The 115,036-nt window shown below is 65.2% G+C and carries 98 protein-coding genes and 3 pseudogenes (2 of these 101 running past the window's edge); 52 read left to right on the top strand and 49 right to left on the bottom strand.

Annotation, left to right across the window (positions count from 1 at the left end; all coding sequences use genetic code 11):
- The 4 genes from ACVW1C_RS08645 to ACVW1C_RS08630 all read right to left on the bottom strand — a co-directional run.
- A protein-coding gene (locus ACVW1C_RS08645) for an LLM class flavin-dependent oxidoreductase (protein WP_456758058.1) crosses the window boundary here: on the bottom strand, window positions 1-848 show its 5' portion. The gene continues 187 nt to the left of window position 1, outside the view; the window shows 848 of its 1,035 coding nt (coding positions 1-848); the start codon lies at window positions 846-848; its stop codon lies beyond the left edge, outside the window.
- 220 nt (window positions 849-1,068) lie between these two features.
- Window positions 1,069-1,992 carry a glutathione S-transferase family protein gene (locus ACVW1C_RS08640; protein ID WP_456758057.1) on the bottom strand — a complete coding sequence of 308 codons (924 nt, stop codon included), beginning with the start codon at window positions 1,990-1,992 and terminating at the stop codon, window positions 1,069-1,071.
- 112 nt (window positions 1,993-2,104) lie between these two features.
- A complete protein-coding gene (locus tag ACVW1C_RS08635; RefSeq protein WP_456758056.1) occupies window positions 2,105-2,863 on the bottom strand; it encodes an SDR family NAD(P)-dependent oxidoreductase in 759 nt (252 codons plus the stop codon).
- Window positions 2,864-2,900: 37 nt separating this feature from the next.
- The gene (locus tag ACVW1C_RS08630) at window positions 2,901-3,470 is read right to left on the bottom strand and encodes a TetR/AcrR family transcriptional regulator (RefSeq protein WP_456758055.1); all 570 of its coding nucleotides are present in this window, start codon (window positions 3,468-3,470) and stop codon (window positions 2,901-2,903) included.
- Between the two features lie 104 nt (window positions 3,471-3,574).
- Here ACVW1C_RS08630 and ACVW1C_RS08625 point away from each other — a divergent pair, with 104 nt between their 5' ends.
- Window positions 3,575-4,363, top strand: coding sequence for a crotonase/enoyl-CoA hydratase family protein (locus tag ACVW1C_RS08625; protein WP_456758054.1), 789 nt, complete (start codon window positions 3,575-3,577; stop codon window positions 4,361-4,363).
- Between the two features lie 209 nt (window positions 4,364-4,572).
- The gene (locus ACVW1C_RS08620; RefSeq protein WP_456758053.1) at window positions 4,573-5,424 is read left to right on the top strand and encodes a division plane positioning ATPase MipZ; all 852 of its coding nucleotides are present in this window, start codon (window positions 4,573-4,575) and stop codon (window positions 5,422-5,424) included.
- Window positions 5,425-5,539: 115 nt separating this feature from the next.
- Here the strand turns inward: ACVW1C_RS08620 and ACVW1C_RS08615 are convergent, their stop codons facing one another.
- The 4 genes from ACVW1C_RS08615 to ACVW1C_RS08600 all read right to left on the bottom strand — a co-directional run bounded on the left by ACVW1C_RS08615 (window position 5,540) and on the right by ACVW1C_RS08600 (window position 10,263).
- Entirely contained in the window at window positions 5,540-7,045 is a 1,506-nt protein-coding gene (locus tag ACVW1C_RS08615) for a hypothetical protein (protein ID WP_456758052.1), read from the bottom strand.
- Between the two features lie 58 nt (window positions 7,046-7,103).
- On the bottom strand, window positions 7,104-7,964 hold the full coding sequence (locus ACVW1C_RS08610) for a sugar phosphate isomerase/epimerase family protein (protein WP_456758051.1): 861 nt from the start codon (window positions 7,962-7,964) through the stop codon (window positions 7,104-7,106).
- Window positions 7,965-7,967: 3 nt separating this feature from the next.
- Window positions 7,968-9,314, bottom strand: coding sequence for an MFS transporter (locus ACVW1C_RS08605; protein WP_456758050.1), 1,347 nt, complete (start codon window positions 9,312-9,314; stop codon window positions 7,968-7,970).
- Between the two features lie 76 nt (window positions 9,315-9,390).
- On the bottom strand, window positions 9,391-10,263 hold the full coding sequence (locus ACVW1C_RS08600) for a phytanoyl-CoA dioxygenase family protein (RefSeq protein WP_456758049.1): 873 nt from the start codon (window positions 10,261-10,263) through the stop codon (window positions 9,391-9,393).
- A gap of 98 nt (window positions 10,264-10,361) precedes the next feature.
- Here ACVW1C_RS08600 and ACVW1C_RS08595 point away from each other — a divergent pair, with 98 nt between their 5' ends.
- Window positions 10,362-11,372: a LacI family DNA-binding transcriptional regulator gene (locus ACVW1C_RS08595; RefSeq protein WP_456758048.1), complete on the top strand. Its 1,011-nt coding sequence runs from the start codon at window positions 10,362-10,364 to the stop codon at window positions 11,370-11,372.
- A gap of 154 nt (window positions 11,373-11,526) precedes the next feature.
- On the opposite strand, the gene ACVW1C_RS08590 is transcribed toward ACVW1C_RS08595, so the two are convergent.
- The 8 genes from ACVW1C_RS08590 to ACVW1C_RS08555 all read right to left on the bottom strand — a co-directional run bounded on the left by ACVW1C_RS08590 (window position 11,527) and on the right by ACVW1C_RS08555 (window position 20,000).
- Complete coding sequence (locus tag ACVW1C_RS08590; protein WP_456758047.1) at window positions 11,527-12,060, bottom strand: NADH-quinone oxidoreductase subunit B family protein; 534 nt, start codon at window positions 12,058-12,060, stop codon at window positions 11,527-11,529.
- Window positions 12,061-12,072: 12 nt separating this feature from the next.
- Window positions 12,073-13,584 (bottom strand): hydrogenase large subunit, encoded by a 1,512-nt coding sequence (locus ACVW1C_RS08585; protein ID WP_456758046.1) that lies wholly within the window; start codon window positions 13,582-13,584, stop codon window positions 12,073-12,075.
- Between the two features lie 18 nt (window positions 13,585-13,602).
- Window positions 13,603-15,051: a hydrogenase 4 subunit F gene (locus ACVW1C_RS08580; protein WP_456758045.1), complete on the bottom strand. Its 1,449-nt coding sequence runs from the start codon at window positions 15,049-15,051 to the stop codon at window positions 13,603-13,605.
- The gene (locus ACVW1C_RS08575) at window positions 15,048-15,710 is read right to left on the bottom strand and encodes a hydrogenase-4 component E (RefSeq protein WP_456724418.1); all 663 of its coding nucleotides are present in this window, start codon (window positions 15,708-15,710) and stop codon (window positions 15,048-15,050) included. Before ACVW1C_RS08575 ends, ACVW1C_RS08580 begins: the two co-directional genes overlap by 4 nt.
- Window positions 15,710-16,666, bottom strand: a complete 957-nt coding sequence (locus tag ACVW1C_RS08570) for a respiratory chain complex I subunit 1 family protein (protein WP_456758044.1) — start codon at window positions 16,664-16,666, stop codon at window positions 15,710-15,712. The genes ACVW1C_RS08575 and ACVW1C_RS08570 overlap by 1 nt, the downstream gene beginning before the upstream one ends.
- Window positions 16,657-18,672 carry a hydrogenase 4 subunit B gene (gene hyfB, locus ACVW1C_RS08565; RefSeq protein ID WP_456758043.1) on the bottom strand — a complete coding sequence of 672 codons (2,016 nt, stop codon included), beginning with the start codon at window positions 18,670-18,672 and terminating at the stop codon, window positions 16,657-16,659. Before hyfB ends, ACVW1C_RS08570 begins: the two co-directional genes overlap by 10 nt.
- The gene (locus tag ACVW1C_RS08560; protein ID WP_176532878.1) at window positions 18,669-18,941 is read right to left on the bottom strand and encodes a helix-turn-helix domain-containing protein; all 273 of its coding nucleotides are present in this window, start codon (window positions 18,939-18,941) and stop codon (window positions 18,669-18,671) included. Before ACVW1C_RS08560 ends, hyfB begins: the two co-directional genes overlap by 4 nt.
- Before the next feature lie 159 nt (window positions 18,942-19,100).
- Window positions 19,101-20,000: a CHAD domain-containing protein gene (locus ACVW1C_RS08555; protein ID WP_456758042.1), complete on the bottom strand. Its 900-nt coding sequence runs from the start codon at window positions 19,998-20,000 to the stop codon at window positions 19,101-19,103.
- Between the two features lie 285 nt (window positions 20,001-20,285).
- On the opposite strand from ACVW1C_RS08555, the gene ACVW1C_RS08550 reads away from it, so the two are divergent.
- The 3 genes from ACVW1C_RS08550 (at window position 20,286) to ACVW1C_RS08540 (ending at window position 22,567) form a co-directional block, all read left to right on the top strand.
- Window positions 20,286-20,720 carry a MarR family winged helix-turn-helix transcriptional regulator gene (locus ACVW1C_RS08550; protein ID WP_456758041.1) on the top strand — a complete coding sequence of 145 codons (435 nt, stop codon included), beginning with the start codon at window positions 20,286-20,288 and terminating at the stop codon, window positions 20,718-20,720.
- A 77-nt stretch (window positions 20,721-20,797) separates the two neighbouring features.
- Window positions 20,798-21,565 carry an enoyl-CoA hydratase-related protein gene (locus ACVW1C_RS08545; protein WP_456758040.1) on the top strand — a complete coding sequence of 256 codons (768 nt, stop codon included), beginning with the start codon at window positions 20,798-20,800 and terminating at the stop codon, window positions 21,563-21,565.
- 111 nt (window positions 21,566-21,676) lie between these two features.
- Window positions 21,677-22,567, top strand: a complete 891-nt coding sequence (locus ACVW1C_RS08540; protein ID WP_173641447.1) for an aldose 1-epimerase family protein — start codon at window positions 21,677-21,679, stop codon at window positions 22,565-22,567.
- 12 nt (window positions 22,568-22,579) lie between these two features.
- On the opposite strand, the gene ACVW1C_RS08535 is transcribed toward ACVW1C_RS08540, so the two are convergent.
- A complete protein-coding gene (locus ACVW1C_RS08535; RefSeq protein WP_456758039.1) occupies window positions 22,580-22,780 on the bottom strand; it encodes a hypothetical protein in 201 nt (66 codons plus the stop codon).
- Window positions 22,781-22,911: 131 nt separating this feature from the next.
- Window positions 22,912-23,646 carry an SDR family NAD(P)-dependent oxidoreductase gene (locus ACVW1C_RS08530; protein ID WP_456758038.1) on the bottom strand — a complete coding sequence of 245 codons (735 nt, stop codon included), beginning with the start codon at window positions 23,644-23,646 and terminating at the stop codon, window positions 22,912-22,914.
- Between the two features lie 198 nt (window positions 23,647-23,844).
- Between ACVW1C_RS08530 and ACVW1C_RS08525 the strand changes: the two genes are divergently transcribed.
- Together ACVW1C_RS08525 and puuE are read left to right on the top strand one after the other, a co-directional pair.
- On the top strand, window positions 23,845-24,258 hold the full coding sequence (locus tag ACVW1C_RS08525) for a DUF3830 family protein (protein WP_092124838.1): 414 nt from the start codon (window positions 23,845-23,847) through the stop codon (window positions 24,256-24,258).
- Between the two features lies 1 nt (window position 24,259).
- Window positions 24,260-25,198, top strand: coding sequence for an allantoinase PuuE (gene puuE / locus ACVW1C_RS08520; RefSeq protein ID WP_456758037.1), 939 nt, complete (start codon window positions 24,260-24,262; stop codon window positions 25,196-25,198).
- 375 nt (window positions 25,199-25,573) lie between these two features.
- On the opposite strand, the gene ACVW1C_RS08515 is transcribed toward puuE, so the two are convergent.
- The 6 genes from ACVW1C_RS08515 to ACVW1C_RS08490 all read right to left on the bottom strand — a co-directional run bounded on the left by ACVW1C_RS08515 (window position 25,574) and on the right by ACVW1C_RS08490 (window position 32,211).
- Entirely contained in the window at window positions 25,574-26,614 is a 1,041-nt protein-coding gene (locus tag ACVW1C_RS08515) for an IS110 family RNA-guided transposase (protein ID WP_456758036.1), read from the bottom strand.
- A 224-nt stretch (window positions 26,615-26,838) separates the two neighbouring features.
- Window positions 26,839-28,371, bottom strand: coding sequence for an ABC transporter ATP-binding protein (locus ACVW1C_RS08510; RefSeq protein ID WP_456758035.1), 1,533 nt, complete (start codon window positions 28,369-28,371; stop codon window positions 26,839-26,841).
- A complete protein-coding gene (biuH, locus tag ACVW1C_RS08505) occupies window positions 28,368-29,051 on the bottom strand; it encodes a biuret amidohydrolase (RefSeq protein ID WP_456758034.1) in 684 nt (227 codons plus the stop codon). The genes ACVW1C_RS08510 and biuH overlap by 4 nt, the downstream gene beginning before the upstream one ends.
- 16 nt (window positions 29,052-29,067) lie before the next feature.
- A complete protein-coding gene (locus tag ACVW1C_RS08500; protein WP_456758033.1) occupies window positions 29,068-29,994 on the bottom strand; it encodes an ABC transporter permease in 927 nt (308 codons plus the stop codon).
- A gap of 1 nt (window position 29,995) precedes the next feature.
- Complete coding sequence (locus tag ACVW1C_RS08495) at window positions 29,996-31,105, bottom strand: ABC transporter permease (protein ID WP_456758032.1); 1,110 nt, start codon at window positions 31,103-31,105, stop codon at window positions 29,996-29,998.
- Window positions 31,102-32,211: a BMP family ABC transporter substrate-binding protein gene (locus ACVW1C_RS08490; RefSeq protein ID WP_456758031.1), complete on the bottom strand. Its 1,110-nt coding sequence runs from the start codon at window positions 32,209-32,211 to the stop codon at window positions 31,102-31,104. Before ACVW1C_RS08490 ends, ACVW1C_RS08495 begins: the two co-directional genes overlap by 4 nt.
- 371 nt (window positions 32,212-32,582) lie before the next feature.
- On the opposite strand from ACVW1C_RS08490, the gene ACVW1C_RS08485 reads away from it, so the two are divergent.
- The 4 genes from ACVW1C_RS08485 (at window position 32,583) to ACVW1C_RS08470 (ending at window position 35,633) form a co-directional block, all read left to right on the top strand.
- On the top strand, window positions 32,583-33,866 hold the full coding sequence (locus ACVW1C_RS08485) for an allantoate amidohydrolase (protein ID WP_456758030.1): 1,284 nt from the start codon (window positions 32,583-32,585) through the stop codon (window positions 33,864-33,866).
- 76 nt (window positions 33,867-33,942) lie between these two features.
- Window positions 33,943-34,320 (top strand): PAS domain-containing protein, encoded by a 378-nt coding sequence (locus ACVW1C_RS08480; RefSeq protein WP_456758029.1) that lies wholly within the window; start codon window positions 33,943-33,945, stop codon window positions 34,318-34,320.
- Window positions 34,286-35,263: a sensor histidine kinase gene (locus tag ACVW1C_RS08475; RefSeq protein ID WP_456758028.1), complete on the top strand. Its 978-nt coding sequence runs from the start codon at window positions 34,286-34,288 to the stop codon at window positions 35,261-35,263. The genes ACVW1C_RS08480 and ACVW1C_RS08475 overlap by 35 nt, the downstream gene beginning before the upstream one ends.
- Window positions 35,264-35,399: 136 nt before the next feature.
- The gene (locus tag ACVW1C_RS08470; protein ID WP_456758027.1) at window positions 35,400-35,633 is read left to right on the top strand and encodes a hypothetical protein; all 234 of its coding nucleotides are present in this window, start codon (window positions 35,400-35,402) and stop codon (window positions 35,631-35,633) included.
- Here the strand turns inward: ACVW1C_RS08470 and ACVW1C_RS08465 are convergent.
- On the bottom strand, window positions 35,581-36,552 hold the full coding sequence (locus ACVW1C_RS08465) for a LysR substrate-binding domain-containing protein (RefSeq protein ID WP_456758026.1): 972 nt from the start codon (window positions 36,550-36,552) through the stop codon (window positions 35,581-35,583). The two genes, ACVW1C_RS08470 and ACVW1C_RS08465, sit on opposite strands and share 53 nt — an antisense overlap.
- An 86-nt stretch (window positions 36,553-36,638) precedes the next feature.
- Here ACVW1C_RS08465 and ACVW1C_RS08460 point away from each other — a divergent pair, with 86 nt between their 5' ends.
- From ACVW1C_RS08460 to ACVW1C_RS08445, 4 genes are all read left to right on the top strand, one after another.
- Complete coding sequence (locus ACVW1C_RS08460; protein ID WP_456758025.1) at window positions 36,639-37,712, top strand: YeiH family protein; 1,074 nt, start codon at window positions 36,639-36,641, stop codon at window positions 37,710-37,712.
- A 209-nt stretch (window positions 37,713-37,921) separates the two neighbouring features.
- Window positions 37,922-38,596, top strand: a complete 675-nt coding sequence (locus ACVW1C_RS08455; RefSeq protein WP_456758024.1) for a cysteine hydrolase family protein — start codon at window positions 37,922-37,924, stop codon at window positions 38,594-38,596.
- A 1,192-nt stretch (window positions 38,597-39,788) separates the two neighbouring features.
- A complete protein-coding gene (locus ACVW1C_RS08450; protein WP_456758023.1) occupies window positions 39,789-40,004 on the top strand; it encodes a hypothetical protein in 216 nt (71 codons plus the stop codon).
- Window positions 40,005-40,044: 40 nt separating this feature from the next.
- The gene (locus ACVW1C_RS08445; protein WP_456758022.1) at window positions 40,045-40,239 is read left to right on the top strand and encodes a hypothetical protein; all 195 of its coding nucleotides are present in this window, start codon (window positions 40,045-40,047) and stop codon (window positions 40,237-40,239) included.
- 146 nt (window positions 40,240-40,385) lie between these two features.
- On the opposite strand, the gene ACVW1C_RS08440 is transcribed toward ACVW1C_RS08445, so the two are convergent.
- The 4 genes from ACVW1C_RS08440 to ACVW1C_RS08425 all read right to left on the bottom strand — a co-directional run bounded on the left by ACVW1C_RS08440 (window position 40,386) and on the right by ACVW1C_RS08425 (window position 44,516).
- Window positions 40,386-41,210, bottom strand: a complete 825-nt coding sequence (locus ACVW1C_RS08440) for a carbohydrate ABC transporter permease (protein ID WP_456758021.1) — start codon at window positions 41,208-41,210, stop codon at window positions 40,386-40,388.
- Window positions 41,207-42,058, bottom strand: a complete 852-nt coding sequence (locus ACVW1C_RS08435; protein ID WP_456758020.1) for a carbohydrate ABC transporter permease — start codon at window positions 42,056-42,058, stop codon at window positions 41,207-41,209. The genes ACVW1C_RS08440 and ACVW1C_RS08435 overlap by 4 nt, the downstream gene beginning before the upstream one ends.
- Window positions 42,059-42,222: 164 nt before the next feature.
- The gene (locus ACVW1C_RS08430) at window positions 42,223-43,545 is read right to left on the bottom strand and encodes an ABC transporter substrate-binding protein (RefSeq protein WP_456758019.1); all 1,323 of its coding nucleotides are present in this window, start codon (window positions 43,543-43,545) and stop codon (window positions 42,223-42,225) included.
- 116 nt (window positions 43,546-43,661) lie between these two features.
- Window positions 43,662-44,516, bottom strand: a complete 855-nt coding sequence (locus ACVW1C_RS08425) for a VOC family protein (protein ID WP_456758018.1) — start codon at window positions 44,514-44,516, stop codon at window positions 43,662-43,664.
- Window positions 44,517-44,644: 128 nt separating this feature from the next.
- On the opposite strand from ACVW1C_RS08425, the gene ACVW1C_RS08420 reads away from it, so the two are divergent.
- Window positions 44,645-46,012, top strand: coding sequence for an NAD(P)/FAD-dependent oxidoreductase (locus tag ACVW1C_RS08420; RefSeq protein ID WP_456763021.1), 1,368 nt, complete (start codon window positions 44,645-44,647; stop codon window positions 46,010-46,012).
- Window positions 46,013-46,048: 36 nt separating this feature from the next.
- Here the strand turns inward: ACVW1C_RS08420 and ACVW1C_RS08415 are convergent, their stop codons facing one another.
- The 5 genes from ACVW1C_RS08415 to ACVW1C_RS08395 form a co-directional block, all read right to left on the bottom strand.
- Window positions 46,049-47,674, bottom strand: coding sequence for an ABC transporter ATP-binding protein (locus tag ACVW1C_RS08415; protein ID WP_456758017.1), 1,626 nt, complete (start codon window positions 47,672-47,674; stop codon window positions 46,049-46,051).
- Window positions 47,671-48,501, bottom strand: coding sequence for an ABC transporter permease (locus ACVW1C_RS08410; protein ID WP_456758016.1), 831 nt, complete (start codon window positions 48,499-48,501; stop codon window positions 47,671-47,673). The genes ACVW1C_RS08415 and ACVW1C_RS08410 overlap by 4 nt, the downstream gene beginning before the upstream one ends.
- Before the next feature lie 2 nt (window positions 48,502-48,503).
- Window positions 48,504-49,481, bottom strand: a complete 978-nt coding sequence (locus ACVW1C_RS08405; RefSeq protein WP_456758015.1) for an ABC transporter permease — start codon at window positions 49,479-49,481, stop codon at window positions 48,504-48,506.
- Between the two features lie 85 nt (window positions 49,482-49,566).
- Window positions 49,567-50,730 (bottom strand): IS4 family transposase, encoded by a 1,164-nt coding sequence (locus ACVW1C_RS08400; protein WP_456757919.1) that lies wholly within the window; start codon window positions 50,728-50,730, stop codon window positions 49,567-49,569.
- A gap of 255 nt (window positions 50,731-50,985) precedes the next feature.
- Window positions 50,986-52,599 (bottom strand): ABC transporter substrate-binding protein, encoded by a 1,614-nt coding sequence (locus ACVW1C_RS08395; RefSeq protein ID WP_456758014.1) that lies wholly within the window; start codon window positions 52,597-52,599, stop codon window positions 50,986-50,988.
- 446 nt (window positions 52,600-53,045) lie between these two features.
- Between ACVW1C_RS08395 and ACVW1C_RS08390 the strand changes: the two genes are divergently transcribed.
- The gene (locus tag ACVW1C_RS08390; RefSeq protein WP_016843119.1) at window positions 53,046-53,345 is read left to right on the top strand and encodes an HU family DNA-binding protein; all 300 of its coding nucleotides are present in this window, start codon (window positions 53,046-53,048) and stop codon (window positions 53,343-53,345) included.
- A gap of 149 nt (window positions 53,346-53,494) precedes the next feature.
- On the opposite strand, the gene ACVW1C_RS08385 is transcribed toward ACVW1C_RS08390, so the two are convergent.
- Together ACVW1C_RS08385 and ACVW1C_RS08380 are read right to left on the bottom strand one after the other, a co-directional pair.
- The gene (locus ACVW1C_RS08385; RefSeq protein ID WP_456758013.1) at window positions 53,495-54,295 is read right to left on the bottom strand and encodes an SDR family oxidoreductase; all 801 of its coding nucleotides are present in this window, start codon (window positions 54,293-54,295) and stop codon (window positions 53,495-53,497) included.
- A gap of 374 nt (window positions 54,296-54,669) precedes the next feature.
- Entirely contained in the window at window positions 54,670-55,656 is a 987-nt protein-coding gene (locus ACVW1C_RS08380) for an ABC transporter substrate-binding protein (RefSeq protein ID WP_456758012.1), read from the bottom strand.
- A 471-nt stretch (window positions 55,657-56,127) separates the two neighbouring features.
- Here ACVW1C_RS08380 and ACVW1C_RS08375 point away from each other — a divergent pair, with 471 nt between their 5' ends.
- The 8 genes and pseudogenes from ACVW1C_RS08375 to ACVW1C_RS08340 all read left to right on the top strand — a co-directional run bounded on the left by ACVW1C_RS08375 (window position 56,128) and on the right by ACVW1C_RS08340 (window position 64,904).
- Entirely contained in the window at window positions 56,128-57,225 is a 1,098-nt protein-coding gene (locus ACVW1C_RS08375) for an ABC transporter substrate-binding protein (RefSeq protein WP_456758011.1), read from the top strand.
- Window positions 57,203-58,218, top strand: a pseudogene (locus ACVW1C_RS08370) (ABC transporter permease). Before ACVW1C_RS08375 ends, ACVW1C_RS08370 begins: the two are co-directional and overlap by 23 nt.
- The gene (locus ACVW1C_RS08365) at window positions 58,212-59,009 is read left to right on the top strand and encodes an ABC transporter ATP-binding protein (RefSeq protein WP_456758010.1); all 798 of its coding nucleotides are present in this window, start codon (window positions 58,212-58,214) and stop codon (window positions 59,007-59,009) included. Before ACVW1C_RS08370 ends, ACVW1C_RS08365 begins: the two are co-directional and overlap by 7 nt.
- Window positions 59,003-60,175 carry an acyl-CoA dehydrogenase family protein gene (locus ACVW1C_RS08360; protein ID WP_456758009.1) on the top strand — a complete coding sequence of 391 codons (1,173 nt, stop codon included), beginning with the start codon at window positions 59,003-59,005 and terminating at the stop codon, window positions 60,173-60,175. The genes ACVW1C_RS08365 and ACVW1C_RS08360 overlap by 7 nt, the downstream gene beginning before the upstream one ends.
- Window positions 60,176-60,208: 33 nt before the next feature.
- Window positions 60,209-61,303: an LLM class flavin-dependent oxidoreductase gene (locus tag ACVW1C_RS08355; protein WP_456758008.1), complete on the top strand. Its 1,095-nt coding sequence runs from the start codon at window positions 60,209-60,211 to the stop codon at window positions 61,301-61,303.
- Complete coding sequence (locus tag ACVW1C_RS08350) at window positions 61,300-62,241, top strand: ABC transporter substrate-binding protein (RefSeq protein ID WP_456758007.1); 942 nt, start codon at window positions 61,300-61,302, stop codon at window positions 62,239-62,241. Before ACVW1C_RS08355 ends, ACVW1C_RS08350 begins: the two co-directional genes overlap by 4 nt.
- Window positions 62,242-62,681: 440 nt before the next feature.
- Window positions 62,682-63,527, top strand: coding sequence for a CmcJ/NvfI family oxidoreductase (locus ACVW1C_RS08345; protein ID WP_456758006.1), 846 nt, complete (start codon window positions 62,682-62,684; stop codon window positions 63,525-63,527).
- 132 nt (window positions 63,528-63,659) lie between these two features.
- The gene (locus ACVW1C_RS08340; protein ID WP_456758005.1) at window positions 63,660-64,904 is read left to right on the top strand and encodes an MFS transporter; all 1,245 of its coding nucleotides are present in this window, start codon (window positions 63,660-63,662) and stop codon (window positions 64,902-64,904) included.
- A 7-nt stretch (window positions 64,905-64,911) separates the two neighbouring features.
- On the opposite strand, the gene ACVW1C_RS08335 is transcribed toward ACVW1C_RS08340, so the two are convergent.
- From ACVW1C_RS08335 to ACVW1C_RS08320, 4 genes are read right to left on the bottom strand one after another with little or no spacing between them, the layout of a single operon-like run.
- The gene (locus ACVW1C_RS08335) at window positions 64,912-65,682 is read right to left on the bottom strand and encodes an anti-sigma factor family protein (protein ID WP_456758004.1); all 771 of its coding nucleotides are present in this window, start codon (window positions 65,680-65,682) and stop codon (window positions 64,912-64,914) included.
- Window positions 65,679-66,209: an RNA polymerase sigma factor gene (locus ACVW1C_RS08330; protein WP_456758003.1), complete on the bottom strand. Its 531-nt coding sequence runs from the start codon at window positions 66,207-66,209 to the stop codon at window positions 65,679-65,681. Before ACVW1C_RS08330 ends, ACVW1C_RS08335 begins: the two co-directional genes overlap by 4 nt.
- Complete coding sequence (locus ACVW1C_RS08325) at window positions 66,206-67,663, bottom strand: YncE family protein (protein WP_456758002.1); 1,458 nt, start codon at window positions 67,661-67,663, stop codon at window positions 66,206-66,208. Before ACVW1C_RS08325 ends, ACVW1C_RS08330 begins: the two co-directional genes overlap by 4 nt.
- Window positions 67,663-68,163 carry a DUF305 domain-containing protein gene (locus tag ACVW1C_RS08320; RefSeq protein ID WP_456660049.1) on the bottom strand — a complete coding sequence of 167 codons (501 nt, stop codon included), beginning with the start codon at window positions 68,161-68,163 and terminating at the stop codon, window positions 67,663-67,665. The genes ACVW1C_RS08325 and ACVW1C_RS08320 overlap by 1 nt, the downstream gene beginning before the upstream one ends.
- Before the next feature lie 232 nt (window positions 68,164-68,395).
- Between ACVW1C_RS08320 and ACVW1C_RS08315 the strand changes: the two genes are divergently transcribed.
- The 3 genes from ACVW1C_RS08315 (at window position 68,396) to ACVW1C_RS08305 (ending at window position 73,437) form a co-directional block, all read left to right on the top strand.
- A complete protein-coding gene (locus ACVW1C_RS08315; protein ID WP_456758001.1) occupies window positions 68,396-70,048 on the top strand; it encodes a hydantoinase B/oxoprolinase family protein in 1,653 nt (550 codons plus the stop codon).
- A gap of 6 nt (window positions 70,049-70,054) precedes the next feature.
- Entirely contained in the window at window positions 70,055-72,094 is a 2,040-nt protein-coding gene (locus tag ACVW1C_RS08310) for a hydantoinase/oxoprolinase family protein (protein ID WP_456758000.1), read from the top strand.
- 107 nt (window positions 72,095-72,201) lie between these two features.
- Window positions 72,202-73,437, top strand: a complete 1,236-nt coding sequence (locus ACVW1C_RS08305) for an ABC transporter substrate-binding protein (protein ID WP_456757999.1) — start codon at window positions 72,202-72,204, stop codon at window positions 73,435-73,437.
- A gap of 164 nt (window positions 73,438-73,601) precedes the next feature.
- Here ACVW1C_RS08305 and ACVW1C_RS08300 read toward each other — a convergent pair whose 3' ends face one another.
- Complete coding sequence (locus ACVW1C_RS08300; RefSeq protein ID WP_456757998.1) at window positions 73,602-74,816, bottom strand: mandelate racemase/muconate lactonizing enzyme family protein; 1,215 nt, start codon at window positions 74,814-74,816, stop codon at window positions 73,602-73,604.
- 244 nt (window positions 74,817-75,060) lie between these two features.
- Here ACVW1C_RS08300 and ACVW1C_RS08295 point away from each other — a divergent pair, with 244 nt between their 5' ends.
- The 8 genes and pseudogenes from ACVW1C_RS08295 (at window position 75,061) to ACVW1C_RS08260 (ending at window position 86,296) form a co-directional block, all read left to right on the top strand.
- Window positions 75,061-77,499 carry a CaiB/BaiF CoA transferase family protein gene (locus tag ACVW1C_RS08295; protein ID WP_456757997.1) on the top strand — a complete coding sequence of 813 codons (2,439 nt, stop codon included), beginning with the start codon at window positions 75,061-75,063 and terminating at the stop codon, window positions 77,497-77,499.
- Window positions 77,499-78,575 (top strand): ABC transporter ATP-binding protein, encoded by a 1,077-nt coding sequence (locus ACVW1C_RS08290; protein ID WP_456757996.1) that lies wholly within the window; start codon window positions 77,499-77,501, stop codon window positions 78,573-78,575. The genes ACVW1C_RS08295 and ACVW1C_RS08290 overlap by 1 nt, the downstream gene beginning before the upstream one ends.
- Entirely contained in the window at window positions 78,572-79,582 is a 1,011-nt protein-coding gene (locus tag ACVW1C_RS08285) for an ABC transporter ATP-binding protein (protein ID WP_456757995.1), read from the top strand. Before ACVW1C_RS08290 ends, ACVW1C_RS08285 begins: the two co-directional genes overlap by 4 nt.
- 4 nt (window positions 79,583-79,586) lie before the next feature.
- Window positions 79,587-79,937, top strand: a pseudogene (locus ACVW1C_RS08280) (ABC transporter substrate-binding protein); the annotation flags it as partial.
- Window positions 79,938-79,965: 28 nt separating this feature from the next.
- A complete protein-coding gene (locus ACVW1C_RS08275; RefSeq protein ID WP_456757994.1) occupies window positions 79,966-81,135 on the top strand; it encodes an ABC transporter substrate-binding protein in 1,170 nt (389 codons plus the stop codon).
- Window positions 81,136-81,138: 3 nt separating this feature from the next.
- Complete coding sequence (locus ACVW1C_RS08270) at window positions 81,139-82,095, top strand: ABC transporter permease (protein WP_456757993.1); 957 nt, start codon at window positions 81,139-81,141, stop codon at window positions 82,093-82,095.
- Window positions 82,092-82,976 carry an ABC transporter permease gene (locus tag ACVW1C_RS08265; protein ID WP_456757992.1) on the top strand — a complete coding sequence of 295 codons (885 nt, stop codon included), beginning with the start codon at window positions 82,092-82,094 and terminating at the stop codon, window positions 82,974-82,976. Before ACVW1C_RS08270 ends, ACVW1C_RS08265 begins: the two co-directional genes overlap by 4 nt.
- Window positions 82,977-82,993: 17 nt before the next feature.
- Window positions 82,994-86,296 (top strand): carboxyl transferase domain-containing protein, encoded by a 3,303-nt coding sequence (locus ACVW1C_RS08260; RefSeq protein ID WP_456757991.1) that lies wholly within the window; start codon window positions 82,994-82,996, stop codon window positions 86,294-86,296.
- A 189-nt stretch (window positions 86,297-86,485) separates the two neighbouring features.
- Here the strand turns inward: ACVW1C_RS08260 and ACVW1C_RS08255 are convergent, their stop codons facing one another.
- Window positions 86,486-88,120 (bottom strand): flavin-containing monooxygenase, encoded by a 1,635-nt coding sequence (locus tag ACVW1C_RS08255; RefSeq protein ID WP_456757990.1) that lies wholly within the window; start codon window positions 88,118-88,120, stop codon window positions 86,486-86,488.
- A gap of 234 nt (window positions 88,121-88,354) precedes the next feature.
- On the opposite strand from ACVW1C_RS08255, the gene ACVW1C_RS08250 reads away from it, so the two are divergent.
- The 7 genes from ACVW1C_RS08250 (at window position 88,355) to ACVW1C_RS08220 (ending at window position 97,249) form a co-directional block, all read left to right on the top strand.
- Window positions 88,355-89,578: a cytochrome P450 gene (locus ACVW1C_RS08250; protein ID WP_456757989.1), complete on the top strand. Its 1,224-nt coding sequence runs from the start codon at window positions 88,355-88,357 to the stop codon at window positions 89,576-89,578.
- A 128-nt stretch (window positions 89,579-89,706) separates the two neighbouring features.
- Window positions 89,707-91,308, top strand: a complete 1,602-nt coding sequence (locus ACVW1C_RS08245) for a GMC family oxidoreductase (protein ID WP_456757988.1) — start codon at window positions 89,707-89,709, stop codon at window positions 91,306-91,308.
- 17 nt (window positions 91,309-91,325) lie between these two features.
- The gene (locus tag ACVW1C_RS08240; RefSeq protein WP_456757987.1) at window positions 91,326-91,775 is read left to right on the top strand and encodes a hypothetical protein; all 450 of its coding nucleotides are present in this window, start codon (window positions 91,326-91,328) and stop codon (window positions 91,773-91,775) included.
- 296 nt (window positions 91,776-92,071) lie between these two features.
- Entirely contained in the window at window positions 92,072-93,106 is a 1,035-nt protein-coding gene (locus ACVW1C_RS08235) for a S1C family serine protease (RefSeq protein ID WP_456757986.1), read from the top strand.
- 1,061 nt (window positions 93,107-94,167) lie between these two features.
- Window positions 94,168-94,956: a Crp/Fnr family transcriptional regulator gene (locus ACVW1C_RS08230; protein WP_456763020.1), complete on the top strand. Its 789-nt coding sequence runs from the start codon at window positions 94,168-94,170 to the stop codon at window positions 94,954-94,956.
- 464 nt (window positions 94,957-95,420) lie between these two features.
- On the top strand, window positions 95,421-96,695 hold the full coding sequence (locus tag ACVW1C_RS08225) for a tetratricopeptide repeat protein (RefSeq protein WP_456757985.1): 1,275 nt from the start codon (window positions 95,421-95,423) through the stop codon (window positions 96,693-96,695).
- Between the two features lie 266 nt (window positions 96,696-96,961).
- A complete protein-coding gene (locus ACVW1C_RS08220; protein ID WP_456757984.1) occupies window positions 96,962-97,249 on the top strand; it encodes a hypothetical protein in 288 nt (95 codons plus the stop codon).
- A 776-nt stretch (window positions 97,250-98,025) separates the two neighbouring features.
- Here ACVW1C_RS08220 and ACVW1C_RS08215 read toward each other — a convergent pair.
- The 5 genes from ACVW1C_RS08215 to ACVW1C_RS08195 form a co-directional block, all read right to left on the bottom strand.
- On the bottom strand, window positions 98,026-98,805 hold the full coding sequence (locus ACVW1C_RS08215; protein WP_456757983.1) for an alpha/beta fold hydrolase: 780 nt from the start codon (window positions 98,803-98,805) through the stop codon (window positions 98,026-98,028).
- Between the two features lie 4 nt (window positions 98,806-98,809).
- Window positions 98,810-100,105 carry an O-acetylhomoserine aminocarboxypropyltransferase gene (locus ACVW1C_RS08210; protein WP_456757982.1) on the bottom strand — a complete coding sequence of 432 codons (1,296 nt, stop codon included), beginning with the start codon at window positions 100,103-100,105 and terminating at the stop codon, window positions 98,810-98,812.
- A 45-nt stretch (window positions 100,106-100,150) separates the two neighbouring features.
- Window positions 100,151-101,455, bottom strand: a complete 1,305-nt coding sequence (gene pncB, locus ACVW1C_RS08205) for a nicotinate phosphoribosyltransferase (RefSeq protein ID WP_456757981.1) — start codon at window positions 101,453-101,455, stop codon at window positions 100,151-100,153.
- Between the two features lie 61 nt (window positions 101,456-101,516).
- Complete coding sequence (locus tag ACVW1C_RS08200; protein ID WP_456757980.1) at window positions 101,517-105,029, bottom strand: molybdopterin cofactor-binding domain-containing protein; 3,513 nt, start codon at window positions 105,027-105,029, stop codon at window positions 101,517-101,519.
- 20 nt (window positions 105,030-105,049) lie between these two features.
- Complete coding sequence (locus ACVW1C_RS08195; RefSeq protein ID WP_456757979.1) at window positions 105,050-105,517, bottom strand: (2Fe-2S)-binding protein; 468 nt, start codon at window positions 105,515-105,517, stop codon at window positions 105,050-105,052.
- A 276-nt stretch (window positions 105,518-105,793) separates the two neighbouring features.
- On the opposite strand from ACVW1C_RS08195, the gene ACVW1C_RS08190 reads away from it, so the two are divergent.
- From ACVW1C_RS08190 to ACVW1C_RS08155, 8 genes and pseudogenes are all read left to right on the top strand, one after another.
- Window positions 105,794-107,242 carry a 6-hydroxynicotinate reductase gene (locus tag ACVW1C_RS08190; RefSeq protein WP_456757978.1) on the top strand — a complete coding sequence of 483 codons (1,449 nt, stop codon included), beginning with the start codon at window positions 105,794-105,796 and terminating at the stop codon, window positions 107,240-107,242.
- Complete coding sequence (locus ACVW1C_RS08185; RefSeq protein WP_456757977.1) at window positions 107,239-108,147, top strand: UPF0280 family protein; 909 nt, start codon at window positions 107,239-107,241, stop codon at window positions 108,145-108,147. Before ACVW1C_RS08190 ends, ACVW1C_RS08185 begins: the two co-directional genes overlap by 4 nt.
- 16 nt (window positions 108,148-108,163) lie before the next feature.
- Window positions 108,164-108,749 (top strand): annotated as a pseudogene (locus ACVW1C_RS08180) (amino acid synthesis family protein).
- A gap of 28 nt (window positions 108,750-108,777) precedes the next feature.
- Complete coding sequence (locus ACVW1C_RS08175; RefSeq protein WP_456757976.1) at window positions 108,778-109,992, top strand: ABC transporter substrate-binding protein; 1,215 nt, start codon at window positions 108,778-108,780, stop codon at window positions 109,990-109,992.
- A gap of 242 nt (window positions 109,993-110,234) precedes the next feature.
- Window positions 110,235-112,124 (top strand): ABC transporter permease, encoded by a 1,890-nt coding sequence (locus ACVW1C_RS08170; RefSeq protein WP_456757975.1) that lies wholly within the window; start codon window positions 110,235-110,237, stop codon window positions 112,122-112,124.
- Entirely contained in the window at window positions 112,121-112,912 is a 792-nt protein-coding gene (locus ACVW1C_RS08165; RefSeq protein ID WP_092124897.1) for an ABC transporter ATP-binding protein, read from the top strand. Before ACVW1C_RS08170 ends, ACVW1C_RS08165 begins: the two co-directional genes overlap by 4 nt.
- Window positions 112,909-113,613 carry an ABC transporter ATP-binding protein gene (locus ACVW1C_RS08160; RefSeq protein WP_456757974.1) on the top strand — a complete coding sequence of 235 codons (705 nt, stop codon included), beginning with the start codon at window positions 112,909-112,911 and terminating at the stop codon, window positions 113,611-113,613. Before ACVW1C_RS08165 ends, ACVW1C_RS08160 begins: the two co-directional genes overlap by 4 nt.
- 16 nt (window positions 113,614-113,629) lie before the next feature.
- Window positions 113,630-114,085: a MarR family winged helix-turn-helix transcriptional regulator gene (locus ACVW1C_RS08155; protein ID WP_092124899.1), complete on the top strand. Its 456-nt coding sequence runs from the start codon at window positions 113,630-113,632 to the stop codon at window positions 114,083-114,085.
- A gap of 189 nt (window positions 114,086-114,274) precedes the next feature.
- Here the strand turns inward: ACVW1C_RS08155 and ACVW1C_RS08150 are convergent, their stop codons facing one another.
- Entirely contained in the window at window positions 114,275-114,943 is a 669-nt protein-coding gene (locus ACVW1C_RS08150; RefSeq protein ID WP_456757973.1) for a hypothetical protein, read from the bottom strand.
- A 2-nt stretch (window positions 114,944-114,945) separates the two neighbouring features.
- Window positions 114,946-115,036, bottom strand: the 3' portion of a protein-coding gene (locus ACVW1C_RS08145) for a selenium-binding protein SBP56-related protein (RefSeq protein WP_456757972.1). 1,310 nt of this gene lie beyond the right edge of the window; 91 of the gene's 1,401 nt are visible here — the last part of the coding sequence; its start codon lies off the right edge, out of view; its stop codon occupies window positions 114,946-114,948.

The raw sequence follows: 115,036 nt of genomic DNA, 5'->3' as shown, positions 1-115,036 counted from the left end.
CCGTGTTCGGCCTCAGCCACGAACTCGTCGCGGCTCATCGGCGGCCAGCCGCGCTCCTTGCCGATCCGGTCACGCATGACCTTGTAGTCGGGCCACAGCTCTTCGCGAGCTTGCGCGTCGGTCTCGGCAACGTAACCCGGCGAATGCACGCCGATCGGCTTCGGCGTCCGGCCGAACTGCTGGTAGGCGCGCTGGTGCAGGTCGACATAGGGCGCAAAGCGCTTGGGATCGCCGCCGATGATGGCGAGCATCAGCGGCAGGTCGTAATGCGCCGCGCGCACCACCGACTCCGGGCTGCCGCCGACGCCGATCCAGGTCTTCAGCCGGCCGTGCTCGACCGGCGGATAGACCGACTGGCCGCTGAGCGGCGGCCGCAGCTTGCCCTGCCAGGTCACCGGCTCCTGTTTCAGGAGCGCGGTGAACAGGTCGAGCTTCTCCTCGAACAGCTCGTTGTATTGCCTGAGGTCGAAGCCGAACAGCGGGAACGACTCGGTGAACGAGCCGCGGCCGAGGATCACCTCGGCGCGGCCGTTCGAGACCGCGTCGACGGTTGCGAAGCGCTGGAAGACGCGGATCGGATCGTCCGAGCTCAGCACGGTCACCGCCGAGCCGAGGCGGATGTTTTGGGTGCGCGCGGCAATCGCCGCCAGCACGGTCTCGGGGGAGGAGATCGCGAAGTCGGCCCGGTGGTGCTCGCCGAGCCCGATGAAATCGATCCCGAGCTGATCGGCCAGCACCGCCTCGTCGACGACGTTGCGGATCACCTGGGCGTGGGTCAGCGGCGCACCGGCAGAGTCCTTGGTGACGTCGCCGAACGTGTCGAGCCCGAATTCGAGAGAGGTCGTCATCATCAGTCCAGTTGTCGGCGTGGCGGAGCATCCGCCACGGGCCACCCATCGCACGCAGGCCGAGAGGTGTTGCGGCGGAGATGTCCGCAACCCTGCGCTGTGGAGCCTTCTGTTGGAGATCGAGTGGACGTATTGCCTGTTCGCCGGCCGGCAAGGTCACGCCGCGAAACGCAGCGTTTCCAGGTCGCTCGTATCCGGCCAGCGCTCGAGGCTGTGGCGATCAGCCAGGGATGACCAGGAAGCCGGCCCGCGGGAAATGCACCACGACCTCGCCCGTGCGTTCGTCGGACCGGCGGATCGCGATGTGCTGTGCTGACAGCGAGACGATCTCGCCGCGGACCGGGATCTTGCCGTAGTCATCCGGCATTACGCTGACGATGTCGCCGGGCTTGCGACCGTTCGGATCCAAAGGGTCGTCGAAAACAGGCGACTCCGGCCGCGCCTTCGCCGCGATCTCGAGCGCGTCGGCTGACGACATCTCGGTGCGTGTGCCGTGGCCGATGGCGCGGATGCGCTGCTCCCAGGCCGCAACGCGCGGCAGGGGCTTCATGATCTCGTCGATCGTGGCGACGCTCTGTCGCGCATACCACACGTTCATGTAGGCACTGACGTCGGCGAGGCTGAACTCGCCGAACAGCCACTGTCGGCCGTCACCGAGTTGCGCCTCGATCCAGTCGACATTGGCGCGGAACTGGTCGCGCATCTGCGGCAGTGCCGCGGTCATGGCGGCGACGTCGAACTTGGCGCCGCGCAGCTTCTCGCGATCCTCGATGAGATCCTGTGGGACCTTGTCGCCGATGAAGCCGAACGCGAGGGTGACCGTGTTCTGGAAGAACGGCCGGTCGGTCCACATGCCGAGCGCCCAGGGCATCCCGGCATTGCCCGCGGGAAACAGCGTCGGCGTCGGATAGCGCCGCTCCAGCTCGCGGATGATGATCTGGGTGTCGCAATAGATGTCCGCGCCGATCTGCATCGTCGGCGTACGGCGATAGCCGCCGGTCATCGGCATCAGGTCCGGCCTCGGCATGATCCGGGAAATCCGTACCGAGTTCCAGGCAAGCTTCTTGAATCCGAAGATGATGCGGATTTTCTCGGAGAACGGCGATTGATCGAAATGATGCAGGATCGGCGTGGGCTGCGGCATGGCCTTCTCCCGGAATAGGGCTGCGATCTCCTCGGACCTTGTCGCACAGCCTGACAAGATTTCGGCGGATCGCAACCCATTTCCTCTGGAGAACGACGACCGCGCCGGGCCGTCAGAACGACTCCGCCCATGGCCGCAGGTCGAGCTCCAGCGTCCATGCGCTGCGATGCTGGTGATGCAGCACCCAATAGGCATCCGCGATGGCTGCGATGTTGAGCAGCCCGTCCGGTCCGCGGTCCTCCTTCAATTGCGGACGCAGGCTCAGCAGGCGATCGCCCTCGATGCCGCCGTCGACCACGACATGGCCGACATGGATGCCCTGCGGCCCGAATTCCCGCGCCACGCTCTGCGCCAGCGCGCGCAGCGCGGCCTTGGCGGAGGCGAATGGCGCGTAGTTGGCCTTGCCGCGCAGCGAGCCGCTGGCACCGGTGAACACCAGCGTGCCGCCGCCCTGTGCAAGCAGCGCCGGGATCGCGGCCTGTGCGAGCTGGAATCCGCCGAGCGCGTGTTCGCGCCAGTGCTCCTCGAAGCGCTGCTCGGTGACTTTCAGAAACGGCGCCGGCCGGTTGGAGCCTGCATTGTGCACGGCCATCGCCAGCGGCGCGAGCTTCCCGGCAGCCTCGACGAAGCGGGCGACATCCGCGGCGCTTGAGGCATCGCCGACCACATGGGTGACCCTGGCGCCGGTCGCTGCGAGTTCGGCCGCGGTCGCGGCGAGCTTCTCGGCGTTGCGCCCGGCGATCGCGACGGGATAGCCGCCGGCCGCAAAGCGGCGCGCGATCGCGGCGCCGAGGCCATTGGATGCGCCGACGCCGGCAATCAGCACGCTTCCCTGCACGGCGGTCGGCTCGAGGCCGGATCGGTCGTTCATGGCTCACTCCATCAAGCTGCCCGCGGCGCGGGCGAAATCATTGGTCGGACGCCATCGCGACGATGGCATCGCGCACCGTGCGCAGAATGGCATCGGACCGCTTCGGATCGGTGATGACGCGCGAGATCGCGAGTGCGCCGACCATCGCACTCACCGCGACGATTGCACCGCTGTCATCATCGTCGCCGAATGCCTCGGCGACCTTGGCGATGAAGGATTCGATGTGCGGTTCCATCACCGCACGGCACTGCGCGTCGGCGCGGCCGACATCGGAGATCAACGCGCCGATCGCGCAGCCCGACTTCGGCTGGTCGCGATGGCTGCGGCTGAGATAGCTTCGCACCAGGGAGTTGACGCTCACCGGCTTGTCGGGATCGCGCGATGCGCGCGCCGACGCCTCGCCCAAGGTCAGCGCCTGTTCCAGCGCCGCGGCGATCAACTCGGAACGCGAGGCGAAGTGGCCATAGAAGCCGCCATGGGTCAGCTTCGCCTGCTGCATCAGGCTTCCGATGCTGAGCGCGTCGAGCCCCTTGTCGCGGATCTGCGTCGCAGCCTCGTTCAGGATGCGCTCACGGCTCCTGGCCTTGTCGGCCTGGGAATGGCCCATTTCGTATAGCCCCTGTTTGACTCTGCATCTGGATTATGACCATCATACATCTGGATGACAACCATCATCTAGAAAATTATCAGTCACGAAGCAGGGAGGAACAGATGTCGGGCAGCGCGAGCGAAGGGCGGGTCCGCCACGAGCGGCATGATCACATCCTGAAGATCGTCATCGACAATCCGGCGAAGAAGAACGCCTTCAGCCCGGAGATGATGACTGAGCTGTCCGACGCGCTGACGCTGCTCGACAATGACGACGGCCTCTGGGTCGGCGTACTGTGTGCCGCCGGCGGCAGTTTCACCGCGGGTCTCGACATGCCGAAATTCTTTGGTCCGACGGCGAGCCGCAAGCCGCTGCCGGAGGGCAACGTCGATCCCTTTGGACTGTCGAAGCGGTGCCGGAAGCCGATCATCACGGCGGTGCAGGGCATCGTGTTCACCGTCGGCATCGAGATGATGCTGGCCGGCGATATCGTCGTTGCTGCGGACGACAGCCGGTTCTGCCAGATGGAAGCCAGGCGTGGCATCGCGCCGCTGGCCGGCGCGCATTTCCGTTACATCAGCCGCGCCGGGTGGGGTGATGCGATGTATCACCTCTTGCTGTGCGACGAGTTCACCGCCGCAGAAGCGCATCGGATCGGCCTCGTGCAGGAGGTCGTGCCGGCCGGTCAGCAGATCGAACGCGCGATGGCGCTAGCGGAGATCATCGCGCGCAATGCGCCGCTTGGAATCCAGGTGACGAAAGAGGCGGGCCGCAAGTTCATCGAAGCCGGCGAGCAGGCGGCAATTGCGATCATCCCGCAGATCCGCGAACGCGTGCTCAACACGGCCGATGCGGCCGAGGGCATCAAGTCGTTCGTCGAGCGCCGCGCCGCGGTGTTCCAGGGGCGCTAGTCCTCCGGGCGCTAGTCTCAGCGGCGCTCGCCGCGTTCACGGTACGTGCTCGAATTGCGGTTGTGACAATGTTGTCGCAGCCGCATCAATTTCGATCACGACGATCGTGCGACGACTCTTGTCGAGATTCGTCGAATCAGGGAGATTCGAATCCATTCATCAAATTCAATTTCGTCCTGCTTTCACTCAAGCGTCCGGTATGGATTCCCATGACAAACGCACGAGTAATAGTTGTCGGAAATAACAAGGGCGGCTCGGGCAAGTCGACAATTGCCATGCACGTCGCCATCGCGCTGATCAAGGCGGGTCAGCGTGTCGCCACCATCGATCTCGACAATAAGCAGAAGTCGCTGACGCACTACGTCGACAACCGGCGGGACTGGGCGCGGGAAACCTCGCTGGATCTCGGCATCCCCGTCCATATGTGCTTCGAGACGGTCGGCGGCGGAAGCAGCGAGGTCGAGACGCTCGGCCGCAGCGCGCTTGCCGAGATCGTCGAGCGGCTTGGCCGGTCGCACGATTTTGTCGTCATCGACTGCCCCGGTCACGATACCTATCTGACGACGTTCACGCATTCGCTGGCCAACACGCTGATCACGCCGCTGAACGACAGCTTCCTCGACTTCGACGTGCTCGGCACCGTCGATCCGAACGACTTCAAGGTGACCGGCATCAGCCATTATTCGAAGATGGTGGAGGAAGCGCGGCGCCATCGCAGCGCGCACGATCAGCCGGCATTCGAGTGGGTGGTGCTGCGCAACCGCCTCTCGACGATTGGTTCGCGCAACAAGCGCCTGGTCGGCGAAGCCCTCAACGAACTATCGAAGACGCTGAATTTCCGCCTGGTCGATGGTCTGGCCGAGCGCGTGATCTTCCGCGAGTTCTATCCGCGCGGATTGACCGCGGTCGACGATGTCAATCAGCTCGCGCTCGGCGGCCGGCCGACCATGTCGCATGTCACCGCGTGGCTTGAGATGGAGCGGTTGATGACCGCGATCATGCTGGGTCATCTGGTGGCGCGCCCGGCGGAATCTTCCGACGTCAGCCGCGACGCGGCGTAGGCGAGGTTGGATCGCTAAAGCATGATTCCGAAAAGTGCGAAGCGGTTTTCCGAAAAGATCATGCTCAAACAAAGAGCTAATGCGCGATGACGATTCAATCTAATCTCATCGCGCTTTAGCGGCAGTTGGTGTTGCCGGCATTGGCAACGGTCAGGAACGTGATCGTTGCGGGAGCGAAGACGATCGCTCCCGCCGGGGCCGGCTCGCCATTCAGGGCGGGCATCTGGTCGGAAGCCCCAAGCGCAAGCGTGCTGCCATTGAGCTGAACATTGCCGCCGACAGGTTTTTCGCTCGCTAATGTGTAGCGTTGCGATGCCGCTGGCAGCGTCAGCTTGCGCCGCGTCCGCCGATCATTGTTGATGACGAGCAGGGCTATTCCATCAGGCAGGTCGCGCGCGCAATGTGCATAAACGTGGAGACCGGGTTGCTCGCCGACGCCGGCATCGAGCACGGTGGTTCCCATCAGCCGTCGCCATAGCAGCGCGGCCCAGTAGTTCGGCCGCGGCAAATGGGTTCGCTCGTCGAGCAGCCCATAGTCGCTCGCGGCAAGCGTGTTGTGCATCACCACCTGAACGCCCGCCTTGGCGAGCCGCCCGAGCTGATCGAGATAGCGAAACGTATCGGTGAAGGTCGCAGCCCAGCGATTGCCGCCGCACGCGGTCTCCGCGGTCTCGGTCAGCCAGATCGGCTTGTCCGGTGCGAGCCGGTCGCGCAGCGTCCGGTAGAAGGCGAATGTCTTGCCGGTTCGTGCCAGCCATTGGTCTGACAATGCCTGCTGTGCCGTGCGATCGCCGGAGCATCGCGCCGAGAGCGCGCCATAATGATGGTAGGAGACCGCGTCGATGCCCGCCGCTGAAACCGCGAAGAGGGCTTTTGTATCCGCGCCGGTGCCGATCGTGCCTGGGCCGAGGATCGTCACGTCGGGTGCGGTGTCCTTCACGAATGCGCGGAACGTTGCAAAATCGCGGCCGTAAGCTGCGGCATCGTAGTGCGCTGGGGCGCCGCCGATGGCTGGCAGATCGGGCTCGTTCATGAATTCGGCTGCGGCGATCCGGCCGCCGGTCGAGTTCGTGAAAGCGAGAAGCTGCCGGGCCTGTTCGGAGGTCCATCGGCCTGCAACGCCACGCGTGCCGGCGCTGATCGCAAAGGACGTGACGAGGGGCGCGTCGACGGCGTGCGAGAAGTCGATCACGTCCCGCCATTGTTGCCGTGTCAGGACTCCCTTGAAGCCGGCCGGCGGCGCGGCCGGTGGCGCGTCGGAATCCGCGAAGAACGTGCTGTTGGCCCAGGTTCCGCTCACACGCAGGAAGGCGGGAGCGAGTGCCGCTGCGAGCGTGCGCAGCCTGCCGTCGTGCAGATCGATCGGAGCGCGCGCCGCGAACCGCTCGGCCGTTATGCGCGAATGTGTGTCGGTGGCGGCATAGGGCTTCCAGAACCGTCCGCCGGTCACCTCGACCATCTCGATGTTGTAGGACTGGAAGCGCGCATCGATGGTCGCAACACGCGGCATGGCAGCGACGTCAAGCGTCAGCTCAGCCGCGGCGGCCTTCGTGCAGAAGGCGGCCAGGGCCCAGACGACGCATGTGATGCGGCGATGCGGATTTGCGCTAGCGTCGCGCACGGGTCCTCGCGGCGTTCCGGGTTGCGGTGGCTCAGAATGCCGCCGCAGCCTGTTTGAATCAACGCGGGAGCAGGTCGTGCGGCTCGCTTGCAATGCGGTCCCACAGCGCGCGGATCATGTCCTTCATGACCAGCGCGTCCTGCCAGCGGTCGGACAATTCCCCGCCGTCGGACCCGGTGATGGCATAGGGCGGCGGGCCGAGCTCGCACAGGAAGGTCAGGGTCGCATCGGGCCCGGCGCGCTTGCGCCAGGAGCGGATGCCGTAGTCCCACCAGTCCATGAACAGCGACACCCAGCCCTGATGCTGCGGAAAGCCGAGCGAGATCTGCACCTGCTCGCGGCTTGCGATGCGGCCGTGAATGCCCCAGGCATTATCGAGGATGCGGTGGATCATCGCATGATTGACGTCGTCGACCGGCCAGGCGAATTCGCGGCCGACCAGGTAATGCGAGAGATCGGCAGTCAGCCGCAGATCGGGAAAGCGGTCGAGCAGATCGAGCGTGAAGAACAGGTCGGTCGTCATGCGGTCGCGATGGGTCTCGACATGCACGGCGACGCCGGCCTCCGCGGCCAGGCGCCGCCAGCCGTCGAGAAGGGGAATGCAATCGGGAAGCCGGCGCGGCCGAATGTCCGGCTGCAGGTTGACATGATCGGCGCCGAGCTGCGTCACCAGCTCGAGCACCGGCTTCAGATCGTCGACGCTCTTCGGGTAGCATTGCGCCTGCCAGATCATGCCATGGGCGCGAAGGAAGCCCGTCACCTCGCGCGCAAAGGCGGGATCGATGAAGCGCACGCCGGCGCCGTCAAACCCGGCATCGCGGATCATCGCGAGCTGGGTTTGCAGCGGCCACTCCGGCTCGTCCGCCAGCCGCCGCTCCATCGCCCAAAGCGACTGCAGGACGCGCAGCTGCTGCGCCATCGATCAGGCCCGCGCCGGGATCGCCGCGGGCAGCTCGGCGTGCTCGCTCGCGTCCTCGGCGATGTTCTCCTGATAGGTCTCCGGCCCGATCCAGATCGCAACCACCGTGCAGGCCGACAGGAACATCGCGTAGCAGGCGACCGGCCACCAGGTGCCGTAGGCCGCCACCAGCGCGGTGGCGACGAACGGCGCCGGGCCGCCAGACAGCAGCGAGCCGAGTTCGCGGGCGAAAGCGAAGCCGGCGAAGCGGCGCTGCGGCGGGAACAGTTCGGCGAAATACGCCGCCTGCGGTCCGAACATCGCCGCCGTCACCACGGCGCGCGCCAGGATGAAGGCGAGCGCGATCATGATCCAATCCCTGGTGCCGACCATCCAGAAGAACGGGAAGGAAAGCGCCACGCCGGCCAGCGCGCCGAACATGTAGACCGGCCGCCGTCCGATTCGGTCCGACAGGGCCGCAAAGCCGAGGATCGCAAACAGCTCGACCGTGAATGCCAGCATCAGCGCACCGAGCGCATCCGCTTTCGGCACACCGAGCGTGGTGATGACGTAGCTCAGGCCGAACACCGGGAAGAAATAGCCGAGCCCGTTCTCGGCCATCCGGGCGCCGAGCACGACGAAGAAGTTGCGCGGGTGCCGGCGCAACGCTTCCATCGCCGGATTGCTCTCGACCTTGCCGCGCGCGACCACCGCCTTGGTGTAGACCGGCGTCTCGATGATCCGCATGCGGACGAAGATGCCGACGACGATCAGGAGGAAGCTCGCCAGGAAGGGTAGGCGCCAGCCCCAGCTCATCAGAGCCTCGCGCGGCAGCATCGTCACCAGCGCAAAGGCGCCGGCGGCGAGCAGGTTGCCGACGGAGACGCCGAGCGGCGCGAAGCCGCCCCAGAAGCCGCGATGCTTCGGCGGCGCGTTCTCCACGAGGTAGATCACCGCGCCGCCATACTCGGCACCGGCGCCGAGGCCCTGGATGACGCGCATCGCGACGAGGAGGATCGGCGCCCAGACGCCGATCTGCGCATAGGTCGGCAGGAAGCCGATCGCGGTGGTGCCGATGCCGATCATCAACAGGGTTGCGACCAGCACCGGCTTGCGGCCGTAGCGATCGCCGAGGATGCCGAACAGCAGGCCGCCGAACGGCCGCACCACGAAGCCGACGCCGAAGGTCAGGAAAGACAGCAGCGTGCCGACCACCGGATCGCTCTTCGGGAAGAACAGCTCGCCGAACACCAGCGCGGCCGCGGTGCCGTAGAGGAAGAAGTCGTACCATTCGAGCGCGGAGCCGATGCTTGCGGCCAGGATCACACGCAGGCGCGATGTGCGAGCGCCATCTGTTGCCATCTCGGTCATTCGTTTCCCCGTTGTTTTGTTTTTATGTATTGAAAGCAGCAGTGCCCGCGGCTTGCCGTGGGCACTGTCGTCAGTCTCAGGCGGCGCGCGTGAAGTAGGACTTCTTCGCCGCCGACTGGGTCTCGTAGATCGATCCCTGCCGTTTGGCCGGCGGCAAGGGCATCCGCACCGGCACGTCGGTCAGCCGCGGTGTGACCACCGGCGGACCTGCCAGCAGGCGGCTGTTGAATTCGTCGAAGTCCTTCACGCCCATCAGTGGCCAGGCGTCGCTGGCGGCCACTTCATAGAGCAGCAGGTTGCGCGGCCGGTTTGATGTGTTGGTCGCCGAGCCATGCAGCGCGCGCACGTGGTGGAACGACATGCTGCCGGCCTTGCCCATGCAGGGCACCGCGCGCTTGATGCCGTCCTGGATCTGGTCCGGATCGATCAGGCCGGCGAAGCAGCCGTCCTCGCCGTGATGATCCCACATCGTGCTGCCGGTGTGCGATCCCGGCGTCACCAGCATCGGACCGTTCTCGATATCGCAGTCGTCGAGCAGCACGCCGATCGCGAGGATGTCGTCATTGGTGTGCGGATAGAACGCCCAGTCCTGATGCCACTCGACCGGCGAGCCGTATTGCGCCGACTTCATGTTGAGTTTTGAGCCGTGCAGGCGAAGGCCGGGACCGATCAACTTGGTCAGGATCGAGATCACGGCGGGGCTGCGGACGATCTCGTCGAAGATCGGGTGCACCTTGTGTGGCGCCTTGATGCGGCGGACGCGCGGGTTCTCCGGCGTGTGGCCGGGTTCGAGGTCGTAGACATCGGTGTGCTCGCTCACGGCGGCGGCGCCGGCCACCAGCTCGGCGAGCACCGTGCGTACCTTGCCGAGCGTCTCCTGGTTCAGCACCTCGGGGACCACGATCACCCCGTCGCGCTTGTAGGCCTGGGCCTGTTCGTCCGAAATCACGCCATTTCTCCCATTTTGTTTCATGTTAGCGCTAACATTGGAGGATGCTAGCGCTAACATCATGGCTTGGCAACCCGGAATCGTGCAGGCTCCCGTCCATGAGCTCCGACCTGACCGAACCCGGGACCGGCCCGACGGGCGCCGCGCCCACCCTCTCAGAGGTGGCCAAACGCGCCGGCGTCTCCTCGATCACGGTGAGCCGGGTGGTGCGGATGCCTGACCTGGTTGCCCCCGAGACCCGGGCGCGGGTCGAGCGGGCGATGCGCGACCTCGGCTATGTCCCGAACCTGGTGGCAGGCGCGCTGGCGAGCGCGCGGACCAATTCGGTCGGCGTCTTGGTGCCGACCATCGCCAACTCGATCTTCGCCGACACGGTGCAAGGCCTCTCCGACAAGCTCGAGCCGCTCGGCTTCTCCGTGATCCTGGCGCAGTCGCGCTACGACGCGGTGCGCGAGGACCGCGTGCTGGCAGCGCTGCTGTCGCGGCGGCCGGAAGCGATCATCATGGTCGGCTCGCCGGCGACCGAGGAGGGCAGCCGCCTGCTGCGCAATGCGCGGATTCCGATCGTCGAGACCTGGGATCTGCCGGCAAACCCGATCGATGCGGTCGCGGGCTTCGACAATTACAAGGCCGGTGTCGCTGTCGCGAAGCATCTGGTTACGCAAGGCCGCAAGCAGCTCGCCTTCATCGGCGGCGATGATCCGCGCGGCACGCGGCGCTGGTTCGGCTTCAGGGACGAGGCGCTGGCAAGCGGCCTATCCGAGCCGCGGCGGCTGATCCTCGCCCGCAAGGACTCCGGCAGCGTGGCGGCGCATGCACGCCTGCCCGATGTCGACGCGGTGTTTGCCGCCAACGATGCGCATGCGATCGGCTTCATGTCGGGGCTGCGCAAGGCGGGCCTGCTGCGCGACGGGCCTGCATCGGCGCAGCCGGTCGCCGTGATCGGCCTCGGCGATCTCGAAATGGGCCAGCTGATCTCGCCGACGCTGAGCACGATCAGCGTGCATGGCGATGCGATCGGCCGCACCGCGGCGACGCTGACGCTCGAGCGCGGCGGCGAGCGCCGCATCGATCTCGGCTTCGAGCTGGTGCTGCGCGACAGCGGCTAAGGCGCGATGAGATCAGGTTGAATCGTCATCGCGCTTTAGCTCCTTGTTTGAGCATGATCTTTTCGGAAAACCGCTTCGCACTTTTCCGGATCATGCTTTAGCAATCGCCGTCACCGGGCAGGCGCCGGTCGCTAACGCGTCTCTCCGCATGCTCTCATTTTGCCGCGACGTCGGCGTCCACAGCCTCGAGCAAGCCGATGAGGCCACGCAGAATGGCCATCGGCGAAGGAGGGCAGCCTGGAATATGGAGATCGACAGGGACAACCGCCGAGACCCCGCCAACCACCGCATAGCTGCCGGCAAAACATCCACCATCCCTGGCGCAATCGCCTACGGCGACGACCCATTTGGGATCCGGGGTCGCATGGTAGGTGCGCTCCAGCGCTTCGCGCATGTTCTTGGTGACGGGGCCCGTAACGAGCAGAACATCGGCATGACGCGGTGAGGCGACGAACCGGATTCCAAACCGCTCGACATCGTAATACGCATTGCTGAGCGCGTGAATTTCCAGCTCGCATCCGTTGCACGAGCCCGCATCGACCTCGCGGATCGAGAGGCTGCGGCCGAGGCGTCGTCTTGCGGTCCGGCCGACCAATGCCGCGAGCTCCGCGAGCGCAGCGTCGTCCGGCCGCGGCGCTTGCTCGGTCAATGGCTGGCGAAACAGGCCCTGGAATAAAAGTTTGCGCATCGCCTGCGGTCCTCAGAGGTCCTGCCCCGAATAGGAGCAGTTGAACGACTTGTTGCAGAGTGGGAAGTCCGCCACGATGTTGCCTTCGATCGCTGCCTCGAGCAGGGGCCACTGAAACCACGACGGATCGCGCAGATGACATCGCTCGATCCGATCTCCGTTGAGGCGCAGCCAGGCCAGAATGTCGCCCCGGAAGCCTTCAACCACCGCCATGCCTTCGGAGGCTTCGGTCGCACCTTGCAGCGACACTCTGACGGGGCCGGCCTCGAGGCCGATGAGGATCTGGTCTGTCAGCGCAAGGCTCTGCTCGACTTCCCGGATCCGGATCCAGACGCGGGCGTTGACGTCCCCATCGCTGAGAACGGGGACTTCGAAACGCAGACCATCATAGGGGAGATAGCCGGGCCTGCGTCGGGCGTCATGGTTGCGGCCGCTTGCGCGCCCGATATAGCCACCGGCTGCGAACTGCCGGGCGAGCGCCGGGGTAACGATGCCGGTGGTGACGGTGCGATCCTGCAACGAGGCGGTGTTGTCGTAGAGTTCGACCAGCGCAGGGAACTGCCGGCGGATCTGGTCGAGCGCGGCCCGGATTGCGTTGGGTCCGTCGCTGGCGATGTCGCGCGCGACGCCGCCAGGAACGACAAGGTCGCGCATCAGGCGGTGGCCGAATGCAGCGTCGGCAGCGCGCAGCACGCCCTCGCGCAGTACGGCGCAATGTGCCTGCATCAGCGCAAATGACGCATCGTTGCAGATCGCTCCGATGTCACCGAGGTGATTGGCCAGTCGCTCGAGCTCGGCCATCAGCGCACGCAGCAAGAGCGCGCGCGGCGGCACGGCAATCTGCTGCGCGGCCTCGACCGCTTGCGCGAATGCCAGTCCATAGGCGACCGTACTGTCGCCCGAGACCCGGCCGGCGAGCCGCGCGGCCTGCTCGACCGTGCTCCCCGCCATCAGCCCTTCGATGCCCTTATGGGTGTAGCCGAGCCGCTGCTCCAGGCGGATCACGGTCTCGCCGCTCGCCGTAAAGCGGAAATGTCCGGGCTCGATGATGCCGGCATGCACGGGGCCGACCGGAATCTGATGCAGGCTGTCCCCTTCGGTCGGAAGGAATTGATAAGGCGCCGCATCCGGTGACGCATCGAGACGTTCGCCCAGCGGGAAATGCACTTGCCATCGACCATGATCGAGCCAGGGACGGGGATCCGGCGTGCCCGCGGCCTGAAGCCCGAACAGGTCGTGGACGGTGCGCTCCAATCGAAGCGCCGGAGGATGACAGGCCGCGACCGACGGGAATTGGCGATCGGGACAATCCAGGCTGATCACGCCGATATCGGAGGTGTGGTCGTCGAGGATCGCCATATGCACGCACGATGCTTCGCCCCATAGCCCGAGCAGGCTCAAGCCGCCATCGGCGAGCGCGCTGGCGGCGGAGCGCCAGACATCGCCGTCCACCACCGCGCGCGGCCATGGATGGTGCCGTTCGACCTTGCGGCCCGCCTGGATCAGATCGATCAATTTCGGCATATCCCGTTCTCCCTCGCCCTAGCCCAGCAGGTTGGCGACGTGCTGGAACCAGACAACCAGCGGTCCCGGAAGGTAGATGCCCGCAGTCAGCACCAGCGCGAAATGCGCGAACATCGGCAGATAGGACGCATCCGCCGGAGCGGTATTGCCGCGCGGCTCGCCGAACGCAAGGCTGGTCAGGCGCAGGATCAGCGCGCCGAGGGCGAGCAGCAGGCCGAACACCAGCGGAATAGCGAGCAGCGGCTGGCGCGCGAAGGTGGAGCTGACGATGAGGAATTCGCTCATGAAGATGCCAAGCGGCGGCAGGCCGGCGATCGCGACCACGCCGATCACGAGACTCCAGCCGAGCGCCGGATGGGTTTCAGTCAGGCCGCGAATGTTGGCGATCCGCTGCGTGCCCTTCACCTGTGCGATGTGCCCGACGGCGTAGAAGATCCCCGACTTGGTGAGGCTGTGCATCACCATATGCAGCAGGCCGGCAAAGTTGGCGAGCGGGCCACCCATCCCGAACGCAAACACGATGATGCCCATGTGCTCGATCGAGGAATAGGCGAACAGCCGTTTGATGTCGCGGCGGCGGTAAAGCATGAAGGCTGCGAACAGCAGCGAGGTCAGCCCCATCGTCACCATCAGCGGGCCCGCCGATATCGCATCCGGATTGGCGGCGAGCAGGATCTTGAAGCGGAGCACAGCGTAGAGCGCAACGTTGAGCAAGAGGCCGGAGAGCACGGCGGAGATCGGGGTCGGGCCCTCGGCATGGGCATCCGGAAGCCAGGCGTGCAGCGGCGCCAGGCCGACCTTGGTGCCGTAGCCGAGCAGCAGGAAGATGAAGGCGACGTTGAGCAATGCCGGGTCGAAGGTTGCGGCGCGGCTGATCAACACCGTCCACACCATGGCGTCCTGGCCCTCGCCGATGACCGGCCGCGCCGCCATGTACACCAGGATCGTGCCGAACAGCGCGAGCGCGATACCGACGCTGCCGAGGATGAAATACTTCCAGGCGGCTTCCAGCGCCGCATGGGTCCGATAGATGCCAACCATCAGGACGGTGGTCAGCGTGGCGATCTCGACTGCGACCCACATCAGGCCGATATTGTTCGACACGAATGCGAGGTTCATGCCGAACATCATCACCTGATACATGGCATGGTAGAATCGCAGATAGCCCGGCGTCAGCCGTCCGGTCTCGAGTTCGTGGGCGATATAGCTCGCGCTGAACACGCTCGTGGTGAATCCCACGAAGGTATTGAGCACGATGAAGACGATGTTGAGATCGTCAATCAGCAGGTAGTGGCCGGGCTGCGGGCGCTCGATGACGAGCAGCGAAACTGCGGCCAGCAAGGTGCCGAGACTTGCCAGGATATTGAGCCCCGCGGTCAGCCGGTAGCCGGGCAGCACCGCAAGTACCGCCGCGGCACAGATCGGTATCACGAGAACCCAGGCGACGGCATCCGACGCCGCAGTCATCGCCGCTCTCCCCTGAATTCATCGAGTGCGCCGACGTCGACGGTGTCGAACCGCTCCCGAATCCGGAACAGGAACACGCCGATGACGATGAATGCGATCAGGATCGAAAACGCGACGCTGATTTCCACGACGAGCGGCATACCCTTGGCGCCGGTCGCGGCCAGCACCAGGCCGTTCTCCAGCGACATGAAGCCGACGACCTGGCTCACGGCGTTGCGCCGTGTCACCATGACCAGCAATCCCAGCAGCACCACCGACAGCGCGAAGGCGAGGTCTTCCCTCGCCAGCGGATCGGCCGCGCCGGTCACGCGGAGCATCAGCACCATGGAGAGGGCGACGAGCCCCATCCCCGCCAGCATGGTCAGGCCGATACCCACCGCGGTCTCGATATCGCGATGAATCCCGAGTTGCTTGACGATCCGGTGCAGCGCCACCGGGATGATGATCGCCTTGAAGACCAGCGCGATCACCGCCGTCACGTAGAGATGCGGCGCATTCTGGACGAACGCCTGCCAGGCGACCGAAAGCGCGAGCACCACTGCATGAAGCGCGAAGATGTTCAGCAGCGCATACAGGCGATCCTGGTACAGCATCATGAAGCTGATCAGCACGAGCCCGCCGGCGAGCAGATGGGCGATGTCGAAGGCGAGGTTGTGCATCAGAAGCTCCGTGACACGAACCGAAGCAGCGTGCCGAGCAGCCCGAGCATCAGCGCGGCGCCGAGGAACTCGGGGACACGGAAAACCCGCACCTTCGCCGTCGCGGTCTCGAACACCGCAAGGAGGAAGCTGGCGATCGCAAGCTTGACGATGTAGGCGACGACGCTCACCAGATAGGACAGCGGACCTGCGCCTTCGGTGGTAATCTGCCACGGGAAGAACACGCAGATGATCAGGGAGATGTACAGCAGCAGCTTGAGAAAGGCGCCGAACTCGATCATGGCGAGGTGACGCCCGGAATACTCGAGGATCATCGCCTCGTGCACCATGGTCAGCTCCAGATGCGTCGCCGGGTTGTCGACCGGGATGCGCGCGTTTTCGGCAAGCGCCACCATGATGAGGGCAATCATCGCCATGCCGAGCGAGACGCGCAGTCCCACTTCGGACGACGCCATGAAGGTCGCGACCGTTGACAGCTGGGTGGAGCCGGCAATCAGCGCGACGCAGAACACCATCAGCAGCATGGCTGGCTCGGCCAATGCAGCGATCATCACCTCGCGGCTGGAGCCGATGCCGCCGAAGCTGGTGCCGACGTCCATGCCGGCCAGCGCGAGGAAGAACCGCGCGCTGCCGAGCAGGGCGACGATCGCGATCAGGTCGGCGCTCCAGTTGAATTCGAGGCCGGTCGCAAATGTCGGGACCAGCGCCGCGGCGACCCAGATGGCCGCGAACGTCACGTAGGGCGTGACACGGAACAGCCAGGACGCGTTTTCGGCGAGCACGACCTCTTTGCGAAGCAGCCGCAGCAGGTCGCGATAGGGCTGGAAGATCGACGCACCTTTCCGGCGCAGCAGGCGGGCCTTGACCTTGCGCACGACGCCGGTCAGGAGCGGCGCGAGTAGTAGCACCAGCGTCATCTGGCCGAACTGAACGAGAATGTCCGAGATCACGACCATATTGCGAGCGCCAGCAGCAATGTGATGAGGGTTGCGAAGACCAGACTGAGGTAGCGGCGGATGGTCAGGAACTGGAGCTGGTTCAGCCGATCGGCGAAAAACCAAACGACTTCAGTCACCGGCGTGTACAGCCGCTCCCAGACCAGATCGTGCATATCGACCCTGAAGCGGGCCGGCCGCAGTTCACCCGGCGAAGGCATGTCGACATGCTCGCGGGCCTGGAAAACCAACGTGCCGAATACCCGGCGGATCGGCTGGACGAAGCTCGCCCCGGAATACTGCGCCGCCGGTGTCGGATCGGTGAAGCCACAACCCCAGGCCGGTCCGCGGCGGATCGCGCGCGAAGCGAAGCGATGGATGAAATACACCGCAAGCGACGCCGCGGCCGTGATGAAAGCAAAGACGAGCAATCCGTTGTAGGAACTGCGGCTCTCCTCGATCGGCACGATCGAGAGCCAGGGGTCGTTCGCCTGAAGCGGCATCCGATGGCCGATCATGGCCATGGTGACCGGCGAGAGCGCGTCGATCACCAGGCCCGGCAGAATGCCGGCGAGGAAGCAGAGCAGGGCGAGGCTGAACATCGCGGCAAGCGAATAGCGATCGACTTCGCCGGCGGCTTGCGCCGCCGGGCTCCGCGCGCGGCCGAGGAACGTGATTCCGAAGGCCTTGACGAAGCATGCGGCGGCGAGCGCCGCCGCCAGCGCCAGCAAGGCGCCGACCGCGGGCACCATGATCTTCAGCAACCATTGCGGCAGATCGGGGCTCTGCAGGACGGCCTGAAACATCAGCCATTCGGAGGCGAACCCGTTGAACGGCGGAAGCGCCGAGATCGCAACGCAGCCGACGAGAAAGACGAAGCTGGTGAGCGGCATGCGGTGGATCAGGCCGCCCAGCTTCTCCATGTCGCGTTCGCCGGTCGACGTCAGCACGGCGCCGGCGCCGAAGAACAGCAGGCTCTTGAAGAACGAATGGTTGAGCACGTGAAACAGCGCGGCCGTGAAGGCGAGGGCCGCCGCCAGGCCGAGGCCGTTGGCCTGAAATGCCAGCGCAAGGCCGAGACTTGCGAAGATGACGCCGATGTTCTCGATCGTGCTGTAGGCGAGCAGGCGCTTGAGATCCTTCTCCATCAGCGCATAGAGGATCCCCATCACGGCGGTCGCACCGCCGAGGATGAGAACGACGACACCCGCCGACCAGCTGGGCGGCCCGAGCAGATCGAACATGACCCGGATGAACCCGTAGATCGCGACCTTCGTCATCACGCCGCTCATCAGCGCCGAGACATGGCTCGGCGCCGCTGGATGCGCCAGCGGCAGCCATACGTGCAACGGGACCAGGCCGGCTTTCGACCCGGCGCCGAGCAGCATCAGCGAGAGCACCAGCGCGGCTTCGGAAGGCGTGTGCTGGGCGCTGCGGATGGCCGCAAAACTGTAGCTGCCGCCAGCTCCCGACAGCAGGCCGAAAGCGAGCAACAAAGCCAGCGTTCCGAAGCTTGCCATCACCAGATAGACGTAGCCCGCTCGTGCATTGTCCGCTTCGCGGTGGTGCGCCATCACGAGCGCCCAGGACGCAAGCGACATGAATTCCCAGCACAAGAGGTAGGTGAACGCATCGTCGGCCAGCACAACGAGGTTCATTCCGGCCAGGAATGCCGGAAAGAAGGGAAGGACCCGCGCCGGCGCGGATTCGTGGCTGCCGTAGCCGAGCCCATACAGACTTGCAGCCGCACCGCCGAGATTGACCACGGCGAGAAAGAATGCGGCAAGCGCGTCGAGGCAGAAATGCGAGCCTAGCCAGGGCAGGCCGACCGGCAACGTCAGCTCCGTCGCACTGGTATGGGCGATCAGCGAGCGCAGCGCGCCGGCCAGTGCGATCGTCGAAATTACGAAGGTCGCGCCGTAGATGATGGCTGTCGATCGGCGCGATCGGCTCGTTGCGATCGCGAGAGCGGTCGTCCCCAGCAGCGCGGCCACACACCAGATCTGCTGGGTGACCGCCGCGATCATGTCTGCACCTTCGGCGAGCCCGACCCGGCCTTCAATCTCACCCCGCGGCCGCCGCCGCTGCTGACCGCGCCCTCGCTGATCACCTCGACGCCGGCGGTGCCGAGCGCGTCGATCAGTTTCATGAGCGAGTCGACATTGCCGCGAATGGTGCCTTCGCTTGCCTCCATACGTTGGATGGTTGGCACGGAAAGTCCGGACAGCTCGGCGAGCTGCCGTTGGTCGATGCCAAGCAAGGCTCTGGCAGCTCGTAGCTGCGCTGCGGTGATCATCGATTGAGGTCGTCGATTGAGAGTCGAGTCTATTTGGATATCATTTATATACATCAAGTAATGATGCTACAAGTCCAATAAATGATGTTTTATACATCAATTTTAGCGTAACCATCAATTCGGGCCCGCATCCGCGCCGACAATGCGCTGATGCGCGCCTTAGTTGGAGATTTTCCGGTAGACGTCTGCAGCGCGGCGCAGCAGGCGGCTCTTGCGCTTGCGCTCATGCACGCGCTGGTGCTTGGCCTTGCGCTCGTCGGCGCGCCGCGCGAGGGCATCGGCACTCTCGAGCAGCGCGCGACGGACCTCGTCATCGTTCAATTCGCCGAGCAGCTGCTGTCCCTTGCGCAGATGCTTGAGGATGATCCGCCATGACGCGTATTCGTCAGGGGGCAATCCGCCTTCCGAGAACTCGATGGCGTAGCGCAGCCGCTTGCTGGCGAGCCGGACGCGGTGGCGCTTGTTCTTGCCCATGCCCTGCAGCCCGCGGCTCTTCTGGCACAGCTTGCCATGCCAGCGCGCCAGCCGGCGCGCATGAAACACCGACACCGGCACCGCGCGCCGTTGCGCGGCACGGCGGTTCTGCCGCGTGGTCCAGGGGCCGCTGCCGACCCAGTCCCACATGCCGTCGAACCATTGCCAGTAACGGTCGCTTTGCAAGGCTTCCTTGAGCGCTTCGAACGCATCGGCGCGTGCCGTCTGGAGCATGCGCTCTTCCGGCAAGCCCTTGCTGTTGTCGATCGCAACGTCGAGGTCGCGCGTTGCGCCGAGATGGGCGCTCAACCATTTCAGCTCGGATTTCAGCCGCGTCCATTCGCTGTCCGCCACCATCGGGCCGTAGAAGGCGATCGCCGCCTTCAGCCGCGTCAGTGCAATGCGGGTCCGGTGGAGCGCGGCCGGATCGCCGGAGCTCAGGGCCTCGTGGTTGGTTGCGACTTCCTCGAGGCATTCGGACAGGATCAGGCGAAACGCGGTCTCACAACGCATGGCTTGGCTGAGATGGCGTGGCCGCTTCGGGCGGACGACGCGCTCCCTGTCCGGACTTGCCGCTGACGTCATGACACTCCCGTGGGCGCCGCCGCAGCCGCAACGCAACACCGCGGCTCCCGGATTAAAGATTTCCCGTTTGGTCGTTGTCGATCAAGGGTTTTCTGCCGGAGCGCAGTGCAGCGATCCGGCGTCGCGATCAAAATGTCGCAACCAAAGCGGTTGAGAGGGCTCATTTGTGTATCTTACGGGCCTTGGATGCCGGTGCATTGAGGCGCCGCAAAAAAGGGGAACGGGGTTAGATATTTCGCGCACGAAATACCTTGATATTTCGCATGCGAAATATATGATTGCGGCATGAAAGCGGAACAGCGGCTGATCTTTCTTCTGACCGTGGCCTATCGGCGGCTGCAGCGTGCCATCGATCAGGAGACGGCTGCGCACGATCTGACGTCGGCGCAGGCGGGCGTGCTGTTCTTCCTTGGGCGCAATGACGGTGCGCTGATCGGCGACGTCTCGCAGGCACTCGACATCGTGCCGTCGGCGATGACCGGGCTCGCCGACCGGATGGAGCGTGCGGGCCTCGTCAAGCGCCGGCGCGATGGTGAGGACGGGCGCAGCCAGCGGCTGCATCTGACCGTGGCGGGCCAGGAGCTCGGCAAGCGCGCCGCAACGCGGACCAGGGTGATCAACAACCGCCTGATCGACGGATTTTCGGAAGCCGAGATCGAGGTGGTGTCGCGCTGGCTGACCAGCCTGCAAGAGAAATTTCCGAAAGACAAAGACGGCTAGCGCGTTTTCAAGCCAAGTCGATACCGGTTCGCGTCAAGAAAACGCGTCAAACAACAAGCAACCAACAGGAGTGAGACATGAGTGAAGTGGTCGTAGCGCTGGATGGTGGTGTTCTCACCGTGACGATGGCCCGTCCGGACAAGAAGAATGCGATCACCAACGCGATGTATGGCGCGATGGCCGACGCGCTCGAACGCGCGGAAAGCGATTCTGCGATCCGCGCCGTGCTGCTCCAGGGCGACGGCGACAGCTTTACCGCAGGCAATGATCTCGCCGATTTCGCGGCGGTGTCGCGCGGCGTGCAGGGCGAGCGTCACGTGACGCGCTTCCTTAGCTGTCTTGCCAAGGCGACGCGGCCGCTGGTTGCCGCCGTGCAGGGCAATGCGGTCGGTATCGGCACCACCATGCTGCTGCATTGCGACCTCGTCTACCTCGCGCCGACCGCGCGGCTGATCACGCCGTTCGTCAATCTTGCGCTGGTGCCGGAGGCGGCCTCGACCTATCTGCTGCCGCAACGCATCGGCTATGCGCGGGCCTATGCGATGTTCGCGCTCGGCGAGCCGGTCGAGGCGGAGACCGCGGTCTCCATCGGTCTCGCCAACGCCGTGGTGCCGCTTGCGGATCTCCGCGCCAAGGCCCGGGCGGCGGCGGACGCACTGGCAAAGCGGCCATTCGGCTCGCTCCAGCACACCAAGGCGTTGATGCGCGATCCGGCCAGGATCAGCGCGCAAATGGCGCGCGAGGGCGAAATCTTCCAGCAGCGGCTGATGAGCGCGGAAGCGCGCGAGGCCTTTGCCGCCTTTGCCGAGCGTCGCCAGCCTGATTTCTCCAAGATCGCCGGTTAGGCTTGAGGCTAGGTGCCGCCACACACGGGCGGCCCCATCGCTTTGGGGTTGACGGCTTCGCCGGCATCGAACATCTCGTGTCAGGGCATGGCGCAACCGGTGAGGCGAGGCATGAGCGACAGTCACACGCTGCGCGGCGACGGAATCGCCGCGACCATTTTGGCGCAGGGCGCCGAATTGTCGTCGCTCAGCAATGCCGACGGAACCGAGTTGCTGTGGCAGGCTGGCCCACAATGGCCGCGTCATGCACCGATCCTGTTCCCGATCGTCGGCCGGTTGAAGAACGACACGCTGCGTCACCATGGCAAGACCTATCCGATGACACAGCACGGCCTTGCGCGGGATCGCCGCTTTGTCTGGCTGGAGCAGGGACCGCGATCCTGCAAGCTCGCGCTCACCGACGATGAGGAAACGCCGGCACGCTATCCGTTCGCGTTCAGGCTCGAGGTCACTTACACCGTTGATGGTACCGATCTCGATGTCGCCTTCGATATCATCAACACCGGCGACGAGATGCTGCCGGCCTCGCTCGGTGGTCATCCCGCCTTCAACTGGCCGTTGGTGCCGGGGCTGCCGAAGGAGGCTTACACGCTGACCTTCGGCAAGACTGAACTTGCGCCGATCCGGCGGCTGAAGGATGGATTGATGCGGCCGCAGCCCGAACCCAATCCGGTCAAGGGCAGAACGCTCGCACTGTCGGAGGAGCTGTTCGATGACGACGCGATGGTCTTCGATCAGGTCGCAAGTACATCGATCCTCTTCACGGCGACACTAGGCCCGGCAGCAGCCACACAAGGCCCCGCGATCGAGATGTCGTGGCGCGGCTTCCGCGAACTCGGCATCTGGTCGAAGGTCGGCGGCGCGCCGTTCCTCTGCATCGAGCCGTGGCACGGCTTTGCCAGCCCCGCGGAGTTCGACGGCGAGTTCGCCGACAAGCCCGGCTTGATGCACATCGCGCCGGGCGCGCGTCAGTCGCTGGGCTATCGCATTCGCGTGAGCTGATCGAAGGTCAGATCAATGCGCGCAGGAGCTGAGCGCGCTGGTGATCGCGCCCACCGATGGCGGATTTTCATGCGCCCAGGCCTCATGTGCGGCGAGATCGCGGTAATGCTCCGCCATGCGCAGCAGCCGCTCGCGAATGCCGGCATCTTGCTCGCCCTTGGCCTGATCGGCCAGCTGCGCGGCACGTTCGAGAAGCGTTTTCGGATCGATCACGACAAGCTCCAAATCCGGTTTCGCCAAGCGGACAACGGTCATAGTCAAGCACAGTTCCTGCCACGCTTTGATGACGGCGCGGAACCGAAGCCCCGCAATTAGATCGTCCGATGTTCGATGCCGGCCTGGACCTAGTTGAACGCCATGCCGCCGCTCATCGCAATCGTCTGTCCGGTCATGTAGGGGTTGTTGACCAGCAGCATCACGGCCTGCGCGACCTCCTCGGCGGTGCCGAAGCGGCCGATCGGGATCCGGCTGACGAGGCCGCTCTGTCCCTTCATCATGTCGGTCTCGATCAGCGACGGCGCAACCGCGTTGATCGTGATGCCCTCCTTGACGAGCCGTGCCGCATAGCCGCGGGTCAGGCCCTCCATGGCTGCCTTGGACGCGTTGTAGTGCGGCCCGATCGCGCCGGCGCCGCGCGCCGCGCCGGAGGAGATGTTGACGATGCGGCCCCATTTCCGGGTGCGCATCATCGGCAGCACCGCTTGCGTGCAGAGAAATGCCGATTTGAGGTTGACCGTGATGGTGCGGTCGAAATCCTCTTCGGTGAGGTCGTCGATACCCCTGACGATCGCGATCCCGGCATTGTTGACGAGGATGTCGACCGGACCGAGCTCGGATTTGGCACGCTCGACCAGCCCGGCGACGGCGGCAGCCTCGGAGACGTCGGCGCCGACAGCGACGGCGCGGCCGCCGGCGGCGGTGATGCCCTTTGCCAGCGTCTCCGCTTCAGCCGAGCGCTCGCGATAATTGACGGCGACGGCGGCGCCGGCTTCCGCCAGCATCTTGACGATGGCCGCGCCAATGCCGCGCGATCCGCCGGTCACCAGCGCCACATGTCCGTGTAGACTGTTTGTCGTCATCGGCCGTCCTCCTTGCGAGTGCAGAGAGGTTCGCAAAGCGGGAGCCGGGGCGCAACGCAACCCTGCTCAAATCTGCGTTGCCGCGGGCGCCATTGCGGCAAAAAACCGGCATCTGGAGCCGGAATCGGCCTTGCGTCCGGCGCGGGCCGGCGGCAATGGTTGGGACATCGTTCCGTCCAGCCCACCCACGAGAGTTCGATGAGCAAACTGATTGTCCGCGCCGGCGAGTTCACCTTTGACGCCCGTTTCGAGGAGCAGCTCGCGCCGAAGACGGTCGCCGCCTTCCGCAAGGCGATGCCGTTCGAGAGCCAGGCGATCCACGTGCGCTGGAGCGGCGAGGGCGTCTGGATGCCGCTCGGCGATCTCGATTTCGGCGTCTCCTACGAGAACCACACCAGCTATCCGGCGCCGGGCCAGATCATCCTCTATCCCGGCGGCATCAGCGAGACCGAGATCCTGCTGGCCTATGGCGGCGTGCATTTCGCCAGCAAGATGGGCCAGCTCGCCGGCAATCATTTCATCACGCTGACCTCGGGTCTGGAAAACCTCACCGCCTTCGGCAAGACGGTGTTGTGGAAGGGCGCGCAGCAGATCCGCTTCGAGGAAATCTGATGTGACCGAGGCCCGCTATCCGCGCGATCTCCGCGGCTACGGCCGCAACCCGCCGGATCCGAAATGGCCCGACGCTGCGCGTGTCGCCGTGCAGTTCGTGGTCAATTTCGAGGAGGGCGGCGAGAACAACATCCTGCACGGCGATCGTGCCTCGGAAGCGTTTCTGTCCGATGTGCTGGGCGCGCAGCCCTGGGTCGGCCAACGTCACGCCAATATCGAAACCATGTTCGAATATGGCTCGCGCGCCGGCTTCTGGCGGCTATGGCGGATGTTCAACGAGCGCAAGCTGCCGGCCACGGTGTTCGGCGTCGCGATGGCGCTGAAGCGCAATCCGGACGTCGTGGCGGCGATGCAGGAGGCAGGCTGGGATATCGCGAGCCACAGCCTGCGCTGGGTCGAGCACAAGGACATGTCGGAGGACGAGGAGCGCGAGGAGATCGCCCGCGCCATTGCCGTGCATACCGAGGCGACCGGCGCGCGGCCGCTCGGCTGGTACACCGGCCGCTCCTCGATCAACACGCTGCGGCTTCTGATGGAGACGGGCGGCCTGCGCTATCTCTGCGATTCCTATGCCGACGATCTGCCCTACTGGATCAAGGCATCCGGCACCGAGCCACATCTCGTGATCCCCTATACGCTCGATGCCAACGACATGCGCTTCATCAACGCCCAGGGCTTTGGCGGCGGCGATGAGTTCTACACCTATCTGAAGGACGGCTTTGACGTGCTCTATGCCGAGGGTGCGACGCGACCCAAGATGATGTCGGTCGGCCTGCATTGCCGCGTCGTCGGCCGTCCCGGCCGCGCCGCCGCGCTGATGCGCTTCCTCGACTACATCCAGAAGCACGAACGGGTCTGGGTGCCGACCCGGCTCGCGATCGCCGAGCATTGGCACGCCAATCTGAAGCATCTCGCCGAGCAGGCGTTCGAGATCGCCTAGCGCGCCTTGATCTGACGCGGAGCGCTGATAAACCGCTTCGTCATTGCAATGGCAGGATCTTGCCGGGATCGCGCGCCACAAACTCCGTGTCGTCCCTGCGAAAGCAGGGACCCATATGTGGACGGCCCCCGTGGCACAAGAGCTTTCTGGGATTGATCGGATCGCTTGCATCCATATGTCCGGCCTGTTGAGTGCGATCGAATGAATCGCTGGCCAAGATGGTTTGCGCGATGCGAGTTCCAAACAACCACGCGACCTGTTGACGGCCGATGGGTCCCACGGATTGTCTCGCATCGTTGCTCGATCGATCGCTCCATCTGCTCTTGCAGCTCCGGTCGGTCGGTCGGCGAGCGAGCCCGCCGGCCGGCCAATCTGTTAAGCGGTACCCGTCGTAGCGGCATTCAGCCGTGCGGCGTCATAACTCTCACCCGTCACCATCAGCTTCCAGGCGATGCGCGCCACCTTGTTGGCAAGCGCTACGGCCGCAAGCTTCGGCGGCTTGCGCTTGATCAGCGCCAGTAGCCAGCGCGAGTGATGACCGCGTCCGCGCCTGGCCTGCTGGATCACCGCCGTGGCCCCGACGACCAGCAGACGGCGCAGGTCCTCATCGCCCGCCCGCGTGATCTTGCCAAGCCTGGTCTTGCCTGCGGTGGAGTGGTCCTTGGGTGTCAATCCCAGCCAGGCCGCAAAGTGACGACCAGAGCGGAACGCGGCCGGATCAGGTGTCTTCATCACCAGCATCGTTGCAATGATCGGACCGATCGACGGAATCTGCGCCAGGCGCCGGCCCGTGGCATCGCCGCGGTGCCAGGCCATCAGCTTGGCCTCAACCGCCTCCAACTCGTCCTCGAGCCTGACGCACTCCCGGCCCAGCATGGCAAACAGCTCGCGCGCCAGAGCGGGAAGCGTCTCGTCCTGCGCGATCCGCGCCAGCAGCGGTTCGATCGCCTCCAGCCCCTTGGGCGCGATCAGGTCATACTCCGCCGCATGGCCGCGGATCGTGTTGGTCAATTGGGTGCGCCGGGCGATCAGTCCGTCGCGGACCCCCATCAGCATCAGCGCAGCCTGCTGCTCGGCGCTTTTCACCGGCACAAAGCGCATGCTCGGCCGGCTCATCGCCTCACACAGGCCTTCTGCGTCTCGCCCGTCATTCTTGTTCCGCATCACGTAGGGCTTCACCAATTGCGGTGCCATCAGCTTCACCTCATGGCCCAGCCTGGAAAGCTCTCGCGCCCAATATTGCGACGCCCCGCAGGCCTCCATCCCGATCACCGTCGGCGGCAATTTGGCGAAGAACTCCAGCACGAGTTTGCGCGAAAGCTTCTTGCGTAAGACCGGCTGCTCGGACGCATCAACCCCATGCAGCACAAAAATATGCTTCGACGTATCCATCCCAATGCGGATAATCTGGTTCACGGACGGCTCCCATGTCTGAGATTTGCAACAACCTCATTCTGGCACACTGATGCCGTAGGGGGCCGTCCACACCATCAACCACGAATGCTGATTGTTGCGCAACGCTGGAACGACGATCCCGTTGACAACATCCGCCGCGGAGTATGGGTCCCTGCTTTCGCAGGGACGACATCTTTGCGTGGCCAGAGCTGATTGCATCGCCCCGCCGGCAATGACGCGGATGGTCAGTGCCCGGCCATGTGGCGACCGATCTCGGTAAGGTCAGCCTCGCTGGCGCGGGCTTCGTGAACGAACGCGCCGTGGAACATCACGACCAGCCGGTCCGACAGCTCCAGCAGCTCATCGAGATCTTCGCTGACCAGCAGCACCGCGGCGCCGCGGTTGCGGGCGGCCATGATCTCGGCATGGATCTGCGCCACCGCCGCGAAGTCGAGCCCGAAGCAGGGATTGGCGGCGATCAGCACCTCGACATTGCCCGAGAGCTCGCGCGCCAGCACCGCGCGCTGCACATTGCCGCCCGACAGCGCCGCGATCGGCGTCTCCGGCGTGCGGGTCTTGATCTTGTAGCGGTTGATCTTGCGCTGCGCGTCGTCGCGGAACGCCGCGCGGTTCAGCCACCAGCCGCCGCGCGCGAACGGGGCGCGGTCGAACCCGCGGAATGCAATGTTGTCGGCGACGCTCATGCCGCCGACACAGGCGTTCTTCAGCGGCTCCTCCGGCAGCAGCGACATCTTGTGGCGGCGCATCTCCTCGCGGCTTGCCGCATAGGCTTCGCCCTGGACCCGGACCACGCCGCCCTCGGCTTCGCGCTGGCCGGCCAAGACCTCGACCAGCTGACGCTGACCATTGCCGGAGACGCCGGCGATGCCGACGATCTCGCCGCTCTTCACCGTCAGCGACACGCCGTGCACGGCGATTGCGCCGGCATCGTCGAGCGCGGTGAGCTTGTCGAGCTCGAGCCGGGGCGCACCAGTCTCGCCGGTGCGCGGCGGCTGGACCGTCAGCTGCTCGGCGCCGATCATGGTGCGCGCCATTTCGTCCGGGGTGAGTTCGGTGACCCGGCCGGTGCCGGCAAGCTTGCCGCGACGCAAGATCGTCACCTCGTCGGCAAACGCCATCACCTCGCGGAACTTGTGCGTGATCATCAGGATGGTCAGCTCGCCCGCGACCACCATGGCGCGCAGCATGCCGAGCACCTCGTCCGCCTCGCCCGGCGTCAGCACCGAGGTCGGCTCGTCCAGGATCAGGAAGCGGCGCTTCAGATAGAGTTGCTTGAGGATCTCGCATTTCTGCCGCTCGCCGGCGGAGATGTCGGAGACCTTTGCGTCGAGCGGCACCTTGAACGGCATCCGTGCAAGGAACGCCGCGAGCTCCTTCTTCTCCTTGCGCCAGTCGACCACGGCCGGCACGTCGTCGCGCGCCAGCACCAGGTTCTCGGCAACCGTCATCGCCGGCACGAGGGTAAAGTGCTGGTAGACCATGCCGAGCCCGAGCGCATGTGCGTCCTTGGGATTGGCGATGGTCTGCTGTCGACCGCCGACGATGATGTCGCCTTCGGTGGCGTGGTAATAGCCCATGATGCATTTCACGAGCGTGCTCTTGCCCGCGCCGTTCTCGCCGAGCAGCGCATGAAACGAGCCGGGCCGCACCTTGAGCTCGACATTGTCGAGCGCTGTGAAATCGCCGAATCGCATGGTCATGGCGATGGCGTCGACGCCGAACGCGCCTGACGGGGCGGGCGGTTCGCCGATGATCACGACAGCGCTCCGATCAAGTCGGGGGATTTCGTCACCGCGCCGAACACGCCGCCCTGCATCTTGATCATCTTCAGCGCGTGGTCGTGGTTGCCCTTGTCGGTCGCGCCGCAGCAGTCTTCCACCAGCACGCATTCGAAGCCGCGGTCATTGGCCTCGCGCATCGTGGTGTGGACGCAGACGTCGGTGGTGATGCCGGTCAGCACGATGTTCTCGATGCCGCGCAGCCGCAGCATCAGCTCGAGATCGGTGGCGCAGAACGAGCCTTTGCCGGGCTTGTCGATAACAGGCTCGCCCGGCAGCGGCGCGAGATCGGGGATGATCTCCCATCCGGGTTCGCCGCGCACCAGGATGCGGCCGCACGGGCCGGGATCGCCGATGCCGGCGCCGATCTGGCGCGAGCGCCAGCGTTTGTTGGCGGGCAGGTCGGTCAAATCAGGGCGGTGGCCTTCGCGGGTGTGGATGATGTGAAAGCCTTGCGCGCGCATCACCGCGAGCAGCTTCCTGATCGGCTCGATCGGCGCGCGGGTCAGCGAGAGATCGTAGCCCATCTTGTCGACATAGCCGCCGACGCCGCAGAAATCGGTCTGCATGTCGATGATGATCAGCGCGGTATTCTCTGGCCGTAGATCGCCATTATAGGGCCAGGCGTAGGGCTCGGACTTGATGAAGCGCTCGGGCATGGAATGATCTCGCGGTCTATCGGGTGATGGACAATTCGGCGGGCGCGCCGGTCAGCGTGCGCTTCGGCGAGCAGGTGATGATCATGATCGCAAGCGTCAGGATGTAGGGCGCGGCGTTGAACAGATGATAGCCGGAGGTGATGCCGACCGATTGCAGCGCCGGCCCGAGCGCGGCGGCGCCGCCGAACGCGAGCGAGGCCCATAGGCACAGCATCGGGTCCCAGCGCGCGAAGATCACCAGCGCGACCGCGGTGATGCCCTGTCCCGAGGAAAGCCCCTCGTTCCAGCTGCCGGGATAGAACAGCGACAGGAACGAGCCGCCGATGCCGGCGAGGAAGCCGCCGACCATGGTGGCGCGCAGCCGGATCAACAGCACGGAATGCCCCATCGCGCGCGCCGCGTCCGCGCTCTCGCCGGCGGTGCGGATCAACAGGCCCCAGCGCGTGGTCCTGAAGGCCCAATAGAGCAGCGGCGCGATCGCGACACCGATCAGGAACAGCGCGTTGATGCGCAGCGCCGCGCGCACCTGTGGCACGTCGCTCCACCAGCCGAAATCGATGGCCGGCAGCCGTGCCGCCGTCGGCTCGATCAGCGGCTTGCCGAGGAAGAAGGCAAGGCCGGTGCCGAGCAGCATCAGCGCGATGCCGACCGCGATGTCGTTGACCCGCGGCAGCGAGCAGATGCCGGCATGCAGCGCGCCGAACAAGGCGCCGGTGATCCCGGCCGCGAGCACCCCGAGCCACGGCGAGCCGGAGAGATAGGAGATGCCGTAGGCGCTCATCGCGCCCATCACCAGCGTGCCTTCGAGGCCGAGATTGATGCGACCACTTCGTTCAGTGATGCATTCGCCGAGGCTGACGAACAGGAACGGCGTCGAGACGCGGATGGCGCCGCCGAACACGGCGAGCGGGACTGTCCAGAGCCCGAGCGAAGCATCCGCCATGTCAGGACTTTCCCTTCAGGAAGCCGATCCGCCCGTAGAGCGCATCGCTTGCCAGCACGAACACGAAGATGATGCCCTGCAAGACCAGCACGGAGGCGTCGGGCAGGCCGAGGCGGCGTTGCAACAGGCCGCCGGAGGCCGAGATGCCGCCGAGCAGGATCGCGACCGGAATGATCGCGAGCGGATTCTGCCGCGCCAGGAATGCGACGAGGATGCCGGTGAAGCCGTAGCCCGCGGCGAGGTTGGCATTGGTGCGGCCCTGCACGGCCGCGACCTCGATCATGCCGGCTAGTCCCGCGCTGCTGCCGGCGAGGAAGCAGACGGTCAGGATCAGCTTGCCGACGGAAAGCCCCACGATCTTGGCGGCGCGGATGTTGCCGCCGGCGACGCGCGCGGCGAAGCCGAAAGTGGTGTGATAGATCAGGATGTAGGCGGCAACGGCGGCGACGAGGCCGAACACCAGGCCCCAATGCACGTCGGTGCCGGGAATGCTGCCGATCATGTTGGCGGCGCCGATCTCGCGCGTCGACGGCTTGTTGAGGCTCGCCGGATCGCGCATCGGCCCCTCGACCAGATGATTGAGGATGGCAAGCGCGATATACACCAGCAGCAGGCTCGAGATCGTTTCGTTGACGCCGCGATACTGCCGCAGTCCGCCGGACAGCATGATCCAGAGACCGCCGCCGATCATGCCCGCGATCACCATCGCGATCTGCACGACGATCGGCGCCGCACCCTGCAACGCCAGTGCCGCTGATGTCGCCGACAGCGCGCCGATCAACAGCGCGCCTTCGCCGCCGATGATCACCATGCCGAGCTGCGCCGGCAGCGCCGTGCACAGCGCGGTCAGGATCAGCGGCGCTGCGCGGGTCAGCGTGTTCTGCCAGGAGAACCAGGTGCCGAACGCGCCGTAATACATGTAGAAATACAGGTCGAGCGGGTTCTTGCCGTAGAGCGCGATGAACCCGCCGAACACCGCGAGCGCGCCGACCAGCGCCGCGCCCGGGATCAGGATGTATTCGATGCCCGCGCCGTAGCGCTGGAGGAAGCCGGGATCGGCGGCCGGAGCAACGCCGGCCGCCTCCACCGATTCCGCCGTCTCGGTCGTCACGCGGTGGCTCCGATCACGCCCTCGACGAGATAGTCCATCTTCTCGAGTTCGGGATCCTGCTGGCCGCGATCGGTGCCGGAAGCGATCACGGTCTTGCCCTTGTTGTCGACGAGCGGGCCCTTGAAGATCGCGTAGTCGCCGGACATGAACTTGGCCTTGACGTCGTCGGCATGCTTGCGGGCCTCTGCAGAGACCATCTCGCCATAGGGCGAGACCTTGACGATCTCTTCCTTCAGGCCGCCGCGATAGAAGTTCGGGATTGCCTCACCCGCGGTGATCATCTTGACGAATTTCGGATAGAGCGCTTCCCAGTTCCACTCGGCGCCGGTGAGATAGGCCTTCGGCGCCAGCGGCGACTGGTTGACGTGATAGCCGCACACCATCGCGCCGCGGCGCGCGGCGTTCTCGACCATCGTCTTCGGTCCGTCGACATGGCAGGTCAGCACATCGACGCCCTGGTCGATCAGGCTGTTGGTGGCCTCGGCTTCCTTGACCGGCATCGACCAGTCGCCGGTGAAGATTACCTGCGTCGTCGCCTTAGGATTGGCGAGCCGGGCGCCGAGCGTGAAAGCGTTGATGTTGCGCAGCACCTGCGGGATCGGCTTGGCCGCGACGAAGCCGAGCTTGCCGCTCTTGGTCGAATAGCCGGCGACGATGCCGGAGATGTATTGCGCCTCGTCGATGTAGCCGAAATAGCTGCCGGCGTTCTTCGGGTCCTTGTCGGTCCACAGGCCGCCGCAATGCTCGAAGTGCATCTTCGGAAACTTGGCCGCCATCTTGACGACGTGCGGGTTGTAGTAGCCGAACGAGGTCGGAAACAGCAGCGTGGCGCCGTCGAGATTGATCATGGACTCGATGGTCTTCTCGACCGCATCGGTCTCCGGCACCTTCTCTTCCTCGACCACCTTGATGCCGGGAAGCTTCTTCAGCGCCGCCGCTCCCTGGGCATGGGCCTGGTTGTAGCCATAGTCGTCGCGCGATCCGACATAGATGAAGCCGACCGTGGTTTCCGCTGCCGCCGCGCCGCGAACGCCGAGCGTGCTGCCGAGCGCCAATGCCGCGCTTCCCTGCAATAAATGCCTTCTTGAAATCCTGCCAAAATCCATCGCCTGCTCCCTCCGGCGGGGCCGACCCGCCTGTCCTTGTCGCAGCCGCCGTAACGGCGGCGCGTGACGGAGTGTCGCAAGCTTCGTGCCAGAGCACATTTGGCGGTCATGGTTCTGTAAGTCACTGAATGTAAATGTGAATAATAATCAACATGGGCGGTCTCCGGAATCGGCAGAGTCCGAATTGCCTATTTGATGAGCGATCAATCGCCGTTGTATGCAATGCGGTTAAGCAGTCGCTAACCCCTGGACGGCCGATGCGATCCCCGCCGGGGGCGGCGTCAGGGCGCCATTTGCCGGCTGGTCAATCGGATCGGGCCTGCTACGAGTGAAGCGGGCTTGGGTGCCGGGTTGGACTGATGGGAAACAGCATGAGCGAGAAGAAACCGTCCTCGAATCCATCCTCGAATCCATCCTCCCTTGGCGACGAGATCGTGGCGCGGATCGATCAGCTCGCGGCGATCTCGGAGACGCCGGAGCATCTGGCGCGCGTCTTCCTCACCGACGAGCATCGCAGGGCCGCCGATCTCATCCTGTCCTGGATGCGCGAGGCCGGCATGAGCGCGCACCTCGATGCGATCGGCAATGTCTGCGGCCGCTACGAGGGCGAGCGGCCGGGCCTGCCGGCCCTGATGCTCGGCTCGCATTACGACACCGTGCGCGACGCCGGCAGATGGGACGGCCCGCTCGGCGTCATCACCGCGATCGCCTGCGTCGCCGATCTGAACCGGCGCGGCAAGCGGTTGCCGTTCGCGATCGAGATCGTGGGCTTCGCGGACGAGGAGGGCGTGCGCTTTGCGTCGACCCTGCTCGGCAGCCGCGCGGTGGCCGGCACGTTCGATGAGAGCGTGCTCGACACCCGCGATCGCGCCGGCATCTCGATGCGCGATGCGCTGGTCGCGTTCGGGCTCGACCCCGATCATATCGGCAAGGCGGCGCGCGCCCGCCGCGAGTTGCTCGGCTATGTCGAGCTGCACATCGAGCAGGGCCCGGTACTGGAAGAGAAGGCGCTGCCGGTCGGCGTCGTCACCGCGATTTCAGGTGCGACGCGGCTTGCCGCCAATCTCACCGGCGTCGCCGGTCATGCCGGTACCGTGCCGATGAAGCTGCGGCGCGATGCGCTGACCGGCGCCGCCGAATGCATCGTTGCGATCGAGCAGTTCTGCAAGAGCGATGAAGCCGGCCTCGTCGGCACCGTCGGCTATATCAACGCCATGCCCGGCGCCACCAACGTGATCCCAGGCAAGGTGTCGTTCACGATGGACATCCGCTCGCAGAGCGACATGCATCGCAAGCGCGCCGTCGCCGACATCGTGCGTCAGATCGAGGCCATCGCAAAGCGCCGCGAACTCGCGTTGCAGATCGACATCACTCACGAGAACCGCAGCATGCCCTGCGCGCCGTGGCTGAAAACCCAGATCGCGGCGGCGGTCGCCGCCGAGGGTCATGCCGTGTTCGAGCTGCCGAGCGGCGCCGGGCATGACGGGATGGCGATGGTCGACGTCGCCGATATCGGCATGATCTTCGTGCGCTGCCGCGGCGGAATCAGCCACAATCCGGCCGAGCATGTCGAGCTCGCCGACGCCGACACCGGCGCACGGGTGCTGCTGCGCTTCATCGAGGATTTCCGGCCGCACGGTGGAGTGAATAGCTGAAGCTGCCGCGCCTGGCGGCCCACGCAGCACCAGTCCTGGCTCGGCCGTCGTCCGTCCGTACCAAATCCGGACAGACTTGATCGGCATTTTCCGCATCGGTTGGGGCTATTTGCGGTCCGGCCCGGAAGCGCTAGACTTGTCCGAAGAGGGGAAGGACATGCGCTCGTCCGTCGTCCAGGACGTTCAGTTCCCAAAACAACCGGCGCTGCAGCTCATCTATGACACTGCACCGATCGGTCTTGCCTACCTCTCTCCCGACTGCCGCTACCTCCAGATCAATCAGCGGCTCACCGAGATCTGCGGCATTTCGGTCGAAGGTCATCTCGGACGTACGGTGCACGATTGCGTACCCGCGCTGGCCGCGGCGGTCGAGGGTATCGTCCGGTCGATCATGGAGACCGGAGAAACCCGTCACCGGCGTGGAGGTCTACGGCCAGCGCCCGGGCCACAATGACGAGCGGTGCTGGATCACGCATTGGCATCCGCAGCGCGAGCCGAACGGCAGCATCGTCGGTGTCAACGTTGCGGCCGAAGAGATCACCGACCGCAAGCGCAGCGAACGCGAGATCCGCGCTGCGCGGGATGCGGCCGAGAAGGCCTTGCATCATCTGCAGGAGACCCAGGCGTCCTTGATCGAGGCGGAGAAGCTTGCGGCGCTGGGCCGACTGGTGGCCGGCGTCGCACATGAGATCAACAGTCCGGTCGGCACCAGCCTCACCGTCGCCTCGGTGCTGGAGCAGAAATGCGCCGACTTCGCCGCCGAGGCCGCGCGCGGCAAGCTGAAGCGTTCCAGCCTGAGCGATTTCATCGAGGTCGTCGAGAGCGCGTCGGCGCTGCTGGTCGGCAACCTCAAGCGTGCAGCGGATCTGGTGCAATCGTTCAAGCAGGTGGCCGTCGATCGCAGCTATTTCGACCGGAGCCAGTTCGATCTTGCCGAGGTGACCGAGCAGGTCCTCTCGAACCTGCGGCCGGCGTTGCCGAAGAACAATCTGGCGCTCGAGGTCGATTGCCCGTCGGGTCTTGCGATGAACAGCTATCCCGGCCCTTATGGCCAGGCGCTGACCAATCTGTTCGTCAATTCGCTCGCGCATGCGTTTCCCGACGGCAAGGGCGGCACCATCACGATCCGGCTGCGCGCGTCAGGCGCGGACCAGGTGGAAATCCTGTTCGCCGACGATGGCTGCGGGATGAGCTGCGACGTGCTGCGGCAAGCCTTCGATCCATTCTTCACCACGCGCCGCGACATTGGCCGTATCGGGCTCGGCCTTCACATCGTTCACAACATCGTCACGAACCGGCTGGGCGGCGAGCTCCATCTGGATAGTGTCCCGGGCATGGGGACCAGCGTGCGGATCACGCTGCCGCGCCTGGCGCCGCAGCGCGGAATCGACGGTTGATCCCGGTTGGAGCGCCGAGAAGGAAATGCTCCCCGGCTTCCGGGCCGGATAACGTCATTCCAATTAAGTGCCGCAAAAGGCATTCCACTACCCTTGCTTCCGCCCCCGCCGTTGCGACATTGTGCGGGTATTCCTGATGGTCGAGACGATGAGCCAATCCGCATTCGATCCCTTCGGCGAGCCGGTTCCCGCGGTCGATTCTTCGGCCGCGAGCGAAGGTGTGTCGAAATGGTTGAAGACCGCGGGCACCAGCGTGTTCTGGGTGCTGGTGGTCGGCATCGTGCTGGCGCGGGCGGTCTATTTCGAGCCCGGCGTGTTCAGCTTCGAGCATGCCGTTGCGTGGGCGCAGGGTCTGCTCGCCGCGCTTTAGCGGACGCCGCACGCGGCGCCGCCTTCGCGCCCTTTGTTTCCCGAATGATCCCCTCGAACGCGACCGCCGCCGGCACGTCCAGCCGGCCGGGCGATTTCAATTGCCAGAGCGTGCGCTCGATATGGACGCCCTTGATCGGGATCACCTTGAGCTTCCCCAGCCTCACCTGATCGTCGATCGTTGCGACCGAAACGATGGCGACGCCGACACCGGCGGCCACCGCGTGCTTGATCGCCTCGGTGCTGCCGATCTCGAGCGTCCGCTGCGGTTCGACCCGGTGGGCGGCCAGCGCCTGCGCGACCACCTCGCGGGTGCCAGACCCGGGCTCGCGCACGATCAGGATTTCGTCGTTGAGCAGGCGGACGTCGATCGCGCCTGCAGCGGCTGCGAAGCGATGATCCGGAGCCGCGATCAGGACCATCACGTCGGTCCGCCAGGCTTCGCTGATCACATTCTCGTCCTCGACCGGCCCCTCGACCAGGGCGATTTCGATCTCGTGCCCCAGCATCAGCGCCGCGATATCAGAGGTGTTGGCGCTCACGACATGCAGGTCGATGCCGGGAAAGGCACGGTGAAACATGCCGAGATATTCCGGGATCATGTAGGTCGCGATCGTCGTGCTGGCGCCGATGCGCAGCGAGCCGCTGTCGAGGTTGCGCGATGCCTGCAACTCGTCCTCGGCGGCGCGCTCGGCCGCGAACAGCGTCTCGGCATGCCGCGCCAGCGCCGCGCCCTCCCGGGTCGGCCGCACCCCCTTCGGCGTGCGGTCGAGCAGCCGGCAGCCGACCTGCAGCTCGAAATCCCGCACGCCCTTGGAGATCGCAGGCTGGCTGATGTGCAGCAGGTCGGCGGCGCGGGAGAAACTTCCGGTTCTCGCCACGGCCGCGAACAGGCGGAGCAGATGCAGGTTGAGGGACATAACTTCTCTCTATCGGGGCAGTCCGAAAACATATTAGCCAAGCGGGGCGCCCTGGCGCATAAAATCTTCTCCGAAAAGAGGATGTCGTGCCGCAACAAGACCAAGATCAGGGGCAGAAGCAGGGCGCGCTGAAGCGCATTTTCCTGCTCATTCCGGGCATTCTGCTCTGCGGGGTGGTCACGGTCATCTCGCTCGGCGTCCAGGCCATCGAGGAGCGGGTTTTCGACCATCCCTATATCGAGGCCCTGGTCGTCGCGATCCTGCTCGGCATGGCGGTGCGCACCGCCTGGGAGCCATCGGAGCGCTGGCGATCGGGCATTGCCTTCAGCGCCAAGCAGCTGCTCGAGGTCGCGGTGATGCTGCTCGGCGCGTCCATCAGCTTCGCCGCCATCGTGGCGTCGGGCGGGCTCCTGATCGGCGCGATCGCCGTCACCGTCGTGATCATGCTGGCGGTGACCTACGGTCTCAGCCGGATCCTCGGGCTCAAGACCAAACTCGCGATCCTGATCGCCTGCGGCAATTCGATCTGCGGCAATTCCGCGATCGCGGCGGTGGCACCCGTGATCGAGGCTGACGGCGACGACATCGCCTCGTCGATCTCGTTCACCGCCATTCTCGGCGTGCTGATGGTGCTCGGCCTGCCGCTGCTGATTCCGCTGTTGAAGCTGACGGCGACGCAATACGGCATCCTCGCCGGGCTCACGGTCTATGCCGTGCCGCAGGTGCTGGCGGCGACCGTGCCCGCCGGCATCGTTAGCACCCAGATCGGCACGCTGGTGAAGCTAGTGCGCGTCCTGATGCTGGGCCCGATCGTGGTCGGCCTCTCGCTGTTCGTGGCGCGGCGGCGCAAGGCCGCCGGCACCGCCAAGGAAGGTGGCGCAAAGGCCGCCCCGATCAGCCCGTTCAAGCTGGTGCCCTGGTTCATCATCGGCTTCCTGGTGCTGGCCGCTCTGCGCTCGTTCCAGCTCGTGCCCGACATCGCGATCGCGCCGGTGACGAAGACGGCGGCGATCCTCACCGTCGTCTCGATGGCAGCGCTTGGGCTCGGCGTCGATGTGCGCGTGCTCTCGACCGTCGGCGGCCGGGTGACGGCGGCGGTCACGCTGTCGCTGCTGCTGCTGCTGGGCCTCAGCATCGGCCTCGTGCATTTCTTCAAGTAACGCCGCGGTTCGTTCTTCGTAGGGTGGGCAAAGCGACTTGTCTGCCGTAGCTCGAAGAGCGAAGGTGGAAGCGTGCCCACCTTCACAAGTACGGCGCGGACGGCAGGCACGTCGCCACGCTCCTTTGCCTACCCTATGAATGCCGCAGATTGTCCGATGGCACGTCGCTTGCTTTACTGAGCCTGCGGAATTTGGCCCAGGGGGACGTGATGGCGAGCATGGGTACAATCGCGGCGGAGCCGGCGCCGATCACGCTCAACTGGAGTAAGACCGCGCTCGTCATCATCGACATGCAGCGCGATTTCATGGAGCGAGGGGGCTTCGGCGAGACGCTCGGCAATGATGTCAGCCAGCTTGCCCGCGCGGTGCAGCCGATCGCCGCCGTCCTCGCCGCGGTGCGCGACGCCGGGCTGCTCGTGGTCCATACCCGTGAGGGCCATCTGCCTGACCTCTCCGACGCGCCGCCGGCGAAGCTCGAGCGCGGTGCGCCGTCCTTGCGGATCGGTGATCCCGGACCGATGGGCCGGATCCTGATCCGCGGCGAGGCGGGGCATGACATCATTCCCGAACTCTATCCGCAGGGCAGCGAGATCGTGATCGACAAGCCCGGCAAGGGCGCGTTCTACGCCACTGAATTCGGCGACATCCTGCAGAAATACGGCATCGAGAATCTGCTGGTCTGCGGCGTCACCACCGAAGTCTGCGTCAACACCACGGTGCGCGAGGCCAATGATCGCGGCTATCGCTGCGTCGTGATCTCCGACGGCTGCGCGTCCTACTTCCCCGAATTCCACGAGATGGGCCTGAAGATGATCAAGGCCCAGGGCGGCATTTTCGGTTGGGTCACCGATTCAGCCGCGGTGCTGGAGGCGCTCGCTGCGTAGAGCGTAATGGGTTTAGGTTGAGCTGGAACGGCGCCGAAGCTCACCTCTTCCCTTGGCAGGGGTCGATTTGCGCAGCAAATCGGGTGAGGGCTTACGGTCTATCGAGGGAGCAAAAGCCCTGCGACGGCCCCATAGCTTCATATTGCTCTCGGGCGCTTACTCATAAATCTGGACGCCGCTTTCAGAGGGAAGCAGATACGCGGACCCGACGTCCGGGATATCGCCTTGTGACCCGAGGCGGACATGGACGCGACACCGATCCATCTCGGATTGCTATGGCCGGGTCAGCACATCGCAACCTACAGCTCAATAGGGACTGCTTCTTGCGCTCGATTTCATAGAACTGTCATATGATTGGGGCATTGCAAGAGCAAGGCTACGCGATCTTGACGGGCCTTGACCCGGACAATTGCTGACAAGCAAGACCTTGAATTTCGGTTGGTCAATCCTCGCCGAACTAAGCAGGACCTTCGACGTGGGATCGTCGGAATGGGTGTCCTGCTCCCAAGGTAACTTATGAAAAGGCCACAGAAAGCAAATATCTGGGCTTCTGAAGATCGAACCGCTGTTTGGGTCGGTCTTGCAATCGGCGCGATTGGGCTAGTGGTCCTCTGGGTCGCGCGCTAACCGGACGGGCGGCTCAGCAACTGCCCCCGGAGCGCGAGTCCAACAGCGACAAAGCCGCCGCTCATAGCGCATCAGAACGTCTCTTTGAAACCCTAGGGCTGAACGCTGCGCTAGTGCGTGGCTCCGCTCATTGAAGTCATTGGAGAGGGCGGCACTAAGACGGATCGATATTTGTATTCTGGCGACAAAACCAAGCGATAGGCCCTCAGCTTTCGGTCTTGCCAAGCTGCCAAAGTTTGACCACACGCCTTGCACTCGACGTGCCCCGGGGTACCAAGCAGAGATTCAGACTCAGCGACTTCGTAGATCGACAAGCATTGTGGGCACGCGACGTCTGTGATCTTCATTTAAATATTATGTTCGGCTTTCGGCGTCCCGTAATTGACTTCGATCAATGCTGCGTCTGTGCGGCCTGGCCGCGACGTCCCACAGGCGCCAATATCATTCAATAAATGCTTGTCGTCGCTGCATTTTTCTTTCACTCAATTGAAAGTCACGAGATTGTAGTGAAACTGGCACATCGCTTGCCTAGCGTCCCATTGTTTCTAGAAAACAGGGGGTCGAAATGGACATGCTAGCATATTGCCGTGCCATGGCGTCTTTCTGCCGTCAGCGCGCTCAATTTGAAAATGAAGACGAGTCCTTTTGGGTCAAAGAGGCAGAAGAGTGGGAATGCCTGATCGCCGAATACTGGATAGGTCAGGCTAAGCCGGCCAATGTGAACGCGGCACGAAGCATTCGCATCGTGCGGCCGGATCAGCCGCCACGTGTTGTTGCCTGATCCGTTGTCATAGTCCTTCCCCTTCTGTGAGGAGTACCGCATGGAAAAGGACGTAGTCCGGCTGAGCGCCCATCGCACCAACATTGAACGATATCGGCGATTGCTCAAAACCATACTGTCCGATACTGAACGCCAGTTCATCGAACGGCGATTGCAAGAGGAGGCTGCCGCTGTCGAGTTGCTGACCTTGCAAAAGCCCTTTCACCACGCTGGCGCTGAACAATTCAATGTCTGAATGCCCCGTTACACGGCGCTCTCATTTCATGCGGCTTGACTTTGCCTTGTCCGCCTTGGCCCTTAGCCGACATGATCGACCGCGCCTCTCCTGTCCGCTTCTGACGGCAATGCGGGCGTCATTCGGCGGGCGTATGGGTACACGCTCTAGCCGCCTTTCACCGCGCCCGCCGTCAGCCCCGCCACGATCTGCCGCTGCGCCATCACGGTGAGCAGCAGCACCGGCGCGGTCACGATCAGCGCGGCGGCAGCGAGCGGGCCCCAGCTCAGCTGGTCGAACGAGATCATGTTGTAGACCGCGACCGGCAGCGTGCGCGTCTCGCGCCCGGCCAGCACGATGCCGAACACGAAGTTGTTCCAGGAGAAGATCACCGCGAGGATGAAGGCGACCGCAAGCCCCGGCTTGGCGATCGGCAGCGCGACATGGCGGAACACCTGCCAGCGCGTGGCGCCGTCGATCAGCGCGGCTTCCTCCAGCTCCAGCGGCGTGGTCTCGAAATAGCCGATCATGATCCAGATCACGATCGGCACCGTCACCACAAGGTGGATGATGATCTGCGGCACCAGCGTGCCGAGCAGGCCGAGCCATTGGAACAGCAGGAACAGCGGGATCAGATATGACAGGCCGGGCGTGATGCGCGCGATCAGGATCACGATCGCCGATTTGTGCGCGGCCATCCGCGCAATGCCGTAGCCGGCGGGCACGCCGACCAGCATCGCGAGTCCCGTGGCGCAACCGGTGACAACAAGGCTGTTGCTGAAATAGGTCAGGAAGCGGTTCGAGGCGAACACGTCGGCATAGTTCTTCCAGGCGAAATGCTCCGGGATGAACACCGGCGGATAGGAGGCGTTGTCGATCTCGAATTTCAGCGACAGCGAGGCCATCCAGAGGAAGAACAGGATCGCCGGCGAGACGATGACGAACACCGACAGCCACAGCCCGATCCGTCCCAAAATCTGACGCGGGTTCATGCCTCGCCCCCGAGCTCCGAGGTCCACAGCAGGCGCTTGCGCAGGTAGAGCAACAGCGCCGCCAGCGCCACGATCAGGAGGAAGAACACCACCGCGATCGCCGAGCCATAGCCGAGGTCGTAATAGACGAAGGCGACGCTGTAGAGATAGACGTTGATGGTTTCCGACGCCGAGCCCGGCCCGCCTTGCGTGATCGCGAAGATGATGTCGAAGCTTTTCACCGCGTCGATCATGCGGATCATGCCGGCGATGAACAGGAACGGCATGATCAGGGGAAGCGTGATGAAGCGGAACACCTGCCAGAAATTGGCGCCGTCGATCTGCGCGCTCTCATAGGGTTCGGTCGGGATCGCGGCGAGGCCGCCGAGCACGATCAGCATCACCAGCGGCGTCCATTGCCAGGTCTCGACCAGCACCAGCGACGGGATCACCGTCGTCGGGTTGAACACCCAGAGCTGCGGCGGCAGGCCGACAAGTGACAGCAGATAGTTCAGGACGCCAAGTTGCGGGTGGAACATCATGGTCCACACCAGCGCGATCGCGACGGGAGTGGCCATCATCGGCATGATGAAGATGCCGCGGAGGAAGCCGCGCGCGGTGAATTTCTGATGAAACGCCACCGCCGCCAGCGTGCCGAACACCAGCGGCAGCACCACCGACAGCGCGGTGTAGGACAGCGTGTGCCCGACCGCCTCGACGAAACGCGGATCGGTCGGCAGCCGCAGATAGTTGGCGAGCCCGACGAAGACGGTCGGCGAGCCGACCTTCCATTCCTGCATGCTCATCCAGATCGTGAACACCCACGGAAAGACGATCACCGCCAGCACCACGACAAGCGCCGGGATCACGAACGGCCAGTAGGACGGCGGACGCCATTCCCGCGCCGGCGCGGCGTCCCCAGAGCCTCCGACTCTGGAGGCTCGTTTTGACGCGTTTTCTTCACGCGAACCGGTACCCACTTCGCTTGAAAACGCTTTGCCGGCTGCCGCCGGCTCAGCCTGTGTCACCACGCTCACGCTTTTTCACTACGCTCCAGGATGGGGCGGAATTGCTCGTGCGCCTTTTTCAGCTCGGTGGCGGGATCGCCGCCCGACAGCGTCGCAGTCAGCGCCGCACCGACGATGTCGCGGAATTCGGCGACCGGGACGATGACTGGCAGGCCGAGCTTCGAGATCTTGGCTGAATCGACCACCGATTGCAGCCATTCCTTGGTCTTCACGCCCTTGGCGACCTCGGGGTCGTCGACGATGGAGTTGCGGAACGGCACGCCGCCGCCGGCCTGCAGCAGGCGGGCGCCCTGTCCCCGCGAGACCACCCATTGGCAGAGCAGGTAGGCGGCTTCCTTGTTCTTGTTCGCCGCGGGAATGCCGACGCCGTCGCCATAGGTCGACGAGAATTTGCCCTTGGGTCCGGCGGGCACCAGCGTGTAGCCGACCTTGCCGACGACGCGCGAGGCGGCGGGGTCCTCCAGCGGCGGCGCCCAGCCGTCGGCGTCGATCCACATCGCCGCGCGGCCTTGCGTGAAGGAGGCCATCGATTCCATCCAGTTGAAGCCGGCGACGCCGGGCGGCGCGCATTTCGTCAGCAGCCGCTGATAGAGCTTGGTGGCTTCGATGGCCTCGGGGCCGTCGGTCAGGATGTTGCCCTTGGCATCGAGGAATTCGCCGCCATAGTTGAGATAGAAGTTGGTCCACATCGCCATGTTGGCGTTGCGCAGGCCGCGGCCGACAAAGCCGTAGATGCCTTCCTTCGGATCGGTCAGCTTCTCGGCGGCGACCGCCATTTCGTCCAGCGTCTTCGGGACCTCGACGCCCTTCTTCTGGAACAACTCCTTGTTGTAGTAGAGGATGAAATAGTCGACCGACCACGGTAGCGACAGCATCTGGCCCTTGTCGTTGCGCGCATATTGCAGGCCGGCGGCCGAGAAATCGCTCTCGACGAGGTCGGGCGGCGTCAGGCTCGGGTCCTTGAGAAAGCCCGACATGTCGGCGAGCCAGCCCGCCTTCTCGAATTGCCGCTTCTGCACGTGATAGCTGAGGTGCACGACGTCGAAGCTCGGCTTGCCCGAGGACAGCTCGATCACGCATTTCTGGCGCTGCTGCTGCTCGGGAATCTGCTCAGATTCGACCTTGATGCCGGTGAGCTCGGTGAATTCCTTGATGTACTTCTGCAGATTGTCGCCGCGCGGCCCCTTGGCGAGGATCACCTCCAGCGTCGTCCCGGAATACTTCTTCCAGTTGAGCTCGGCGCGGGCCGGAAATCCGGTCAATCCAACCGCGCCGGCGGCTGCGGTGCCGGCCAGCATCTGCCGGCGCGAGATCAGGTGATGCGACATGTTTCTCTCCCTGGGACGGTTCTTGTTTGGGAGAGATAGTAGCGTCTGGACTTGGCCTGCCTAGCCCCCCGTGCGCGGCGCCGCTGCATAGCGCCGCGCCGCGCATGGTATGGCCGTTATGCCTTGACGAAGGCGAGCAGGGTGCCGTTCGCAGCGGCCGGCGGCACGGTGATGCCGCTGCCGCTCTTGACGCCGGTCGCGCCCAGCGCCTTCTCGGTTGCGGCGAGGTCGGCCGCGATCACGAGACCGGCGCCGCCGCGATCGGACAGGCCATCCAGCGATACGCCGGGATAACGCTTGCCGAGCTGATCCCTGGTCAGGAACACGAAGTCGGCGCGATCTCCGCCGGACGGCACCGCAACCGCACCGTCGGGATCGTGCCTCGCGGCGATATCGATCATCCGGGAGAGATGCGCAGCATCGGTCGCGGGATCCGGCGAGACGATCAGCGCCTGCTTGAGACGTTTTGCCCCGTTGGCGTGTGTCATCAGTTCGGGAATCCACACCGTCTCGCGGGTCTTGTGCTGGCAGGCGAAGATGCGGACGCCGCCGGGCGCTTCCGCGGTCGGCCATTGGAAGGTGCGGAATTTCGCCGCGGAGACCGTGCCGTCAGGCAGCGTCACCGGGCGCTCGAAATCGGTCGGCCCGATCGGCGCATAGCCGCGTGCGCGGATCTCCTCGGCACCGGCTGTCGAATCCACCGCGGTGAACGCGATGCGTTCGATGCCCTCGCCGCGCTTTTCCAGGAAGGCGCGCGCCGGCGCATTGTGTTCAGTTGGCGTCAGCACGCCGAGCAATTCCATGTAGTCGGGGTCGAACATGATGGTGTAGTTGCCCGATCCCATATGCGCGCTATGGGTGCCGCGCGGCGACACGGTGAAGCCGAGCCGCCTGTAATTCTCGGCGGCCTTGTCGAGGTCCTTCACCATGACCACGGCATGATCGATTCCGATGACGTTCTTGAGTGCCACTTGTTGTCTTCCCGGCTGGAATGGGGGCTTTGCTTGAGCATGATCTCTTCGGAAAACCGCTACGCACTTTTCCGGATCATGCTTTAAAGCTAACCAGAATGACCGGACGCCCGCAAGAAAGGATCATGATGAGCAGCAATGCCGTGCGCTGGCCCGCTTCGCTCTGGGCAGCAGTGACGCCACCCGGCCCCGATTGCCCCGAATTGACCGGTGCGCAGCAGGCCGACGTCGTCATCATCGGCGGCGGCTTCACCGGCTTGTCCACCGCGCTGCATCTGCGCGAGGCCAATGTCGACGTCGCGATCGTCGAGGCCGCCGAGCCGGGCTGGGGCGCCTCCGGCCGCAACAACGGCCAGGTGATCCCGACGCTGTCGCGCCCTGATCCCGATGACATCATCGCCCGGCACGGCGCGGCCGGCGAGCGCTTCGTTGCGATGCTGCGCGACAGCGCGGCCATGCTGTTCGACGTCGTCAAACGCTACAACATCGAGGCCGAGCAGGAGCAGGCCGGCTGGGTGCAGCCGGTGCATTCGCCGGGCCGGATCAGGATCGCAGAGCGGCGGGTACAGCAATGGTCGAAATTCGGCGCGCCGGTCGAATTGCTGTCGCGCGACCAGACGAGGGACATGCTCGGCTCGGATGCCTGGTACGGCGGCTTCTGGAACAGGACCGGCGGCCACGTCAATCCGCTGGCGCTGGCGCGAGGCCTGGCGCGCACCGTGCTCGGCCTCGGCGCGCGGATCTATGCCCGTTCGCCCGCGCTGAGCTTCGAGCGCCGCGGCGATCGCTGGGTGGTGAAGACCGAGAAGGGCGAAATCTCCGGCCGCGCGCTGGTGGTCGCGACCAATGCCTATAGCGGCGAATTCGCGAAATCGCTGGTGCCTGAGATTGCGACCGAGGTGATGCCGGTGCTGTCGTGGCAGATGGCGACGCAGCCGCTGTCGGACAATGTCCGCAAGACCATCATCCCCGGCCGGCAGGCGATGTCGGACACCCATGGCGAGCTGTATTTCGCGCGTTACGATGCCCGCAATCGTCTCGTCACCGGCGGTGCCGTGCTCGGCCCGGGCGACAAGACCGGGCGGCTGAAGGCGCGGGTGACCGAGCGGTTGCAACGCTTGTGGCCGCAGATCGGCGACGTCTCCTTCGACTATGTCTGGAACGGTTATGTCGGGATGACGGCGGATTTCCTGCCGCGCATGCATCGCCTCGGACCGAACGCCTACGGCTGGACCGGCTGCAACGGCCGCGCCGTCGCGCTGACGATCCCGCTCGGCCGCGAATTGGCGAGGGCGGTCCAGGGCGTGCCGGAAAGCGAGCTGGCGCTGCCGTTCACCGAGCCGGTGCAGTACATGGCGCACGGACTGCTGCGCAAGCTCGCGCCCTGGATGCTGGTGCTCTACAGGCGCCGCGATGCACAGGAGCTGGTCAAGGGCGATCGCTTCGAGTTGTTGCGCTGGGCGGAGCATTTGCTCGCGTCGCGCCGCTCACGGTGAGCGCGGACCAACGACGCACCACGCGCGATGGCTCGATCAGGCGATCAAGGCATCGCGCTTTCGCGTGAAGTCGCCGCCGGGGATCGCCGACAGCAGCGCCTGCGTGTAGGGATGCTGCGGCCTGCCGAACACCTCGGCGGTCAGTCCTTGCTCGACCACGGCGCCGTCCTTCATCACCGCGACGAGGTCGCAGATCTGGGCGGCAACTCGCAGATCGTGGGTGATGAAGATGATGGAGAGGCCAAGCTGCTGGCGTAGCCCGGCGAGCAGCTTCAAGACTTGCGCCTGCACCGAGACGTCGAGCGCGGAGACCGGCTCGTCAGCGACCAAGACGTCCGGCTTCAGCGCCAGGGCTCGTGCGAGCCCGATGCGCTGCCGCTGGCCGCCGGAGAATTCATGCGGGAAGCGATCGCCGGCGGACGGATCGAGCCCAACCAGCTCGAACAGTTTTCGCGCTTCCGCGATTGCCGTGGCGCGGTCGGTGCCGTGCACGATCGGTCCCTGCGCCACCAGCTCGGCCGCCTTGCGGCGCGGGTTGAGCGAGGCGAACGGATCCTGGAACACCATCTGGATGTGGCGGGTCTCGTGCCTGATGGCGTCGCGGCCGAGCTTCGCCCAGTCCTTGCCGTCGAGCACGATCGATCCGCTGTCGGGATCGATCAACCGGACAATGCAGCGCGCGAGCGTCGATTTGCCCGAACCGGATTCGCCGACGATGCCGAGCGTCGCGCCGCGCGGCAGCCGCAGCGAGACGTTCTTGACTGCCTCTGTGATCCGCGCGCCGCGGCCGAGGAAGCCGCCGGTGCGGTAGGTCTTGGAGACGCCATCGATGGTCAGGATGTCCTTGCCGGAAAGGATGCGCGGCGGCGGTGCCGTCAACGGCGGAACCGCCGCGATCAGTTGTTTGGTGTAGGCATGCTGTGGGTCGTTCAGCACCTTGTCGGCCGTGCCTTGCTCGACGATCGCGCCGTGCTGCATCACCACGACGCGGTCGGCGATCTCGACGACCACGCCGAAATCATGGGTGATGAACAGCACCGCCGTCTTCCTGCGCTGCTGCAGATCGCGGATCAGCTTCAGGATCTGCGCCTGCGTCGTGACGTCGAGCGCGGTGGTCGGCTCGTCGGCGATCAACAGCTTCGGGTCGAGCGCGAGCGACATCGCGATCATGGCGCGCTGGCGCTGGCCGCCGGAGAGCTCGTGCGGATAGGCCTTCGCGGCAGCCCTGGGGTCGGGGATGCGGACATCCTCGAGCAATGCCTCTACCCGCGCATTGATCTCGGCCTTCGACAGGCCGGTGTGGATTGCAAACATCTCGCCGATCTGGTCACCGATGGTGCGCAGCGGATTGAGCGCCGTCATCGGCTCCTGGAAGATCATCGCGATGCCGGCGCCGCGTACCTCGCGCATCTCCGCCTGATCGGCGGCGCAGAGGTCGCGGCCGTCGAACAGCATCCGGCCCCGTTCGATGGTCACCTCGTTCGGCAACAGCCGCATGATCGCGTTCGCCATCATCGACTTGCCGGAGCCGGACTCGCCGACCACGCAGAGGATCTCGTTGGAGGCGATCGACAGGGAAACGTCGGACAGCGCGTGCGGCCGGTCGGCGCCTTTGGGCAGGCGCACGGTCAACCCTTCGAGCGAAAGAACGGTGTCGCTCATCGGCTCTTCAGCCTCGGATTGAGCGCATCGTTGAGGCCCTGGCCGACCAGCGACACCGCGAGCACGGTGACGAGGATCGCAATGCCGGGGATCGCCGAGACGTACCATTGCACCCGGAGCACGTCGCGGCCGAGCCCGATCAGATTGCCCCAGGAGGCGACGTTGGGGTCGGACAGCCTCAGGAACGCCAGCGCACTTTCCAGGAGGATCGCGACCGCCATCACCACACTGGCATAGACGATCACCGGCGGCAGCGCATTGGGCAGGATCTCGCCGAGGATCAGCTGGAGGTCCTTCATGCCGAGCGTCTTGCCGGCCTGGACGAATTCGCGGTTGCGCAGCGACAGGAACTCGGCGCGGGTCAGCCGCGCCGGCGCCGGCCACGACACCACGCCGACCGCGATGGTCACCGTGGTCAGCGTCGAGCCGAACACCGCGACCAGCACCAGCAGCAGCACGAAGTTCGGCAGGGTCTGGAATGCCTCGGTGATCCGCATCAGCACATTGTCGACCCAGCCGCCGTAATAGCCGGCGAAGGCGCCGACCAGGATGCCGATCAGGATCGCGATCACGGTGGCGACGCCGCCGATCAGGAGCGAGATGCGCGCGCCGTAGAAGATCTGGGCGGCGATGTCGCGGCCGGAATTGTCGGTGCCGAGCAGGAAGCGCGGATTGGTGAACGGCCAGACCAGCGGCCGGCCCGCCAGCGCGAGCGGATCGCGCGGATAAAGGAAACTCGCGCTGATCGCCATCGCGATCACCAGCAGCAGCAGGATCAGGCCGATCACCGCGGCCGGGCTGCGGAAGTAGCGTTTCACCGCGTCCATCGTCAGCCCTCCGCCGCGATGCGCGGATCGAGCCGCGCGTAGAGCAGGTCGACGACGAAGTTCACGACAATCACAAGGAGCGCGGACACGAACACGATGCCGAGCAGGGTGTTGAGGTCGCGCTGCACCACGGATTCATAGGCGAGGCGGCCGAGGCCGGGCAGGGAGAACACGCTCTCGACCACGACCGAGCCGCCGAGCATGGTGCCGGCCTGCAAGCCGATCAGCGTCACCATCGGCAGCAGCGCGTTGCGCAGCACATGGCGGGTGATGACGTGGGTCTCGTCCAGCCCCTTGGCGCGGGCGGTGCGGACGAAATCGAGGTTCAAGACCTCCAGCATCGAGGCGCGCATGATGCGCAAATAGATCGCAAGGAAGATCAGCCCGAGCGTCAGCGTCGGCAGCACTAAATGCGCGGCGACATCGAGCACGTGCCAGATCCCCCTCTGCACGGTGCCGATGTCCTCGAAGCCGCCCGGCGGCAGCCATTGCAGATAGACCGAGAACACCACGATCGCCATCAGCCCGAACCAGAACGAGGGCGTGGCGTAGAAGATCAGGCCGAGCGTCGAGATCAAGGTGTCCGGCCAGCGGTTGACGCCGCGCGCGGCGATCACGCCGAACACGAGGCCGAAGAAGAACGCGAATGACAGCGACGCGGTCATCAAGAGGATGGTAGGCGGCAGCCGTTCCAGGATCACGGTCGCCACCGGCTTGCCGTAGATCGAGGAGAAGCCGAGATCGAGCCGCACCAGGTGCCACAGATAGTTGCCGAGTTGCGCCGGAACCGAGAGGTCGAGCCCGTAGAACTTGCGCAGCTGTTGCGCGGTCGCGGCATCGCCGCCGCCCATCTGCGCCATCAGCGCATCGACGGTGTCGCCCGGCGCGAGCTGCAGCAGCAGGAACACGCCGATCAGGATCAGGAACAGGGTCGGGATCGAGGCGGCGAGCCGCCGCCCCGCAAGGCTCAGGATGCGCATCGGTTATCTATAACGTTTTCGAACGAAGTGGACACTGGCCTCTCGGTCACCTCGCCCCGCTTGCGGCAGGGCTGTCCGGGGAAGTTCAACCATAGCAGAGTTCCATCTGGTCGAGGGACGTTGTGGATTTGCGACGGCCAGGGTTGATTGGCGGAGGCTTTTCGATGCTGGCGAAGGCTCGCCGGGTGAACAGGAACTGGCTGACGAGTTCGGCGAGCCTGAGCGGCAGCATTTTGATGCAGTGGGACCGCGCGGCAATGCGCAACAGTAGGTAGGCAATCATCGCAGCAAGGACTTGCAGGCGGATTGCATTGTCATTGGTGCCGAGGAACTTGCGAATGTCGAGGTGTTGCTTGATCCAGCGGAACAGCAGTTCGATCTGCCACCGGCTCTTGTAGAGGGCGGCGATCTCGACAGCCGTTCGGGTCGTGTCGTTGGTGAGAAGCGTGATCACGCCGCCGTTCTCCCGCCTGACCTTGATGCGCCGCAGCGGTATCGGCAAACGCGAGTCGCCCTTACTGGTGAGCTTCACCTCGTCGTCGACGATGATCTTGAAGCCGTCCCCCTTGCTGTTGCGGATGGTGCGATGCCTGACCGCGCGTAGCCGGATGCTCGTCTTCGGCCGGGTCACGAAGAAAGCCTTGCTGTCATTGATCTTATGCCACCAGTCGAAACGGCAATATCCCTTGTCGAACACATAGGTTGTGCCGGCCTGGATCGGAGTCTGGCGACCGATCTCGATATCGTTGACGTTGGCAGCCGTCACCTCGACGCACTTCGGGATATCGCCCTTGGGATCGTAGACCACGTGCAGCTTCATGCCGCGGATGCGGCCGTTCCACGCCGCCCAGGTGCAAACTTTGCCAAGCGGGATCGGACTGGCATCGATCAGGCGCACCATCTCCGTGCCTTCGCCCCGCAACTGCCGGCTTGCCATCGCCGACAATCGTGCAAAGGTTTGCGCAAAAATGCTGGACGGGCGGCGGCTGTTGGCATCCGACAGTGTCGAGCGGGACAACCTGCCGGTGCCCAGGTGATAGTGATGCTGAGGATTGGCGTTGAAGCCGGTCACCACGGCGCGCAGGCTGTTGTTCCCGCTCAACTGCGCATAGATCAGCGCTACCAGGTGATCCCAGCTCTTGAACGACTTGTCATAGGCATCCCCGTCCAGACGATCCACAGCCGCCTGAAACTGCCGCCGATTGATCGGTTCAAGCAGCCTACTAAAAATGCTATCGCGAAATCGCATGCTCGGCCTTCTGTGTCTCGACAACCAGAAAAGACCGATTTGCCTCGGTTTCGCCGAGCATGCACCGCGACACAGTGAATCATTCCCCGGACAGCCCTGCGCTTGCGGGGAGAGGTCGGATCGCATGCAGCAAAGCGAAATGCGATCCGGGTGAGGGGGTACAGGTCTATCGATAGAGCAATATCGCGGAGAAAGCCCCTCACCCCGACCCTCTCCCCGCAAGAGCGGGGCGAGGGAGCAGCAAGGCGCGCCGCCTCAGGCCGAAAGCCAAAGATCGTGCCAGCTCGCCGAGCCCCAGCGCGGTGTATTGGAGTGGTTGCGCGCCTTTGCCGTGATCACGGTGACGAAGATCTGCTCGATCGGCATCCAGACCGGCAGCTCGGTGTTCACCTCCTTGACGAAGTCGGCATAGAGCGCCTTGCGCTTGACCGGATCGACCTCGGTCGCGGCATCGTCGATGGTCTTGTCGACGGTCTTATCCTCCCAGCCCCACTGGTTGGTCCACGGCGCCCCCTTGGGTTGGCCGGAGCGGTACCACACCGTGGTCGAAACCGCGGGGTCGTTGCGATACTGATGCCAGCCGGTCGCGAGATCGAAGGCGTGGTCGTCATAGACCTGCTTGAGGAAGCCGCCGCCGTCGTTGCGCACGATGTCGACCTGAATGCCGACTTCTCCCAGCGACTGCTGGATGAAGGTCGACCACAGCGAGATGTCCTCGCCCCACGGTGCCGGCAGCAGTTTCAGCGAGAAGCGGTTGCCGCCATTGGCCTTGAAGCCGGCCTCGTCGAGCAGCGCGATCGCCTTGGCCTTGTCGTAGGGATATTGCGGCGTGTTCGGCCCGGGATAGAAGTCGGTCGAGGTCGAGGGGATCGGGCCGGTGCCGAGCTTGGCGAAATCGCCCAAGAAATTCTCGATGAAGAACGGCACGTTGATCGCGTGCGCGATGGCGCGGCGGACCCGGATATCAGATAGTTCCTTGCGGCGGAAATTGAACTCGATGGTGTTGGTACGGGCGTTGCCTTCATTGCCCTTGGTTGAGACGATGAAGCGCTTGTCCTTGCCGAGCCGCGCCATGTCCGAGATCGTCAGCCCCGAGAACGGGCTGTAGTGCAATTCGCCGGCCTCCATCTGGGCGGCCGCGGCGGCGCGGTCAGTGATCACCTTCCAGACGATGCGGTCGAGATAGGGCGCGTTCGGCCGCCAGTAATCCGGATTGCGGTCGGCGATGATGTATTGCCCGCGCTCGTATTTGACGAACTTGAACGGGCCGGTGCCGACCGGCGCCAGATTGGTCGGGTTCTGCCTGATGTCGCCGCTCTCATAGAGATGCTTGGCGGAGACGTAGCCGAGGTCGGGCAGGGCCCGCAGCAGCAGGTTCAGCGGCATCGGCCGCTCGTAGCGGAAGATCGCGGTCTGCGGATCGGGCGTATCGACCGATGTGAGGAACAGCTGCAGCGTCGATCCGTAGTTGAGGATCTTCTTCCACATGTTCATCGCGGTGAAGGCGACGTCCTCCGAGGTGAACGGCTTGCCGTCGTGCCAGGTGATGCCCTTGCGCAGCCTGAAGGTGACGGTCTTGCCGTCCGGCGTCGCCTCCCAGCTCTCGGCGAGCACGCCGACCGGCTGTCCCTGGGCGTCGAGGTCGACCAGATTCTCCTGGATCTTGCCGCCAATGATGTAGACGCCGGTAGAGGCCTGGATGCTCGGGTTGAGCTGGCGCTGCTCAGCGCCGTAATGGACGTTGAACACGCCGCCCTTGCGCGGGGTTTCCTGCGCGAATGCCCGCATCGGATTGATGACATTGGCCGCAATCGCGGCCGAGGTCAGAAGGGCCGTGCGGCGGTTGATCTCAAGGCGGGACAAATCCATACGCGGGGTCTCCGGAGTCATACATAAAGGCTTGCATCGGGGTGGCCAGCCGATCGGCCGTGGCGCCCGTTTGCGATGTTACGATGGAATGGGAACCCGAGTCGAACCCGAGTCATTTTCTAATGCCTCGGCCTTTTGGAGGATCGTTTCCGAAACCTGAAGTGGCGCGCCAATGTGCATCGCAACCCGACTTGTGCGCAGCATTGTCGCACGCCTGCGGCGCGAGATGCGCCGGGTGATTCGCGCGAAGGGTTGTTTCGGGAGCCCCGAAGCCGCGCAAACCCTGTAATTTTAGGGGTCGGAAGCGACTTGACTGGAGAAAACACTGGAAAAACCCCTGATTCGGGGGCTGTCCACAGCGATATTGCTGTGGGGAGTGCAGAAAACACTGTTTTTCTCGGCGTTTTCCGCCATATCGTGCCCACTCCAGAATCAATGGAGCAACCATGGCTACCCAACTGTCGAAGTCGCAAGTGATCGAGAAGATCGCGACCACCACCGAACTCTCCAAGCGCGACGTCAAGAACGTTTTGGACTCGCTCGTCGATGTCGGCCACAAGGAGCTGAAGAAGAACGGGGTGTTCCTCGTCCCCGGCTTCGCCAAGTTCGTTGTGGTCAAGAAGCCTGCGACCAAGGCGCGCAAGGGCACCAACCCCTTCACCGGCGAAGAGATGATGTTCAAGGCCAAGCCGGCCCGGAAGATCGTCCGCGCACGGCCGGTCAAGGCCGCCAAGGACGCGGTTTAAGAATGAAAGGCCTCCGGTGACGGAGGCCTTTTGCTTTTGAGCCGTCGCTTCCTGCCGTTGGTTGCCCGCTTGAGCGTTTTCGAGCGCAGTGGACACCGGTTCGCGTGAAGAAAACGCGCCAAAGCAGAATCTTGAGCCCCGGGGCCTGGCTAAACCGGGACCGGGGCTCTAGAGACCACCGGTGATCGGCCACCATCGACATTGATGGCGGTGCCGGTGATGTAGGAGCCTTGCTCCGAAGCCAGGAAGCAGGCGAGGTTGGCGAACTCCTCCGCCGTGCCGATGCGGCCGAGCGGCGTGCCCCGGGCCAAGCCCTTGGCGAATTCCCCGAAATCCGTGTCCGGCGCCTGGGCCGCGTGCCGCTTGACCCATTGATCGCTCATGATCAGGCCGACCAAGAGTGCATTCACCAGGATGTTGTGCTCGCCGCCTTCATTGGCCATCACCTTGGTCAGCGCCATGCCGGCCGCGCGCGACACCGAGGTCGGCGCCGAATTGCCGGCCGGCGCCTTCGCAAAGGTGTTGAGCACGTTGATGATGCGGCCCCATTTGCGCTGCTTCATGCCCGGCCACACCAGCCGGCTGAAGCGGATCGCGGCGAACAGTTTCAGGTCGAGGTCCTCCTGCCAGGCCTCGTCGCTGATGCTCTCGAAGGCCAGCGTGCGCGCGGTGCCGGCATTGTTGACCAGCACGTCGATCTTGCCGAGATCCGCGACGATCTGGTCGTGCGCCCTCGAGATGTCGGCCGCCCTGGCGACGTCGCAGACGTAATCGCGTACCACGAGGCCGTCCTTGGCGAGTGCCTCGCGCGCCGCCGTGAGGTCGGCCGCGCCGCGGGCGAGGATCGCGACCCTGGCGCCGGATTCCGCAAACCGCCGCGCCACCGCGATCCCGATGCCCTTGCTGCCGCCGGTGACCACCGCGACACGGTCTTTCATTGTGACGTTCATTGTTGTTCTCCCTGGGGCTGGCCCGGAGAGGACGCTATCAAACCGACAGCGCGACCAACAAGGTCATGCAGAGCAGGTGTGCCGTGACAATCAGTGCGAGATGGAGCGGGCCGGGCATCCGAGGTCTCCGTTGTGGTGCGCCGTGAGGCATTCCGTAAGGTGAGCACTGTCGCCCGTCCCCCTCTCCCGCTTGCGGGGGAGGGCTGGGGTGGGGGCTCTCTCCGCGAGTCATACTGTGGAGAGAGCCCCCACCCGCCGCGCGCTAGGCGCGCGTCGGCCTCCCCCGCAAGCGGGAGAGGCGAAGCGAGTTCGCGGATCGACCAGCAACGCCATATGCGATTGCCCTGCCTTTCAAGGCGAGGTGGAAGCGCGTCCTAATTCAAGCTCGCGCCAGCGGTGAAACTGCGGTCGACGGCTTTACCGACATCCAGCGTCTTGCCGAGGATGCCGTAGCGCGTGGCGCGGTCGGAGGCGGCCTGCACCTCCTTCACCACGGCCTCGTCGATCGCGATCGGGCTCGTCTTCTGCGCGGTGTAGGCGGCGAGCAGCACGTCTTCCGGCAGTTTTGTGAGCTCGGCAGTGCTCCTGGCGTATTCGGCGAGATGATCGAGCGACCACAGCCGCGCCTTGTTGAGCCGCTGCACCAGATCCTGCACGGCCGCGCGCTTGGTCGCGATCGCGTTGTCGGAGGCGACGATGAAGGTGACGGTGGGCGTCAGACCCTCGCCATCGGCGACGATCCGCGCCTTGTCCTTCAGCGTTGCAAAGGAGACGTAGGGCTCCCACACCGCCCAGCCGTCGATCGAGCCGGCGAGCAGCGCGATCTTGGCGTCGACCGGGCCGAGCGGCGCGAAGGTCGCATCCTCGATCCTGTTGCCGGCCTTTTCCAGCGTCGCATCGATCAGGAACTGGCCCCAGCCGCCGCGGGTACCGGCAAGACGCTTGCCCTTCAGATCGGCCGCCGTCTTGATCGGCGAATCCGCGCGCACCAGGATCGCCTGGGTCTTCGGGTCGGCGCGCGTGCCGCCGATCGCCTTGATCGGCGCGCCCGCGGCATAGACCGAGAGGAAGGCGAGATCGCCGGTGTAACCGACGTCGAGCGCGCCGGCGTTGAGCGCCTCGAGGATCGGCGCTGCGGCCGGGAATTCCGACCATTCGATCTTGTACGGCAGATCCTTGGCGAAGCCGGAGATCTCCAGCAGCGAGCGGTTGCCGCCTTTCTGGTCGCCGACGCGCAGCACGATCGCGTCAGTCGCGAAAGCTGCGGCCGATGTCGACAGCGTGATCACCGCTGTGATCAGCGCGGCCGCGGTGCGGCGCGTGAAGTTATAGGGAGAACCCGAGCGGGTCAGTTTGCGCATATGCATTTTCTTTCTGATTCATTCGCTGCTCGTCGGGAAGCGCGGCAGCGTTCGACCGAGTCTATGAGCAAGCCGTTCGCCGTCAACGAAACGGAAAACTGAAATCAGCCCGCGCGCAGCAAGGATGATCTCGCCGAGCCCTTGTGCGTAGAAGACATCGCGCAAGCGGCGATGTTTCACTCAAATTTGGTGCAATCGATGCCGTGCTGTCGCAGGTCTGCGCCGCGCCGAGCGCGAAAATCGTTTCATCGTCGCGCGATGCGATCGTGGAGAGTTCAGCTGCGGCGCCGACTACATTCGAAATTCCATTTCATTGACGATGAACTTATCGCGCCGCATCATTTGCGTGTTGCTTTGAGTGCAATAGCGCCGGAGAAATCCGCTTTTTCTAAACCATGAGCTTCGAACGACGGGGCGCGCAGACGGAGACGTTCTGCGCGCGGGGCGGAGCCTTGCCGAAATGCAGGAGTGATGATGTCGACGGATAACAAGAAGACGGTGATGGATCGCCGCACCTTGCTGCGCGCGGGCGCCGCCGCGGCCTTTGCCGCGCCGATCGGCGCCTACAGCGCGCAGGCCTTCGCGCCGCGGGCGATCACGCCGGCGATCGATTTCTCCGAATTCCCGATCTGCAAGGCGGCTTCCGACGCGCCGCCGCTGGCAGGCAGCCCGCGCAAGCTGAAATTGTCCTGGAACGCCGGCGCGGTCTGCCTCGCGCCGCTGCCGGTCGCCATCGATCATGGCTTCTTCCAGAAGCAGAATCTCGACGTCGAGCTCGTCAACTATTCCGGTTCGACCGACCAGTTGCTGGAGGCGATCGCCACCGGCAAGAGCGACACCGGTCTCGGCATGGCGCTGCGCTGGCTCAAGCCCTTGGAGCAGGGCTTCGACGTCAAGATCGCCGCCGGCACCCATGGCGGCTGCATGCGCGTCTTGACCCGGACCAATTCCGGCATCGACAAGCTCGCCGATCTCAAGGGCAAGATCGTCGCGGTCGGCGATCTCGCAGGTCCCGACAAGAATTTCTTCTCGATCCAGCTCTCCAAGCTCGGCATCGACCCGGTGAGGGATGTCGACTGGCGCGCCTATCCCGGCAATCTCCTGAACGTCGCGGTCGAGAAGGGCGAGGTGCAGGCCTTCTTGTCGTCGGATCCGCTGGCCTATCTCTGGCTGAAGGACACGCAGTACAAGGAGGTCGCCTCCAACCTCGACGGCGAGTACCGCGACAAGAGCTGCTGCATCGTCGGCCTGCGCGGCAGTCTGGTGCGGGAAGAACCCCACGTCGCGCGCGCCATTACCCAGGCGCTGCTCGATGCCGCGATGTTCACCTCGCAGAACCCGGACAAGGCGGCGAAATCGTTCCAGCCCTATGCGCCGAAGGCGGCGAGCCTCGCCGATCTCGAGGCGATGGCGCGCTACCACACCCATCACCATCATCCCACCGGCGAAGTGCTCAAGCGCGAGCTCAAGGGCTACGCCGACGACCTCAAATCGGTGCAGGTGTTCAAGCAGAGCACCGACACGGCCAAATTCGCGGAGCGGATCTATGTCGACGTATTCAGTGTCTGACACGACGGCCGCCGCCGCGCCGCGCGCCGCGGTACGTTCTCGAACCTCTCCGGCAGCTATGGCGTTGGCCTCGCGGCAGCCCTCGCCTGGCTCGCGTTCGGGCTGTCGTGCCTCTATTGGCCCGATGTCGGCGACTGGTCACGAACCGGGTCGCTCGGCATCGGCGCGATCGTCATCGCGGCCTTTATCCTGTTCGGCACGTTCAGCGCGGATTATCTCGGCAGTGCCGGGCAGGCGCTGCGCAAGCGCGCGCCATGGCTGGTGGCCTTCGGCGCCTTCGTGACGCTGTGGGAGGTCGCCACCGCGAAATTCGCCTGGCTGCCGCTGCCGTTTTTCCCGCCGCCGCAGTCGATCCTCGAGGTCTATACCGACGATCTGCCAAAATTGCTCGACAGCGTGTTCGCCTCGATCAAGCTACAGCTCGGCGGCTACATCATCGGTGCGACTGTCGGCTTCATCACCGGCGTCTCGATCGGCTGGTCGCACAAGATCGGCTACTGGGTGCATCCGGTGCTGCGCTTCATCGGCCCGCTGCCCGCCACCGCCTGGCTGCCGATCGCGTTCTTCACTTTCCCGTCGAGCTGGAGCGCCTCGACCTTCCTGATCGCGCTCGCCACTGGATTCCCGGTGACGGTGCTGACCTGGTCGGGCGTCGCGAGCGTCAGCAGCGCCTATTACGACGTCGCGCGCACGCTCGGCGCCAAGCCGTCGTTCCTGGTGCTGAAGGTCGCGATCCCTGCCGCGCTGCCGCACGTGTTCGTCGGCCTGTTCATGGGGCTTGGTTCGTCCTTTGCCGTGCTCGTGGTCGCCGAGATGATCGGCGTCAAGGCCGGGCTCGGCTGGTACCTGCAATGGGCGCAGGGCTGGGCGGCCTATGCCAACATGTACGCGGCGCTGATCGTGATGTCGCTGCTGTGCTCCGGCGCGATCACGCTGCTGTTCCGCACCCGCGACCGCCTGCTGGTCTGGCAGAAGGGCGTCGTCAAATGGTAGTGCAATCCGCCGCTGAGGCGATCACCTATCCCGCCGTCGGCGCCGAGCTCGATATCGAAGGCGTCAGCCACGCCTTCGATATCGACGGCGCTGTCCTGCCGGTGCTCGACAATGTGAACCTATCGATCGCGCCGGGAGAGTTCGTGGCGCTGCTCGGCCCGTCCGGCTGCGGCAAGTCGACCTTGCTGCGGCTGGTCGCGGGGCTGGAGAAGCCGCGCAGCGGCTCGCTGCGCGAGGATGAAGTCCGCATCAGTGGCCCGCATCCGTCGCGTGTCGTCGTATTCCAGGACCCGACGCTGTTTCCCTGGCGCTCGGTCTGGGACAATGTGGCGCTCGGGCTGGAAGCGCAGGGCATCCTGAAGGCGCAGCGGCCTCGGGTCGATGCCGTGATCGAGCTGGTCGGCCTGTCGTCGTTCCGCAACGCCTATCCGCACCAGCTCTCCGGCGGCATGGCGCAGCGCGTGGCACTGGCGCGGGCGCTGGTCAATGATCCGAACATCCTGGTGCTCGACGAGCCGCTCGGCAAGCTCGATTCGCTGACGCGGATCGCCATGCAGTCCGAGCTCGTGGCGCTGTGGCAGCGCAAGGGCTTTACCACGCTGCTCGTCACCCATGACGTCGAGGAAGCGCTGGTGCTTGCCAACCGCGTCATCGTGCTCTCCGATCGTCCGGCGCGGATCAAGGCCGATATCGCCGTCGCCCGGCCATACCCGCGGCATCGCGGCGATCCTTATCTGGCCGAGCTGCGCAAGCAGATCCTCGGCCTGCTCGGACTGGAGGCGACATGGTGACGACAGCGGCGAGGGAGCAGCCGCCGGCGGAAGAGCCCGAATACATCGCGCGCGCGTTGCGGCTCGCCGAGGTGTTTGCCGCGCGTGCGCCCGCGCATGATCGCGATGCCAGCTTCCCCTTCGAGAATTTTTCTGACCTGTCGCGCGAAGGGCTGCTGGCGCTGACTGTGCCGGCGGTATCAGGCGGGAGCGGGGCGGGCGCCCGCGCGGCCACCCGCGTGCTCGGCATCATCGGCAAGGCCGATCCGTCGACCGCGCTGGTGCTGTCGATGCATTACATCCAGCATCTGGTGATGGCGCGCAGCACGCGCTGGCCGGCGCGGTTGGCGCGCAAGCTTGCGAGGGAAACGGTCGAGGGCGTGGCGCTGATCAACGCGCTCCGCGTCGAGCCCGAGCTTGGCTCGCCCGCGCGCGGCGGCCTGCCGGCGACCACGGCGCGCCGCACCGAAACCGGCTGGCGGCTCACGGGCCGCAAGATCTATTCGACCGGCGCGCCGATCCTGAAATGGTATTCGGTCTGGGCGAAAACCGACGAGCCGGAGACCCGTGTCGGGTTGTTTCTGGTTCCGGCCGGATTGCCGGGAACGCGAATCGAGGAGACCTGGGATCACCTCGGCCTGCGCGCCAGCGGCAGCCACACCGTGATCTTCGACGACGTGGTGTTTCCGCTGGATTACGAGATCGACGTCCGCAGGCCCGACGATTGGAAGGTTCCCGACGTCACCCAGGCGAGCGTGCACGCGATCTTCGTCGCCGCGATCTATGATGGCATCGCCCGCGCGGCCCGCGACTGGCTGGTCAAGTTCCTCAAGGAACGGGTGCCGGCCAATCTCGGCGCGCCGCTGGCGACGCTGCCGCGCATGCAGGAGGTCGTCGGCGGCATCGAGGCCCGGCTTGCCGTCAATGCCCGCCTGATCGACAGCTTTGCGGCCGATTTCGATAACGGCTTCTCGCTGTCCGCGATCGAGTCTAACATCATCAAGCTGACGGTGACCAATAACGCCGCAGCGGTGGTGGAGGATGCCTTGTCGCTGACCAGCAATCACGGCCTGTCGCGAACCAATCCGCTGGAGCGGCATTACCGCGACGTGCTGTGCGGCCGCGTCCATACCCCGCAAGACGATGCCACCCGTGTCTCCGCCGGGCGTTCCGCGCTGGGCGTCTGAAAACAACAGCCAACAACAACGGAGTTGTCAGCCATGCCGGTCGAGTTCATCGGCTTCATCACCAACAACAATGCCTCGGAAACCATCGTCCGGTCCGGCCCGGTGCTCGATCCGCCCTATATCGAGACCGTCGCCAAGGCCCATGAGCTCGCCGGCTTCGATCGCGCGCTGCTGGCGTTTCACTCGACCACGCCGGACGCGTTGCAGGTCGCGCAGCATGTGCTGACCATCACCAAGCAGCTCAAGGTAATGATCGCGCAGCGTCCGGGCTTCACCGCGCCGACGCTGTTGGCGCGCCAGCTCGCGACGCTGGATCAGTTCTATGGCGGCCGCGTCTCGCTGCACGTCATCACCGGCGGCAACGCCATCGAGCTGCGCCAGGACGGCAATACGCTCGACGACAAGGACGAGCGCTACGCCCGCACCAGCGAATTCCTCGACGTAGTGCGGCTGGAATGGACCAGCGAGAAGCCGTTCAACTACAGCGGCAAGTACTACAATGTCGAGAACGGCTTCTCGCAGGTGAAGCCGTTGCAGAAGGGCGGCATCTACACCTTTGTCGGCGGCGGCTCGGATGCCGCGGTCGAGGTCGCGGGCAAGCATGCGGACACCTTCGCGCTGTGGGGTGAATCCTACGCGCAGGTGCGGGACGTCACCGCGCGCGTCCGCGCGGCCGCGGCCAAGCACGGCCGGCCGACGCCGCGCTTCAGCCTGTCGGTGCGGCCGATCCTGGCCGACACCGAGGAGAAGGCGTGGGCGAAGGTGGAGCATATCCTCGCGCGCGCCACTGCGCTGCAGGACCAGACCGGTTACCGCCGGCCCAACCACGCGACCGACGGCGCCAAGCGGCTGTTGGCGCTCGCGGATCAGGGCACGCGCATCGACAAGCGGCTGTGGACCGAGATCGCAAAGCTCACTGGCGCCAACAGCAACACCACCGCGCTGGTCGGTACGCCCGAGCAGGTCGCCGAGGTGTTCGCCGATTACTACGATCTCGGCGTCAGCCATTTCCTGATCCGCGGCTTCGATCCGCTGGTCGATGCCATCGACTATGGCCGCGAGCTGATTCCGCTGACCCGCAAGCTGATCGAAGCACGCGACCAGCAGCGGGGGATCGCCGCCGAATGATCCGTCTCATTGTCGCGGCGGCGCTTGCGCTTGCCGCCATCGACGCGGCCGTCGCGCAGACCACGCTGCGCGTCGGCGACCAGAAGGGCAATTCGCAGGCCGTGATGGAAGCGGCCGGCGTGCTCAAAGACGTTCCCTACAGAATCGAATGGAAGGAGTTCGCCGCCGCGGCGCCGCTGCTGGAGGCCTTGGGCGCGGGCGCGATCGACACCGGCCTGGTCGGCGATGCGCCGTTCACCTTCGCGGCCGCCGCCAGGATTCCGGTGAAGGCGATCGCGGCCGTGCGGCAGTCGCGCGAGGGGCTCGCGGTCGTGGTGCCGGAGAATTCTCCGATCAAGAGCTTTGACGATCTGCGCGGCAAGAAGATCGCAACCGGCCGCGGTTCGATCGGCCACCAGCTGATCCTGGCCGCGCTGGAATCGAAGGGCTGGCAGGCGAGCGACGTGCAGATCGTGTTCCTGGCACCGTCGGATGCCAAGGTCGCGTACACGCAAGGCGCTGTCGACGCGTGGTCGACCTGGGAGCCCTATGTCAGCCAGGAGGAGGTGCTGTTCAAGTCGCGCCGTATCATCACGGCCGACGGCATCACGCCCGGCCTCGGCTTCCAGGTCGCAACGCCTGATGCGATCGAGGGCAAGCGCGCCGAGCTCGAGGATTTCGTGCGCAGGCTCGCGGCCGCGCGCGCATGGTCGCAGAACAATGTCGAAGGCTACGCTGCGACCTGGGGCAGGCTGATGAACATCCCGCCTGCGGTGCCGCTGAACTGGCTGGCGCGCGCCAAGATCCGTATCGCGCCGATCGACGACAGCGTGGTGGCCGACGAGCAGAAGACCATCGATCTCTATGACCGCTGGGGCCTGATCCGGCAGAAGATCAACGCCGCCGATATTGTAGATCGCTCGTTTGCCGCGGCAGTCCAGAAGGGCGCGGGGCTGTAGGCAATTTGCAGTCGATGCCAAGCATTCAGCGTCGTCCTGGTGAAAGCCAGGACGACGGGCGTGGAGGTGCTTGCATGATTTCGGAATATTGGAAATATACCCCTGATTTGCCCGACGCGTCAAGCGGCCCTGTCGATGGCCGGCAGCCGCCGGTTCCTTTGCATGGGGTTGTTTTCGATATTTTGCCAGCGCAACTGCGGCGGCTCTGCAAGCAAGCGATGTGGGACCATCGGCGGAAGCGATTGAAGGTCGCACTATCGCACCGCTAACGAACCCGTGATCTCAAAAACATCCATTCGCCCGCAGGCTGCCGCGCGGCAAGGATTTTTCCCTTTCCGCGTCTTCCAGAACGGCAACGTTGCTATTTTCACCGCGGCCTTGCCGTGCCCTGTGGCGCCGCCAAGATCAATCACACGAACAATCGAGTCCGGGAGATCACCGTGGGCCTTCAAGAAACTCGCATCGAGTCGCTGCCGTTTGTGACCGCTGAGCTGAATTATCTCGCGCCGACGCCGGGCAAGCCCCGGACTTACGCTTTCGATCCGCCGCCCGGCGAACCCAAATCCACTGCACTGCCCGAAGCTCACAATGTCCCGATCTTTGACGGGCGCCTGATCGCCGACAGCTTCTCGCTCGACCGCGAGGGCTTTGCGCTGGTCAAGCATCCGACCATCGTGAAGGACTATTACGACGACAACGAAGTCCGCAACGTTTACTACCCGGCCGTCGAGGCGTTCCTCAAGGCGACGCTGAAGGCGGATCGCGTCTTCATCTTCGACCACACCGTGCGCAAGCGCGTCGAAGGTGCAGCGGACATTCGTGGCGGCGGCCCGCGCCAACCCGCGACCCGCGTCCATGTCGACCAGACCGCCGTGTCCGGCCACAATCGTGTGTTCGAGCATTTGCCCGACGAGGCCGAGCAGCTCGTCAAGGGTCGCGTCCAGGTGATCAATCTGTGGCGCCCGATCCGCGGTCCCCTGCGCGATTCACCGCTCGCGATGGCCGACGGCACCACGGTTGCCCCGGAGGATCTGATCGCCTCCGACCTGATCTACCCGAACCGCAGCGGCGAGACCTATTCGGTGAAGTACAATCCGAACCATCGCTGGTTCTACATTCCCGAGATGATGCCGGACGAGGCGATCCTGCTGAAATGCTACGACTCGGCGACCGACGGCCGGACGCGGTTTGGACCGCACAGCGCCTTCGTCGACCCGACCACGCCGGCGGATGCCGCGCCGCGCGAGAGCATCGAACTCCGCACGCTGGTGTTCCATAAGCAGTAGCCTCAAGACGTCTCCGTGAATTCGTCATGCCGGGACAAGCCCGGCCATGACGGTGGCGGTTGCGGCCAAAGTTGGCGCCATCCGCCCAATAGTGTTACGCCCGTCCCCGGATACCCGGGGAATAAGCGATTCATGGATGGCGTGGTGAAGAAGGAAGAGGCGGGGATCGGTTTCCGCGCCCTGGTTCTTGCGCTGCTGGCATTGGCTTGCGGCCATATGCTGTCGACATTGCTGCGCACGATCCCCGCGATCAGCCTCGATCTGATGGCGCGAGATTTCGGCACCTCGCCGCAGGTGCTGGCGAGCCTCACCTCGATCTATCATTTCTCCTTTGCCGCCTCGCAGATACCGGTCGGCGCCGCGATGGACCGCTTTGGCGTGCGGCCGGTGTCGCTGAGCCTTCTCGGAGGTACCGTGGTCGGGACGGTGGTTTCGGCGCTCGCCACGGGTCCCGCGAGCTTCGTGTTCGGGCAACTGATGCTCGGCATTGCCACCTCGGGCATGCTGATGTGCCCGATGACGCTGGCCGCCAAGCAGATGTCGGCGGCGAAGTTCGGCCTGTGGTCCGGCCTGATCCTCTCGATCGGCAATGTCGGCATGCTGCTATCGGCAAGCCCGCTAGCCTTCGTGGTCGATCAGTTCGGCTGGCGCGCCGGCTTCTGGGGCTCGGCCGGCTTCGGCATTGTGGTCCTGATCGCGGTGTTCGCGCTGGTGCCGCGGCAGCCCGCGGCGCATGCGGATGATTCCTCGCCGTTGCAGCAGATGGCCGAGGTGCTGCGGCTCGGCCTGTCGCGCGGCCTGCGCGGATTGATCGCGCTGTCGCTGGTGTCGCTCGGCGCCTCGCTGGTGCTGCGCGGCCTGTGGGGCGGGCCGTGGCTGATGGATGTGAAGGGTCTGAGCCGCATCGAGGCCGGCAATGTGCTCGGGCTGTTCACGCTGGCGATGATCGTCGGGCCAGCCTGCATCGGCGCGATCGATCGCAAGTTCGGACATCGCCGCACCATGGTGGCGGCAACGCATGCCGTCGCCGCGCTGCTGCTGGTGCTGATGGCCGCCGGCGCGCCGCATTTGGCGGTCTCGAACCTGCTCGGCGTCGCCGCGATGCCGGTGCAGTATGACCTGGTGCTGCTGATCCTGATCGGGTTTGCGACCTCGGCGCAGCCGCTGATCTACGGCATGACGCGGCAGCTCGTCGACACCCAGAACACCGGCAAGGCGCTGTCGTCGGTCAATCTCGCGTTCTTCCTCGGCGCGGCCCTGCTGCAGTTCAGCACGGCCGGCGTTGCGGCACTGTTCGGGCTGCCCGCGGTGCTGCTGTTCATCGCCGGCGCGCTGGTGATCGGGATCGTGCTGTTCCTGATCTATACCAAGGCCTGAACTCGGTTCAGATCGTCTGTTCTTGCTTGCGGACCTCGTTCGCAAGCGGTCTCAGCTGCTCGGCGGCACCGGGCCCCACGAGGCTATAGCCCAAGCCCCCTTCGGCCCAGGAGAAGCCGGCGACGTCGCCGCCTATATGCGGCGCCATCGGCGCGTTCTGGTCCGACGTCATCGGCCGCGTCAGCACGACCAGCCGGTCGCCGTGGTCATTGTCATACATGAACATCGCCGCGGGGCCATGGGCGGTCGGCACCACACGTCCGCCCATGAAACGATATCCCGACTTACTCAGATCAGGCAGCTTGACCGGCTGGTGCAATCGGCTGGAAACCCACGCCGCGAGTTCCGTGCTGTCGCGCAGTTCGACCGGCCGGGTGTGATCGGAGGCGTACACCTTGTAGGAGTCGCTTGCTTCCTGCGCGAGCGCGGCAAGACCGCTCGCAGGCCCGTCTGTGGCGCCACGGACCGCCCAGCCGCCGACACCGCCGATCGCAAGCATCAGCATCGCCGCGATCGCCCAACGGAACGACGATGCAGTCGAGCGGCGGCGCTTGTTCTCGATGATCCTCGACAGATTGAGTTGCGGCGGCAGCGGCTCCTCCGCGATCGGCGCGAGCGCTGAACGCAGCAGGCTACGTTGATCCGAGAAGGACGCGACGCGATTCGCCACATCCGGATGGCTCTCCAGATAGGCGGCGACCTCGGCCTGTCGCTCCGGTTCGAGCGCTTGGTCGACATAGGCGTGCAGATCGTCTTCGGAGATCGGACGACTGCTCATGGCTTGCTCCGCAACTGCACGACATTCCCCTGCTGGTTGTCCGCAGGATTCTCGAGTTCCTGCTGCAATCTTTCGCGCGCCCGCGACAGGCGCGACATCACGGTGCCGATCGGGATATTGAGCACCTTGGCCGCTTCCGCATAGCTCAAGTCTTCAACGGCGATCAGCAGCAGCACCGATCGCTGCTCGTCGGGAAGCCTGGCGAGTTTCCCGAGCACATCTTGATACATCAGTTTCTGTTCCTGCTCGGCGCTTTGTACGAACTCGTGCTCGCCCGCCTCGTCGATGGCGACATGCTTGAAGCGTGCCGCGGCGCTGCGGAACTGGTTGACAGCAAGGTTGTGCAGGATGGCAAACAGCCACGACTTTGGACTGCTGGTGTCGCGCCGCTGGTGCCAGTGAGTGACGGCGCGCTCCAGGCAGTCCTGCACCAGATCGTCGGCCGCCGCGCGGTTGCGGACCAGCGAGCGCGCGTAGCGGCGCAGCGCTGGAATCACCGGCTCGATCTGGTGCAGCATGTCGCTCATGGCGTCTGGACCTGCACGGCCGCGCCGAATTTCGACGGCTCACCGGGAGCGATGACGAGGTAGCGCCGTTCGGCCTTGGCCGAGCTTTGCACGATCTGCCGGATCGGGCCAGTCACATTGACGATCGCGGAGCCTGCCGGATTGGTCATGAAGGCGGCGAGCGGTTGCACCGTGCCGGTCCCATCCGCCTTGTCAGCCAATGCCAGGACGTAGTGCTGCTTCGGCTCGAGGCCGGTGACGGAGGCTTGCAGCACCTGGATCAACCCCTGATCGAACAGCGAGACGCTGGTCGGCGGCTTGTCGCCCCTGGCTTCGTTCCTCGGCGCGAGCGCGAGGTGCGCAACCTGGCCGGCGACGCCGAGCGGCTGCAGGTTCTGACGATCATCAGGATTCGGTGCGGCGTCCGGCACATAGGCGATGGCCTGCGGCGCCTGGCCGACCGGGATGTTGGCGATCACCTTGTTGGTCGCGGTGTCGATCGCGGCCAGCGCATCGGCATTTTCAAGGCCGACATAGACCCGCGTGCCGTCGCCGGACGGCCAGATGCCGTGCGGCAGGTTGCCGACGGCAATGGTCGCGACCTCCGCGAAGTCGTCGGTGCGAAACACCTTGACCTCGTTGGTGCCGCCGATGGTCACATAGGCGAAGGTCCCCTTTGCCGTCTTCGCGAAATTGACGTGGTTGGTGATGGGGCCGGTGTCGATCGTCTTGATCAGGTTGAACGGCGGCCGGGCGTTGAAGACCTGGGTCCTGCCGACGTCCTTCAGCGTGAACCACACCTGCGCCCCGTCCGGCGTCGCTGCGATGTTCGGGCAGAACGGGCTTTCCTGCTTCACCTTGGCGACGATCTGATGGTCGGCGACCGAGACCACGTCGGTCTCCGGATTGAACGAGGAGCAGATGTAGCCGTACTTGCCGTCGGGCGAGAATATCTGCATGCCCGGTCCCGCCGGCACCTCGATCCGCATCGTTTCCTTGAAGCTCTGCGCGTCGATCACCGAGATGTAGTTCTCGCCGCGCACGGTGACCCACACCTCCTTGCCGTCCGGCGTGAAGAACGCCTCGTGCGGCGAGCGCCCGACATAGGTGACATGCTTGACCGCGTTCGTTGCCGTGTCGATGAAGGTCACCGAATTCGAGCCGATCGAGACGATGGCGAGGGTGTGGTGGTCGGGCGAATAGCCCATGCCGTGGACCAATACCTGTCCCTTGTAGAGCGGGCTGAAATTGCCGGGCTGCGGGTCGCCGAGCCGGATCACGCCGAGCAGCTTGTTGTCGACGGGATCGGTGACCGACACCGTGTTCGAGAACTGCTCGGCGGCGTAGACGCGGTCGTGATGGCTGATCGGAATGTCGGGCGCGGACACGGCACCCGGTGCCTGACCGGCAAACGCGGATGTCGACAGCACGATCATGCTGGTGGCCAAGAGGCCCTTCACGAATGGGCTCGTCATCACTTGGTCTCCTGCTTCATCATGTCGTGGTGCATGTTCATGTGATCGTGCGTCGTCGCCGCCGGGGCGGGTTTCGGTCCGGGTTGTTGTGTCGGCGCGGGTGTCGTGTCCGTGACCTGTTCGCCGAGCGCGAGCTTCATGGCGTCGATCTCCTGGCGCTGCTCGACGATGATCTCCTGTGCGATCCGGCGCAGCCGCTCGTTCTTGCCGTAGCGGAGCTCGATCACGGCCATGTCGATCGCACCCTGGTGGTGCGGCGTCATCATCGCGACGAAATCGCGATCGATATCGCCGCTCGGCTTGGCGGCCATGTCATTCATCATCTTGGTCATCGCGGCATCGTTTTCCGCGAGGAAGGCGCTCTCATCGGCCGTCTGCGCGGTCGAGGCCGGTTGGTGCGCCTCTTGCGCGAGGGCTACTGGGGAAAGAACGACGGCAAACAGCACACGCGCGCCGAGTAGCGCGGCACCGATGCCTGGTCTAAAGAATCGCAGGATCATCACGTTCACCCTCATAGTTGGCTGGCACGGGTGGGACGCGGGGCGACGAATTCTATTCCGTCGGAGGGCGAAGATTCGTGCTAATCACGAATTACTGAACGGCGGAATAAATTCTGCGGCCCCGCGCCGCGGTTTGCGATCTGGAAGCGTCTGGTTATAAGAGGGAATTCCGGTTCCGCTCGGCCGGTTCCTCGATCCTCGCTGCGCAATCGCACGCGCCAACAAGGCCAAGATGTCCGCCAAGATCGATCCAATCACCCGCTCCGTGGTCCAGCACCGCCTGTCGTCGATCGTGAAGGAGATGGGCGAAGCCATGCTTCGCACCTCCTATTCGCAGATCCTCAACTCCAGCCGCGATTTTTCGCTGGCGATCTGCGACACCGGCGGGCGGCTGATCGCGCAGGCCGATCACATCCCGGTGCATGTCGGCGCCTTGCCGTGGGCGACGCTCGCGGTTGAGGAACGCTTCAAGGATGTCGCGCCCGGCGACGTCATCCTGCTCAACGACCCCTATCATGGCGGCAGCCATCTGCCCGATCTCACCGCCTTCGTGCCGGTGTTCGACGGCGGCAAGCGATTGCTCTGGACCATCGTGCGCGCCCATCAGAGCGACATCGGCGGCGCCACGCATGGCGCCTACAATCCGGCCGCAACCGAGATCTATCAGGAAGGAATTCGCATTCCGCCGATCAAGCTCTACGAGGCCGGCAAGCCGCGTGAGGACCTGCTCGACCTTTTGGCGCTCAACATCCGCAACCCCCGCGAATTCCGCGGCGACCTCGCGGCGATGCTGGGTGCCGCGCATCTCGGCGAGCGCCGCGTCTCAAAACTGTTCAGCGAGTTCGGTGCGGAGACGGTCGAGGCCGCGATCGAGGCCATTCTTGATGCTACCGAGCAGCAGACCCGCGCCGTGGTGTCGAGCTGGAAGGACGGCGTGTTCTACGGCGAAGCGCTGCTCGATGACGACGGCCACGGCCGCACCGACATCAGGATCGCGGCCAAGGTGACCAAGACGGGCAGCGACATCGAGGTCGATCTCACCGGCTCCGATCCGCAGTCGACGAGTTTCGTCAACTCGTCGCACGCCAACATGCAGGCGGCGGTCGCGATGGCCTTTGCCTATCTGATCGACGCCGATATCCCGAAGAACACCGGCGCGCTGCGGCCGCTGAAGGTGGTGGCGAAGCAGGGCACCATCGTGTGGGCCGATCCCGGCCGCCCGGTCACGCTGTGCACCAGCCATCCCTCCAACGAGATCGTCGAAGCCATCATCAAGGCGATGTCGGCCTCCTGTCCGGATCGCGTGATGGGCGGATGGGGCCGTAGATTCCGCATCGCGATCCAGGGCGAGGATCCGCGCAACGGACGCAACTTCATCTGGCACATGTTCCAGGCACGGCCCGGTGGCGGGGCCTCGATCGGCGGTGACGGCTATTCCTCGATCGGCGAATGGCACACCGTCGGGGGCTTGAAGTTCGGCAGCATCGAGGTGGCCGAGGTGCGCTTTCCGCTGCATTTCCGCCAGCACGAGTTCCGGCCGGATTCCGGCGGCGACGGCCAGCACCGCGGCGGGCTCGGTGTCGCGCTCGACATGGTGCTGGAGACGGCAAAGCTCGCCAAGGGCAACACCGCCGGCGACGGCGCGCGCCACGGCCCGTGCGGCATGCTCGGCGGCAAGGATGGCGAACCGCATCACTACCGGCTCCTGTCGGAAGGCCGCGCGCCGCGCGTGCTGAAGACCAAGGAGGTCGGCATCGAGTTGCGCCCGGGCGATTGCCTCGAGATCCGCTCGTCCGGCGGCGGCGGCTGGGGCCCGCCCGAGAAGCGAACGGCGGAGGCGAGGGCGCGCGACGTCGCGCAGGGTCTGGTTTCGAAAGCGGTGTAGGCAAGCATGTATACGATTGGAGTTGACGTCGGCGGCACCTACACCGACCTGGTTGCAACTGACAAAACCGGGCGCACCGTTTTCGCGAAATCGCCGTCCACGCCGGCCGATCAGTCGATCGGCGTCATGGCGGGACTTGAGGAACTGGCGCGCCGCCTCGGCGTCACCCGCGCGGCGATGCTCGCGGCAACCGATCGTCTGGTGCACGGCACCACGGTCGCGACCAACGCGCTCTTGGAACGCAAGGGCGCCAGGGTCGCGCTGCTGACCACCGAGGGCCATCGCGACGTCGTCGAGATGCGCGAGGGGCTGAAGCCGGACCGCTACGATCTGCGCACGCCGCCGCCAGAGCCGCTGGTGCCGCGCGAGCGCCGCTTCGGCGTGCGCGAGCGGCTGAAGGCCGACGGCAGCGCTGCAATTGCGCTCGATGCCGCCGCGCTCGGCGACGTCATCGCCGAGGTGAAACGGTCCGGCGCGAACTCAATTGCGGTCTGCTTCCTGCACGCCTATCTCAACCCGGCGCATGAGCTCGCCGCGGTCGAGCGGCTGGCGAAGGAGCTGCCCGATGCCAGCGTGTCGCGCTCGAGCGATGTGCTGCCGCAGATCAAGGAATATGAGCGCGTCTCGACCACGATCGTGAACGCCTATGTCGCGCCGACGGTGCGGCGCTATCTCACCAATCTGGAGCGCAGCCTGCATGAGGCGGGCTTCAAGGGCTCGCTGTTCGTCGTGCTGTCGCATGGCGGCATGGCGCCGGTGGAAGAGGCCTCGCGGCTTGCCGCGGGCACCGTGCTGTCGGGGCCGGCCGGCGGCATTTCCGGTAGCCGCCGCTGCGCCGAGATGCTCGGGATTCCCGATCTCGTGCCGTTCGACATGGGCGGCACCTCGACCGATATCTCGCTGATAGCAGATGGCGAGGCCTCGCTGTCCGCCGACGGCATCCTGGCCGGCCAGCGCATCGCATTGCGCAGCCTCGACATCGCCAGCATCGCGGCGGGCGGCGGCTCGATCGCCGGTGTCGACGGCGGCCGCACGCTGCGGGTCGGGCCGGAGAGCGCGGGCTCGGTGCCGGGCCCGGCGTGCTACGGCAATGGCGGCCTAGCTGCCACCGTCACCGATGCCAATGTCGTGCTCGGCTATCTCGATGCCGCAGCCTTCATGGGCGGCGCGCGGCCGCTCGATCGCGCGGCATCGGAAGCCGCGGTCGATCGGATCGCGCAGGCGCTCGATCTGTCCCGGATCGAGGCGGCCGCCGGGATCTACAAGATGATCAATCTGAAGATGGCCGACGGCATCCGCCTGATGACGTTGCGCCGCGGCGTCGATCCCCGCAAATTCGCGCTGCTCAGCTTCGGCGGCGCAGCCGGCATGCATGCGGCCGAAGTCGCGCGCGAGCTCGAGATCAAGCGCATCATCGTGCCGACGGTCGCTTCCGTGCTGTCGGCCTGGGGCATGCTGACCAGCGATCTGCGCTATGAGGTCAGCCGCACCCATTACGGCACGGGACGGATCTCGGCCGATGAGGTGAGGGCGCTGTTCGCCGCGCTGGAGGAGCAGGCGGCCGGCCGTTTACGCGACTGGTTCAAGGGCGACATCGCGATCGAGCGTTCGGCCGAGATGCGCTATGGCGAGCAGGTGTTCGAGATCGACGTGCCGCTCGGCGATCTCGATCTCGGCGCCGCGGACCTCGTGGCACAGATCGAGGAGCGCTTCCATCGCCGCCACGAGGAGCTCTACACTTATGCCTCGCGCGGGCAGGAGGTGGTGTTCGTCAACGCCCGCGTCGCCGCGGTCGGCAAGGTGGCGCGCGGCGGCGGCGATGCCGGCGATGCTGCGTCGGCCGCACCGTGCGCGCCACGCAGCAAGCGGCAGGCCTGGCTCGGCGCCTGGCGCGAGGTGCCGGTCTACGCGCTCGACGATCTCAAGCCGGGCCACGCGCTGGCCGGTCCCGCGATCATTGAAGCCGAAACCACCACGGTTCTGGTTGACAGCGGCGACCGCGTCGCGGTCAACCCGCTGGGCTGGCTCGACATAACATTGCGCTGAGGCTGGCCTCCGCCATCAACATTTCATTTTCCCGGCATTGGCTTGGGCGATAAGGTCGCGTCCTCGGGAGGGAGCGCCGGCTGCTGCCGGCGTTTGTGGCGATGTTGATGCAAACAAAAAGACAAACCGTGCTTCCGATATCCCTTGCCCTCGCAGCGATGCTCGCGGCGTCGCCATTGCGTGCGCAGCAAGCGCCCGAAGCGAAGACGGACAACGAGATCCGCGTCGGCAATGTCATGCCCTATACCGGACCGCTCGCCGCGTTCGCGACCATCGGGCGGGCGGAAGCGGCCTATTTCGACATGATCAACGAACATGGCGGCATCAACGGCCGCAAGATCAAGTTCATCTCGGTCGATGACAGCTCCAATCCGAAGACCGCGATCGAGCAGACCCGCGATCTCGTCGAGAGGCAGGACGTGCTGTTGATGTTCGGCTCATTCGGCACGCCAAGCAACCTCGCCGTCCGGAAGTACCTCAACGAGAAGAATATCCCGCAGCTGTTTGTCGCCTCCGGCGACGAGGAGTGGGCGCATCCGAAAACCTTTCCCTGGACCATGGGCTGGCAGCCGACCTTCCGCGCCGAGGGGCGGATCTACGCCAACTACATCCAGGCCGCCTATCCCTCGCGCAAGATCGCGGTGCTGTGGCAGAACGACCAGTTCGGCCGCGATCTGTTCCGGGGATTGCAGGAGGGGCTCGGCGACACTGCCGGCATGATCGTCGCCGATCTCGCTTTCGACGCGTCGGAGACCGCGATCCAGAACCAGATCGGAATCCTGAAAGGCTCCGGCGCCGACATCCTGGTGTTCGACGGTGCGCCGGCGATCGCGGCGCGCGCGATCCGCGCCGCCGCCGACCTCGACTGGCATCCGGTGTTCATCCTCGACAATGCATCGGCTTCGATCGCCAGCGCGTTGCGGCCGGCGGGCCTGCAGAATTCGCTCGGCGTGATCTCGACCTCGTTCCTGAAGGACGCCGGCGATGCCGCCTGGAAGAACGATCCGCAGATCAAGGCATGGGACGCCTTCATGGACAAGTACTATCCCGACGGCGACAAGGACGACATCTACGCCGTGTTCAGCTATGCCGCCGCCGACACGCTGATGCAGGTGCTGCGCCAGTGCGGCGACGACCTGTCGCGCGAGAACATCATGCGGCAGGCCGCCTCCCTGAAGGACTACCAGAGCCCGATCGCACTGCCCGGGATCGTGATCAACACCGGGCCGAAGGATTTCCGCCCGATCAAGCAGATGCGGCTGGTGCAGTTCGACGGCAACGCCTGGCAGCCGATCGGCGACGTGATCGAGAGCGCGTTCACGCCGGTGCGCGAGGATAATTGAGCACGGTGGTCACTCCATCACCGTCACCCTGAGGAGGCCGCAAAGCAGCCGTCTCGAAGCGGCGACGGCCCGACTGTGGCCTTGTACCCTTCGAGTGACCGCTGCGCGGCCTCCTCAGGATGACGGGTTAGGCGGTGCCGCCGCTCAGCTCCCTAAGTGACCACCTACTTCTTCAGCCCGTAGTTCAGCAATCCGCCCTTGCTCTGCGGCGGATGGGCGCGCAGGCCTTCCTCGTTCGGCTCGGTGCCCCAACCCGGGCGATCCGGGATCACGAGATGGCCGTCGACGAACTCCGGCACGTGGGTGAACAGCTCGTGGTCCCAGGCCAGCCGGTCGATGTCGGTCTCCATGATGCGCAGGTTCGGCACTGCCGCGCAGAAATGCGCGTTCATCATGGTGCAGAGATGGCCGTAGAAATTATGCGGCGCGACGTTCACCTCGAAATGCTCGGCGGCGGCGGCGATCTTCATCGACTGCCAGACCCCGTTCCACGGCGTGTCGATGATCGCGACATCCATCGCCTGCTCGGCGAAATAGGGGAGGAACTCGCGCAGGCCCAAAAGCGTCTCGCAGGACGAGATCGGGTGCGGGCTCTGGCGGCGGATAAGCCCAAGCGCCTGCGGGTTGAAGGTGTCGATCTCGACCCAGAACATGTCCATCTTCTCGATGGCGCGCAGGATTTTCAGATACCCTTCGGTCTTGGCGTTGAAGTTGAGGTCGAGCAGGAGATCGATATCCGGCCCCGCGCCGTCGCGGATCGCCTCCAGATGCATGCAGAGATTGCGCAGCACATTGCGGTCGACATTGATCTCGGGCTGGAACGGCGAGCCGAAGCCGGGGCGCCAACCTTGCGGCTTGCCATCCGTATAGACGAAGATATTGGTCTTCATCGCCGAGAATTTCTTCTCGCGCACCTCGGCCCCGATCGCCTTGACGCCGTCGAGATCGGTGATTGCAGGCTTGTACCAATCCGGATGATTGATGCGCCAGGTCGCACAATGCGACCAGTAGACTCGCACGCGGTCGCGGATCTTGCCGCCGAGCAGATCGTAGCAGGGCACACCGAGCGCCTTGGCCTTGACGTCGAGCAGCGCATTCTCGATCGCCCCAAGCGCCAGCGCCACCACGCCGCCGGCGGCGGGGCGCGTCGCGGCGAACAGCTCGACATGGATCCGCTCGTGCTCGAACGCGTTCTTGCCGACCACGCGCGCCGACAGCCGCTCGATCGCAGCCGTCACGCCGGGGGCTCCAAAGCCCTCGTCATATTCGCTCCAGCCGACCAGCCCGTCTGACGTCGTCACCTTGACGAAATGATAATTCCGCCAGCCGGCATCGCAGGCGAGCGTCTCGACGCTTTTGATTGTGGTGGACTTGCTCATGGTTTCCTGCCCGGCGTTTGTTGATGTTGAAGAGAGCACAATAGCGGATCGAGCAATGCGTCAACCGCACGGCGGCAGACCGTCAGCGCACGCTTGTCGCAAAGTGCTGCGGCAATCCAGCGAATTCCGTCAAGCGGAAGAAAATTCCACTTGCATCACACAGTCGGCGCGGCTTCAAGTTCACGCAACAAGAAACTGAATCAGCCGGTGGCATCGGCTGGTCATTTTGTCGCGAGGAAGCGTGATGGGCGCGTTGTCGCATCTGCGGATAGTCGAGATCGGAAGTGCGGCGGCGACGAGCTATTGCGCGCGGCTGTTCGCTGATTTCGGCGCCGATGTGCAGAAGGTCGAGCCGCCCGCGGGCGATCCGCTTCGCCGCACTGCGCCGCTGACGCCGCAGGGGCACAGCGCGTGGTTTGGGTTTCTCAATTTCAACAAGTCGAGCGTCGTGCTCGACCAGAGCGACGCGAGCGCCACGTCGCGCCTGCGTGAGCTGATTGCCGGCTGCGACATCCTGCTCGATGGGCGCGGCATCGACGCGGCCAATTGTCCCGCCGTCGATCTCGATGCGATCAAGCGGACCAATCCGGGCCTGATCCATCTCGACCTCGCCTGGTTCGGCGATCGCGGTCCCTATGCCAATTTCGCGGCGACCGACTCCACGATCCGCGCGCTGACCGGGCTCGTGAAGCTGGTCGGACCCGAGCAGGGGCCGCCGATGCACGCGCCGGACTTCCAGATCGGGATTCTCGGCGGGCTGTGGGGCTTCATCGCGGCCGCCTCGTCGGTGCTCGGCCGCATGCAGGATGGGCGCGGGAGCAGCAGCCATCTCAGCCTGTTCGAGGCCTCTATCGCCGTCACCGAATACATCATGTTCGAGGCGTTCCAGCGCGGCGACATCATGCGGCGGATCGGCGTCAACCGGTTCTGGCCGACCTTTCCGGTCGGCATCTACGAGACCAAGCAGGGCTGGCTCGGCGTCACCACGGTGACCCCGGCGCAGTGGCGCGCGTTCTGCGAGATGCTTGATCTCACCGATCTGCGCGACGATCCGACATTGGTCATGGGCGTCGACCGGTTGCAACGCGTCGCCGAGATTGAAGGCAAGATCCTGCCGAAGCTGAAGCAGCGCACCGCGCAGCAATGGTTTGCCGAGGGTCTCAAGCGCAAGATCCCGATCGTTCCGGTGCCGGAGATCGCGGATCTCATCGCCGACGAAGAAAAGCTTGCACGCGGCGCCATCGTTCCGATCACGGTCGGTGACGAGACCGGCCTTTCCGCCGGCACGATGCAACGATTGACGGGAACGCCGCCGCTGCGCGGTGGCCGCGTGCCCGATCTCGGCGAACAGCAGGTAAGGCCCGCGGCCGCGCCACGTGTGCCGGCGCCGGCACCGAAGCCGGCTCCGACCGATCGCCTGCCGCTCGAGGGCATCCGCGTCGTCGATTTCTCGATGGGATGGGCCGGGCCGATCTGTACCCGCACGCTCGCCGATCTCGGCGCCGACGTCATCAAGGTCGAGGCGACCCAGTATCCGGACTGGTGGCGCGGCGTCGACCGCCGCCCGGCCTATGTGCTGGAGCAGATGTACGAGAAGTCGGTGCGCTACTGCATCATGAACCGCAACAAGCGCGGCATCACGCTCGATCTGACCCGGCCGAAGGGGCTTGCGCTGGCAAAGCGCCTGCTCGCCGATGCCGACCTCGTCGTCGACAATTATTCGGTCGAGGTGCTGCCCAAGCTCGGTCTCGGCTACGACGTGCTGAGCAAGATCAATCCGAAGCTCGTGATGATGTCGATGTCGGCATTCGGTGCCGGCAGCGTGCATCGCGACTGCCGCGCTTACGGCTCGACCCTCGAGCAGGGCTCCGGCCTGCCAAGCGTGGTCGGTGATCCCGGCGGCCCGCCTGTGATGAGCCACACCGCGTTCGGCGATGCCGTCGGCGGCCTCAACGGCGCTGCCGCGGTGCTGACGGCGCTGATCCACGCCAGGCTGACGGGGCAGGGGCAGTTCATCGATCTCGCGCAGATCGAGTGCATGATGCCGTTCGCCGCACCCTGGATCGTGGCGCATTCGATCGGTGGCAGGCCGCCGGCGAAATACGGCAACCGGCACCCGGATTTCGTGCCGCATGGCTGCTTTCGCTGCGATGGCGAGGACAATTGGATCGTGGTCGCGGTGTCCGACGACGCGATGTGGCCAAGACTCGCGCGGCTGCTCGGCCGCGAGGATTGGGCGACGGACGCGACGCTCAAGTCGGCCGCGGGCCGGCGCGCCATCGAGGCCGAGATCGAGGCTGCGATCACGGCCTGGACCTCGGCGCGCGATGCCGATGCAGCGATGGCTGCGCTGCAGGCTGAAGGTATCGCCTCCGGCGTGGCGCGGCTGCCGATCGATCTGCTGCAGGACCCGCAGCTCCACGCCCGCGGTTTCATCCAGCAGGTCGACCGCGCCTTCATCGGCAAGCATCCGCAGCCGTCGATGCCGTTCCGCGAGGGCGATGCACCGTTTGCGATCCGCTCGGTGCCGCCGACGCTCGGCGAGCACAACCGCGAGATCCTGTCCGGCATGCTCGGCCTCTCCGATGCCGAGCTTGAGGAGCTCAGCCGCGAGGGCATTATCGGCACCGAGATGCTGATGGAGGAGCAGCTGGTGAAAGAGAAGAAGCGGGCGGCGGGTTGATGGAAGCAGGCCAGCCGGCACAGCGCAAGGCGGAGGGTGCGCGCGACGCCGCGCGGCCGCTGCTGTCCGTGCGCGGGCTCGGCATTCGTTTCAGGACCGCGCAGGGCATCTGGCAGGCGACGCGGCGGATCGATTTCGACATCGCGTCCGGCGAGCGCGTCGGCATCGTCGGCGAGAGCGGCTGCGGCAAGACCATCACCGGCCTGTCGATCCTGCGCCTCTTGCCGGGCAATTTTGCCGGGCTCGACGGCAAGATCCTGTTCGACGGCACCGATCTCGCCTCCTGCAGCGCGCGGCAGATGCGCGCGATCCGGGGCAAGCGGATCGCGATGATCTTCCAGGAGCCGATGAGCGCGCTCGATCCGGTCTTCACCGTCGGCCACCAGATCGCGGAGACGCTGCGCGTCCATACCGATGTCAGCTACGAGGCAGCACGTGCCAAAACGCTGGAGATGCTCCGCCGTGTCGGCATCGCTTCGCCGGAGCGGCGGATCGACGACTATCCGCACCAGCTCTCCGGCGGCATGCGCCAGCGCGTGATGATTGCGGCGAGCCTGATCTGCGGGCCGCAGCTGCTGATCGCGGACGAGCCGACCACCGCGCTCGACGTCACCGTGCAGGCGCAGATCCTCGAACTGCTGCGCGACATCAGCGAGACCTCGAAAACCGCGCTGATGCTGATCACCCATGATCTCGGCGTCGTCGCCGAGACCTGCACGCGGATGATCACGATGTATGCCGGCGAGGTGATCGAGGACGCCACCGTCGACGAGGCGCTGGTGCGGCCGCTGCATCCCTATACATCGGGCCTGTTGCGCTCGCTGCCGCATCTGAGCCCGCGCCACGGCCGGTTGCCGTCGATCCCGGGCCGGGTGCCGTCGATCGCGGAGATGCCGGCCGGCTGCCGCTTCCGCGCCCGCTGCGCCCATGCCGCCAAGGGCTGCGAGGCCGAGCAGAAGCTGCAGGACGCCGGCGGCGGCCGCAAGGTGCGCTGCTGGCGCTTTGCCGAGCTCAATTTGCCGGGCGCGCTGCATCCGCCCGATGCGCCGGCTGCTGCGAAGGTCGCGACGCAATGACCGCAGCATCCGCTGAACAGCGCGGCGAGCCCATCATCTCGGTGCGCGACCTCCAGGTCCGCTTCCAGACCTCGGACCGTCGCGCCACCGTGAAGGCGGTCGACGGCGTCAATTTCGACGTCCGCCGCGGTGAGACGTTTGGCATCATCGGCGAATCCGGCTCCGGCAAGACCACGATCGGCCGCGCGCTGGTGTTCCTGTTGAAGCCGAGCGCCGGCGCCATCCTGCATGACGGCATCGACCCAACGGCGCTGCCGCGCCAAGAGTTCCAGAGCCATCGCCGCGACTATCAGATCATCTTCCAGGATCCGAACGCCGCGCTGAATCCGCGCATGACGATCCTGGCCTCCGTGCTCGAGCCGCTGCAGCTTGCCCGCGTCGGCAGCCTCGCCGAGCGCGAGCGGCTAGCGCGGGAGGCGCTGGAGCGCGTGGGTCTGCCGCAGGAATTCGGCGAGCGCTATCCGCACCAGCTCTCCGGCGGCCAGAAGCAGCGCGTCGTGATCGCCCGCGCCCTGACGCTGAAGCCGAAATTGATCGTCTGCGACGAGGTGGTGGCCGCGCTCGACATGTCGATCCGCGGCGATGTGCTCAACCTGTTTGCCGATCTGCAGCGCGATCTCGGGCTGACCTACGTCTTCATCACCCATGATCTCGCCGTCGTCTCGCATATCAGCGAGCGCGTCGCGGTGATGTATCTCGGCCGGTTCGTCGAGCTCGGGCCGACCGAGGAGGTCGCCGAGCGCCCGCTGCACCCCTACACGATCGCATTGCTTTCGGCCGAGCCGCGGCCGCGGCCGTCGTCGATGCGCGAGGCGCAGCGGATCGTGCTGCAGGGCGAGGTACCGAGCCCGATCGATCCGCCCTCGGGCTGCCGCTTCCGCACCCGATGCCCGCATGCGCAGCCGCTCTGCACCGAGCGTGTGCCGGAGTGGCGCGAGTTGAAGCCCGATCACTGGGTGGCCTGCCATTTCGCCGACCGCCCGAATTTTTCGAATACCGGAGGATGATGCCATGACAATGACGACACGACGCGAGGCCATGGCGCTGATCTCGGGCGCATTGGCCAGCACGACGATCGGCGGCCGCGCATTCGCGCAAGCCGCGCCGAAGAAGGGCGGCACCTTGCGGATATCAGCGCCGGCCAATCCGTCGAGCCTCGATCCGGCAACCGGCGGCGCCGGCTCCGACCACGCCTTCCTGTTCACGATGTACGACACGCTGACCGAATGGGAGTTCGACACGCTGAAGCCGAAGCCGGGGCTCGCCGAGAGCTGGAAATTCACCGATCCCAACACGCTGGTGCTCAACATCCGCTCAGGCGTCACCTTCCATGACGGCACGCCGCTCGATGCGGAGGCGGTGAAGTTCAACCTCGATCGCAGCCGGAGCGATGCGAAGTCGAACATCAAGGCCGACCTGCTCTCGGTCGCCCTCGGTCGAGGTCACCGGCTCGCAGCAGGTCACCTTGAAGCTGAAGACGCCGGATACCGCGCTGCCCGGTATTCTCTCCGATCGCGCCGGCATGATGGTCTCGCCGACGGCGCTGAAGGCGGCCGAGGGCGGCGTCGTGACGCGCAAGCCGGTCGGCGCCGGCGCCTATGCCTTCGTGAGCTGGGCCGACGGCGAGAAGATCGTGGTCAAGCGCAACGAGAAATATTGGAAGCCGGACCGGCCCTGGCCGGACGGCATCGAGTTCTCGATCATTCCCGAACTCACCACCGGCGCGCGCTCGGTCACCGCCGGGCAGAACGATCTGATCTATCAATTGCCGCCGCGGCAGAAGGCGATCATCGAGCGCGCCTCCAGCGTCAAGGTGGTGCACGGCCCGACGCTCTATGTGTTCCAGATCTTCCTGAACTGGGCGAAGCCGCCGTTCGACAATCTCAAGGTCCGCCAGGCGCTGAACTTTGCGATCGACCGCGAGTCCTTCGCCAAGGCCGCGCTCGCGGGCCTTGCCGAGCCGGCCTACATGAACCTGCCGAAGTCGCACTGGGCCTATGATGCCGAGGTGGCCAAACTCTATCCCTACGATCCCGACAAGGCCCGCAAGCTGCTCGCCGAGGCGGGCTTCAAGGAGGGCACCGCGATCGAGATCGGCGGTTACACCGATCAAGATTCGGTGCAGCGCGAGGAGATACTGATCGAGCAATTGCGTAAGGCGGGCATCAACGTGCGTTTTGTCAACGGCACGGTCGCGGAAGCCTCTGCTGCCTTCTTCGGTCCGGAGAAGAAAGGGGCGGGGTTGTTGTCGGCCTGGACCGGACGCCCCGATCCGAGCCTGACCTATTCGCTGATGTTCACTAAGGACGCCTATTACAATGGCGGCCGCGCCCCGGTGCCGGCCGAACTCGAGGCCGCGATCAAGGAATCGCGCGCGTCGGAAGTTATCGAGGTCAGGCGCAAGGCCTTCTCCACCGTGCAGCGGCTGGTGATGGAGAACGCCTTTGTCGTGCCGCTGGCGTTCCAGTTTGAGCTGGTCGCGATGAACAAGAAGGTGCAGGGCTATCGGCCCAATCTGCTTGGCAAGCCGAAATACGACGACGTCTGGATCGAAGGCTGAACCATGGCACGGCGGTCTCCAGTCAAGGTCATCGGCAGCCGCCTGGTGCAGGCGCTGCCCGTGATCCTGCTCGCGACCTTCATGGTGTTTGCGCTGCTCAAGCTGGTGCCCGGCGACATCGCGGTGACGCTGGCCGGCGACAACGCGACCGACGCGCGGATCACCGAGATCAGGACAATCTACGGCCTCGACCGGCCGTTCCTGGTGCAATATGGCGCCTGGCTCGGCCATGTCGCGCAGGGCGATCTCTCGCAATCGCTGTTGACCGGCGAAAAGGTCGCGGTCTCGATCGGGCGCGCGTTCCCGAACACGCTGCTGATCGTCGTGATCGCGCTGCTGCTGGCGCTGGTCACGGGGATTCCGATGGGCGTGATCGCCGCGATCAAGCCGAACGGCTGGATCGACAAGCTGATCAGCATGATTGCCTCGCTCGGCGTCGCGGTGCCCGGCTTCTGGCTTGCGATGATTTTGGTGGCGGAATTCTCGCTGAAGCTGAACTGGCTGCCGGCGACCGGCGCAAAATCCTTCAGCGCCTCGCCGATCGATGCGATGCGGCACGCGCTGCTGCCCGCCGTCGCGATCGCGGCCTATGGCATGGCCGAGGTCGCGCGCCAGCTGCGCGGCGCCTTGCTGGAGGTGCTGTCCTCGCAATATGTCCGCACGCTGCATGCCAAGGGATTGTCGATGTCGCGGATTCTCTGGCAGCACGGCCTGAAGAACGTCGGCGTCAATCTGCTGACCATCATCAGCCTGCTGGTCAACCGCATGCTGGCGGCGACCGTCGTGATCGAGGCGGTGTTCGCCATCCCCGGCCTCGGCAGCCTGATCGTGCGCGGCGCGATCCAGCGTGATTTCCCGATCGTGCAAGGCGTGGTCTTCACCATGGTGGTGGTCGTGATCGCGGTGAATTTGATCACCGACCTGCTGTGTGCCGCGGTCGATCCGAGGATCGAGCAATGACCGACACCGCGCTCGCTCCGCTCAAGATGCCGGCCAAGCCGACCCGGCTTCGGCGTTTCCTGCGCTGGCTCGCCGGCGATCTCCGCGCCGCGCTGTCGATCCTGGTGCTATCGATGCTCGTTGTCGTGGCAATCGGCGCACCCTGGATCGCGCCTTACGCGCCGACCGCGCAGGACGTCAACAACATGCTGGCGCCGCCGGGGCCGTTGCATCTGCTCGGCACTGACGATCTCGGCCGCGACATCTTCTCCCGCCTGATCTACGGCGCACCGGCCACCGTCTATGCCAGCCTGCTCGCGGTCGGCGTCGCGGTCCTGATCGGGCTGCCGGTCGGCCTCGTCGCCGGCTATTTCGGCGGCTGGATCGACGACATCATCAGCCGGATCATCGACACCTTCCTGTCGTTTCCCGCCATCGTGCTGGCGATTGCGGTCACCGGCGCGCTCGGCATTGGGCTGACCAACGGCATGATCGCGATCGGCATCACGATGTTTCCGGCGCTGGCGCGCATCGTCCGCGCCCGCACGCTGATCGTGCGGCAGGAGCTCTATGTCGACGCGTCGAGGGGCTTTGGCGCGCCGACCCGGCATGTGCTGTGGCGCCACGTACTGCCGAACACGCTGCAGCCGGTCATCGTGCAGGTGACGCTGCTGCTTGCCGCGGCGCTCCTGGCGGAAGCCAGCCTGTCGTTCCTGGGGCTCGGGATCCAACCGCCGGACCCGAGCTGGGGCGCCATGCTGGCGCGCGCCTATCAATATATGGAAATCGCGCCGGAGCAGATGTATGCGCCGGGCCTTGCCATTCTCGTCGTCTCCCTGGCGTTCAATGCGCTGGGGGAATCCTTGCGTGTCGTGCTCGATCCGACCATGAAGGATCGTTGATCTCAGGTGGAACCGTTATGTCGTTCAAGAAACTGCTGATTGCCAACCGCGGTGAGATTGCGATCCGCATTGCCCGCGCCGCGGCCGAGAGCGGCATCGCGACGGTCGCGATCTATCCCGCCGACGATGCCGCCTCGCTGCATGTCCGATCCGCCGATGCGAGCCACGAAATTCCAGGCCGCGGCGCGCGGGCCTATCTCGACATCGAGGCCGTCATCGCGGCGGCCAAGGCGACGGGTTGTGACGCGCTGCATCCGGGCTACGGCTTCCTCAGCGAGAACACAGAGCTCGCGCGGCGCTGCGCCGAGGAGAAGATCACCTTCGTCGGCCCGTCGCCGGAGGCGCTCGATCTGTTCGGCGACAAGGCCAAGGCAAAAGCATTGGCGAAGAAATGCGGCGTGCCGATCATCGCCGGAACGTCCGGTGCAACGACACTCGACGAGGCAAAAGCCTTCTTCACCTCGCTCGGCGCCAATGCTGCCGTGATGATCAAGGCGATCGCGGGCGGCGGCGGGCGCGGCATGCGCGTGGTCGAGGACGCGGCCAAACTTGAGGAGGCCTACGCGCGCTGCCAGTCGGAGGCCAAGGCGGCGTTCGGCAACGACGCGGTCTATGTCGAGAGGCTGATCCGCAAGGCCCGCCACATCGAGGTGCAGATCATCGGCGATCGTCATGGTGCGATCAGCCATCTCTGGGAGCGCGAATGCACCATCCAGCGCCGCAATCAGAAACTCATCGAGGTGGCGCCGAGCCCGTCGCTGAGCGAGGCGCTGCGCGCACGCATCATCGAGGCGGCGAAGCAGCTCGCCGCCGCCGCGCGCTACGACAATCTCGGCACCTTCGAATTCCTGGTTGATGATGAAGCCGGTGAGGGCGAGGGCGCCTTCGCCTTCATCGAGGCCAATCCGCGGCTCCAGGTCGAGCACACCGTCACCGAGGCGGTGCTCGGCATCGACCTCGTGCGCTCCCAGCTTGCCGTCGCCGCCGGCGCGACGCTGGCTTCGCTCGGGCTGGCGCAAGCCGCCGTGCTGTTGCCGCGCGGCTACGCGATGCAGCTGCGCGTCAACATGGAGGTGATGGACGAGAAGGGGGTGACCAAGCCGACCGGCGGCACGCTCAATGTGTTCGACCTGCCATCCGGCCCCGGCGTCCGCGTCGATACGTTCGGCTATTCCGGCTACCGGACCAGCGCCGCGTTCGACTCGTTGCTGGCAAAGGTCATCGTGCATTCGCCTAGCCCGAAATGGATCGACGTGGTGCACAAGGCGTCGCGCACCTTGCGCGAATTCCGCATCGGCGGCGTCGCCACCAACATCCCGTTCCTCGGCGCGATCCTGGCGCATCAGAGCTTTGGGCGGAACAAGATCAGCACCAACTTCGTCGACACGCACGTGGCGGCGCTGGTCGGTGCGGCCAGCGATCTCGCCGCGCCCTTGATCGAGGTGAGTGAGGCGGCGGCGACCAAGGCCATCGCCACCGAGGCGGCGCCGGAGGGATCGCTCCCGGTGCCCGCGCCGCTGCAGGGCACGATCGTGGCGATCGAGGTCGCGGAGGGCGATCTGGTCCGTCCGGGCCAGCAGATCGCGGTGCTGGAATCGATGAAGATGGAGCATCTCGTCACGGCGCCGCATGGCGGCCGGGTGACCAGGATCGCCGGTGGCCCCGGCGTCACCCTGATGCATGGCGAGCCGATCCTGTTCCTCGAGCCCGCGGAAGTCGACGGCCACACCGCGGCGGAAGAGGCCGCGATCGATCTTGATCACATCCGCCCGGACCTTGCCGAACTGATCGCGCGCAAGGCGATCACGCTGGACGAGAACCGCCCGGCGTCGGTCGAGCGCCGCCGCAAGACCAATCAGCGCACCGCGCGCGAGAACATCGAGCAGCTGGTCGACGAGGGCTCGTTCGTCGAATACGGCTCGCTTGCGATCGCCGCGCAGCGCCGCCGCCGCAAGGTCGAGGACCTGATCAAGAACACCCCGGCCGACGGCCTCATCGCGGGCGTCGCCACCGTCAACGCCAGGGATTTCGGCGCCGACGGCGCGCGCTGCATGGTGATCTCCTACGACTACACCGTGCTCGCCGGCACCCAAGGGCATATGAACCACAAGAAGATCGACCGCATGCTCGGTCTCGCCGAGCAGTGGCGCATGCCGCTGGTGTTCTATGCCGAGGGCGGCGGCGGCCGGCCCGGCGATACCGACCGGCTCGGCATGACCGGCCTTGACGGTCCGTCCTTCGTGCAGTTCGCCAAGCTCTCGGGCCTCGTGCCCGTCATCGGCGTGGTCTCGGGCTATTGCTTCGCCGGCAACGCCGCGATGCTCGGCGTTTGCGACGTCATCATCGCCACCAAAAATGCCTCGATCGGCATGGGCGGCCCTGCAATGATCGAGGGCGGCGGGCTCGGCGTCTATCATCCGGCCGACGTCGGCCCGGTCTCGTTCCAGTCCCCGAACGGCGTGATCGACATTCTGGTCGAGGACGAGGAAGAGGCGACCACGGTGGCGCAGAAGTATCTGTCCTACTTCCAGGGCGCGGTTGCGGACTGGAAAGCGCCGGACCAGCGGCTGCTGCGCCGCGCGATCCCGGAGAATCGCTTAAGGGTCTACGATATCCGCAACGTGATCGATCTGATCGCCGACGAGGGCTCGGTGCTGGAGATCCGGCGCGATTTCGGCGTCGGCATGATCACGGCGTTCATCCGCATCGAGGGCAAGCCGTTCGGCCTGATCGCCAACAATCCAAAGCATCTCGGCGGCGCGATCGACGCCGCGGCCGGCGACAAGGCCGCGCGCTTCATGCAGCTGTGCGATGCCTTCGACATCCCGATCGTCTCGCTGTGCGACACGCCGGGCTTCATGGTCGGTCCCGAGGCCGAGAAGACCGCGATCGTGCGCCATGTCGCGCGGATGTTCGTTACCGGCGCCAGCATCATGGTGCCGCTATTCGGCGTCGTGCTGCGCAAGGGCTATGGTCTCGGCGCGCAGTCGATGATCGGCGGCGGCTTCCACGCCTCGTTCTTCACGGTGGCGTGGCCGACCGGCGAGTTCGGCGGCATGGGCCTCGAGGGCTATGTCCGCCTCGGCTTCCGCAAGGAGATGGAGGCGATCGCGGACCCCCTCGAGCGCGAGAAGTACTTCCAGGCCAAGGTCGCCGAACTCTACGCGAACGGCAAGGCGGTCTCGATCGCTTCGGTGCTCGAGATCGACGAGGTGATCGATCCCGCAGATACCAGGCACTGGATCATGGCCGGCCTCCGCTCGGTGCCGAAGCCTGAGCCGCGAACGCACCGCAAGCGGCCGTGTATTGATGCGTGGTGAGGCGCAGGCAGTCGTGCAATACACCCAGTGTCGTCCCTGCGGAAGCAGGGACTCATAACCACAAATGGTTATTGGTTGGCGATGCTGGATCGACCAGTGTCTTCAACAACCACGGCCGCGGCGTATGGGTCCCTGCTTCCGCAGGGACGACAGCGGTGGATGAAGAGGCGCTTCTGGTCACCGCGCGAACTACCCCAACCTCAACTCCGCATACCCCTTCGCCGCCACCTCGTCGCATCTCGCGCGATAGGCCGGCGCGCTGCCGCTGTAGCGGGCGACGATGCGAGTTTGCTTGCCCTCGACGTTGCAGTTGATGCCGGTCATCCAGGAATCGACCTCGTTGGACAAGAGCCCGACGCCGAGCGCCTTGACGTGATCGGTCCAGCCGGAGGTGCCTTCCGGGGTGGCATCGAGGAAGGTCAGGCCGTTCGCTTTCGCAAAGCGGAGCAGGCCGGTGACCCAGTCGACGCTGTATTCGATGCTGCGCGGGATGTTGCCGAGCGCGGTGTGCGGGCCCATCAGCATCATCATGTTGGGGAAGCCGTCGACCATCAGCCCGAGATAGGTTTCCGGGCCGTGCGTCCACTTCTCCTTCAGCCTTGCGCCGTGCGCGCCGCGGAGATCAATGTTGTCGAAGCTGCCGGTGATGGCATCGAAGCCGGTGGCATAGATGATGATGTCGAAGGCGTAGTCCTTGTCGCTGGTGCGGATACCCTCGGGCGTGATCCGCTCGATCGGTGTTTCCTTCAGATCGACCAGCTCGACATTGTCGCGGTTGTAGACCTCGTAATAGAAGGTCTCGAGCGGCAGCCGCCGCGTGCCGAAGCCATGGTTCTTCGGGATCAGCTTCTCGGCGACGGCCTGGTTCTTCACGCGCTCACGGATCTTGCGCGCGACGAAGTCGCTGATCGTCGCATTCGCCTCGCGGTCGATCAGGATATCCCTGAAATTGCCCTGCCAGATGCCGAAGCCGCGCTCGCCATAGAGCTTCTCGTAGAACGCCTCACGCTCCTGCTCGCTGACCTCGAACGCGCCGCGCGGGTCGGGCGTATGCACGAAGCAGGCGAAGGTCTCCTTGCAGCGCGCAAAGATCTCGGGATAGCCGGCCTTGATCCTGGCTTGCGTCTCGGCGTCGATCTTGCCGTTGTGCAGCGGCGCCGCCCAGTTGGCGGTGCGCTGGAACACGGTGAGGTGGCCGACCTCGCCGGCGATGGTCTGGATGGTCTGGATGCCGGTCGCGCCGGTGCCGATCACGGCGACGCGCTTGCCGGTGAAATCCACCTTCTCTTTCGGCCAGCGCGCGGTGTGAAACGACTGTCCCCCGAAATCGTCGCGGCCCTCGATGCGCGGCAGCGTCGGCGTCGACAACGGGCCGATCGCGGTGATCAGGAAGCGGCAGCTATGGCGCGCGCCGCTCTCCAGCGTGACCTGCCAGCTTCGCGTGTCGTCCTGGTAGATCGCGGACGTGACGCGGCTTTCGAACTGGATGTCGCGGCGCAGATCGAACTTGTCGGCGACGTAGTTGCAGTAGCGCAAGGTCTCGGGCTGGCCGGCGAAATGCTCGGACCATTCCCATTCGTCGAGCAGCTCCTTCGAGAATGAGTAGCCGTAGGAATAGCTTTCGGAATCGAAGCGCGCGCCGGGATAGCGGTTCCAGTACCAGGTGCCGCCGACGCCGGTGCCGGCCTCGAACACGCGCGCCGAGAGGCCGAGCTCGCGCAGCCGGTAGAGCTGGTACATGCCGGACAGGCCGGCGCCGATGATGATGACGTCGTGGTCCAGCGCAGCCGTCTGGGGGCTGTTGTCCTGGCGCAATGCGGCCACCTGTCGTTGCTCCCTGATGGGTTGATTGTCGGCAAGGCTAGCCGGTCTTCTTGCCGCCGACAAACCTCGAACAGCGGGGCTGCCATCGCGATTTGCCGGGTGCGCCGGCCCGCGCGCATTCCGCGCGGCGGACGGTCCCTTCCGTGGCTTTACTCGGCCGCGGGATTTCCTCTATCGTCGGCCCGACACAACGATCGCCCGCCAAGCGGCGACGGAACCTGTGGGAGTGAAGCGATGGGAGAGGCGCTGCGCAGGCCGACGTCGACAGACGTCAGCAACCCCCGGCTTTATCAGGATGACACCTGGCGGCCGCTGTTCGCGCAGCTCCGCCGCGACGATCCGGTGCATTATTGCGAGACCTCGGCCTACGGTCCGTACTGGTCGGTGACGCGCTACGACGACATCTTTGCGGTCGAACTGGACCACCAGAACTATTCCTCGGCCTCCGAGCTCGGCGGTATCCAGGTCGCCGACCAGCCCAAGGGGCAGGAGCGGCCGAGCTTCATCCGCATGGACCCGCCCGGCCACACCGCGCAGCGCCGTACGGTGGCGCCGATCGTGGCGCCGTCGAACCTCGCCAATTTCGAGGCCTTGATCCGCAAGCGCACCTCGGCCGTGCTCGACGCGCTGCCGCGCAACGAGACCTTCGACTGGGCCGAGCGGGTCTCGGTCGACCTCACCAACATGATGCTGGCGACGCTGTTCGATTTCCCCGCGGAGGACCGCGCCAAGCTGACCTGGTGGTCGGATGTCGCGATCGCCAACATCGATTCGCCTGACGCGGTGGTGCATTCGGAGGCCGAACGCACCGCCGAACTGGTCAAGATGGGAGAGGCTTTCCGAAAGTTGTGGGACGCCCGGGTTGATGCGCCGCCGACCTTCGACCTGATCTCGATGCTGGCGCATTCGGAGGCGACGCGGAATCTGGATGCGCGCGCGTTCATCGGCACGATCGGGCTCCTGATCGTCGGCGGCAACGACACCACGCGCAACTCGATGTCGGCCGGGCTGATGGCGCTGTGCGAGAATCCGGAGCAGTTCGAGCTGGTCCGCGCCAGGCCGGAGCTGATCCCGAACCTGGTGTCCGAAACCATCCGCTACCACACGCCGGTGCTGCATATGCGTCGTACCGCGCGCAACGATGTCGAGCTCGCCGGTCGCCGGATCAAGAAGGGCGACAAGGTTGTGATGTGGTACATCTCCGGCAACCGTGACGAGGACAAGATCGAGCGCGCCGACGAATTCATCATCGACCGCGCCAAGCCGCGCCAGCATCTCGCCTTCGGTGCCGGTGTCCACCGCTGCGTCGGCGACCGCCTCGCCGAGCAGCAATTGCGCATCCTCTGGGAGGAGGTTCTGGCGCGCGATCTGCGTTTTGAGCTGATGGGCCCGCCGCAAAGGCTCTATTCCAATTTCATCCGCGGTATACGAAGCTTGCCGGTGAGAATCGTGAATTGAGGCATTATCTCCATTTTCGTCATTGCGAGCGAAGCGAAGCAATCCATCGTGCGTCATGCGCGGAAGCATGGATTGCTTCGTCGCTCCGCTCCTCGCAATGACGGAAGAAGAGACTCCAAGGAACAAGAATGAAGAACGATCCCGTTGACGTCCTGATCATCGGCGCCGGCGCCTCCGGCGCCGCGGTGGCGTGGAGCCTCGCCGATACCAAGATGCATATCCTCTGCCTCGACCAGGGCGGCTGGATGAATCCTGCCGAATATCCGAGCACCGGCCGCGACTGGGAGGCGAAATTCTACGGCGAGTGGTCGTCCAGCCCGAATGTCCGCAAGCGGCCCGAGGACTATCCGATCAATGACGACAATTCGCCGATCAAGGTCGTCAACTTCAACGCCGTCGGCGGCTCGACGGTGATGTACACCGCGCATTGGCCGCGGCTGCATCCGTCCGACTTCAAGGTGAAGACGCTCGACGGTGTCGCCGACGACTGGCCGATCGATTACGATGCGCTCACCCCGTTCTTCGAGGAGAACGATCGCATGATGGGCGTCTCGGGCCTGTCCGGCGATCCGCTGTCGCCGCTCAGCCATCCGCCGATGCCGCCGCAGCCGCTCGGGCTATCCGGCCCGCTGATCGGCAAGGCCATGAACAAGCTCGGCTGGCACTGGTGGCCATCGGACACGACGGTTGCGACGATGGACTACGAGGGCAGGGCGCGCTGCATCAATCTCGGCCATTGCACGCCGGCCTGCGCGCAGGGCGCCAAGGCCTCGACCGACATCACCTACTGGCCGCACGCAATCCGCGCCGGGGTCGAGCTGAAGACCCATTGCCGGGTCCGCGAGATCCTGACCAACGAGCACGGCATGGCCTCCGGCGTCGTCTACTACGACAAGGATGGCGTCGAGCAATTCCAGCCGGCCGAGGTCGTCATCATCGCCTGCAACGGCGTCGGCACGCCGCGGCTGCTGCTCAACTCGGTGTCGGGAAAATTCCCGAACGGCCTCGCCAATTCGTCGGGCCTGGTCGGCAAGAACCTGATGTTCCACCCCTATGCGCAGGTCTACGGCTTCGTGAAGGAGCCGACCGACAGCAACCGCGCGCCGCCGACCTGCCTGTGGAGCAAGGAGTTCTACGACACCGACCTGTCGCGCGGCTTCGTCCGCGGCTACGGCATCCAGTTCGGCCGCGGCGCCGGGCCGGTGTTCGAGGCGGTCGCGAGCGAGCAGAAGGGCATCCTGCCCTGGGGCAAGGACCATCACCGCGTGTTCCGCAAGCTCAACGGTCATCGCCTCGCGGTGTCGGCGATCTGCGAGGATCTGCCGGAGGAGCACAACCGCGTCACGCTCGATCCGGACCTGAAGGACGGTCACGGCATCCCGGCGCCGAAGATCGACTACACGATCAGCGCGAACAGCCGGAAGATGATGGACCATGGCCTAGCGCGCGGCCGCGAGATTCTCGAGGCCGCCGGCGCCACCGACATCTGCATCAACGATCCGATCCCGTGGGGCGGCTGGCATCTGCTCGGCACCGCGCGGATGGGGACCGATCCCGCACGCTCCGTGGTCAACGAATGGGGCCGCTCGCACGACGTGAAGAACCTCTTCATCGTCGACGGCAGCATCTTCGTCACCTCGGGCGGCGTGAACCCGACCTCCACCATCCAGGCCCTCGCGCTCTACATCGCCGACCAGATGAAGCAGCGCCTCGCCAATCTGTTCGACTGAGACCGCCAGAGACCGACATGTCCGATAGCAAACAACTGACCGCAGCTCAGCGCGCCGATCTCCGCACCATCGCTGCGATGATCGTTCCCGAAAGTGCCGAGTACAAGGTGCCGGGGGCGGACGATCCCGCGATCCAGGCCGACATGCTCGCAACGCTCGGCCGCGACACCGCGCCGGTCGCGCAGGCGCTGGATCATCTGGCGCAGCTCGCCGGCAAGCCGCTCGCCGAGCTCGACGATGCCGGGCGCGATGCGGTGGCGCTGGAGTTTCGCAAGCATGGCGGCGCCGCCGCGGCGACGCTCGTCCGCGTGGTGCTGCAATGCTACTACCGCGACGATCGCGTGCTGCGCTCGCTCGGCCTCGAGCTGCGCGCGCCGTTCCCGAAGGGCCACGTGCTGCCGGACGGCGACTGGTCGCTGCTCGATCCCGTCAAGGCGCGCGGCGGCACGCTGCGGCGGGCGACCTAGGGCCTGACGAGATCAGGCTGATCTGCACCGACAGCGAAGCTTCACCTCTCCCTTGGGAGAGGTCGGCGCATCGCGCCGGGTGAGGGGCTACGGTCCCTCATTTGGTGCTGCGGCCCCTCACCCGGTTTGCTTCGCAAATCGACCTTTCGCCATCGGGGAGAGGTGAAGCAAGCGGCGCGGCCGAGCCGTTTCGATCCAAACTCATCTTGCCCTAGCCACCCGGGCAGGTGGCGTGACGTAACCACTTGCAGCGGCGGGAGCCGGTCACCATCTGAGGGGACCAAAGGACTCTCGCCATGCTGGATTTTACCTCAGATACCGCCGGTGACACGCTGTCATCGCGGACGGACGACGCTGCCCAAGTTGATGACCAGGTCGATGACCGGGCTTTGCTGGACGCCTACTCCAATGCCGTGATCGACGTCACCGACCGCGTCGGTCCTGCCGTGGTCCGGGTCGAAACCGGGCCGAAGGTGCGCAACGCGCGCGAGCGCGGTGGGCTCGGCTCGGGCATCGTGATCTCGCCCGACGGGTTCGTGCTGACCAACAGCCATGTGGTCGGATCGTCGAAGGAGATCCGGCTGCGCGACACCGAGGGCTTCGTCACCGACGCGCATGTGCTCGGTGTCGATCCCGACACCGACCTCGCGCTGCTGCGCGCCGATGGCGCGCGCGATCTGCCCTATGCCTCGCTCGGCAACTCCAAGACGCTGCGGCGCGGCCAGCTCGTGGTCGCGATCGGCAATCCGCTCGGGTTCGAATCGACGGTCACCGCCGGCGTGGTGTCGGCGCTGGGCCGCTCGATTCGTTCGGTCAGCGGGCGCACCATCGAGGATGTGATCCAGACCGATGCCGCGCTCAATCCGGGCAATTCCGGCGGGCCGCTGGTGTCGTCGAAGGGCGAGGTCATCGGCATCAACACCGCGATCATCAACGGCGCGCAAGGCATCTGCTTTGCGGTCGCCAGCAACACCGCGCAGTTCGTGCTGTCGGAGATCATCCGCCACGGCTATGTCCGCCGCGCCTATATCGGCGTCGCCGGGCAGACCGCGCCGGTGCCGCGGCGCCACGCGGTGCTGGCCGGCGTCGAGAACAAGATGGGCGCGCTCTTGATGCAGATCGAGCCGGACAGCCCGGCCGCGCGGGCCGGGCTGCTACCGGGCGACGTCGCGATCGGGCTCGACGGTATCGAGATCCACGGCGTCGACGACCTGATCCGCGCACTCGATCACAGCCGGATCGACCGGACCCTGTCGATGGACGTGCTCCGCCTCGGCCGCCTGCGCGCGATCGAGATCCACCCGATCGAGAGGAAGCCGGCGAAGCAGTGACAGCGGTGCGATCTGCGAACTGTCCTGACCCTTTCCTGGGAGGATGGCTCGTTGGTCGCGCCGGCAAGCGCTCTTGGCCTACGTTATCCGTGTGGACCGACCAGATCTGAGCGTGTGCTCATAAACCTGCAACGGGCCTTGGGGCGCTAGTCACGCGGAAATCTTGTGTTCGTCCTGGGCTTTATCGGTTGTGACGCAACGGTGTCGTTAACAAAGCCGTCAACGCCGGAAACACGTTGGCTGACCTACGAGAGTCGCGACTAGCTACGGCATTCGTAGCACCACTCAAGCACAAAACGATCTCTACCCTCCGAAGGTCCGCCTCTGGCCCGAAGCCGCCTATAGAGCGGACGCCGCCCGGTTGGGCCCCCAATGGCGGCATTTGACTCACAGCGGTCCGCAGCCACAACGCAGCACCACGTTGCGCGATCTTGTCCCGGCGTTACGCTCCACCGCCGCGCCCGTCAGGCAGCGATCACCGCTTCTTCCGGAACGCGATCCGTTCGGCGTGATCGCTGTTCACCACCAGTATGGCCACCGCCACCCCTCATAGAGGTCCCAAGACGACGCCACGGGCGGTCCGTATGGATCGACCCGGTCGTCTTCAGGGCGATAGCGATATCGTGGAACAATATAATAATCCCACGGAGTCGGCGTTATCACGGGCGTCGTGATAACGACCCTCGTTCGTTCATGAACGACTTGTGCCTTCCGCGCCCGGGCTTCAGCACCTGACGTCCCGAGGTTACACAGCACCAAGGTCGCTCCGAGAGCGCACACGACGGTCATAATCTTCATGCATCGGCCTCCTTGCCCGAGAGTGCAAAAGGACTCAAAGCAAGGCAAGCTAATTCGCTCTTGGCTGGCTTGAATGACCGCTGGGCCCCTCTTGAGACATGCCGGACGGCCGTGACGATGTCCGCTTCCGAACGAAGACCGGAAGTGCCGACCCGCCGGCGCGAGGTCTCAGTTTGACCCATCTCGGAAGTCGGGTGGTCAAGTTTGCTGCGCTGCGAACATCAACTTCCGGTAAGCTGGCCTCACCGGCTCCAAAAGGAGATATGTCCATCATGCTGGACCGCATCCTCGATGCAGCAACCGACAACCTCAGGTTCGCGAAGATTCTGGTCCAAATGGGCCTCGATCCGAACAACGTGACCTGGGACGCCATCTTCAACCGCCTGCTGGAGCTCTTCCTGCACAACATCACGCTTGCCAATATGTTCGCCCTGATCGGCGCGATCTTCTTCGTCGCCACATTGCTGACGCACACGATGGTGCCGCTGCGGGTCGCGAACATGATCGGTTGCGCGTTCTTCGCCATCTTCGGTGCGCTCACCGGAGCCGTCACGACCTTTCTTCTGTATCTCCTGATGATTCCCATCAATGCCTACCGTCTCCGTCAAATGCTCGCTCTCGTGAAGAAGGCGCGTACCGCAACGCAGGGCGACATGTCGATGGAGTGGCTCAAGCCGTTCATGACCGACCGCAAGTATCGCAAGGGCGATATCTTGATGAGGAAAGGTGACGCGGCCAATGAAATGCTGCTGACCGTCACCGGCAAATTCCGGGTCGTCGAAATCAACGTCGAACTTCCGCCGGGGCGTTTGATGGGCGAGCTTGGTTTCCTCACGCCCGACAACCGCCGGACCGCGACGATCGAATGTATCGAGGATGGCCGCGTTCTAACTATCAGCTACGAAAAGCTGCTCGAGATCTACTTCCAAAACCCGCAGTTCGGCTATTACTTCCTTGTCTTGACCAGCCAGCGCCTGCTGGAAAATCTCGCGCGGGCCGAAGCCATCATCGCGCAGAACAAGATCGCGGCGCAGCCGCCTCTCGCCAACTGACAGCGGCCCGGGCGATTGATCGCGGCCGTCGGCTGCTCGGCCGCCGCCGTCCTAATTGCCACTGGCATCACGCGCACGGCGCAAAACTTGAATTCCGGGACCTTTCCAAGCGGATCGAGCGCCACATTGGCGAGCAGATTGGCAACAGTCCTCCCGCTCATCCTTCGGGAGGGCTTGAAGTCCGATCATTACACGCTGCCTGCGGCCATCGCCGATAAAGCGAAGCCAGAATCGAGAGCGTCTTGCTGCAGTGCATGAATCTGTTGTTGGCCCTCCTGAGACATGCCGGACGGCCGTGACGACGTCCGCTTCCGAATGAAGACCGGAAGTGCCGCCCCGCCGGCGCGAGGTCTCAGTTTGGCCCTTTGCAGACCTGGGTTGACGATGGCAGAAGTCTGCCGTTGAGGCTAAAGTCATGACGCCCGCACGTGTCGCATCGGAGCGCCAGGCGGAGGGAGAACGGCATGGCAGCGCGCGGATCAGGTGGACTGCTCCTTTGCCTGGGTCTCCTGCTTGCGATGCCGGCGCTGGCCGCCACGCCGGCCGAACGGAATGAGTGCGCCGCCAGCGCCAACAAGCCGGACGTCGGGGGCGCGGCCTGCAGCCGCATCATCGAGGATGCGAGCGAGCCGGTGGCAGAACGCGTCGAGGCCTTTAAGAACCGGGGCCGCGGCTCCTTCAACAGGAAGGATTACGACCGCGCGATTGCGGACTACGGCGAGGCCGTTAAGCTCAGCCCGAACGACGCTTGGGCTTTTGCGCACCGGTGTGAGGCGTACGAAAGCAAAGAGGATCACCACGCGGCCATTGCGAATTGCACCGAGGCGATCAGGATCGATCCGAATTATGGCTGGGCCTACAACAACCGGGGCGTCGCCTACTACGGTCTGCATGAATACGACGCGGCGCTGGCCGACCACGCCGAGGCGATCAGGGTCGATTCCAGGGACGCGTGGGCCTACGCCCGCCGCGGCATGGCGTGGACGGAAAAGGGTGAATTCGACCAGGCGGTCGCCGATATCACCGAGGCGGTCACAATCGTTCCGAAATACGCTTTTGGCTTTGGCCAAAGAGGTCAGGCGTTCTTCAGGAAGAGGTTGATCACGAAAAAAGGCGGATGGGAGCCCGCGATCGCAGACTACAGCGAGGCCATCGAGCTCGATCCAAATCTGGTCTGGCTGTACAGTTCGCGTGGCGTCACCTACAGCAACAATCACCAATACGATTTAGCCGTTCCGGATTGCAGCGAGGTCATCAAGCGCGAACCCAGAAATTCCAGCGGGTACAATTGTCTCGGCGTCGCTTACGAAGGCTTAGAGGACTATAGCCGCGCGCTCGTCGCCTACAATGAGTCGATCAGAATCGATCCAAGGAACGGCGTGGCGTATTGGAATCGCGGCAATGCCTATGCGGCGTCGCGCAGGATGGATGACGCGATCCGCGACTATGACCAGGCGATCGCGATAAACCCCAAGGACTTCAACGCTTTCAACTCACGCGGCAAAGCCTGGGTCGCAAAGGGCGACCGCGGTGCCGCGACGGCAGACTCCAAAGCGATTGCAGATTTCACGCAAGCGATCCACTTGAATCCGTCCTATGTCGAGGCCTACGACAACCGCGGCCGCAGCTATGAAGTGATCGGGCACCGCACTGATGCGATCGCCGATTTCCGCAAGGCGCAATCGATCGATCCGACCGACGAGGTCAGCACGAAAATGCTCCGCATGCTCGGTTTCTGACCACGTGCCGCGGAGCCGCCTCAAGCGAGAATGTCTGCAAGTGACCCTCCTGAGACATGCCGGACGGCCGTGACGAAGTCCGCTTCCGAATGAAGACCGGAAGTGCCAACCGGCCGGTGCGAGGTCTCAGTTTGAACCAAAGCGGAACTGAGCAAGCACACAAGTTCGAGCCGAACTTCATGAGGCGTAACCCGATCTTTACCATGGCTTAGTCGGCACGCCGGATAGATCAAACTGGAGGTGCGGCGGATGACAAGGATGCATAAGTGATCAGCATGAGCAGCGGCATCCCGACCGGCAGAACTTATCTTGAGTTCTACTTGCTATGGAACGCCGTGTTCTGCGTTGTGGGAGGGGCTTGTTTTGTCTTTCTCGCGGCGGGTTACTTCGTCACTGCAATCGTCACGCTCCTCCTCACCGCGTACGGGCTCTTCCGACATGCCGGATCGATTGGCCGTCGGGCAAAGCAGGGCATTCGGCGGCCGACGCCTGAGCTTCGCCGATGGCTATCGATCACTTCGGAGAGCCGAGACGCTATCGACGGCCGTTCTTGATAGTGCGGCAAACGGCCGCTTCTGGCCCATCGCGTCGGTTGGCAGTGCAGCGACATGTCCGAAGTTGACGGTAGACCGGAAGTAGCTGGCCGACTGTATCAAACGACGCGATCGGCCGTTCTCGGACTTACGGCAATGTCCGCTTTCGCGATCCTGTCGGGGCCATAGCAGACGTCCAACGCGCGTGAGCCGAGCCGCCTCGATCCATGAGGACACGCCCTGGCTCGTGACGGTCGATCATCTCCGCTCCTCCGGACCCGCGTCGGTCCACCGGAACACGACCCGCCATCGGTCGTTGATACGGATCGAGTGCTTATCCGCCAAGTCGCCCTTGCAATGGCATGGTGGAGAAGAATTTTCGGCCGCAATCGCGACGGACGCGTACGGTGTTGCGCAGGCGCGTTTGCATGATTTCGGAATAATAGAAGATATCGCTGATTTGCCCGACACGTCAAGTTGCTTTTCCGAGTGCCGGCGGCCGCCTGCTCCTTTGCATGGGGTTGTTTTCGATATTTTGGGGAGCTGACCCTCGAAGGAGGTTCCCCAACGTCGCCAGGGGTCGCGGCAAAGGGCACTTCGAGTGCGAAAGCATCGGAGCGGCTGAGGGGGCTGTAACGCAGACGCGGTCGTCTCATCCGGCGCGGACCGCGCATAGCAGATGCGGAGCATCGGCGTCCTTCAACAACGGCGGCCGAAGGCCGCCTATGGCGACCTCCTCCCACATCCGCCTTCGCCAAGGCTACGGCGGACATGAGGAGCAGAAGGGAAGGGCTCCGCTACTGCAGCGCCGCCAGCAGCTCGTCGGGCTGCTCGACCATCATCATGTGGCCGGCGCCCGGCAGCACCACGGTGCGGGCATTCGGTGTCGCGGCGGCGAGCGCTTTGCCGGCCTTGGCGGGGGTCATCATGTCGCGCTCGCCGAGGATGAAGGTCGCGGGCACCTTGACCGCGGCCGCGGCGGCGAGCGCGTTCTGGTAGGCGTTGCAGGCGTTGAGGTCGTTGTACAGCACGCCCGGCTTCGCCTCCTGCAGCACCCGCCGCGCGCCCTGGTGCATCCACAGGCCGGGCGCGAGGCTGCCGCCGAGCTCGGCCTTGAAGCCGAGGCCCCAGATCGAGATCATGTCGATCGCGGCGACGTCATTGGCCTCGGCGGCTTTCAGGAGATCAGGGCCGACAGTCATGGTCGCGGCGGTGCCGATCAGCGCGAGGCCGGAGACCTTGTCGGGGTGCCGTGCGGAGGTCTCGATTGCGATCAGCGAGCCCATCGAATGACCGATCAGCCGCGCCTTCGACACGCCGGCGGCGGTGATCAGCGCCGCGATCCAGTCGGCCATCTCGGCGATGGTCGGCAGCGGCTTGCCGGCGGAGCGGCCGTGGCCGGGCAGATCCGGCGCCAGCACGGAATAGCCGTGATGGGCGAACCAGCGGCTGTGCAGCGCCCAGGTCGTGGAATCGAAGCCGGCGCCGTGGATCATCACGACGGCCGGCAGCGAGGGATCGAACGGCCTGCCGCCGGTCGCGATGAAGGTATCTGACCCGTTGACGGAAAGGTGCATTGCCCTAAGTCCTTTGCGAGGCGCGCAGCGCCTGGCCGAGATCGTCGATGATATCCTCAGCGGTCTCGATGCCGACCGAGAGCCGCACCAGCTCTTCGCCGATGCCGGCGGCCTTGAGCTGCTCGGCGTCCATCTGCTGGTGCGTGGTGCTCGCGGGGTGGATCACCAGTGTCTTGGCGTCGCCGACATTGGCGAGATGGCTGATCAGCTTCAGCTGCTCGATGAACGTCTTGCCGGCCGCGCGGCCGCCCTTGATGCCGAAGCTGATGATCGAGCCGGCGCCGCGCGGGAACAGCTTCTTCGCCAGCGCGTAGTCCGGATGGCTCTCCAGCGACGGATGCAGCACCCAGTCGACCGCCTTATTCGTGGTCAGGAAATCCAGCACTGCATGGGTGTTGCCGACGTGACGGTCCATGCGGACGCCGAGCGTCTCGATGCCCTGCAGCAGCTGGAAGGCGTTGGTCGGCGACAGGCAGGCGCCGAAATCGCGCAGGCCCTCGGTGCGGGCGCGCATGATGAAGGCGGCCTTGCCGAACTGCTCGTCGAAGACGATGCCGTGATAGCCGGCATAGGGCTCGGTGAGCTGCGGGAATTTGCCGGAGGCGCGCCAGTCGAACCGACCGCCGTCGACGATGACGCCGCCGATCGCGATGCCGTGGCCGCCCATCCACTTGGTCGCCGAATTCATCGTGATGTCGGCGCCGAGCTCGATCGGCTGGCTGAGGTAGGGCGTCGCGAAGGTGTTGTCGATCAGCAGCGGAATCTTCGCATCATGCGCGATCTGCGCCACCGCCGGGATATCGAGCACTTCGAGGCCGGGATTGCCGATGGTCTCGCCGATCACGAGCCGCGTGTTCGGCTTAATCGCGGCGCGGAACTCATCGAGCGCGCGCGGCTTCACGAACGTCGTGGTGATGCCGAAGCGCGGCAGCGTGTGCGCCAGGAGGTTGATGGTGCCGCCATAGAGCGAGGCGGAGGCGACGATGTGGTCGCCGGCATTGAGCAGCGTCGCGATCGCCAGGTGCATCGCCGCCATGCCGCTCGCGGTGCAGATCGCGCCGACGCCGCATTCGAGCGCGGCGATGCGCTCTTCCAGCACCGCGGTCGTCGGATTCGAGATGCGGGTGTAGATATGGCCGGCGCGTTCCAGGTTGAACAGCGCCGCGGCATGATCGGCGTCCTGGAATACGTAGGACGTGGTCTGATAGATCGGAACCGCGCGCGCGCCGGTCGCGGAATCGGGGCGCTGGCCGGCGTGCAGGCTCAGGGTTTCGAAGGCAGGCGGCTTGGGTGCGGGCATGCGAAGCTCGTCGGGTCAGTCGATGAAGGTGATTACCGCGTCAGGTTAGACGTGAACAGCGGTGCGAACGCGGCCGACATTGCCGAACACGCGCAGATAGCGCTCGACTTCTGTGGGGATGCCGGTCGCCTTCTCCGGATTGTCGGAGAGTTTGACGGCCGGACGTCCGTCGACCGACGTCACCTTGCACACGATCGAGATCGGATCGAGCTCGGCGGTGCCATCCGGCGCGCAACCGACGAAATCGTTGGTGAGGTTGGTGCCCCAGCCGAAGCTGACGCGCACGCGTCCCTTGAAGTGATGGAACGTCTCCTCGATCGAGCCGACATCCATCGCGTCGGAGAATACCAGCAGCTTCTCCTTGGGATCGCGGCCCTTCTGCTTCCACCATTTGATGATCTCCTCGCCGGCGGTGATCGGCGGTGCGCTGTCGGGACGAAAACCGGTCCAGTCGGCGACCCATTCCGGCGCGTCGCGCAGGAACGGCTTGGTGCCGAAGGCATCGGGCAGTGCGATCAGGAGGTTGCCGCCATAGGCGTGGCGCCATTGGTCGAGGATACGATAGGGCGCCCAGCGCAGCTCCTGGTCGTCGTTGGCGAGCGCGGCGGCCACCATCGGCAGCTCGTGCGCGTTGGTGCCGATCGCCTCGAGGTCGTTGTCCATCGCCAGCAGCACGTTCGACGTTCCGGTGAAGGACGGGCCGAGGCCTTCCTTCACCGCCTCGACGCACCAGCGCTGCCACAGGAAGCCGTGGCGGCGGCGCGTGCCGAAATCGGATAGCCGCAGGCCGTCCAGCTTGCGCAGCCGCTCGACCTTGGCCCACAGCTTGGCCTTGGCGCGGGCGTAGAGCACGTCGAGGGCGAAGCGGCCATAGGTCTTGGTCGCCGCGCGCGAGCGCAGCTCGTTGAGGATCGCGAGCGCCGGGATCTCCCACATCGTGGTGTGGGTCCACGGTCCGTGGAAATGCAGCTCATACTGGCCGTCGACCTTGTTCAGCTCGTATTCGGGCAGGCGGAAGGTCGAGAGCCAGTTGATGAAGTCGGGCGAGAACATCTGGGTCTTGCCGTAGAACGTGTTGCCGGCGAGCCAGATCAGTTCCTTCTTGGTGAAACGGATGGTGCGGGCATGGTCGAGCTGGGCGCGCAGCTCGCCCTCGTCGATGACCTCGGCGAGACGGATATGGGTCGAGCGGTTGATCACCGAAAAGGTCGTGCGGGTGTCCGGATAGCATTCCCGGATCATCTGCATCATCAACAGCTTGTAGAAATCGGTGTCGAGCAGGCTGCGCACGATCGGGTCGAGCCGCCAGCCGTGGTTGTAGGTTCGGGTCGCGATGTCTGTCACGGTCATGCGGGAACCTTAACCTGCCCCGCGCCGCCCGCCCAGTGGGTATCAGGCGGAACATGGCAGGTCAGCGCGCTATGGTCTGCCGTATACGGCCGACCGTGGCGGCGACACCGGTCCAGGCCGGCTTGTCAGGGGCAAATTGCCGCCGCAGGAAGGAGGCGAGCTCGGCGACCTGGCCGTCGGTCATGCTGTCCTTGAAGGCCGGCATGTAGCCCAGATCGGTCACGGCCGGCTTGGCGATGCCGTGCAGGATCACCTGGATCAGATTGTCGGGGGCGTCGCTGTGCAAATTGCTGTTCAGCGCCAGCGATGGGCGGCTGCCGAACAGCGGCGGGCCGCCGACCTCATGGCAGACCGCGCAGGCGCCCTGATAGATCCGTGCGCCCGCCGAGGCAGCGGTGGTGACGGCAGTGGCGGCTTCGAGCTTGGCGGCCAGGGCATCGTGCGCGGGCCGGTCGGCGGGCTCGTTGAACGAGGCGAGGTAGACCGCCATCGCGCGGATGTCCTGGTCGGGCAGCGCGGCGAGCTCCTGCACGACGGGCGCCATTGGCCCGGCGGCGACGCCGTGCAGACGGGACTCGCCGGTGCGCAGATAGGCGTAAAGCTCGTCCTCGCTCCAGGGGACCGGCGCCTTCGACAGCGACGTCAGCGCCGGTGCTTCCCAGCCCTCGGCGAAGCCGCCGGCGAGATAGGCGCGCTGCCGCTCGGCGCCGAGCGCATTGCGCGGCGAGTGGCAGGCGCTGCAATGGCCGAGACCCTCGATCAGATAGGCGCCGCGATTCCAGATCTGCGATCTCGATGGATCGGGCTGGAACGGGCGCGTCTGGTGGAACAGCGCATTCCATCCGGCGAGCAGCGGCCGCAGGTTGAACGGAAAGGCCAGCGCGTTCGCCGGTGTCTCGGCGCGCACCGGTGCCTGCGCCATCAGATAGGCGTAGAGCGCCTGCAGGTCGGCATCGGTGGTCCTGGCAAAATGCGTGTACGGAAACGCCGGATACAGATGGCGTCCATCGCGATGAATGCCCTCGCGCATCGCGCGCTCGAACGCGGGATAGGACCAGGCGCCGATGCCGGTGTCGATATCGGGCGTGATGTTGGTCGTGTAGATCGTGCCGAACGGCGTCTCGAGCGGACGGCCGCCGGTGTTCAGGGTGCCGTGCTCCGACGTATGGCAGACGGCGCAGGCGCCGAGCGCCGCGATCTCCTTGCCGCGCGCGATCGTCGCGGCGGAATAGACCGAGGCATCGGGCCGGGCGATCGGCGCAATCGCGCGCCAGGGCAAGACGGCCGCGCCGATGCCGATCGCCGCGGCGCAGAGGGCCGCAATGCCGGCGAGCACACCCCCGCGTTTCGCAAACGGATTTTGCCACCTGTTGAGGTCGGCCGGCGGCGCGGGAGAGGGAAGCGCCGCAGGCGCCGCGGGCTGTTCGCCGCGCAGTCCCTTCAAAATGCGTTCCGGCGTGAACGGCGGCTCGCGAAAGCGGACGCCGGTCGCATCATAGATCGCATTGGCGATCGCGGCGGCACTCGGCACCGAGGCGGACTCGCCGACGCCGAGCGGCGGCTGGTCCTGCCGCGGCAGCATCAACACGTCGATCTTGGGCAACTCGGGGAATTTGATGATGGGATAGACGCCCCACTCCCGCGCCGCGACCGCGCCGCGCTCGAAGGAGACTTCCTCCATCAATGCGCGGCTGGTCGACTGGATGACGTTGCCTTCGATCTGGTGCCGTACGCCCTCCGGATTGATCATCAATCCGGAATCCTGGCCGGCGACGACGCGCGTCACACTGACATCGCCGGTCGCCTTGTTGACGGCGACATCGGCAATCCAGGCCGACCACGCCGCGCCGTAGCCGGGAAACTTGCTGTGCACGTAGAGCGCATAGGCAAAGCCGCGGCCACGGACGATGTCGCCTTCGGCCTCGGGCTCCTGGCGCACCGGGCGCGGCGTCCAGCCGGCGCGCTCGGCGACCGCGTTGACGAGATCGATCGCGCGCTTATCCCTGAGATAGCGCAGCCGGTATTCGATCGGATCGACCTCGGCTTCGGCGGCCAGCTCGTCGATATAGGATTCATGCGCGAACGTATTGGGCAGCGCCGAGACGCCGCGAAGCCATGAGGCGCGCACGATCGGCGGCATGTCGTTGGCAACGACGCGCATGTTCTCGTAGTCGTAGGGCGGGATCGCGGTGCGATCGCCCATCTCGAACACGGCGGCTTCAGGCGCGATCCGCCCGGTGAGCAGCAGCGCCAAGGTCGGTGCACCGTTCGAGGGATAGCGCGTGGAGAAGTCGTAGCCAGCGACGCTGCCGTCGGCGTTGAGCCCGCCATTGACGTCCATCAGTTGCGCGGTGCCCTTGGGCTCCCACGCATGTTCCTGCTCGCGGGTGAGCTGAACGCGCACCGGGCGGCCGACCGCGCGCGATAGCAATAGCGCATCGGCGGAGACGTCGTCGGCGCAGTTGCGGCCGTAGCAGCCGGCGGCCTCCATCCTGATCACGTCGATCTCGGATTCCGGCCGCTGGATCAAGAGCGCCAGATCGCCGCGCAGGATGTGCGGGTTCTGCGTGCCGGACCACACCCGGATCGCTCCGTCGCTGTAGTCGGCGACCGCGCAGGAGGGGCCGATCGAGCCGTGCATCTGGTAGGGCCAGAGATAGGTCCGCCGCATCGGCTTGGCGGCCGCCTTGATCGCGGCATCGACGTCGCCTCTGTCGATCAGCTGGCGCGGCGTCGCGGGATTGGCGCGCAGCGCCCGCTCGATGTCGGAGAGGTCGGTCAGCGCCGGTCCGGGTTTCCAGCTCACCTTGAGCTGCGCGGCGGCCTTGATCGCATTCTCCTCGCGCTCGGCGACGACGCCGACGAAATCGCCGATCCGCACCAGCGCGACAAGGCCAGGAATATCCCGCACCGAAGCTTCATCGACCGCGATCAGACTGGTGCCGACGAACGGCCCGGCGTCGACGCCGGCATAGGGCGGACGGACGACGCGGCCATGCAGCATGCCGGGCACGCGCACATCGTGGACATAGACCAGCTCGCCGGTGGCCTTCGCCGGCAGGTCGACGCGCGGCACCGATTTGCCGACGACCGAATAGGCGCTCACAGCCTTGACTGCAACGTCGTCGGCAAGATCGAGCTGGATGGTGTCGTCGGCGATGAGCTCGCCATAGCTGACGCTGCGGTTGTCGTGACCGCGGATCAAGCCGTCCTCGATCGTGAGCTCGTCGGCCGGCAGTTCGAGCCGCTCGGCCGCGCGCGCGAGCAAAAAGTGCCGCGCCTGCGCGGCGGCCTTGCGTAGGGGAATGGCGGTGATCTGGATGGTTTCGCTTGCGATCGTCGCGCCCTGGTTCGGTACCACGGCGGTGTCGCCGAGGATCACGACCACGCGGGCAAACGATACGTCGAGCTCTTCGGTAACAATCTGTCCGAGTGCGGTGCGGATGCCGGTGCCGAGATCGACATGGCCGTTATAGGCGTTGACCAAACCGTCGGCCGTGATGGTGATGAAGGTCTCGAACGCGCCTTCCGCGCCGAGCACCGCGGGGCGAACGACGGACAGTGAGCCGCGCATGCGTTGCTCCGAACCGGCCATCAATCGCGCGCCTCGAGCACGTGACCGGCAGCGCGCATCGCCGCGCGGATGATTTCGATATGCGCACCGCAGCGGCAAAGATTGTAGCGCAGCGCTTCCAGCACCTCATGCTCGGACGGATTCGGATTGCGCGTCAGCAACGCCTTGGTGGTGATGATCATGCCGTTGAGACAATAGCCGCACTGCGCAGCCTGTTCGCGGATGAAGGCATCCTGCACCGGATCGGGATGCTCGCGGCTGCCGAGACCTTCGAGCGTGACGATGTTGCGCCCCGCGCAGCCTTCGATCGGAATCACGCAGGCGCGCGCGGCGACGCCGTCGATCAGCACCGCGCAGGCGCCGCACTCACCGAGCCCGCAGCCGTATTTCGGTCCGTTCAATGCGAGATCGTTGCGCAGCACGTAAAGCAATGCGGTGTCGGGAGCGGCGTCGACATCATGATTCCTGCCGTTCACGGTCAGGCGCATTGCCCTGGTTCTCCCCTGATGTTTGCGCTGCAATATCAGCGTCAGATCGCCGATGAGGATAACGTTTGTATACAAACGTGCAAGCGGCGGCATGCCGCGCTGCAGCGAGTGCACGCTTTATGAACAGGGTGCGCGAGCGAATGGCAGCGTTTGATTGCAAAGCCCGCTTGACAGGTCCCGGGCTCGCGCGCAGGATCATTCGTGTACGAACGATATAGGCGGGGAGGCGGAAGCGCAGTATGATCGACCGCCACCACAAGTCCAGGCTTGGTCATGATGGCTGACACAATGACCGTCGCCGCCGGCGACAAGATCCGCTGCGATGCCTGTCCGGTGATGTGCTACATCAAGCCGGGCGCGGCCGGCGCGTGCGACCGGTATGCCAATCACGACGGCACGCTGGTGCGGGTCGATCCGCATGTCGTGCTGGAGCGCACGGTCTCGCATGGCGGCAAGCTGGTGCCGTTCCAGGCGAGCGGCGACTGGGACGGCAAGATCGTCCGCCAGCCCGAACTGTTCGTCACCGCGATTGGCGCCGGAACCACCTATCCGGACTACAAGCCGGCGCCGTTCATCGTGTCGTCGGAGGTCGATAGCGTCGACATGGTCACCGTGGTGACCGAAGGCATTTTCTCCTATTGCGGCGTCAAGGTGAAGATCGACACCGACCGCTATCTCGGCCCGGAGACCGCGATCGTGCGCGCGGATGGCGAGGCAGTCGGCCACGTCACGACCAGCGAATATGGCTCGCAGATGCTGTCGCTCGGCGGCGTGCATCATCTGACCGGCGGCTCCAAGAAGGAAGGCCGCGTCACCTGCGACACGCTGATGGATCTCTCCAACTGCAAGGCGGTGGAGCTGACCATCGATGGCGGCGCGACCGTGGTGGTGCAGGCGGGCAAGCCGCCGATCGTCAACGGCATGGCGGAGGAGCGGATGCGGGTCGGCTGCGGCTCGGCGACCATCGGCATGTTCGCCAAGCAGTGGCACGGCAAGGTCGACGAGGTCGTGGTGGTCGACGACCACATCACCGGCGTGCTCAGCGAGCACCAGGCCGGCAAGCTGCTCGATATCGCCGATACCGGCATCAAGATGAAGGGCCGCCGCTCGACGCCGGGCCGCTACTTCCAGGTTGCCGATCCCGGCACGGGATGGGGCGGCACCAACATCTCCGATCCGCTGTCGATCCTCGGTCCCTTCAATGCGAAGGAAGCGCGGCCGGGGCTCACCATGCTGATGGTCTCGACCACCGGCGAGCATGCGTCCTACTATGTGCTCGACGAGGCGCTGAAGCCGATCGAGACCGAGATGCCGGCGGATCTGAAATTCTCGGTCGAGCGCATCCAGGAGAATTGTGAGCCGGCGCTGTGCACCGTGCTGTTCATGGGCGGGGCGGGCGGATCGCTGCGCGCCGGCGTGACCGACAATCCGGTGCGGCTGACCCGCTCGGTGAAGGACGCGCTGACGCGGGTGACCAGCGGGGGCGCGCCGGTCTATGTCTGGCCGGGCGGCGGCATCACCTTCATGGTCGATGTCACGCAGATGCCGGCCGGCGCCTTCGGCTATGTGCCGACGCCGGCGCTGGTGGCGCCGATCGAATTCACGATGAAGCTGTCGGATTACGCGGCGCTCGGCGGCCATATGGATTTTGTCCGGCCGCTGTCGTCGCTGCGCGACAGCGCCGAGGTCCGGCCGATGCCGTTTCTCCCAGGGCCGCGCGCATGACCCGTCTCCCGCAAATCGCGCTTCTTCCTGACGGCAAGCGGCTGCATTTGCAGGACGGCCCGATTGATCTGGTCATCGAGGCCGGGGGCAGGGGCGCGGACGTCAGCGCCGCCTATCAGGCGGCGGCAGAGCGCTTCACCGGGTTGCTCGACGAGCTCTGCACGGAGCTTGTCGAACTGCGCAGCGCGGCCGATCCGCAGCGCTGCGCGTTGAAAGGCGTGGTTGCGCGCCGCATGCATGCAGCGGTCGCGCCGTTTGCCGCCGACAGCTTCATCACCCCGATGGCCGCGGTCGCGGGTTCGGTTGCCGACGAAATCCTCGGCGCAATGCTGCAGACGGCAGCGCTCGACCGCGCCTATGTCAACAATGGCGGCGATATCGCGCTGCATCTCGGCGATGGCGAACAATTCACCGTCGGCCTGATGGACCGGCCGGACCGCCATGGCGTGATGCGCACCATGACCGTCGATAGCGATATGCCGGTCCGCGGCATTGCGACCAGCGGCCGTCATGGCCGCAGCTTCTCGCTCGGCATCGCCGATGCCGTCACCGTGCTGGCGCGGACGGCGTCGCAGGCCGATGCCGCGGCGACCGTGATCGCCAATGCGGTCGATCTGCCCAATCATCCCGCGATCCTGCGCGTCCCGGCGAGCGAACTGCAGCCCGACAGCGACCTTGGCGCGCGGCTGGTGACCCGCGATGTCGGGCCGCTGGCGGAACATGAGATCGAGCGGGCGCTCGAGGCGGGGGCGACGCGGGCGCGCATGCTCCTGACGTCGGGATTGATCGAAGGCGCGGCATTGCGTCTACTGGGCGAAACGCGCCTTGTCGGTGCAACTGGCAACGGCACACTGGTGTCGCACACGTTTCAGGCAAGAACTATAGACAACACGCTGCAGGCATGACCGGGAGCGAGGCAAGATGAGCGCCGTCATTCGCAAGATCGTCACCGTGGTCGAGGAGACCCATCTGGAGATGGGCAAGACCATCGCACCGCCGACAAGGCGCGCCGCCGCGATCGCCGTGATCGAAAATCCCTTTGCCGGCCGCTATGTCGAGGATCTGTCGCCGCTGATCGCGATCGGCGAGGAACTTGGCGAATTGCTTTCCAAGCGGGCAGTCGCCGCGCTCAGCATCGACGGCGCCAAGGCGCACAGTTACGGCAAAGCCGCTGCCGTCGGCGAGAATGGCGAGCTCGAGCACGCGGCGGCGATCTTGCATCCCAAGATGGGCGCACCAGTGCGCAAGGTGCTCTCCAAGGGCGCCGGCGCTGATCCCGTCGTCGAAGAAGCGCTCGGGTCCCGGCACCACGCTGGACATTCCGCTCGGGCACAAGGACGCCGCCTTCGTGCGCAGCCATTTCGACGGCATGGAAGTACAGATCAACGACGCGCCGCGCGCCAACGAAATCATGGTCGCGGTTGCGGTCACAGACAGCGGACGGCCGTTGCCGCGCGTCGGCGGGCTGACGGTTGATGAGGTCAAGGGCGAAGACGGATTGCGATAATCTCTTTGAAGAAGAATTGGAGGACGGGATGCGTGGTTATTTCGTAGGGACGGGATTGGCGATCGCGGTCGCGACCATGGCAACGAGCGCCATGACGACGCAGGCGTTGGCGCAGAGCGAGATCAAGATCGGCGAGATCAACTCTTACTCCTTGCTGCCGGCGTTCACCGAGCCCTACCGCAAGGGCTGGCAGCTTGCGGTGGAAGAGATCAATGCCGCCGGCGGCATCAACGGCAAGAAGCTCGTCGTCATCTCCAAGGATGACGGCGGCAAGCCGGCGGATGCGCAGACCGCGGCCAACGAGTTGGTGTCGAGCGAGAACGTCGCGATGCTCACCGGCACCTTCCTCTCTAACATCGGCCTCGCCGTCAGCGACTTTGCCAACCAGAAGAAGGTGTTTTTCCTGGCGGCAGAGCCGTTGACCGACGCCATCACCTGGTCGAAGGGCAACCGCTACACGTTCCGCCTTCGTCCCTCCAACTACATGCAGGCGGCGATGCTGGTGGAGGAGGCGGCGAAGCTTCCCGCAAAACGCTGGGCGACGATCGCGCCGAACTATGAATACGGCCAGTCGGCGGTCGCAGTGTTCAAGAAGCTGATGTCGGCGAAGCGGCCCGATATCCAGTGGGTCGACGAGCAATGGCCGCCGCAGGGCAAGATCGATGCCGGTCCGGTGGTGCAGGCGACTGCCGCCGCGAACCCCGAGGCGATCCTCAACGTCACCTTCGGTGCCGACCTTGTCAAGCTCGTGCGCGAAGGCAACACCCGCGGCCTGTTCAAGGGCCGCACTGTGGTGAGCTTCCTGACCGGCGAGCCGGAATATCTCGATCCGCTGAAGGACGAGACGCCCGAGGGCTGGATCGTCACCGGCTATCCCTGGTATTCGATCAAGACGCCCGAGCACGATGCGTTCCTGAAGGCCTACCAGGCCAAGTACAACGACTATCCGCGGCTCGGCTCGATCGTCGGCTACCAGACCATCAAGGCGGCAGCGGCGATCCTCGCGAAAGCCGGTTCGAGCGATCCGGAGAAGCTGATCGCCGCGGCCGAAGGCATCTCGATGCCGTCGCCGTTCGGCGAGATCACCTTCCGCAAGATCGATCATCAGTCGACGTTAGGTGCCTTCACCGGCAAGACCGCGCTGAAGGACGGCAAAGGCATCATGGTCGATACCGCCTATCGCAAGGGCTCGGACTATCTGCCCAGTGACGCCGAAATCGAGAAGCTGCGGCCGAAGGATTGAGGCCTCTACTTCTACTCCCTCGCCCCGGTCTTGCGGGGAGAGGGCGTAGGCGGCCTCTGGCCGCCGTCTAGAAGGAATGCCGATGCGAAGCATCGGCGCTGGTGAGGGGCCTTCTCCACGAGTTGGGCTCGCGGAGAGTCCGCCTCACCCGAAATTCAAGCTGCGGTTGAATTTCGACCTCTCCCCGCAAGCGGGGCGAGGTGAAGGAAAGTGACGCTTGTGATCTCCAACGCGGACCGCCCATGGCCTTCTATGTCGCCCAGTTCCTAACCGGTCTTGCCAGCGCGGCATCGCTGTTCCTGGTCGCTTCGGGCCTGTCGATCATCTTCGGCGTGACGCGGATCGTGAATTTCGCGCATGGCGCGTTCTACATGCTCGGCGCCTATGCCGCCTTCACGCTGACCGAGCGCTTCTCGGGCGCGTTCGGCTTCTGGGGCGGCATCGTCGTTGCCGCGCTGGCGGTTGCTGTGATCGGCGTGCTGGTCGAGATGGTGTTGCTGCGCCGGATCTACCATTCGCCCGAGCTGTTCCAGTTGCTCGCCACCTTCGGCCTCACGCTGATGGTCGAGGATCTCGTGGTGCTGATCTGGGGGCCGGACGATCTGGTCGGCCGCCGCGCACCGGGCTTCAAGGGCGCGATCGATTTCTTCGGCCAGAATATTCCGAGTTACGATCTGTTCCTGATCGTGCTCGGACCGGTCGTGCTCGGTGTCCTCTGGCTCTTGTTCCAGCGCACCCGCTGGGGCGTCCTGGTGCGCGCGGCGACGCAGGACCGCGACATGGTCGCAGCGCTCGGCGTCAATCAGAAATGGCTGTTCACCAGCGTGTTCGCGCTCGGCGTCTTCCTCGCCGCGCTCGGCGGCGCGCTGCAGATCCCGCGCGACGCGGTCAATCATGCGATGGATCTGCGCGTCATCGTCGAGGTCTTCGTCGTGGTCGTGATCGGCGGGCTGGGCAGCATCATCGGCGCCTTCGTCGCGGCGGTGCTGGTGTCGGAGCTCAACGCCTTCGGCATCCTGATCTTCCCGAAGATCTCCATCATCCTGGTGTTCCTGGTGATGGCGGTGGTGCTGATCGTCCGTCCGTGGGGGCTGTTCGGCAAGCCGGAAGCGCCGGCGCGGCGCACGCCGGGCCTCACCGTCAATCCGTGGCGGCCGCTGACGATGAACGAGCGGCTTGCGGCGATCGCGGTGCTCGTGGTCGCCGCGGCGCTGCCGTTCGTCGCCGGCAATTACGTGCTCACCGTCGGCTCGGAGATCGCGATCTTCGTGATCTTCGCGGTCAGCCTGCATTTCCTGATGTCGGTCGGCGGGCTCGCCTCGTTCGGCCACGCGGCCTATTTCGGCCTTGGCGCCTATGGCGTGGCGCTGCTCGCCAAGATGGCCGGCTTGCCGATGATCGCCTGCCTGCTGCTCGGACCGCTGCTCGGGCTAATGGGCGCGGCGGTGTTCGGCTTCTTCGCGGTACAACTCTCCGGAGTTTATTTCGCGATGCTGACGCTGGCCTTTGCCCAGATCGTCTGGTCGATCGCGTTCCAGTGGGTGTCGGTCACCGGCGGCGACAACGGCATTCTCGGCGTCTGGCCTTCGAGCTGGGCCGCGAGCCCGTCGCAGTTCTACTGGCTGTCGCTCGGCATCGCCGCGCTCGCGGTCGTGATCCTGCGGATCATCGTGTTCTCGCCGTTCGGCTTTGCGCTGCGCGCCACGCGCGACTCTCCGCTGCGCAGCGAAGCGGTCGGCATCGACGGCAAGCGCATCCAGTGGACCGCCTTCGTGATCGCGGGCACGGTCGCCGGCCTTGCCGGCGCGCTGTTCGCCTACCTCAAGGGCAGCGTTTTCCCTGACAATATGGGCATCTCGCTGTCGGTCGATGCGCTGGTCATGGTGCTGCTCGGCGGCGTCGAGACGGTGTCCGGGGCAGTGGTGGGAGCCATCGTCTATAAGGCGCTCAACATCTGGCTGGTCAGCCAGACCGATCTCTCCAAGCTCGTGCTCGGCGGCTTCGTCGTGCTGATCGTGGTCGCGTTCCCGAAGGGCATCGTCGGCACGCTGGAAGCCCTCATGCACCGCCGGCGCAAATCGTCGTCGACGGCGTCGCCTCTGCTCACCTCCCGCATCGAGACTGCCGAATGAGCATGGTTCCCACATTGCTGTCGGTCGAGGGGCTGACAAAATCCTATGGCGGCGTGCATGCCGTGCGCGGCGTCTCGTTCGAATTGCGCGCCGGCGAGATCCTGGCGCTGATCGGGCCGAACGGCGCGGGCAAGAGCACCTGCTTCGACATGCTCAACGGCCAGAACATTCCGGATTCGGGCCGCATCCGCGTGCTCGGCGCGGAGACCACCGGCAAGAAGCCGCGCGTGATCTGGCGCATGGGCGTTGGCCGCACTTTCCAGATCGCGGCGACCTTCCCGACCATGACAGTGCGCGAAAACGTGCAGGTCGCGCTAGTGTCGCATGGCGGGCAATTGTTCAACCTGTGGGCCTCGACCGCGCGTCAGGCGCGTGACGAGGCCGGGCGGCTGCTCGACCTCGTCGGCATGGGCGCCTATGCGGAGCGGCCCTGCGGCGAGCTCGCCTATGGCGACGTCAAGCGGCTGGAGCTTGCGATCGCGCTCGCCAACCAGCCAAAGCTGCTTTTGATGGACGAGCCGACCGCCGGCATGGCGCCGCGCGAGCGCGTCGAGCTGATGCGGCTGACGGCGCGGATCGCGCGCGAGCAGTCGATCGGCGTGCTGTTCACCGAGCACGACATGGACGTGGTGTTCGAGCATGCCGACCGCATCCTGGTGCTCAATCGCGGCAGCCTGATCGCCGAAGGCTCGCCCGAGGAAGTGCGCGGCAATGCCCAGGTGCGGGCGATCTATCTCGGCGAAGGCCTCCTTTATGACGCCCGGCACCGAGAGGGAGCATCCGCATGAAGCTCACGGTGAAGGATCTCAACAGCTTCTACGGTCCGGCGCATATCCTGTTCGACATCGCGCTCGAGGTCGGCGAGGGCGAAGTGATTGCACTGCTGGGCCGCAACGGCGCCGGCAAGTCGACCACGTTCCGCTCCATCGTCGGCCTGGTCGAGAACCGCTCCGGCCGCGTCATGTTCGAGGGCAGGGACGTCTCGGAGCTGCCGACGCATGCGATCGTGCGCGGCGGGCTCGGCTATGTGCCCGAGGAACGGCGTATCTTCACCGATTTGACGGTCGAGGAGAATCTCGAGGTCGGCCGCCAGCCGAAGCGGGCGGGCGCGCCGCAATGGGATCGCGACAAACTGTTCAAGCTGTTCCCCAATCTCGGCGAGATGCGCGGCCGGCCCGGCGGGCGCATGAGCGGCGGCGAGCAGCAGATGCTGACGATCGCGCGCACACTGATGGGCAATCCGTCGCTCGTGCTGCTCGACGAGCCGTCGGAAGGCCTGTCGCCCAAGATCGTCGAGCAGATGGTCGATGCGATCCTGGCGATGAAGAAAGAGGGCGTCAGCATCGTCGTCTCCGAGCAGAACCTGCATTTCGCCCGGCTGATCTCGGATCGCGCCTACATCATCGAACGCGGCCGAATCTGTTTTGGCGGCACCATGGCGGAACTCGATGCGCGTCCGGATGTCCGCGACGCGCATCTGTCGCTGTAAGGGGTGGGGTGAAACGATGGCGAGGAGTGCTGCACAGAAGCGAAGCGTCAAGGCCGCCAAGCCCGGTTACGTGCTGGACGAGCAGATCGGCTTCATCCTGCGCCAGGTGTCGCAGCGCCACGCGGTGATCTTCGCCCGCGAGATTGGCATCAACCTGACGCCGACGCAGTGGGCCGCGCTGTCGAAGCTGTCGGAGGTCGGTCCGTGCTCGCAGAACCAGCTCGGACGGCTGACCTCGATGGACGTTGCGACCATCAAGGGCGTGATCGATCGCCTGACTGCGCGCGGCCTGACCGAAACCTCGCCCGATCCCGACGACGGCCGCCGGCTGATGGTGAGCCTGACGCGCGCCGGTCAGCAGATGGCCGATAAGGCCGCGCCGAACGCGCTCGTGATCTCCAGGGAGACGCTGGCGCCGCTCGATGCCAAGGAGCGCGAGACGCTGATGGCGCTGCTCGGCAGGTTGCGGTGATCTTCCCTGGAGGGGGAGGGTCGGATCGCAGCGAGCGAAGCGAGATGCGAGCCGGAGTGGGGTGGTCTCTCCACACGGGCAGAATCTGTATGGAGAGACTGTTCACCCCACCTCGGTTCGCATTTCATGCGAACCGATCCTCCCCCTCCAGGGGAGGATGAAGAAAAGTGCCACCGTGTCGCATCCGAACTATGTCGCTACGCCAAGCGCCAGCGCGACGGCGCCGACCAGCACCAGGCTGACGGCCCAGACCGTGTCCAGATTGAACCAGCTCCGGGCCACGAATTTGAGGCCGAGATAGCGGTAGACCAGCCACGCCAGAAATCCGCCGGCCGCGATCATCGCGCCGGCATGGACGATGGAGACCAGCACGGCCATCGTGAGGCTGGTGCCGATCAGGGAGTTGGCGGCCGCATGGCCTTGGTCCGACTCGGCCTCGCGGCATAGTCCGAGATAGATCGGCACCAGCATCAGCGCCGCGCCGTGCGCGATCGCCACCGCGAAGGACCACAAAGCGAGTTGCGTCGGCGGTATCCGCGCCAGGGCCCGTGGATGGCGCCGGTCGATCAGCCGATAGATGCCGAAGGCGATCACAAGCAGGCTGGCGCCGATCCGGATCGTGCGCTGCCATTCGACGAGGGTGATCAGCAGCGCGAAGGGAAGGATCACGACGAGCATCGCCAGCAGGTGACCGATTGCGAGCGGGCCAAGCGCGGCCAGCAGCGCGCGTGAACTCCTTTGCATCAATCCGGCCGAAACCGCGAGTGGCCAGCCCATGCCCGGGTTGATCCCGTGGTAGAGGCCGCTCGCAATCACCGCCAGCCACAGCCAGGCCGGTGTCCAGTCGGCTGCACTCACAGTCAGGCCGATGGATAGCAGAACGAATCCGTCGAGCAGTCACCGCCATCGAGCCGGATCTGGTGCGCGCGGTACCCGTCGGGGAAGTTGACC

The organism is Bradyrhizobium sp. USDA 4011 (assembly GCF_054063415.1).
This window is presented reverse-complemented; position numbering and strand designations above follow the sequence as displayed.

Bases quoted from the DNA above. Each gene is read 5' to 3' on its own strand.
- ACVW1C_RS08640 (WP_456758057.1), bottom strand. From the start codon at position 1,992: ATGCCGCAGCCCACGCCGATCCTGCATCATTTCGATCAATCGCCGTTC.
- ACVW1C_RS08635 (WP_456758056.1), bottom strand. From the start codon at position 2,863: ATGAACGACCGATCCGGCCTCGAGCCGACCGCCGTGCAGGGAAGCGTG.
- ACVW1C_RS08630 (WP_456758055.1), bottom strand. From the start codon at position 3,470: ATGGGCCATTCCCAGGCCGACAAGGCCAGGAGCCGTGAGCGCATCCTG.
- ACVW1C_RS08625 (WP_456758054.1), top strand. From the start codon at position 3,575: ATGTCGGGCAGCGCGAGCGAAGGGCGGGTCCGCCACGAGCGGCATGAT.
- ACVW1C_RS08620 (WP_456758053.1), top strand. From the start codon at position 4,573: ATGACAAACGCACGAGTAATAGTTGTCGGAAATAACAAGGGCGGCTCG.
- ACVW1C_RS08610 (WP_456758051.1), bottom strand. From the start codon at position 7,964: ATGGCGCAGCAGCTGCGCGTCCTGCAGTCGCTTTGGGCGATGGAGCGG.
- ACVW1C_RS08605 (WP_456758050.1), bottom strand. From the start codon at position 9,314: ATGACCGAGATGGCAACAGATGGCGCTCGCACATCGCGCCTGCGTGTG.
- ACVW1C_RS08595 (WP_456758048.1), top strand. From the start codon at position 10,362: ATGAGCTCCGACCTGACCGAACCCGGGACCGGCCCGACGGGCGCCGCG.
- ACVW1C_RS08590 (WP_456758047.1), bottom strand. From the start codon at position 12,060: ATGCGCAAACTTTTATTCCAGGGCCTGTTTCGCCAGCCATTGACCGAG.
- ACVW1C_RS08585 (WP_456758046.1), bottom strand. From the start codon at position 13,584: ATGCCGAAATTGATCGATCTGATCCAGGCGGGCCGCAAGGTCGAACGG.
- ACVW1C_RS08580 (WP_456758045.1), bottom strand. From the start codon at position 15,051: ATGACTGCGGCGTCGGATGCCGTCGCCTGGGTTCTCGTGATACCGATC.
- ACVW1C_RS08575 (WP_456724418.1), bottom strand. From the start codon at position 15,710: ATGCACAACCTCGCCTTCGACATCGCCCATCTGCTCGCCGGCGGGCTC.
- ACVW1C_RS08570 (WP_456758044.1), bottom strand. From the start codon at position 16,666: ATGGTCGTGATCTCGGACATTCTCGTTCAGTTCGGCCAGATGACGCTG.
- hyfB (WP_456758043.1), bottom strand. From the start codon at position 18,672: ATGATCGCGGCGGTCACCCAGCAGATCTGGTGTGTGGCCGCGCTGCTG.
- ACVW1C_RS08560 (WP_176532878.1), bottom strand. From the start codon at position 18,941: ATGATCACCGCAGCGCAGCTACGAGCTGCCAGAGCCTTGCTTGGCATC.
- ACVW1C_RS08555 (WP_456758042.1), bottom strand. From the start codon at position 20,000: ATGACGTCAGCGGCAAGTCCGGACAGGGAGCGCGTCGTCCGCCCGAAG.
- ACVW1C_RS08550 (WP_456758041.1), top strand. From the start codon at position 20,286: ATGAAAGCGGAACAGCGGCTGATCTTTCTTCTGACCGTGGCCTATCGG.
- ACVW1C_RS08545 (WP_456758040.1), top strand. From the start codon at position 20,798: ATGAGTGAAGTGGTCGTAGCGCTGGATGGTGGTGTTCTCACCGTGACG.
- ACVW1C_RS08540 (WP_173641447.1), top strand. From the start codon at position 21,677: ATGAGCGACAGTCACACGCTGCGCGGCGACGGAATCGCCGCGACCATT.
- ACVW1C_RS08530 (WP_456758038.1), bottom strand. From the start codon at position 23,646: ATGACGACAAACAGTCTACACGGACATGTGGCGCTGGTGACCGGCGGA.
- ACVW1C_RS08525 (WP_092124838.1), top strand. From the start codon at position 23,845: ATGAGCAAACTGATTGTCCGCGCCGGCGAGTTCACCTTTGACGCCCGT.
- biuH (WP_456758034.1), bottom strand. From the start codon at position 29,051: ATGCCCGAGCGCTTCATCAAGTCCGAGCCCTACGCCTGGCCCTATAAT.
- ACVW1C_RS08500 (WP_456758033.1), bottom strand. From the start codon at position 29,994: ATGGCGGATGCTTCGCTCGGGCTCTGGACAGTCCCGCTCGCCGTGTTC.
- ACVW1C_RS08490 (WP_456758031.1), bottom strand. From the start codon at position 32,211: ATGGATTTTGGCAGGATTTCAAGAAGGCATTTATTGCAGGGAAGCGCG.
- ACVW1C_RS08485 (WP_456758030.1), top strand. From the start codon at position 32,583: ATGAGCGAGAAGAAACCGTCCTCGAATCCATCCTCGAATCCATCCTCC.
- ACVW1C_RS08470 (WP_456758027.1), top strand. From the start codon at position 35,400: ATGGTCGAGACGATGAGCCAATCCGCATTCGATCCCTTCGGCGAGCCG.
- ACVW1C_RS08465 (WP_456758026.1), bottom strand. From the start codon at position 36,552: ATGTCCCTCAACCTGCATCTGCTCCGCCTGTTCGCGGCCGTGGCGAGA.
- ACVW1C_RS08455 (WP_456758024.1), top strand. From the start codon at position 37,922: ATGGCGAGCATGGGTACAATCGCGGCGGAGCCGGCGCCGATCACGCTC.
- ACVW1C_RS08450 (WP_456758023.1), top strand. From the start codon at position 39,789: ATGGACATGCTAGCATATTGCCGTGCCATGGCGTCTTTCTGCCGTCAG.
- ACVW1C_RS08445 (WP_456758022.1), top strand. From the start codon at position 40,045: ATGGAAAAGGACGTAGTCCGGCTGAGCGCCCATCGCACCAACATTGAA.
- ACVW1C_RS08440 (WP_456758021.1), bottom strand. From the start codon at position 41,210: ATGAACCCGCGTCAGATTTTGGGACGGATCGGGCTGTGGCTGTCGGTG.
- ACVW1C_RS08430 (WP_456758019.1), bottom strand. From the start codon at position 43,545: ATGTCGCATCACCTGATCTCGCGCCGGCAGATGCTGGCCGGCACCGCA.
- ACVW1C_RS08420 (WP_456763021.1), top strand. From the start codon at position 44,645: ATGAGCAGCAATGCCGTGCGCTGGCCCGCTTCGCTCTGGGCAGCAGTG.
- ACVW1C_RS08415 (WP_456758017.1), bottom strand. From the start codon at position 47,674: ATGAGCGACACCGTTCTTTCGCTCGAAGGGTTGACCGTGCGCCTGCCC.
- ACVW1C_RS08410 (WP_456758016.1), bottom strand. From the start codon at position 48,501: ATGGACGCGGTGAAACGCTACTTCCGCAGCCCGGCCGCGGTGATCGGC.
- ACVW1C_RS08405 (WP_456758015.1), bottom strand. From the start codon at position 49,481: ATGCGCATCCTGAGCCTTGCGGGGCGGCGGCTCGCCGCCTCGATCCCG.
- ACVW1C_RS08400 (WP_456757919.1), bottom strand. From the start codon at position 50,730: ATGCGATTTCGCGATAGCATTTTTAGTAGGCTGCTTGAACCGATCAAT.
- ACVW1C_RS08395 (WP_456758014.1), bottom strand. From the start codon at position 52,599: ATGGATTTGTCCCGCCTTGAGATCAACCGCCGCACGGCCCTTCTGACC.
- ACVW1C_RS08390 (WP_016843119.1), top strand. From the start codon at position 53,046: ATGGCTACCCAACTGTCGAAGTCGCAAGTGATCGAGAAGATCGCGACC.
- ACVW1C_RS08385 (WP_456758013.1), bottom strand. From the start codon at position 54,295: ATGAACGTCACAATGAAAGACCGTGTCGCGGTGGTCACCGGCGGCAGC.
- ACVW1C_RS08380 (WP_456758012.1), bottom strand. From the start codon at position 55,656: ATGCGCAAACTGACCCGCTCGGGTTCTCCCTATAACTTCACGCGCCGC.
- ACVW1C_RS08375 (WP_456758011.1), top strand. From the start codon at position 56,128: ATGATGTCGACGGATAACAAGAAGACGGTGATGGATCGCCGCACCTTG.
- ACVW1C_RS08365 (WP_456758010.1), top strand. From the start codon at position 58,212: ATGGTAGTGCAATCCGCCGCTGAGGCGATCACCTATCCCGCCGTCGGC.
- ACVW1C_RS08360 (WP_456758009.1), top strand. From the start codon at position 59,003: ATGGTGACGACAGCGGCGAGGGAGCAGCCGCCGGCGGAAGAGCCCGAA.
- ACVW1C_RS08355 (WP_456758008.1), top strand. From the start codon at position 60,209: ATGCCGGTCGAGTTCATCGGCTTCATCACCAACAACAATGCCTCGGAA.
- ACVW1C_RS08350 (WP_456758007.1), top strand. From the start codon at position 61,300: ATGATCCGTCTCATTGTCGCGGCGGCGCTTGCGCTTGCCGCCATCGAC.
- ACVW1C_RS08340 (WP_456758005.1), top strand. From the start codon at position 63,660: ATGGATGGCGTGGTGAAGAAGGAAGAGGCGGGGATCGGTTTCCGCGCC.
- ACVW1C_RS08335 (WP_456758004.1), bottom strand. From the start codon at position 65,682: ATGAGCAGTCGTCCGATCTCCGAAGACGATCTGCACGCCTATGTCGAC.
- ACVW1C_RS08330 (WP_456758003.1), bottom strand. From the start codon at position 66,209: ATGAGCGACATGCTGCACCAGATCGAGCCGGTGATTCCAGCGCTGCGC.
- ACVW1C_RS08325 (WP_456758002.1), bottom strand. From the start codon at position 67,663: ATGACGAGCCCATTCGTGAAGGGCCTCTTGGCCACCAGCATGATCGTG.
- ACVW1C_RS08320 (WP_456660049.1), bottom strand. From the start codon at position 68,163: ATGATCCTGCGATTCTTTAGACCAGGCATCGGTGCCGCGCTACTCGGC.
- ACVW1C_RS08315 (WP_456758001.1), top strand. From the start codon at position 68,396: ATGTCCGCCAAGATCGATCCAATCACCCGCTCCGTGGTCCAGCACCGC.
- ACVW1C_RS08310 (WP_456758000.1), top strand. From the start codon at position 70,055: ATGTATACGATTGGAGTTGACGTCGGCGGCACCTACACCGACCTGGTT.
- ACVW1C_RS08305 (WP_456757999.1), top strand. From the start codon at position 72,202: ATGCAAACAAAAAGACAAACCGTGCTTCCGATATCCCTTGCCCTCGCA.
- ACVW1C_RS08300 (WP_456757998.1), bottom strand. From the start codon at position 74,816: ATGAGCAAGTCCACCACAATCAAAAGCGTCGAGACGCTCGCCTGCGAT.
- ACVW1C_RS08295 (WP_456757997.1), top strand. From the start codon at position 75,061: ATGGGCGCGTTGTCGCATCTGCGGATAGTCGAGATCGGAAGTGCGGCG.
- ACVW1C_RS08290 (WP_456757996.1), top strand. From the start codon at position 77,499: ATGGAAGCAGGCCAGCCGGCACAGCGCAAGGCGGAGGGTGCGCGCGAC.
- ACVW1C_RS08285 (WP_456757995.1), top strand. From the start codon at position 78,572: ATGACCGCAGCATCCGCTGAACAGCGCGGCGAGCCCATCATCTCGGTG.
- ACVW1C_RS08275 (WP_456757994.1), top strand. From the start codon at position 79,966: ATGCGAAGTCGAACATCAAGGCCGACCTGCTCTCGGTCGCCCTCGGTC.
- ACVW1C_RS08270 (WP_456757993.1), top strand. From the start codon at position 81,139: ATGGCACGGCGGTCTCCAGTCAAGGTCATCGGCAGCCGCCTGGTGCAG.
- ACVW1C_RS08265 (WP_456757992.1), top strand. From the start codon at position 82,092: ATGACCGACACCGCGCTCGCTCCGCTCAAGATGCCGGCCAAGCCGACC.
- ACVW1C_RS08260 (WP_456757991.1), top strand. From the start codon at position 82,994: ATGTCGTTCAAGAAACTGCTGATTGCCAACCGCGGTGAGATTGCGATC.
- ACVW1C_RS08250 (WP_456757989.1), top strand. From the start codon at position 88,355: ATGGGAGAGGCGCTGCGCAGGCCGACGTCGACAGACGTCAGCAACCCC.
- ACVW1C_RS08245 (WP_456757988.1), top strand. From the start codon at position 89,707: ATGAAGAACGATCCCGTTGACGTCCTGATCATCGGCGCCGGCGCCTCC.
- ACVW1C_RS08240 (WP_456757987.1), top strand. From the start codon at position 91,326: ATGTCCGATAGCAAACAACTGACCGCAGCTCAGCGCGCCGATCTCCGC.
- ACVW1C_RS08235 (WP_456757986.1), top strand. From the start codon at position 92,072: ATGCTGGATTTTACCTCAGATACCGCCGGTGACACGCTGTCATCGCGG.
- ACVW1C_RS08230 (WP_456763020.1), top strand. From the start codon at position 94,168: ATGTCCATCATGCTGGACCGCATCCTCGATGCAGCAACCGACAACCTC.
- ACVW1C_RS08225 (WP_456757985.1), top strand. From the start codon at position 95,421: ATGGCAGCGCGCGGATCAGGTGGACTGCTCCTTTGCCTGGGTCTCCTG.
- ACVW1C_RS08215 (WP_456757983.1), bottom strand. From the start codon at position 98,805: ATGCACCTTTCCGTCAACGGGTCAGATACCTTCATCGCGACCGGCGGC.
- ACVW1C_RS08210 (WP_456757982.1), bottom strand. From the start codon at position 100,105: ATGCCCGCACCCAAGCCGCCTGCCTTCGAAACCCTGAGCCTGCACGCC.
- pncB (WP_456757981.1), bottom strand. From the start codon at position 101,455: ATGACCGTGACAGACATCGCGACCCGAACCTACAACCACGGCTGGCGG.
- ACVW1C_RS08200 (WP_456757980.1), bottom strand. From the start codon at position 105,029: ATGCGCGGCTCACTGTCCGTCGTTCGCCCCGCGGTGCTCGGCGCGGAA.
- ACVW1C_RS08195 (WP_456757979.1), bottom strand. From the start codon at position 105,517: ATGCGCCTGACCGTGAACGGCAGGAATCATGATGTCGACGCCGCTCCC.
- ACVW1C_RS08190 (WP_456757978.1), top strand. From the start codon at position 105,794: ATGGCTGACACAATGACCGTCGCCGCCGGCGACAAGATCCGCTGCGAT.
- ACVW1C_RS08185 (WP_456757977.1), top strand. From the start codon at position 107,239: ATGACCCGTCTCCCGCAAATCGCGCTTCTTCCTGACGGCAAGCGGCTG.
- ACVW1C_RS08175 (WP_456757976.1), top strand. From the start codon at position 108,778: ATGCGTGGTTATTTCGTAGGGACGGGATTGGCGATCGCGGTCGCGACC.
- ACVW1C_RS08170 (WP_456757975.1), top strand. From the start codon at position 110,235: ATGGCCTTCTATGTCGCCCAGTTCCTAACCGGTCTTGCCAGCGCGGCA.
- ACVW1C_RS08165 (WP_092124897.1), top strand. From the start codon at position 112,121: ATGAGCATGGTTCCCACATTGCTGTCGGTCGAGGGGCTGACAAAATCC.
- ACVW1C_RS08160 (WP_456757974.1), top strand. From the start codon at position 112,909: ATGAAGCTCACGGTGAAGGATCTCAACAGCTTCTACGGTCCGGCGCAT.
- ACVW1C_RS08155 (WP_092124899.1), top strand. From the start codon at position 113,630: ATGGCGAGGAGTGCTGCACAGAAGCGAAGCGTCAAGGCCGCCAAGCCC.